General features: G+C 34.3%; 95 protein-coding genes, 5 pseudogenes and 2 CRISPR repeat arrays (3 of these 102 running past the window's edge). Of the genes and pseudogenes, 54 read left to right on the forward strand and 46 right to left on the reverse strand.

What is annotated here, in order from left to right; all coding sequences use genetic code 11:
* Window positions 1-2, forward strand: partial view of a radical SAM protein gene (locus EE116_RS11355; RefSeq protein WP_122874581.1) — a 2-nt sliver only. Its footprint begins 868 nt before the window's first position; just 2 of its 870 coding nucleotides fall inside the window; its start codon lies beyond the left edge, outside the window; its stop codon straddles the left edge of the window (only 2 of its three bases are visible, at window positions 1-2).
* Window positions 1-619: the 3' portion of a methyltransferase gene (locus EE116_RS11360; RefSeq protein WP_163028075.1), read on the forward strand. The gene continues 2 nt to the left of window position 1, outside the view; the window shows 619 of its 621 coding nt (coding positions 3-621); the start codon is cut by the window's left edge — 1 of its three bases falls inside, at window position 1; it ends in the stop codon at window positions 617-619. The genes EE116_RS11355 and EE116_RS11360 overlap by 4 nt, the downstream gene beginning before the upstream one ends.
* Window positions 620-817: 198 nt before the next feature.
* Here EE116_RS11360 and EE116_RS11365 read toward each other — a convergent pair.
* The 10 genes and pseudogenes from EE116_RS11365 to EE116_RS11410 form a co-directional block, all read right to left on the reverse strand.
* Window positions 818-1,481: pseudogene (locus tag EE116_RS11365) on the reverse strand (transposase); the annotation flags it as partial.
* A 182-nt stretch (window positions 1,482-1,663) separates the two neighbouring features.
* The gene (locus EE116_RS11370) at window positions 1,664-2,575 is read right to left on the reverse strand and encodes a hypothetical protein (RefSeq protein ID WP_122874583.1); all 912 of its coding nucleotides are present in this window, start codon (window positions 2,573-2,575) and stop codon (window positions 1,664-1,666) included.
* A 52-nt stretch (window positions 2,576-2,627) separates the two neighbouring features.
* Window positions 2,628-2,822, reverse strand: a complete 195-nt coding sequence (locus tag EE116_RS11375; protein ID WP_163028076.1) for a hypothetical protein — start codon at window positions 2,820-2,822, stop codon at window positions 2,628-2,630.
* A 662-nt stretch (window positions 2,823-3,484) separates the two neighbouring features.
* Window positions 3,485-4,702 carry a PDDEXK-like family protein gene (locus EE116_RS11380; RefSeq protein ID WP_122874585.1) on the reverse strand — a complete coding sequence of 406 codons (1,218 nt, stop codon included), beginning with the start codon at window positions 4,700-4,702 and terminating at the stop codon, window positions 3,485-3,487.
* 41 nt (window positions 4,703-4,743) lie between these two features.
* Window positions 4,744-5,070, reverse strand: coding sequence for a hypothetical protein (locus EE116_RS11385; protein ID WP_122874586.1), 327 nt, complete (start codon window positions 5,068-5,070; stop codon window positions 4,744-4,746).
* A 12-nt stretch (window positions 5,071-5,082) separates the two neighbouring features.
* Window positions 5,083-5,925, reverse strand: a complete 843-nt coding sequence (locus tag EE116_RS11390) for an SIR2 family NAD-dependent protein deacylase (RefSeq protein ID WP_241091705.1) — start codon at window positions 5,923-5,925, stop codon at window positions 5,083-5,085.
* Window positions 5,926-5,988: 63 nt separating this feature from the next.
* On the reverse strand, window positions 5,989-7,467 hold the full coding sequence (locus EE116_RS11395) for a DUF2779 domain-containing protein (RefSeq protein WP_122874587.1): 1,479 nt from the start codon (window positions 7,465-7,467) through the stop codon (window positions 5,989-5,991).
* The gene (locus tag EE116_RS11400; RefSeq protein ID WP_122874588.1) at window positions 7,464-9,536 is read right to left on the reverse strand and encodes a DUF262 domain-containing protein; all 2,073 of its coding nucleotides are present in this window, start codon (window positions 9,534-9,536) and stop codon (window positions 7,464-7,466) included. Before EE116_RS11400 ends, EE116_RS11395 begins: the two co-directional genes overlap by 4 nt.
* Window positions 9,526-11,244, reverse strand: coding sequence for a DUF262 domain-containing protein (locus EE116_RS11405; RefSeq protein WP_122874589.1), 1,719 nt, complete (start codon window positions 11,242-11,244; stop codon window positions 9,526-9,528). The genes EE116_RS11400 and EE116_RS11405 overlap by 11 nt, the downstream gene beginning before the upstream one ends.
* 67 nt (window positions 11,245-11,311) lie before the next feature.
* Window positions 11,312-13,339 (reverse strand): AAA family ATPase, encoded by a 2,028-nt coding sequence (locus EE116_RS11410; RefSeq protein ID WP_122874590.1) that lies wholly within the window; start codon window positions 13,337-13,339, stop codon window positions 11,312-11,314.
* 317 nt (window positions 13,340-13,656) lie between these two features.
* On the opposite strand from EE116_RS11410, the gene EE116_RS11415 reads away from it, so the two are divergent.
* The 4 genes and pseudogenes from EE116_RS11415 to EE116_RS11430 all read left to right on the forward strand — a co-directional run bounded on the left by EE116_RS11415 (window position 13,657) and on the right by EE116_RS11430 (window position 18,586).
* Window positions 13,657-13,881, forward strand: coding sequence for a hypothetical protein (locus EE116_RS11415; protein WP_122874591.1), 225 nt, complete (start codon window positions 13,657-13,659; stop codon window positions 13,879-13,881).
* Window positions 13,882-14,125: 244 nt separating this feature from the next.
* Window positions 14,126-15,412: pseudogene (locus tag EE116_RS13310) on the forward strand (McrB family protein); the annotation flags it as partial.
* Window positions 15,384-16,616 carry an McrC family protein gene (locus tag EE116_RS11425; RefSeq protein ID WP_122874593.1) on the forward strand — a complete coding sequence of 411 codons (1,233 nt, stop codon included), beginning with the start codon at window positions 15,384-15,386 and terminating at the stop codon, window positions 16,614-16,616. The pseudogene EE116_RS13310 and the gene EE116_RS11425, both read left to right, overlap by 29 nt.
* 221 nt (window positions 16,617-16,837) lie before the next feature.
* Window positions 16,838-18,586 carry a hypothetical protein gene (locus EE116_RS11430; protein ID WP_122874594.1) on the forward strand — a complete coding sequence of 583 codons (1,749 nt, stop codon included), beginning with the start codon at window positions 16,838-16,840 and terminating at the stop codon, window positions 18,584-18,586.
* 42 nt (window positions 18,587-18,628) lie between these two features.
* Here the strand turns inward: EE116_RS11430 and EE116_RS13155 are convergent, their stop codons facing one another.
* Window positions 18,629-18,997: a sigma factor-like helix-turn-helix DNA-binding protein gene (locus tag EE116_RS13155; protein WP_122874595.1), complete on the reverse strand. Its 369-nt coding sequence runs from the start codon at window positions 18,995-18,997 to the stop codon at window positions 18,629-18,631.
* 142 nt (window positions 18,998-19,139) lie between these two features.
* Here EE116_RS13155 and EE116_RS11440 point away from each other — a divergent pair, with 142 nt between their 5' ends.
* The 3 genes from EE116_RS11440 to EE116_RS11450 all read left to right on the forward strand — a co-directional run bounded on the left by EE116_RS11440 (window position 19,140) and on the right by EE116_RS11450 (window position 22,136).
* A complete protein-coding gene (locus EE116_RS11440) occupies window positions 19,140-19,685 on the forward strand; it encodes a Fic family protein (RefSeq protein ID WP_122874596.1) in 546 nt (181 codons plus the stop codon).
* A gap of 550 nt (window positions 19,686-20,235) precedes the next feature.
* Window positions 20,236-20,961: direct repeats of the CRISPR family, unit length 37 nt; unit sequence ATTTGATTCAAATTTCCCCGATCTAGGGGATTGAAAC.
* A gap of 225 nt (window positions 20,962-21,186) precedes the next feature.
* The gene (locus EE116_RS11445; protein ID WP_122874597.1) at window positions 21,187-21,627 is read left to right on the forward strand and encodes a hypothetical protein; all 441 of its coding nucleotides are present in this window, start codon (window positions 21,187-21,189) and stop codon (window positions 21,625-21,627) included.
* Window positions 21,624-22,136: a hypothetical protein gene (locus EE116_RS11450; protein ID WP_122874598.1), complete on the forward strand. Its 513-nt coding sequence runs from the start codon at window positions 21,624-21,626 to the stop codon at window positions 22,134-22,136. The genes EE116_RS11445 and EE116_RS11450 overlap by 4 nt, the downstream gene beginning before the upstream one ends.
* 727 nt (window positions 22,137-22,863) lie before the next feature.
* On the opposite strand, the gene EE116_RS11455 is transcribed toward EE116_RS11450, so the two are convergent.
* Window positions 22,864-23,085 carry a hypothetical protein gene (locus EE116_RS11455; RefSeq protein WP_122874599.1) on the reverse strand — a complete coding sequence of 74 codons (222 nt, stop codon included), beginning with the start codon at window positions 23,083-23,085 and terminating at the stop codon, window positions 22,864-22,866.
* Window position 23,086: 1 nt separating this feature from the next.
* Window positions 23,087-23,773 carry a ParA family protein gene (locus EE116_RS11460; RefSeq protein WP_122874600.1) on the reverse strand — a complete coding sequence of 229 codons (687 nt, stop codon included), beginning with the start codon at window positions 23,771-23,773 and terminating at the stop codon, window positions 23,087-23,089.
* A gap of 420 nt (window positions 23,774-24,193) precedes the next feature.
* Between EE116_RS11460 and EE116_RS11465 the strand changes: the two genes are divergently transcribed.
* On the forward strand, window positions 24,194-24,418 hold the full coding sequence (locus EE116_RS11465; RefSeq protein WP_122874504.1) for a type II toxin-antitoxin system HicA family toxin: 225 nt from the start codon (window positions 24,194-24,196) through the stop codon (window positions 24,416-24,418).
* Window positions 24,418-24,771 carry a type II toxin-antitoxin system HicB family antitoxin gene (locus tag EE116_RS11470; RefSeq protein WP_122874601.1) on the forward strand — a complete coding sequence of 118 codons (354 nt, stop codon included), beginning with the start codon at window positions 24,418-24,420 and terminating at the stop codon, window positions 24,769-24,771. The genes EE116_RS11465 and EE116_RS11470 overlap by 1 nt, the downstream gene beginning before the upstream one ends.
* Window positions 24,772-26,446: 1,675 nt before the next feature.
* Here the strand turns inward: EE116_RS11470 and EE116_RS11475 are convergent.
* Window positions 26,447-27,781: a DUF5710 domain-containing protein gene (locus EE116_RS11475; RefSeq protein WP_122874602.1), complete on the reverse strand. Its 1,335-nt coding sequence runs from the start codon at window positions 27,779-27,781 to the stop codon at window positions 26,447-26,449.
* Between the two features lie 232 nt (window positions 27,782-28,013).
* Between EE116_RS11475 and EE116_RS11480 the strand changes: the two genes are divergently transcribed.
* From EE116_RS11480 to EE116_RS12510, 5 genes are all read left to right on the forward strand, one after another.
* A complete protein-coding gene (locus EE116_RS11480) occupies window positions 28,014-29,411 on the forward strand; it encodes a hypothetical protein (protein WP_122874603.1) in 1,398 nt (465 codons plus the stop codon).
* Entirely contained in the window at window positions 29,383-30,210 is an 828-nt protein-coding gene (locus tag EE116_RS11485) for a hypothetical protein (protein ID WP_122874604.1), read from the forward strand. The genes EE116_RS11480 and EE116_RS11485 overlap by 29 nt, the downstream gene beginning before the upstream one ends.
* Before the next feature lie 368 nt (window positions 30,211-30,578).
* Complete coding sequence (locus EE116_RS12505; protein WP_163028077.1) at window positions 30,579-30,728, forward strand: hypothetical protein; 150 nt, start codon at window positions 30,579-30,581, stop codon at window positions 30,726-30,728.
* 98 nt (window positions 30,729-30,826) lie between these two features.
* Window positions 30,827-31,072 (forward strand): hypothetical protein, encoded by a 246-nt coding sequence (locus EE116_RS11490; RefSeq protein ID WP_122874605.1) that lies wholly within the window; start codon window positions 30,827-30,829, stop codon window positions 31,070-31,072.
* Window positions 31,073-31,283: 211 nt separating this feature from the next.
* Entirely contained in the window at window positions 31,284-35,600 is a 4,317-nt protein-coding gene (locus EE116_RS12510; protein WP_163028078.1) for an ADP-ribosyltransferase-containing protein, read from the forward strand.
* Between the two features lie 1,163 nt (window positions 35,601-36,763).
* On the opposite strand, the gene EE116_RS11500 is transcribed toward EE116_RS12510, so the two are convergent.
* Window positions 36,764-37,168, reverse strand: coding sequence for a type II toxin-antitoxin system VapC family toxin (locus tag EE116_RS11500; protein ID WP_122874606.1), 405 nt, complete (start codon window positions 37,166-37,168; stop codon window positions 36,764-36,766).
* On the reverse strand, window positions 37,165-37,917 hold the full coding sequence (locus tag EE116_RS11505; protein WP_241091706.1) for a hypothetical protein: 753 nt from the start codon (window positions 37,915-37,917) through the stop codon (window positions 37,165-37,167). Before EE116_RS11505 ends, EE116_RS11500 begins: the two co-directional genes overlap by 4 nt.
* A 503-nt stretch (window positions 37,918-38,420) precedes the next feature.
* Here EE116_RS11505 and EE116_RS11510 point away from each other — a divergent pair.
* The 5 genes from EE116_RS11510 to EE116_RS11530 all read left to right on the forward strand — a co-directional run bounded on the left by EE116_RS11510 (window position 38,421) and on the right by EE116_RS11530 (window position 42,404).
* Window positions 38,421-39,134 (forward strand): hypothetical protein, encoded by a 714-nt coding sequence (locus EE116_RS11510; protein WP_122874608.1) that lies wholly within the window; start codon window positions 38,421-38,423, stop codon window positions 39,132-39,134.
* A 224-nt stretch (window positions 39,135-39,358) separates the two neighbouring features.
* Window positions 39,359-40,498 (forward strand): YcjF family protein, encoded by a 1,140-nt coding sequence (locus EE116_RS11515; RefSeq protein ID WP_122874609.1) that lies wholly within the window; start codon window positions 39,359-39,361, stop codon window positions 40,496-40,498.
* Window positions 40,499-40,620: 122 nt separating this feature from the next.
* Window positions 40,621-40,863 carry a hypothetical protein gene (locus tag EE116_RS11520; RefSeq protein WP_122874610.1) on the forward strand — a complete coding sequence of 81 codons (243 nt, stop codon included), beginning with the start codon at window positions 40,621-40,623 and terminating at the stop codon, window positions 40,861-40,863.
* A gap of 37 nt (window positions 40,864-40,900) precedes the next feature.
* A complete protein-coding gene (locus EE116_RS11525; RefSeq protein ID WP_122874611.1) occupies window positions 40,901-41,299 on the forward strand; it encodes a hypothetical protein in 399 nt (132 codons plus the stop codon).
* Window positions 41,300-41,303: 4 nt separating this feature from the next.
* Window positions 41,304-42,404: an HP0729 family protein gene (locus EE116_RS11530; RefSeq protein ID WP_122874612.1), complete on the forward strand. Its 1,101-nt coding sequence runs from the start codon at window positions 41,304-41,306 to the stop codon at window positions 42,402-42,404.
* A gap of 39 nt (window positions 42,405-42,443) precedes the next feature.
* Here the strand turns inward: EE116_RS11530 and EE116_RS11535 are convergent, their stop codons facing one another.
* The 11 genes from EE116_RS11535 to EE116_RS13095 all read right to left on the reverse strand — a co-directional run bounded on the left by EE116_RS11535 (window position 42,444) and on the right by EE116_RS13095 (window position 52,635).
* Window positions 42,444-42,893: a hypothetical protein gene (locus EE116_RS11535; protein ID WP_122874613.1), complete on the reverse strand. Its 450-nt coding sequence runs from the start codon at window positions 42,891-42,893 to the stop codon at window positions 42,444-42,446.
* The gene (locus EE116_RS11540) at window positions 42,893-43,567 is read right to left on the reverse strand and encodes a hypothetical protein (RefSeq protein WP_163028079.1); all 675 of its coding nucleotides are present in this window, start codon (window positions 43,565-43,567) and stop codon (window positions 42,893-42,895) included. The genes EE116_RS11535 and EE116_RS11540 overlap by 1 nt, the downstream gene beginning before the upstream one ends.
* Window positions 43,568-43,581: 14 nt before the next feature.
* Complete coding sequence (locus tag EE116_RS11545; RefSeq protein WP_122874615.1) at window positions 43,582-46,602, reverse strand: ATP-binding protein; 3,021 nt, start codon at window positions 46,600-46,602, stop codon at window positions 43,582-43,584.
* Window positions 46,599-49,358: a molecular chaperone DnaK gene (locus tag EE116_RS12885; RefSeq protein WP_241091707.1), complete on the reverse strand. Its 2,760-nt coding sequence runs from the start codon at window positions 49,356-49,358 to the stop codon at window positions 46,599-46,601. Before EE116_RS12885 ends, EE116_RS11545 begins: the two co-directional genes overlap by 4 nt.
* Before the next feature lie 9 nt (window positions 49,359-49,367).
* Entirely contained in the window at window positions 49,368-50,126 is a 759-nt protein-coding gene (locus tag EE116_RS11555; protein ID WP_122874616.1) for a hypothetical protein, read from the reverse strand.
* Between the two features lie 163 nt (window positions 50,127-50,289).
* On the reverse strand, window positions 50,290-50,907 hold the full coding sequence (locus EE116_RS11560) for a hypothetical protein (RefSeq protein WP_122874617.1): 618 nt from the start codon (window positions 50,905-50,907) through the stop codon (window positions 50,290-50,292).
* Window positions 50,873-51,166: a hypothetical protein gene (locus tag EE116_RS11565; RefSeq protein WP_122874618.1), complete on the reverse strand. Its 294-nt coding sequence runs from the start codon at window positions 51,164-51,166 to the stop codon at window positions 50,873-50,875. Before EE116_RS11565 ends, EE116_RS11560 begins: the two co-directional genes overlap by 35 nt.
* Window positions 51,136-51,543, reverse strand: a complete 408-nt coding sequence (locus EE116_RS11570; protein ID WP_122874619.1) for a hypothetical protein — start codon at window positions 51,541-51,543, stop codon at window positions 51,136-51,138. Before EE116_RS11570 ends, EE116_RS11565 begins: the two co-directional genes overlap by 31 nt.
* Before the next feature lie 39 nt (window positions 51,544-51,582).
* Entirely contained in the window at window positions 51,583-51,783 is a 201-nt protein-coding gene (locus EE116_RS12515) for a hypothetical protein (protein ID WP_163028080.1), read from the reverse strand.
* A gap of 285 nt (window positions 51,784-52,068) precedes the next feature.
* Window positions 52,069-52,446 (reverse strand): hypothetical protein, encoded by a 378-nt coding sequence (locus EE116_RS11580; protein ID WP_122874621.1) that lies wholly within the window; start codon window positions 52,444-52,446, stop codon window positions 52,069-52,071.
* Between the two features lie 57 nt (window positions 52,447-52,503).
* On the reverse strand, window positions 52,504-52,635 hold the full coding sequence (locus tag EE116_RS13095; RefSeq protein ID WP_277418968.1) for a hypothetical protein: 132 nt from the start codon (window positions 52,633-52,635) through the stop codon (window positions 52,504-52,506).
* A gap of 107 nt (window positions 52,636-52,742) precedes the next feature.
* On the opposite strand from EE116_RS13095, the gene EE116_RS11585 reads away from it, so the two are divergent.
* The 12 genes and pseudogenes from EE116_RS11585 to EE116_RS11635 all read left to right on the forward strand — a co-directional run bounded on the left by EE116_RS11585 (window position 52,743) and on the right by EE116_RS11635 (window position 69,068).
* A complete protein-coding gene (locus tag EE116_RS11585; protein WP_122874622.1) occupies window positions 52,743-53,609 on the forward strand; it encodes a helix-turn-helix transcriptional regulator in 867 nt (288 codons plus the stop codon).
* Window positions 53,610-53,667: 58 nt separating this feature from the next.
* On the forward strand, window positions 53,668-55,212 hold the full coding sequence (locus EE116_RS11590) for an AAA family ATPase (protein WP_122874623.1): 1,545 nt from the start codon (window positions 53,668-53,670) through the stop codon (window positions 55,210-55,212).
* Window positions 55,205-56,530: a vWA domain-containing protein gene (locus EE116_RS11595; protein WP_122874624.1), complete on the forward strand. Its 1,326-nt coding sequence runs from the start codon at window positions 55,205-55,207 to the stop codon at window positions 56,528-56,530. The genes EE116_RS11590 and EE116_RS11595 overlap by 8 nt, the downstream gene beginning before the upstream one ends.
* A 5-nt stretch (window positions 56,531-56,535) precedes the next feature.
* The gene (locus EE116_RS11600) at window positions 56,536-56,934 is read left to right on the forward strand and encodes a hypothetical protein (protein ID WP_163028081.1); all 399 of its coding nucleotides are present in this window, start codon (window positions 56,536-56,538) and stop codon (window positions 56,932-56,934) included.
* 346 nt (window positions 56,935-57,280) lie between these two features.
* Window positions 57,281-58,176: pseudogene (locus EE116_RS13285) on the forward strand (IS1595 family transposase).
* 645 nt (window positions 58,177-58,821) lie between these two features.
* Window positions 58,822-59,949 (forward strand): GTPase, encoded by a 1,128-nt coding sequence (locus tag EE116_RS11610; protein ID WP_122874626.1) that lies wholly within the window; start codon window positions 58,822-58,824, stop codon window positions 59,947-59,949.
* 3 nt (window positions 59,950-59,952) lie between these two features.
* A complete protein-coding gene (locus EE116_RS11615; protein ID WP_122874627.1) occupies window positions 59,953-61,530 on the forward strand; it encodes a GTPase in 1,578 nt (525 codons plus the stop codon).
* 66 nt (window positions 61,531-61,596) lie between these two features.
* A complete protein-coding gene (locus tag EE116_RS11620; protein WP_122874628.1) occupies window positions 61,597-62,484 on the forward strand; it encodes a hypothetical protein in 888 nt (295 codons plus the stop codon).
* Window positions 62,485-62,675: 191 nt separating this feature from the next.
* Window positions 62,676-64,865, forward strand: a complete 2,190-nt coding sequence (locus EE116_RS11625) for a WG repeat-containing protein (protein WP_122874629.1) — start codon at window positions 62,676-62,678, stop codon at window positions 64,863-64,865.
* A 9-nt stretch (window positions 64,866-64,874) separates the two neighbouring features.
* Window positions 64,875-65,172 (forward strand): annotated as a pseudogene (locus EE116_RS12900) (IS1595 family transposase); the annotation flags it as partial.
* Between the two features lie 76 nt (window positions 65,173-65,248).
* Window positions 65,249-67,372: a GTPase gene (locus EE116_RS11630; RefSeq protein ID WP_122874630.1), complete on the forward strand. Its 2,124-nt coding sequence runs from the start codon at window positions 65,249-65,251 to the stop codon at window positions 67,370-67,372.
* On the forward strand, window positions 67,365-69,068 hold the full coding sequence (locus tag EE116_RS11635) for a LeoA/HP0731 family dynamin-like GTPase (protein ID WP_122874631.1): 1,704 nt from the start codon (window positions 67,365-67,367) through the stop codon (window positions 69,066-69,068). The genes EE116_RS11630 and EE116_RS11635 overlap by 8 nt, the downstream gene beginning before the upstream one ends.
* Before the next feature lie 461 nt (window positions 69,069-69,529).
* Here the strand turns inward: EE116_RS11635 and EE116_RS11640 are convergent, their stop codons facing one another.
* Window positions 69,530-70,021 carry a hypothetical protein gene (locus tag EE116_RS11640; RefSeq protein ID WP_122874632.1) on the reverse strand — a complete coding sequence of 164 codons (492 nt, stop codon included), beginning with the start codon at window positions 70,019-70,021 and terminating at the stop codon, window positions 69,530-69,532.
* Between the two features lie 421 nt (window positions 70,022-70,442).
* Window positions 70,443-70,846: pseudogene (locus tag EE116_RS13290) on the reverse strand (hypothetical protein); the annotation flags it as partial.
* Window positions 70,847-71,139: 293 nt separating this feature from the next.
* On the opposite strand from EE116_RS13290, the gene EE116_RS11650 reads away from it, so the two are divergent.
* The gene (locus tag EE116_RS11650; RefSeq protein ID WP_122874633.1) at window positions 71,140-71,436 is read left to right on the forward strand and encodes a hypothetical protein; all 297 of its coding nucleotides are present in this window, start codon (window positions 71,140-71,142) and stop codon (window positions 71,434-71,436) included.
* Here EE116_RS11650 and EE116_RS11655 read toward each other — a convergent pair.
* On the reverse strand, window positions 71,374-72,141 hold the full coding sequence (locus EE116_RS11655) for an IS1595 family transposase (protein ID WP_206159275.1): 768 nt from the start codon (window positions 72,139-72,141) through the stop codon (window positions 71,374-71,376). The two genes, EE116_RS11650 and EE116_RS11655, sit on opposite strands and share 63 nt — an antisense overlap.
* 106 nt (window positions 72,142-72,247) lie before the next feature.
* Between EE116_RS11655 and EE116_RS11660 the strand changes: the two genes are divergently transcribed.
* Window positions 72,248-72,595, forward strand: a complete 348-nt coding sequence (locus EE116_RS11660) for a helix-turn-helix domain-containing protein (RefSeq protein ID WP_122874634.1) — start codon at window positions 72,248-72,250, stop codon at window positions 72,593-72,595.
* 8 nt (window positions 72,596-72,603) lie between these two features.
* Window positions 72,604-73,638 (forward strand): DNA methyltransferase, encoded by a 1,035-nt coding sequence (locus EE116_RS11665; protein WP_122874635.1) that lies wholly within the window; start codon window positions 72,604-72,606, stop codon window positions 73,636-73,638.
* Here the strand turns inward: EE116_RS11665 and EE116_RS11670 are convergent.
* Both EE116_RS11670 and EE116_RS11675 read right to left on the reverse strand, forming a co-directional pair.
* Window positions 73,628-74,533: a hypothetical protein gene (locus EE116_RS11670; RefSeq protein WP_122874636.1), complete on the reverse strand. Its 906-nt coding sequence runs from the start codon at window positions 74,531-74,533 to the stop codon at window positions 73,628-73,630. The genes EE116_RS11665 and EE116_RS11670 overlap by 11 nt on opposite strands.
* Window positions 74,526-74,762: a helix-turn-helix domain-containing protein gene (locus EE116_RS11675; protein ID WP_122874637.1), complete on the reverse strand. Its 237-nt coding sequence runs from the start codon at window positions 74,760-74,762 to the stop codon at window positions 74,526-74,528. Before EE116_RS11675 ends, EE116_RS11670 begins: the two co-directional genes overlap by 8 nt.
* Before the next feature lie 362 nt (window positions 74,763-75,124).
* On the opposite strand from EE116_RS11675, the gene EE116_RS13295 reads away from it, so the two are divergent.
* Window positions 75,125-75,286 carry a transposase gene (locus EE116_RS13295; RefSeq protein WP_206159276.1) on the forward strand — a complete coding sequence of 54 codons (162 nt, stop codon included), beginning with the start codon at window positions 75,125-75,127 and terminating at the stop codon, window positions 75,284-75,286.
* Between the two features lie 117 nt (window positions 75,287-75,403).
* A complete protein-coding gene (locus EE116_RS11680; RefSeq protein ID WP_206159277.1) occupies window positions 75,404-76,198 on the forward strand; it encodes a transposase in 795 nt (264 codons plus the stop codon).
* A 262-nt stretch (window positions 76,199-76,460) separates the two neighbouring features.
* Window positions 76,461-80,449: a CRISPR direct-repeat array (repeat unit 30 nt; unit sequence GTTCTAAACTTCCAATACTTTATTTAAAAC).
* A gap of 311 nt (window positions 80,450-80,760) precedes the next feature.
* On the opposite strand, the gene EE116_RS11685 is transcribed toward EE116_RS11680, so the two are convergent.
* The 3 genes from EE116_RS11685 to EE116_RS11695 are packed head-to-tail and all read right to left on the reverse strand — an operon-like array spanning window position 80,761 to window position 83,897.
* Window positions 80,761-81,771 (reverse strand): RAMP superfamily CRISPR-associated protein, encoded by a 1,011-nt coding sequence (locus tag EE116_RS11685; protein ID WP_122874638.1) that lies wholly within the window; start codon window positions 81,769-81,771, stop codon window positions 80,761-80,763.
* Window positions 81,772-81,789: 18 nt separating this feature from the next.
* Window positions 81,790-82,449 carry a hypothetical protein gene (locus tag EE116_RS11690; protein ID WP_163028082.1) on the reverse strand — a complete coding sequence of 220 codons (660 nt, stop codon included), beginning with the start codon at window positions 82,447-82,449 and terminating at the stop codon, window positions 81,790-81,792.
* Between the two features lie 11 nt (window positions 82,450-82,460).
* The gene (locus tag EE116_RS11695) at window positions 82,461-83,897 is read right to left on the reverse strand and encodes a hypothetical protein (RefSeq protein WP_122874640.1); all 1,437 of its coding nucleotides are present in this window, start codon (window positions 83,895-83,897) and stop codon (window positions 82,461-82,463) included.
* Between the two features lie 103 nt (window positions 83,898-84,000).
* Here EE116_RS11695 and EE116_RS11700 point away from each other — a divergent pair, with 103 nt between their 5' ends.
* Entirely contained in the window at window positions 84,001-85,824 is a 1,824-nt protein-coding gene (locus EE116_RS11700; RefSeq protein ID WP_122874641.1) for a helicase C-terminal domain-containing protein, read from the forward strand.
* Between the two features lie 1,202 nt (window positions 85,825-87,026).
* Here EE116_RS11700 and EE116_RS11705 read toward each other — a convergent pair.
* Entirely contained in the window at window positions 87,027-88,238 is a 1,212-nt protein-coding gene (locus EE116_RS11705; RefSeq protein WP_122874642.1) for an ATP-binding protein, read from the reverse strand.
* Window positions 88,239-89,541: 1,303 nt separating this feature from the next.
* On the opposite strand from EE116_RS11705, the gene EE116_RS11710 reads away from it, so the two are divergent.
* Window positions 89,542-89,898 carry a type II toxin-antitoxin system HicB family antitoxin gene (locus tag EE116_RS11710; protein WP_122874643.1) on the forward strand — a complete coding sequence of 119 codons (357 nt, stop codon included), beginning with the start codon at window positions 89,542-89,544 and terminating at the stop codon, window positions 89,896-89,898.
* Between the two features lie 327 nt (window positions 89,899-90,225).
* Here EE116_RS11710 and EE116_RS11715 read toward each other — a convergent pair whose 3' ends face one another.
* Entirely contained in the window at window positions 90,226-90,741 is a 516-nt protein-coding gene (locus tag EE116_RS11715; protein ID WP_122874644.1) for a tetratricopeptide repeat protein, read from the reverse strand.
* 833 nt (window positions 90,742-91,574) lie between these two features.
* A complete protein-coding gene (locus EE116_RS11720; protein ID WP_122874645.1) occupies window positions 91,575-92,756 on the reverse strand; it encodes an ATP-binding protein in 1,182 nt (393 codons plus the stop codon).
* Window positions 92,757-93,571: 815 nt separating this feature from the next.
* On the opposite strand from EE116_RS11720, the gene EE116_RS11725 reads away from it, so the two are divergent.
* The 4 genes from EE116_RS11725 to EE116_RS11740 all read left to right on the forward strand — a co-directional run bounded on the left by EE116_RS11725 (window position 93,572) and on the right by EE116_RS11740 (window position 97,891).
* The gene (locus EE116_RS11725; RefSeq protein ID WP_122874646.1) at window positions 93,572-93,883 is read left to right on the forward strand and encodes a hypothetical protein; all 312 of its coding nucleotides are present in this window, start codon (window positions 93,572-93,574) and stop codon (window positions 93,881-93,883) included.
* A 455-nt stretch (window positions 93,884-94,338) separates the two neighbouring features.
* Window positions 94,339-95,922: a type II toxin-antitoxin system HipA family toxin gene (locus tag EE116_RS11730; protein WP_122874647.1), complete on the forward strand. Its 1,584-nt coding sequence runs from the start codon at window positions 94,339-94,341 to the stop codon at window positions 95,920-95,922.
* Between the two features lie 31 nt (window positions 95,923-95,953).
* Window positions 95,954-97,267, forward strand: a complete 1,314-nt coding sequence (locus EE116_RS11735) for an SMODS domain-containing nucleotidyltransferase (RefSeq protein WP_206159278.1) — start codon at window positions 95,954-95,956, stop codon at window positions 97,265-97,267.
* Window positions 97,268-97,270: 3 nt separating this feature from the next.
* On the forward strand, window positions 97,271-97,891 hold the full coding sequence (locus EE116_RS11740) for an SLATT domain-containing protein (RefSeq protein ID WP_122874649.1): 621 nt from the start codon (window positions 97,271-97,273) through the stop codon (window positions 97,889-97,891).
* A 668-nt stretch (window positions 97,892-98,559) separates the two neighbouring features.
* Here EE116_RS11740 and EE116_RS11745 read toward each other — a convergent pair.
* From EE116_RS11745 to EE116_RS11765, 5 genes are all read right to left on the reverse strand, one after another.
* Complete coding sequence (locus EE116_RS11745) at window positions 98,560-98,817, reverse strand: hypothetical protein (RefSeq protein ID WP_122874650.1); 258 nt, start codon at window positions 98,815-98,817, stop codon at window positions 98,560-98,562.
* A gap of 37 nt (window positions 98,818-98,854) precedes the next feature.
* On the reverse strand, window positions 98,855-99,472 hold the full coding sequence (locus EE116_RS11750) for an ATPase (protein ID WP_122874651.1): 618 nt from the start codon (window positions 99,470-99,472) through the stop codon (window positions 98,855-98,857).
* A gap of 78 nt (window positions 99,473-99,550) precedes the next feature.
* Window positions 99,551-100,345, reverse strand: coding sequence for a Fic family protein (locus tag EE116_RS11755; protein WP_122874652.1), 795 nt, complete (start codon window positions 100,343-100,345; stop codon window positions 99,551-99,553).
* Between the two features lie 53 nt (window positions 100,346-100,398).
* Entirely contained in the window at window positions 100,399-101,475 is a 1,077-nt protein-coding gene (locus EE116_RS11760; RefSeq protein ID WP_338120547.1) for a Fic family protein, read from the reverse strand.
* Window positions 101,465-101,674, reverse strand: coding sequence for a hypothetical protein (locus EE116_RS11765; RefSeq protein WP_122874654.1), 210 nt, complete (start codon window positions 101,672-101,674; stop codon window positions 101,465-101,467). Before EE116_RS11765 ends, EE116_RS11760 begins: the two co-directional genes overlap by 11 nt.
* A gap of 257 nt (window positions 101,675-101,931) precedes the next feature.
* On the opposite strand from EE116_RS11765, the gene EE116_RS11770 reads away from it, so the two are divergent.
* The 3 genes from EE116_RS11770 (at window position 101,932) to EE116_RS11780 (ending at window position 103,611) form a co-directional block, all read left to right on the forward strand.
* The gene (locus EE116_RS11770) at window positions 101,932-102,921 is read left to right on the forward strand and encodes a tyrosine-type recombinase/integrase (RefSeq protein ID WP_122874655.1); all 990 of its coding nucleotides are present in this window, start codon (window positions 101,932-101,934) and stop codon (window positions 102,919-102,921) included.
* 82 nt (window positions 102,922-103,003) lie between these two features.
* On the forward strand, window positions 103,004-103,243 hold the full coding sequence (locus EE116_RS11775) for a type II toxin-antitoxin system HicA family toxin (protein WP_122874656.1): 240 nt from the start codon (window positions 103,004-103,006) through the stop codon (window positions 103,241-103,243).
* Entirely contained in the window at window positions 103,240-103,611 is a 372-nt protein-coding gene (locus tag EE116_RS11780; RefSeq protein ID WP_122874657.1) for a type II toxin-antitoxin system HicB family antitoxin, read from the forward strand. The genes EE116_RS11775 and EE116_RS11780 overlap by 4 nt, the downstream gene beginning before the upstream one ends.
* A gap of 340 nt (window positions 103,612-103,951) precedes the next feature.
* Here EE116_RS11780 and icmH read toward each other — a convergent pair whose 3' ends face one another.
* From icmH to tssJ, 3 genes are read right to left on the reverse strand one after another with little or no spacing between them, the layout of a single operon-like run.
* Window positions 103,952-104,593, reverse strand: coding sequence for a type IVB secretion system protein IcmH/DotU (gene icmH, locus EE116_RS11785; protein WP_206159279.1), 642 nt, complete (start codon window positions 104,591-104,593; stop codon window positions 103,952-103,954).
* Between the two features lie 18 nt (window positions 104,594-104,611).
* A complete protein-coding gene (gene tssK, locus EE116_RS11790) occupies window positions 104,612-106,006 on the reverse strand; it encodes a type VI secretion system baseplate subunit TssK (RefSeq protein ID WP_122874658.1) in 1,395 nt (464 codons plus the stop codon).
* A gap of 18 nt (window positions 106,007-106,024) precedes the next feature.
* The gene (gene tssJ, locus EE116_RS11795) at window positions 106,025-106,480 is read right to left on the reverse strand and encodes a type VI secretion system lipoprotein TssJ (RefSeq protein ID WP_122874659.1); all 456 of its coding nucleotides are present in this window, start codon (window positions 106,478-106,480) and stop codon (window positions 106,025-106,027) included.
* Between the two features lie 127 nt (window positions 106,481-106,607).
* Between tssJ and EE116_RS11800 the strand changes: the two genes are divergently transcribed.
* The 7 genes from EE116_RS11800 to tssM form a co-directional block, all read left to right on the forward strand.
* Window positions 106,608-107,909, forward strand: coding sequence for a type VI secretion system domain-containing protein (locus EE116_RS11800; protein ID WP_122874660.1), 1,302 nt, complete (start codon window positions 106,608-106,610; stop codon window positions 107,907-107,909).
* 91 nt (window positions 107,910-108,000) lie between these two features.
* Complete coding sequence (gene tssB, locus EE116_RS11805) at window positions 108,001-108,486, forward strand: type VI secretion system contractile sheath small subunit (protein ID WP_122874661.1); 486 nt, start codon at window positions 108,001-108,003, stop codon at window positions 108,484-108,486.
* 9 nt (window positions 108,487-108,495) lie between these two features.
* Complete coding sequence (gene tssC, locus EE116_RS11810; RefSeq protein ID WP_122874662.1) at window positions 108,496-109,947, forward strand: type VI secretion system contractile sheath large subunit; 1,452 nt, start codon at window positions 108,496-108,498, stop codon at window positions 109,945-109,947.
* Window positions 109,948-109,960: 13 nt separating this feature from the next.
* Window positions 109,961-110,353: a GPW/gp25 family protein gene (locus EE116_RS11815; RefSeq protein ID WP_122874663.1), complete on the forward strand. Its 393-nt coding sequence runs from the start codon at window positions 109,961-109,963 to the stop codon at window positions 110,351-110,353.
* Entirely contained in the window at window positions 110,353-112,071 is a 1,719-nt protein-coding gene (gene tssF / locus EE116_RS11820; protein WP_122874664.1) for a type VI secretion system baseplate subunit TssF, read from the forward strand. Before EE116_RS11815 ends, tssF begins: the two co-directional genes overlap by 1 nt.
* Window positions 112,068-112,973, forward strand: a complete 906-nt coding sequence (locus EE116_RS11825; RefSeq protein ID WP_122874665.1) for a type VI secretion system baseplate subunit TssG — start codon at window positions 112,068-112,070, stop codon at window positions 112,971-112,973. Before tssF ends, EE116_RS11825 begins: the two co-directional genes overlap by 4 nt.
* Window positions 112,974-113,060: 87 nt before the next feature.
* A protein-coding gene (gene tssM, locus EE116_RS11830) for a type VI secretion system membrane subunit TssM (RefSeq protein ID WP_122874666.1) crosses the window boundary here: on the forward strand, window positions 113,061-115,343 show its 5' portion. It continues 1,233 nt past the right edge of the window; the window shows 2,283 of its 3,516 coding nt (coding positions 1-2,283); it begins with the start codon at window positions 113,061-113,063; its stop codon lies beyond the right edge, outside the window.

Genomic DNA, 115,343 nt, shown 5'->3' on the forward strand with positions numbered 1-115,343 from the left:
GAAAGAAGATTTTATAACACCTAATTTTAGCTATTCATTAGAGGTAGATAAATACGTGTGCAATAAATTTGGTATAGCTGAATTTTTTGCAAAAAGCTGCAAAATAAGAAATGGGTTATCTGTGCTAGATGTTGGATGTGGAGTTGGGCCGCTGAGTATATTTTTGGCGCATAATTATAAGGCAAAAGTTGTTGCAGTTGATTTGGATAATAATGCATGCGATTTTTGTCGTAAAAATTCTTTAAAATATAATTTAGATATATGTGTAGAAAATATAAATTTTACTGACTTTAAAAATTATAAATTTGATTTGATCATATCAAATCCACCGATAAATTTTAGTGGCTCAGATAATATTATAAATGAGTATAGAGATCAAAATGGTAAAGATTTGGTTGATCACATTTTTCTTTATGCAAAGAGAAATAAAATAAAAAATATTATATTAATCTCCTGTGATAAAAATTTTGATACAAAAAATTTTATACTCAATAAAATAAAACAATATGGCTTCTATGCTACAAAGTTTGTATCCAAGAAAATATTATCCAAGAAAATAGGAACAAAGGATGATGTTAATGGCTTTATTTTTAAAATATTAAACACAAATATCTCTTAAAAGATTACTGTTCTATTAAAAACATTAATTGCCCAATAGTTCACATATTTATAAACTAAACCAAAACAATTCTTATCAAAATGGCAAAATAGGATAGTTTAGGCTATGTTAAATAATAAATTTTGATATGATATTTCTAAAAAGCTCAAAATAACTTAAGCTGTTTTTTATCTGCGACTTCGTCTTGCTACTCATAAGATCTCTTATTAATTTTAATAGTTTCTGACATAAGTTTTCCTGTGTAGTTTTAGTATTATATCTAAACTCTACTTCGCTACGCTCGTAACTACGTCTTAAAAAGCTACAAACGCAGTGAAGTAGAGCAGAATACGCTCTTTAAGATGAAGCAAGAAATTCTCTTTTCTTTTAGCTTCCCTTCGGTCGCTACCGTCGATACGCTTGAAAAGATACCTTTAAATTTCGATAATCTATGTTTAGCATATCCCCGTCTGTTTACAGTAGCAACGCAAGTCGTAGTTAAAAAATTCTCAATGCCATTGATATGGTTTTTACTGTTAGCTTCTTGTAAAGTAGCAAGCGTAGCGCAGCTAAAATTCATTCTTTGAATGTTTTACTCTATAATGAGCTTTGGCTCCATAATCCACTAATCCATCATAGGCTTTCCCGCAATCAAAATAAATAGTAGAGCTACCAAGCTCGCTATATTGCGATAATATCGGTATTAGTTCATTTGCAGAGCAGTTTTTAACTATCTGGGTATAAACTTTGCCGTCACGCTTTAGTATGCCGTTCTGCTCGCAGTAACGAGCGTAGCGAAGTTAAGCACTGGGGTTTTATTTGCTGCATCTCTACCTCTTTTACCTCTTACTTGTTTAGATCCAAAGTATATTTCGTCTATTTCAAAGCGAAGCTTCTAGGCGGGCTTGGAAATCTCGCCTGAAAATTTAGATATTTTTAACTTCGCTATGCTCGTTACTTTCAAAGAACATAGCTATCATCGCAACTTAATACTCATTCTGTTTGCATTAAGTTCCGTTGAGCCTATATTTATCGCCCATTTTTTTCCTTTATTAATATCTTAACTTATAAGTTAGTCTCAAAGTATTCATTAATCCTTATGCCCAATGTTATCTCTGATATATCATGTAGTCTTTGTTTATATGAGCGTAGATTGGTAAGGCAAAGAAGTGAATAAAAAAGATAGCAGTGGCTCTCCTCGTTATCATTAGTGTCAATGTTGTAGTTTCTCATCCACTTGTTTTGAAAACCTGGGAGCGCCATTTCCTTACTCATGTTTAGTGGTTCGCTGGTAATAGCTACTATACTGTTTAACTTAGGGTCTTCTTCGTTTGAACAAAAAACAACCTCATAGCTCATATCGAACCCTTTTATTGTACCGTCTTTCAACTTCTGCTTTAATTCGTTTTCATACAAAATTGCTTCGTTTATTAATATTTTTTGAATGTCTTGCAGGGCTGAGTTTATCTTTAACATTTCAGCATGATCTATACATATATAGTCATCTATACTGTTAAGTGGTTTTATATGAAGTATCTTCGGGATATAATATATATCAGTTTCCAATAAGGCATATACCTTTCCAATATTTAGTATATTTTCAAAAGAAAGATCACATTCATCATAAAGATAGTTATAAAACCTGGAGCGCCACTCGTTTTTCATTGTATGATCTTGGTGTTGAAATTTGTTTCTATCCTGCGTACAAAGAATGTCTACAGCATCATCTCTCATAAGAATTTCTTTGGATATATAAAAATAGTCTCTATCAAATGCGGCTATCTTTTCACCGTCATCTTTATATTTATAAAAAACATCTAGTATAATATTATAATCATCTACCTTACTGCTATTTTGGGGCGATCTTAGATTTCTTTCTGTTTTTACAATAACATCAAAAATTCTTTTTTCTAACTCATGAAGCCGATTGTTTATGTCCATAAGCTTGACTCTTTCTTGTTTTGACAATTCACACATTTTTACTTCCTTATATCTTAATTTTTATCAGAATATCTGATAATAACAATCTCTAAAACCCTATCCTAGCACTTTTCTCTTCGCTCTTTAGAGTAACTTCATGCTCTAGTCTCTCACAAAAATCATCTGCGCTTTTGATAGGTCTAAAATTAGCTTGTCTTCTTACGCTAGCAAAGTCTCCCGGTGCTAGCAAGCCTAAATTTGAAACCTTTTTGGCTGCGCTTTCATCAAATTTTACTTTTAGCAAGGCGCACTCTTTTTTAAATAAATTTAGCGCTTGATTTGGCAATAGATACCCAAACTCTAGCTTTAGGTCAAATCTTCCAAAGGCAGCGCTACGTTTTTCTGTTTAACCGATCTGTGCATTTATTAGATCGCATGATTTTTTAGCACCAGTAGCTTGTTTGGTGCCTTTGCTGGTAGTTGCTCCGTATATGCAAACCCTAGCGATTTGGCCATCTTTTATGCTGCGAGTTAGCTTGTCAAGATAGGTGCTTGCGTTTATAAATTCTGTATTGTGGCTTTATGGCAGAGATATGCCTTCTTCTTGGTTCGCCTCTTTTACCATATCCTTGCGACTTTAGCGTGCCGTCTATCACCATCCCAAAGATCTTTTCTTAACTCTTTTAAGAAATTTTACATACCGCCTATCGCTTTTATCCCCTCCTCGTCATATCCAAGTTCGGTTATGACTATATCGGCTATGTATTCGCCTACTTTGTCAAACAGCCCACCATAAAGCACAGCACGTGGCAGATAAAGTGCAACAAGACTTTCAAGGCCTTTTATCTCATCTCCTTTTTCTTTTTGGAGATTTTACGTAGCTTTTTGGACTATTGTATGTCTTGTTTAGTAAAATTTTGCTCTTAAATTTGAAATTTAGTGGCATAGAGCCACTAAATTTTGGGGTTAGTTTTGTTTTAGATCAGAAATTTTTTTATCATACTCCGATATAAAATCTTTAATATTTTTTAATAAAATGTTTTCAAAACCTTCTGTTACGATACTTTTGCAAATGTCATCATTTGGAAGATTATTATATACAATCCAATAATTGTCTTTTATTTTTTTGCCATCCATTGTGATGCATTTTAGTTCTATGCTTTTACTTTTTTCATTCTTTACAAAACCAATAATAGGGCTTTTAAGATCTTTATCTAAAAATTCTATTGCAAAATCAAAAAGTTCCCACCTTTTTTGCGTTATTTTTATAGGTTGGCAATTTTTTCCATAATCTTTAATGATACTATTTGGGTAACAAATTTCAAACCCATCTTCCTTTTTATACGTTCCTTTTAAGTTATCTGAAATATTTTTAAAAAATTCATCTATTATTTTTCTTCTTGTTTGTTCATAATTGCTTACTATATCCGATACTGCACGATAATTATCTTTAAAAATTTTTACCAAGTCTTCATTATTCATTTTATCTATCCTTTTGTATCTATTGTAAATCATCTCTATCACATCTTTGTATTGTGATAAAAAAACGTTTAGGTCAGCTAAATTTGACACCTCATTTTTGCACTTATCTATCCAGTTTGAAATTTTATCTTCGTAGCTAATGACTTTAAAATTTATAGTAGAGCCTTTTTTTACTAGCTTTGTTTCGTCTTGATTTGTCTTATAATCACCCAGGCTATATTCTTTTGGTAGATTACCATCTGGATGCAGATATAAAACATATATATCTTCATCTTTGGCACCTTCTATTTTAATAGTATCTATATATCTTGCTATCTGCGCAGCTTGGTCTTTTGCATATACTTTGTTTTCTAAGATGATATGCTTTTTGCCATCGCTTATATAGATATCTATATGTTTAAACTCTTTAAGAACGGCAGTTCTGCTCGTATCAGTACCAAAGTCATCTATGCCGCACGTCTCTAAAAATATCTTTAAAAATAGATCACCCTTGTAGTGATCGCCGTTTGGATCAAGCAGTGAAGCTATGAAATTTGAGTGCAAATTTACTTCATCACTAAATTTATGAAACAAAGTAAAGATATTATAGTCGTGCTTGCCCATGGCTCTTTGCCTGTCTGCCTCGGCCTTTGCTGTCATGTAGCCTTTGCTCATAGCTGTAAAAAGCTCTTCAAAGTCCTCTTTTTCTGACTTTATCTCCATCCTCTCTCCTTTTAGAATTTGATATCTATATCGTCTATTTTTCAGTATTTTATAGTCGCTTTTATATCAATGATCCGCTCATCGACATAGTCTAGATCATCGGTGATGAGCGCATTAAATTTACACTTCTCGCAAAGCGTATCTCTTATCTGCTCCAAGCAAAGCTTGATCACGGCATCAAGAGGCATATCTTTAGAAATTTTTAAATTTACCTCAATGCCATTTGCGTTTTCAAGTAGTGTCAAAAGTTTGTCAGATATATTTTGACTAAGCGTGCATATATCCTGCCTTGCCTTAAATACAGCCATATACTTTGGCTCGCCGCTATCATTTTTATACCAAGTTTGAAATATGCTTACATGATCCATTTTATCTCCTTGTTATAAAATTTGATTTAGCGCTTCTAGACCACCAAGCTTTAGACTGATGCCAAGCTGTGAATTTAGGCTGCTATCTTTTGGATTGATACGGATAATCGTCGCGTTTTTAAAGCGTTTTACCAGCGCCTCGCCATGCTTTCTAATGGTTGGCACCGCTAGGCCTGCGCCTATTTCTATTATAGCTATTTTTGAGGTTTCATTTTCATTTAGCCACGCTTCATATCTTTTGCGCTGCGCCCAGGTCCTTTTTGGATTGAACTCATGATCGTAAAACATCATTATATTTGGGCGGCTCACGCATCCGCACTCTGGGCAAACGGGCATCTTTGTAGCGATAAATTTTTCCTCATCTACTTCCACGCTATTTTCGTCCATATTCCAGATATTTCCGTCATCATTGTGGATGCACTGCGAGTGGTGTATGGAACCGTGGATTTCATAAATTTTATCTCTATCAAAGCCAGCCTTTGCAAAGTGACCATCGACGTTTGATGTGCAGATGAAGTAGTTGTCGTTTTTCTGCGCGCAAAGCTCTCTAAGCATAGCAAAACCAGAATGCGGCTCGGTCTTGTTGTATAGTTTTAATCTGTGGCCGTAAAATGCCCAAGCAAGAGTTGGCTGCTCAAAAAACCACTGAGGATTTGCCATATCTGTAAAGCCTAGATCCTTATCTTTTAGTGGTGGATATGCTTTCCAAAAGCCTTGATCTCCGCGAAAATCAGGCAAGCCACTATCCACACCCATACCAGCGCCTGCTGTGATGACTATAGCATCTGCGTTTTTGATGATCTCTTTTGCGTGGAGTATTGCTTCTTGCAATGATTCAAATTTATCCGCACCCATATTACCTCCTATGGCTTTAAATACCTATAGGCATTATAGCCGGCAAAGCAGACACTTTTTTGTCTATTTTGCTACTTCGCGTAGTTTTTCTAAAACCTTAACCATAGCTAGAGTATCTAGTTTGCAGTATGCTAAAAGCGACTTTTTATAGGCCTCGCGCTCATCTGCTGACATATGCGCCATGGCTTCGTATGCCTGCATAGCTTCGCCGCCGTTGTGGATCAAATTTAGATCCTTATACGCCGATTCAAACTCAGACACGAGAGCCGGTAGAACGTATTTTATAGAGTAGCTACCCTGCATCTTTGGATGATAGTAGCTCTTGCTTGCAAATGGCGCCATTAGGTCCTTTATATTGGCATGGATCGCTATAAGCTCGTTTGAAATTTGAGGGTAGTTTAGAGCGAGCTGCCTTATCACTCTTTTTTCAAAGCTCATGTTATAGGCTAGCACACAGGCATCTTGTGGGATAAATTTGATCAAATTTAGCGCCAGCTCATATCTAGGATCGGCTCCGACCTCGGCCAAAAACTCAAAATGCTCCAAATTTCCCTTGCCGTCATCTTTGTGGATAGAAAACTGAAAAGGTATCTGCTCATATGGCCTAAGACCTACAAACTCAGGCACGGCCTGCTGAAATGTCTCAAAGTCAAGATGGTAGAGCGGATAGCTAAGTGTGTCTAGAAATTCTTTGATAGCCTCTTTGTCTATGATCTGCTCTTTGGAGAGCTCAGAGCGGATTTGGATCTGCTGAGAGGCGTTAAATTTATCTATATCTTTGATATCTTCAAATTTAACCACGCCGCTTTTATAAAGCTCAAATTTCTTATCGCTTCTAAGCCTAGATATGTTAAAGACGCTATACTCTGGTATGCCGCGCTGCTCGCACCAGCAGTACTCCCAAGCGTCGCAATTATAAGGGTCTGAGCAGTGAGGACCGATATCTACCTCTGGCTCAACGTTTTTGCTTAAAATTTCTTCAAATTTATTTAAAATTTGAGGAATTTCAGCTTGTTTTTGCATGATCTGCTCGGTCACATCTTCGGTATGAAAAAGCTTTTCAAGCTCGAGCTTCTCGCCTCTTACGTAGCTATTATCTATGTGGATGATATTTACGCCGCTTACTTTGTAGCCAAGCGAGCTAATGACGTAATACTGGATACTTGCATCATCGATATAGACCTCTTTTACCGAGGTTGAGCTTTTTACTTCATTGATGACGAGCCCATCATCGTAGATACGAAGGATATCGACCATCACAAGGATGCCGTCAAAACAAAAAGTGGCTTCGTAGATCACCTTTGTGCCACGCCCTATTAGCTCCTTAGTTTTTACTATTTGTGCGTTAAAGTCACCCGTGTACTCTATCCTCTCGCCACCGCTAAATAGCTCACAGGCTAGCTCGCCTACCGATGTACCAGTGTCAAATATCGCCTGCGCACCGTCATCCGGGGCTTGCAAAACCCCGGGCTTTTTCTTTTTAAGCCACAAGCTCTTTTCGCACTGAAGACCGCGAACATAGAGGGATTTAGAGAGGGTCATTTTTCTATGCTTTCTGCAAGTTTATTTGCCTCATGTTCTACAAAATTTAATACATCGTAAGAAAGGTTCTGTGGATCTAAAGCTTCGCCCACTAGCGAGTCATCTATCATCCATTGGTATTTATTTTCCTTATTTTTGATAAATTTGATTTTATTGCCACCTATTAAAACATAAGGAATTTCTCCGTCGGATTTTACCCATTCATAACGTAGTTTTTCGTCGGATAGGTCTGGATATTTCTCTTTTAGCATTATAAACAAAGCGTAAGTGTAATATTCTACATGATAGCTACTGGTAACCGTTTTTGTTAAAACCTTTATCGTATAATCATATGCCAATATGAAAAAGTGAGTACATTCTTTTAAAATTTCAGGATATTTTATAAAATAATATCCCCAATAGCTCTTATCGTCAAACTTCTCTATGATATCTTGCAGGCCTCTATCGTCATCCAGTAAATTTTTCAGAAATTTACTTTTTTCTTTATCATAAAATACATCTCGCCAGTTGTCGTCTTTATTACGAGAGTTATTGTTAAAATTACAAAATGTGAAGTAGCTGCTATTGCCGCGCTCGGGTAAGTAATCGCCCTTCGTCAACAATGCCCTTTGAAAAAAGAAGTTTTCCCTATCCTCTTTAAAAATCTCATCAAATTTCTTATAATACTCTTTAAATTTTTCTACATCATTTTCTGCAAAATCAATAAGAAACGTTAAATTTGAGCCAAGATACCAATGTTTTTCAGCTTCATTAATAGCGTCAATCCATCTCGTGTCGCTTTGCATTAGCTTTAGCTTCTTTTTTTCTTGCCATTTATAAAAACCAATTGTTTTAAAGCTTTCCGGCTGTTTGTCATCAAAACCTTCTAGTAGCTCAAAAATCTTTTCATTCTTACATTTTTCGCAAATTTCATTTATAAACTCAAAAGCCTGTTTTAGATTTAAAACGCTGTCTATATTAAAATCTTTTGCTACATTTGAAGTTACCCTTTCATACTCTTTATAAAACTCTTCGCTAATTTCTCCCTCTCCAAATTTTATCAAAAACATAGATAGTGCAAAAAACTTAACCCTTGTTTCATAGGTAACATCTTTGCTGGTATCGGTAAAATTTTTAAGAAGCTCATAATTTGAAACTTCACACAACTCATCTAAAATTTTTATTACATTGTTTACATTATTTTTGTTACTGCTAAAAAACTCTAATGTGTCTAGTGTATCAAACTCATCAAAATCAAAATCTTTTGCCTCTTTTGTATCTTTTATATTAAGAACGGTAAAATTTGAAGCTACTCCTTTAAAAAATGCCATGTATCGTTTATCGACGCTACTTAAATCTACGTCTTCTTTATCACCGTCCTTTAATCCCCAAAACAAATCAAGCCACTCATTATCTAGCTTTGCTTTTATATCTTGAGACAGTTCTTTCTCAAATTCTGCTTTAAAATTTTCAAATTCGCTTAGTGGCTTACCTCTGGCATTCATTTTTATATATAGGTCATCTGTTAGCCCAAACTCTTTAAGCTCAAGAAACCTAAATTTTATATTTTCGAGTCTGTCGTAAAAATTTGAATTTTTAAATTTATCGTGTATTACGTCTAGCATCACGAGCATAGATTTTACGGTCGGATCATTCTCCCAAAACGGCATAAACCAGCTATAATTTTTTATATCTGCAGAGATTTCGTCTTTGTTAAAATCGATATCCGCATTCACTAATCTTTCACAAAATTCTCTAGAGCTGCTTCTGGTTTCGTATGTAAAACCCTTTAAATACTCACAATCTTTTTTTTCTTTTTTTGCAAAATATAAGTGCAACAAAAAAAGAGTAGTGAGGCGTTGCTGCCCGTCGATTGGTATAAATTTATCACCTTCTATATTGCCATAAACAAAATCTAAAAATAAATTTTCATCATTATCTAATCTATTAAAAATCTCATGTAAAAATTTATCTCTTATAGTGGCCGCATCTTTTCTACCTTGCGCGTAATCCCTTTGGATGATGGGTATTGAAATTTTTAGTTTCTTGTTACTTAGGACATCTTTTAAATTACTTGTATTATTTTCCATTTTTCTCTCCTAAAAAATTTTCTAATGTTTCTATTATTGAGCCTTTATAATCTTCTTGGTCTTGCTTACTCCAAAAATATACATTAGATAAATTCTTGGTGTAATATTTTAAAAATACATTTTTAGTACATATTGGTATAAATTCGCCGTTTTTATCCATCTCGATTATCTTTTTGCGTTTTTCGATAAACGGCCCGTTACATAAAGAGCTGTTATTCTCTGCTGCTAGTAAGGCTAAATTTTCTATTCCATGCATATTTACCACATCGCCAAATTTATTTAAAATTTCCATTTGAAGCTCGTCAAAATGATTATTTTCATTACCTTTTATAAAAATATCGATCTTTTCTTGAAGATCACTTTCATAAATATATTTTTTTGAGTTTTCTAGCCACTCGTCCTGCACTTTTTTGTCTTTTAGCCCTTTGTCGTTTTGAGCATGTATGTGCTCTAAGCTCCATTTTTTACCATTGTATTCATTAAATGAAAATCTAGTATAAGAGCCTTTACTATTTATAATGGTAGCTATATTGAAAAGCAATAGTATATTTTCTAATTCTTTTCTATTATCAATATAATTTAGCTCGCCAATATTAGCTGTATCGATTTTTATTTTCTCCTTTAAAGAATCCTTAAAACCACTTTTTGTTTTTGTTTCTGATTTGGTTTTTAGCCAGGCTCCTGACTCAAATTCGTTGTATAGGGTCATGATGTTTGATATCCCAGATGCTACCAAAAAACCTACTAAATGATAATATTCGGAATCTTTAAACCAAAATTTAAACGTTAAAAATATCTTTTTTATATCAGTCCATATATGAGATAGCCCGTCTTTCTCCTTTGCCTTTTCTGCAAAATATCTATATATCGCATATCTATCCGACTCCGTGCTTTTTACTCCGGATAAAATTTCAAAAAGTAGCTCTATCCTAGTCGGATAGTCATTTTTTGTTAAAAATTTAAAAAACTCGTCATCTTGCAATGCGTATTCTATCTCGTCCCACTCCTTTGATATCTCTATTTGCCTAACGCTTATTTCATTTTTACTACATTCTTTGGGAAAATTTCTAGTATTTAAAAATAGTGCCTTAATAAGTTCTGCATTTGTGAGCGGAATTTTGCCGCTATTTAGTCTGGCGAATATCTTGACTTCGTCGTTTTCGCTATTTTCAACTTCATACCATATAAACTCGATATGCTTTTCGTCTTCTGAATTTGTAAAAATCTCAAGCATCTTTCTTTTGGTGGTTTTCTTTTCTTTTATTTTTTCTTCAAACCAATTTTCTACTGCCTTATAAGCTTGATACATATAAAAATAGTCTATATTTTTATTGCTATCTTCTTGCGGTTTTGCGATGTTTTTTAAAAACTCTTGACTGCCTTCCCTTGTTTCGTAGTTAATCGTATAAATTTCTTTTATATCGTTTTCATCTTCTAAAAGTTTTTCTAAATACTTTAAAATAATAAAAATAGTAGTAAGCCTTTGCTGACCGTCTATGACGTTATATTGATTGGCTCCAATCTTTTTAACAACTAGCGGCTGCAAACAATAAAATTTTCCGCTACTGCCGTCTTGCATAAACTCAAGCAGATCGTCTAACAAATCCGTGACGTTTATCTTATCCCAACGGTAGCCTCTTTGATATGCAGGCACATTGAAATTTATTTTTTTGTCTATTATGTCTCTAACTGATTTTTGTTCTATCATTTTTTCTCCTTTTCTAAAATAAAAGTTAAATTATAGCATAATGCATACGATCAAACAAGATTGCAACCTAAAACCCTATCCTAGCACTTTTCTCTTCGTTTTTTAGTGCAACTTCCTGCTCTAACCTTTCATAAAAATCATCTCCATTTTTGATAGGTCTAAATTTAGCTTGTCTTCTTACACTAGCAAAATCTCCTGGGGCTAACAAGCCTAAATTTGAAATCTTTTTAGCTGCATTTTCATCAAATTTTACTTTTAGCAAGGCGCACTCTTTTTTAAATAAATTTAGCGCTTGATTTGGCAATAGATACCCAAACTCTAGCTTTAGGTCAAATCTTCTTAAGCTTGCTTTATCGAGATTATCGATTAAATTCGTAGTTGCGATAAATATCCCGTCAAAGCTCTCCATCTGCACTAGCATCTCGTTTACTTGAGTTATCTCCCAGCTTCTTGAAGCCCCGCTTCTATCTTGCAAAAAGCTATCTACTTCGTCAAACACAAGCACGGCTTTTTTGTTTTTTGCTTCCTCAAAGGCATCTGCTATATTTCGCTCGGTTCCTCCGACCCACATAGATAAAAGATCGCTTCCTTTTTTGATAATTATAGGCTTTTTTAGGCTTTTGGCGATAAATTTAGCATATGCGCTCTTGCCGGTTCCCGGTACTCCATATAGGCAAACTCTAGCGCTTTTGCTCTCTTTTATACCTTTCATTAGCTCGTTTAGATCGCAGTTTGAGTTTACGAAATTTGGATCGTAGCTACTAGGTAGATCGTCGTTTGTCTTCTCTTTTTTTTCGTCTTTTTCTATAGCTCCGTATCCTTGGGCTTTTAGAGTGTTGCTTATCACTCGCTCAAAGGCTTTGTTTTTATCTCTAGCGTTTAAATTTGAAACAACTAAGCTTGCGTTGCTAACTACTGCGGGAGCTACATGTTGATTTTTGGCTAGCTTTTTTATTAGTTTATTATCTATCAAATTTGCGCTGTATTCTTTGATGATCTTAGCTCTCATGTTTTCATTAGGCACCCCTAGCTCTATAGCTAGGTTAAAGCGTCTAACTACGGCTTCGTCCATACAGTAGATATTATTGGTTATCCAGATGGTCGGCACTTCGTTTGTCTCTAGGGATCTATTTATAAAGGCTTTGCCGTACTGTCTTTTTTCCTCGTTTCTAGTGTTAAACACGTCTTCGGCTTCGTCATACATCAGCAAATTTGATCCAGCTTGCAAGACATTTTGCGCGAGGCAATAAGATTTTATTCTTTTTAGCTCGTTTGCGTATCCGTCTCCATCGTCGTAAGCTACTTCATATAGTTTTAAATTTAGCTCACTAGCTATCACTTTGCTTAGCTCTGTTTTACCGGTTCCAGCTGAACCGTAGAGGAGTATGTTTACTCCTTTTTGTTTTTTACGAATAGCATTTTTTAGAAAAGAGACTAAAATTTGCGTATCCTCTTTTACGTGAGTATAGTTTTTAAGCGTCAAATTTGTTTGGCTACAAGGCTTTATCGCGCTTGCAAATACTTCGTTGATGCTTTCGCATTTAGTAAACAACGCTTCTACAAATTCGCCATTTAGCACGTCGATTTTTGATCTTAGATTACGTCCGTAGCTGTCTAGTTTTATTATCGAGGTCTTGGCGAAAATCCCGTCTTTTCTAAAGGTGTTTTGAACGTCGCTAGAATTTAAATTTAATATCTGCGATAGGGCTTTTACGGCTTGTCTACTATTTAGGTCTCCTATCAGATCGCAAGCATCCGAGACGATCTCATAGTTAAACATAATAGCGACGAATCTCAAAATATCCTTTTCCGTATCGGTTAGACCTAAATTTTCTTGAAGCAAATTTATATTATGCTCGAGATCTTTTAGTTTGCATGAGATTTTGGCTTTTTCAAGGACGTCAAGCCTATTTTTAAGAGCTTCGATGTCCTGCTTTGTAGGCTCGCTTGAATGCACGCCTAGAAACTCGAGGACATTATCGTATCTGCATCTTAAAAACTCCCTTTCTCCTCCGGCACGAAAAATCGCACGAAGTATCCAAAGCATCGCAAGGTCATATATCTCGTTATCTACATAAAAGCTTTCGTTTCTCATGCCTGACTCCTTGTTTGTTTTTTGTTTGAGGGTATTTTACTGGATAAAAAGGACAAAAAACTGTCCAAATAGGTAAATTTCCAAGTTTAGTGTGCTAGCAATGGTATTTAACAAAATCATATAGGATAATATACAATCAAAGAAGCTCAAAATTTTAATCTTTTGGTAATCATAGGCTAGTAAAAAACAAAATTATTCATAAACAATATAGCGCCATAAAGGGGTTAAATAAAATATTTATTTAATAATATTTAAGAGATAACGATATATAATAAGCCGCAAACAGCGATATATTTTTAAAAAATATAGGAGAAAATATGCTTGAAGATATAGACTATGACGGTTTTAAAGATTATTGTAAACAAACTTTAAGTAAAAATACGGTTCAACAATATCAAACCTATTTAGGAAATTTTATTAATTTTTTGGAAGACAATAAAATTTACTCAATTTTTGACTATTATGACTTAAAAAGCAAAAACCCAAAATATTTAGAAGAAGAGTTTTTAAAATCTGGAAAAAACCAAAAAACTTTTTGCTGACTATAATTCAGCGGTAAATAAGTATATAGAATTTATAAATAGCAAAGGAATAGCAATGCCGATAACAGACAACAAACAAAGAAAAAGCAAAACAGATTTATCACTAAATCAAATTTTATACGGCCCTCCGGGTACAGGAAAAACATATACCACAATAGCAAAAGCTATCGAAATAATAAGAGGGGAAAAAGTTGGTGAAGAAGAAATCAACGACGAAAAAAAGAGGAAAGCTCTTAAAAAGCAATTTGATGAATATGTACAAAGCGGACAAATAAAATTTGTAACATTTCATCAAAGCTATGGGTATGAGGAATTTGTTGAAGGCCTAAAAGCATATACCGAGGATAAAAATATACATTATCGAGTTGAGGACGGCATCTTTAAGGAAATTTGCAAGAGAATAAAAGAGTGCAAAGAACATAAAAAATGGAAAGTGCCGCAAATTTCTGAAGATAGATTTGATAAGCTATATGATATATATGCGGCAAATTTGCCTAATTATGCAAAAAATGAAACTTCTAATAAAAAATTAAAAACATCTGATGGTTATGAATTTTATTTATATAAAAATACAGCTCAAGGCATAGAGGCTAGATCTGCAAGTAGCGTAGACGGTAACCCCATGCCCATGAGCAAAGATAGTCTTAAGAAAATATTATTTGACCAAGACAATTCTAAATCGTCATACAGGTATGGTACACATCCTGACGCCGTATTGGAAGACATGTTATCAACCATGCCATATGTTCTAATAATAGACGAAATCAACCGCGGAAATATATCTAAAATTTTTGGCGAGCTCATAACTCTAATAGAGCCATCAAAGAGGCTTGGAGCGGAGGATGAGATAAAAGTAGAACTACCATATTCACAACATAAAAAAGAGGGAGAAAGGGAGAAATTTGGAGTGCCGTCAAATTTATACATAATAGGCACGATGAATACAGCAGATCGCAGCATAGCCCTCATGGATACGGCACTTAGAAGAAGGTTTGAGTTTGTAGAGATGATGCCACAACCTGAACTTTTGGGAACCATTAAAATAAAATATAAGGATAAGGATATTGATCCTAAAGAAATCGAGATAGATTTTACTACTATGCTTAAAACGATAAACGATCGTATAGAGTACCTTTACGACAGAGATCACACGATAGGGCATGCTTATTTTATGCCGCTAAAAGATAGTGCGGATATATCAGAATTAGCTTCGATCTTTAAAAATAAAATTTTACCGTTACTGCAAGAGTATTTTTACGACGATTGGGAAAAGATAAGGCTGGTTTTGGGGGATAATCAGAAAGAAAAAACCAATGAAACAAATTCAGATGACAAACAAGAAAATAACAAAACTCAGTTTATAATAAAAAACAAGAAAAGGGCAAGCGAATTGTTTGGCGGAAAAATAGAGGATATAGACGATAAAGTCTTGTATGAGATAAATTTCAAAGCCTTTAGCGATCCGCAAAGTTACATAAAAATTTATAGCCAAGCAAATAAAGATGAAGCAAAGCCAGCTAACGATTACTGAGTTTGAGCGTATATATCAGCACAGTATAGGCAAAAAAGACTTTGACGATATAGAAAATTTTATCCTTAAAAATAGTAAAAATGCGCCGTTTTTAAGGATAGCAAGCGGAGACGGTGGGAAATTTATACAGGCCAGAAACTATGTCGGCGTCTTACAAACAAAAAGCGGCTTAACGATAGAAATTTTGCCAAAAATAGCAGATAAAAATGATGCCGATAAAGTAAAAAAATTAAAAGACGCTTTTCTAAAAATGCTAAAATCGCTTAAAAATTTTCTACCTAAAAGCTCAAATTTAGCTAGCCTAAAAACCCAAAATTTACCGCTCTTAGAAATTTTTATCTCTATGTTTTTGTGCGAGCTTGAGGCTCTTGTAAAAAAGGGGATAAAAAGCGACTATGTGGCGCTAGAAGATAATCTAAAATTTCTAAAAGGAAAGCTAAATATAAATGAGCAGATAAAAAGAAATAGTATCCATAAAGAGCGATTTTATGTAGAATACAGCGAGTTTTTAAGCGACATAAAGATAAATCAAATCATAAAAACAACGCTTAAATTTCTATACAAAAAATCAAATTCTAGTAAAAATCAACAAAAAATACGCGAGCTTTTGTTTATATTTGATGACGTTTCGACGTGTAGCGATTATAAAAATTTCTTTGCAAACTATACCATAAGCCGTCAGGTAAAACACTACGAGCAAACACTTTTATGGTGCAAGATCTTTCTTTTGGGCGACTCTTTTACCCCGCATAATGGCGACGATCTAGCCCTTGCCTTGCTATTTGATATGAATGCGCTCTTTGAAAGCTATGTCGGAAATTTCATAAAGAAAAAGCTTCCCGATGTTATATTACAGCATCGAGGAAAATATCTTATTGAAGAACCAATAAGAGACTTTGGGTTAGAACCGGATATATTCTTAGAAGGCAAATTTATAGCCGACACAAAGTGGAAAATCATCAGGCAAGACAATAATGAAGGCGAGAAAAAGAATAAGATATCGCAAGCCGATCTATATCAACTATATGCCTACGGAAAAAAGTACGAGTGCGATAAGCTTTATCTAATATATCCAAAGATAGACGGCGCAAAACAAGAGCCTATGAATTTTAAATACGACGATAAAATGCAGCTTGAAATTTTATACTTTGATTTAGAAAATGATAAGCTAATCCCATCAAACCGACTGAGTACGATTCTTTAAATTAGGGGAAAAACTTATTTTATTCCTTGTTTTTCGCATTATATTAATCTAGCCGGCTAGTTGTTAAAATATCCTCTCTTTAACCCAGGGATTAAGCAGAAGCTTTAAATTAATATGAGCCAAAAACTTACACACGCCCTTTATTTGTAAAATACGCCATTGTATATATTTTCTTAAAAATTTTTTGACACAAATTTGTATATCTCTTAAAAGGAGCAATAATGCTTTACGACTACGACAAACTACATAAGCTGGATGAGGGGAGGATAATGTATGCTAGCTATGTCCTTGATGACAATATTCCTATACGGGAGTTGATTAAAGAGATAGGAAAAACCATAGACAAAGACGAATTCGATACGATCGTAAAAACTTGTCCAAAATACATAACAAGACGAAATCATAATCTTTTTACATACGACGATATCGCCACAAAACTAGCAAAAGAAGAAAACCTAGCTTTAGCCAAAAAAGTTCTTTTGATGTTTGAAAAACGTTGTAAAATAGGCGGAGCAGACTATGCGTACCTGGCCCAAAGAGTTTATAAAATCACAAATGATATAAGATGGTGTAAAAGACTGTTTTTAAAGGCAAAAATGCATGCCAAATATGAGATTTGTTATATCAATATGCTAAATTTTATAAAGTTAAAAATCATAAGCCAAAATACGGCAATAAGATTTTTAAACGATATCTTAGCTACGACTAATTTTGACGCTAACTTTTATTGTTATTTCAGTTTGGAAATTTTAAATTTAAAAATAAAAGACGCTTATGCTATAGCAAAAAGGTTTTATACTAGAGCGCTAAGCGATGGTAAATGTTTATATACAAGACACATAAAAAGCGGACTAAAACACTATTTGTTGGATAGGCCGCTCGCATGCACTTTACTTGACCAAAATATAAAAAATGACTACATATCGGATCTTATGGCCATAGCTAAGATTTGTCATAAAAATGAAAATACAGGTAAAAAGGCCGTAAAAAAGGCCATTAAGTTGGTCAAAAATACAGATGATTTTGTCAGGATCGCTCCCATAGCAAAGAAATTTCTCGGAAAGAAAGAGGCAATAAAATTTTTAAAACAAGGTTATTTTTTAGATGAAACGCCTTTAACCGACAATGCAAATTATACCTGCGAGTCTGTTATAAAAAACAGTAAAGCCACTATATATTACAAAGCTTCTCACATAAACACCGAAAAAGTCAATATTTTAGAATGGATTATAAGGCTCGGAAAGAGATCTTGGGCCAAAAGACGACTAGATGAAATGGTGGCCAAAAAAGACATACTAAATGGTGCCGATATAGACTCTTTAGCAGAAGCTATGGCTAGAGTTTACGTAAGGTATTTTAATGATACCAAAAGTGCCGAAGATATTTTTAAAAACATAGCGCAAAATATAAACGATCCTATTGATTTAAATTTATTAACGTCTGAAATTTCTAGCACTATAGGAGTTAAACATTGGCTCAGAGAGCATTACAACAGACTTGAGAAAGCAGCCAAAAGCGCCGAAGAGTTTACTGAGTTGGCCGAATACATGGCAAACTATTTTTTGGATTTTAAGGCAGCGCAGAGACTTCATCTAAAAGCGATAAAGACCTTAGAGTATACGGCGGTTAGTTACAATCGTCATAATCTTTATACGCTTTTAAAACAATTTTATGAAAATGCATCTACTGGCATTCTTCATATGGCTTGTAAAAGTATCCAAAAATCAGGCTGCAAGCATTGGGGGCTTTTAGCTAACTACTATGCAAAAGCAAATGATAAAGTATCGGCAAAATCTTGTTTTTTAAAAGAACTAAATAGCGCCAAAAGTTATGAAGAAATCCTAAGCATAGCAGAGGATGTCTATAATTATTTAGAAGATAGCCAGTGGGTAGCAAAAATAGTGCTCGATGACCGGTTTTTAGCTTTGCCAGATAGAGTAGCTGAAACCGTCGAAACACAAAGCAGATAGGGGCTAATAATTACCCCCCCCCTACCCCACTCACTAGCAAATTCAAGACATATCTTTCACGTAGTCATAAAATTTCCTAACGATCCTTGGATGCTTGATCTTTTTTATAGCCTGGGCTTCTATTTGTCTCACGCGCTCTCTAGTCACTCCACCTAGCACTAGCCCGGTTTCTTCTAGAGTATACGGTCCGCCTGCTCCGGTATTTCCACCCTTTAAGCCCGCTAGCCTAGATGCCTCATGGATAGCTTTAGCTTGTAAAGAGTTTATGATACCCGTCAAATCGCTCTTGATATTTTTTAGCTTAAACGCATTTTCCGTGGAAACATCGGCGGCATTCATCATAAATTTGACCTTTTCTCGTAGCTCTTCGGCGATCTCGAGCATCTCTTTTATTTGGGCTAAATTTTGCATATTATCTCCTTTGTAGGTTATGGCTAGTAATAGTACATTTTGTTAATTTTTTTACATAGGTTGATTCATAAAGGTATTTTACCGAGCAAAAAGGACATATTTACGTCCAAACTGATATAATCCTACAAAAAAGGCAAAAACCGTGAATACGAATCTTCATAAATCTAGCAATGAGCTTGATCTCATCAGGCATTACGCCAAGGCCTGGACGCTTTTACAAAGATATGACGATAAAACTCTAGGTATATATACAGATCTTGCGGGAGAAAATTTTACTCTAGACTACGATGAAGCCATGCTAGTTATAGACGAATTTAAAAAAGAACTGATCCAAAAAGGCGAAGCATCGCAAATTTTCGCAACGCAAAAGGCGGGAGAATTTGAAGGGATATTAAAAAATATCTATCAGACCTTCGGCGGTTGTGAGCTAATACCAACAGCACAAGAAAAGGCGGCAAACTTGATCTACTATATCATCAAAGACCACCCATTTAACGACGGCAATAAACGAATCGGAGCTTTTATGTTTATTTTATTTCTATCAAAAAGCGGGCTTCTTTATAAAAATAACGGCAAACCAAAAATCAGCAATAACGCGCTTGCCGCCCTTGCGCTGCTTATAGCTCAAAGCGATCCGAATCAAAAAGATATGATAGTAAATTTAACGACGAATTTATTAAGCGATTAAGACGGCTAACACCCATGACCGCCCTACTCTCCTCCTCTACCGCCTCTGCAAAACCTGTATGGCTAAAAGCGAAAGCTTAGGAGAAGCCAAGATATTTCATATCTCAGATACATATATCTAAAACTCCCTTTTTAGGGATTTGATTCTCGAACTTTTATAAAATTCAAAAAGCCCTATTTTAGGGACTTTTATATTTTACTAAGTTTCAAAAAGTCCGAAAACCTCAAATTTAATACTCCTAAAAAATAGATTCTCGGACTTTTAAAATTTAGTCTGTTTGAAAGTGCCTATTATAGGGTATTTAAATTTAACGAATTTAGCAAAAGTTCGAAAATCTACTAAAATTTCATTTTTGAAAATAGATTTTCGGACTTTTACTATCTTGCAAACTACCTAAAATTCATTATCTTAAGCATAAATTTAGTAAAACGCTAGGATTTGAAATTAAAATTTAGCTAGATTCTCGGACTTTTTAGCTATATATGATATAATGGCGCTTTTCAATAGTTCTTTAAAAACTCATTGTTAATCTTAATGCGTTTTTTAGACTATTTGATTCAAATTTCCCCGATCTAGGGGATTGAAACCTATCTCTTCAAGAGTAGCAATAGTGAAAGCATTCACTTTATTTGATTCAAATTTCCCCGATCTAGGGGATTGAAACCCTACGATGTCCATTAGCTTCCAGCCTAGATAAATACGATTTGATTCAAATTTCCCCGATCTAGGGGATTGAAACTTTAAAATCGTAAATTCCGCTTTTCGTTACCTTTGTCGAATATTTGATTCAAATTTCCCCGATCTAGGGGATTGAAACGTCATTACGTCCTTTCCCACCGCGGATGTATTATAATTTGATTCAAATTTCCCAGATTTAGGGGATTGAAACTGGATCGCGCGCAATTATTGGAGCGTTCTTTTACAAAAAATTGATTTGATTCAAATTTCCCCGATCTAGGGGATTGAAACTAGCTTGGTGCAAAGCACCAATATTCACCACCGATCAAAATTTGATTCAAATTTCCCCGATCTAGGGGATTGAAACGATTGAAGAGATATGATACTCTCTTTAGTATAGATCCTACATTTGATTCAAATTTCCCCGATCTAGGGGATTGAAACCTTGCTGCTGATAACCACCGCCTTGTTGATAACCTCCTTGTTGATTTGATTCAAATTTCCCCGATTTAGGGGATTGAAACGCTGTTACAGCTACAGATAATGGTGTATGATGAAGTAATTTGATTCAAATTTCCCCGATCTAGGGGATTGAAACCGTAAAGAATATGAAATAATATTGCTAAGATTGTAGGGAGAAGAAAGGTAATAGCTTTAATATTTTTTGGTACGAAACTTCAGTTTAATAGGCATATAATACAGAGAAAGTTAGAGATCTTCCAACTGAAGAGATAATAAAATATCTCAAGTTCTTAAGGGAATATGAAGAACAAAAGGTGTCCTAAATAGGACTAACTAAAGTACAAAAACAAAGGAGTACAAAATGAAAAAGTTATTAGTTATGATGTTGACGGTTTTGGGAATATGTGTTGGTAGTTTTGCTAAAGAATCGTCGAATAATAGCGGAAAGGAGATATATCAGAATCTCTTTTTTGTAACAGATAATCAATGCCGTTTACTAGGCAAGCAAGCCTACTTAGAATGTTGGAGTTATATTACTAAATACGAAGAATATTTCTTAAAATTAAGAAACTTAGATACTGATTATGGTAGCATATTTAGCTTAAATAAAAATGACTTAGCGTTTGTTATAGATCGCTATGTAGCATTTGTACGTAATCAAGTCGTGACTTATAAAGCAGAGGCTGAAAACTTCACTCAGGATGAGTTAAACTTGATAGAGAAAGTTAAAGAACAGCTGGACATATGTAAGTTACCAGAAAATCAAGAACAAGGTGATAAGTCTCTCTTAGGATGCAAATGATGCTAAGAATACTTCTATTAACTTTACTAGGTTTAAGTTTAAGTTTCGGTAAGCTAACGCCAGCACAGGAAATAGAGCAGCAACAAACTGCTATACAGCAAGCTGCTAATAAGAAAGAAGTAGCCGATCTACAAGCTAGATCTTATGTTATTAGACTCTATGTCCATAAACTTAACGGCTTGATGCAAAATGCTTTTATCCTAAGCCAGCTATATAAAGACGACAACATCTATCTTAATGTTGTGTCTAAGTATATGGCTTTTAAGAAGAAAGCTAGTATGCTATATGATAAGGATCTAACAGAGCTTGAAGACGAAGAACTACCAGTAGAGGTAATACTATTCCTGGTAGAGTCTATAGAAGAAGATATAAATCTGATCATAGGTTCCCATGTGGAGAATATCTTGGATAAACATCCAAATCCATGGGATAAATACGATATTTGTAAGGATTTCGATCCTGATACAGATATTGGAGATGCTTGGAAGAAAAAATTAAAATGCGAATAAAATATACAGAAAGTCTATGCAGACTTAGACTACCGCTCATCCGTTCAAAGTAATTTAAACGGCATTGTACAGAATGAGAACTCGTGGCTTAATTTTTGATTCCTATGTTTGTTTTAATGATCCCATGTAAAATCCTTAAACGAAGTTAAGACAAATAAAGCTTGATTTAGTTAAAAACACATACTAGGTATTAAATGTAAAAACCTAAACCAAGAAAAACTTAGCTTAGGTTTAAATTACAGTAAATTTACCCAGCGTCTTAATAGAAATTTGAAATTTTATGAAAATTATTGCGCATTCTCAGAAATAAAACTCACCAAATTTGAGTTGCCTATTGAAATTTGAGGAATTTGGTAGTACATTTCGCAGCCATTTGCGTATGTGAAAAATATTTACCTATGAGGTATTCTGGCTTAGCTTGTCAAATTAAAAGCACATTAAACAAATGACGCAATTTGGTACAAAAATAGTTATGATTTTTGCTATAAAGGTTTAAAAAGAATATTTTGCCAGTAATGTTTTATCTTCAAAATCTAGCAACATTGCCCGCATCAATAAGCGGGCATAGTTTTTGTAAACCAATAATTTAATTTTTATTATCCCGTACGGATAGATAACGCCAAACCATAAAAAGCATCTGATCTAGCTTTTTTAATATTTACTTAAAATTATATTAACCCTATTAATTTAATATTATAATCATATGTATATAATATTACAAAAATATCTAACTAAAAACCTTAAACCGTATATATTGGTTTATGCCCATTCCTATTTTTTCAGCTTCTAGTTTAACGCGCTCAAACTCGTCTTGCGTGAAATAAAGCAAAAACGACTTATCTCGTTTTAAATTTTTAGGTTTTTTTATCTCTGAGGTTTCGCCTCTTGCTTGGTTGATAAAATTCTCTTCGCTCTTGGTTGTAGCGGCACTTACCTTTTTAAATCCCATTTTATTCCTTTATATTTTCTTTAACTACTTGCAAGAGTTCGGCGTAAAAGCTCTCGAAATCATCAAGCGCCCTATCCCCGTTTTTACAAAATTCGCTCAAGATATTACCGCTTGCAACTATTTTTCTATACACTTGCCTTTCGTAAATGACGGATTTTAACAAAAAAACGTCATTCAAATTTCGTTCTTTTTTTGCATCCTCTATATATTCGCGCATATTTTCAAGCTCTTTTGCCAAAAATGGATTTGGCGAAACGCGATTTACTAAAACAAGCGTCAATAATTTTTCATTTAGTACTTTTGCTTCGCTACTTAAATCAAGCATGCGATCAAGTACGCTTACGTCGTATTGCGACGGTATCGTAGGAATAATTAGCACGTTTGAAGAGAGCATCGCTTTACGCATCTCTTTACTATCTCGCCCGCCCGTATCAACCACTATCGAGTCGAAATTTTCGCTCATACGTTTTATTTCATCTCCCAGACTAACGCCAGTTTTTGAGACGCTTGAAAATAGCGGCTTAAGATCCGATTGGCTTCTGATATCCGAAAAAACTTCGGTAGAGCGCTGAGGGTCGGCATCTATTAAAAGTACATTGTCGCCGTCTTCTGCAAGCCTTGCGGCTAAATTTACGGCCAATGTCGTCTTTCCGCTACCGCCTTTTTCATTTACTATTGATATAACCATTTACTTATCCTTTTGCGTTGTGTAAAAATATTATATCATAAAAATAGCAGTATAATATCTAAATACACATGTTGCAATATAGTTATAATATCTAAATAATATCTATTTTTGTAAGTATAACGCAATTAGCGCTCCTTATCTTGATCGAAAAAAGTAGTCAATTAAGATTTATCGCATAAGTCAGTATACTAAATATTAAAAAGTGCGCAACAACCATATAGATATTTTTGCAACAAATTTAATATATGATTTAGCGTTATAAATACTATCTTCTCTTGAACTTATTACCCCTTTTCGTGAGCTTAAACTAAAAATAACCGAAATATTTTAGGATTGATAACAAGTTTACTATATGGCTATTAAGCATCCTATAAAAAATAGTATGTATAATAGTAAGTATAAAATATAAAAAGGGGCGGCGTGTCCAGTCTTGATAAATTAATCAAAAAACTTGAAAATAATCCGAAAAATGCAAGCTTTGATGATGTTAAGCGCCTGCTACTAAATCACGGATATGAATTAGATCACGTTAGAGGCTCGCACTATAAATTTAAAAAAGGCGGCGACACGGTAGTCATACCGTACCATAAGCCGATTAAAGAGATCTATGTTTTACAAATCTTAGCAAAGATAAGGGAGTCATGATGAAAAAAGACTTGAACTATTATTTAAACTTACCGTATACAATCACGATCAAAAGACTAGACGACGGAGATTATTTTGCTCAGTATGCAGATATAGGACTAACTAAAAATAATCTAATGGCCGGCTGGGGAGCTACTGAAGCTGAAGCAATAGCAGATCTAAAAGAAGCATTTGCTTGCTATGTCGAAGGGGCTCTTGAAAACGGCGAAAGTATCTATGAGCCTATCGACGAAAACGTCAAAGTCCGCATAAATTTAACTATACCCAAAGGTGTTTTAAATGCAATCGATGCAGTTACGAATAACCGCTCGGCATGGCTTAGCGAGCTAGCTAAAAAGGCGCTAGCATTATAATTTCACGATATTGTCAAGATATAGGCTAATCTCTATATTTTTCAAAAGTATTTTTAAAATGCCTAAAGTCGTCGAAAAGCATTACGGTTGAATATCCGTCATCGACATTTAAAAACTTTATCTAGTAGTGTTTAGATATAAGAACTTTATCATATTTCATTAAAGAATATAAGGGGGAATCTGCCCAGCCTGTATTGAGCCTAAAATTGGCCCACCCTACTCTACATAATATATTATATGCATAGCGAATTTTAAATTATATAAAAATAATTTAATTTTGATAAGTTTGGTGTGTAATTTTGCAGACCACTTAAATATCATAGTAAAAGCCTATTGTCCACATGTTTATGTAAAAACAACATATTTTAAATTATACTATTAATATAATATCTAAATACGTATATTATAGTATATTTATAATATTTTAATCATATTAATATAATATTATACTAAGAAGTAATTTTTAAAAAAAATACAAAAAACACAGTACTAAAACATGATACTATTGCATGGCACTTTATTGCAATATCTAGTAGAAATATTTTATATCATAAAGATATTATAATAATATTTTTACATTAGTACTTCAATATTATTATACTAACTAATCAATATCTAAATTATACTAAAATAAGATTATTGCAATAAATAAAACCAAAATAAAATCAAGCCTATTTTTGGCCCATATTGTTTAATCACCACCCTACCCTTTTACTAATCATAACAAAACGCACAAAAAGTTTTTAAGTATCTTTATTGCTATAGTTTAGCCGCATGACATCATACACACAATTCGTCCAAGCCAAAAAAGAGATAAGTACTTTGAATGTTTTGACAGTAAAATTTATCGGCAGGCCAGCAAATACTAGATTTTTCCGCCCTACTCTCTTATTCTTTTTTTATTTGTATATTTTTCTAAATTTTTAGAATAGTATTACTTGAGTGCTTCCTACTATATTGTATATTTTTGACCCTTGTTTTATCATCTTAAAGTACCATTCCAAATTTTAGGCTTGCCAAAAAATTTAGAACGACAATTTTCTTAATTCTTTATTGTTTTTATCATAATTAAGTAATCCTTTATTTGATAGAGTATTGATAAAAGTAAAAATTTATAGTATTAAAACATAATATAAATTTTAATATAGTACTACGATATTATATATTGGTACTATTATTTTTATATTTTAAGAATACTAATATCATATCTAAATAATATTATATAAATATTTTTATAGCATTTTAATAATATTGAAATACCACTAATACAAAAATCAAATAAATCTATAAAATAAGTGATATCAGCCTCTTATTTACATAAAAACATTATAAATTACTTACAATAGCATAAAGTCAAGAGGCCAAGCATGCTCATTTTAATACTAATCTATACATACTAAAATAGTATTGCAGATTTTTACAAAATGGCTTGTGGGTGTAATCTATATTTAGGAATATGTTTAAATCAATAGGACTCAACGAGAAAATATTTTATAACTTATATATTGAAGAGACAGTATAACAAAAAAAAGAGTACGCATATGATTTGGTTTTTAGTAATATCATACAGTACTAAAATACATTCGCAACCTTAGTCGTTATAAATTTTATTTAATATCATTAAAATGCTATAATAGTATTATAAGGATATTATAACAATACTTTTATAATATTATTATATTATCTCTTTTAACTGTTTTCGCACTTCAGCAAGCCCTCTACTTTTATGCAAATCATTAAAATCACTGCACATGCTGTCAACCTCGATTGTATTAAAAACTGGCATACAAATACTTATATTTTTATAATTATTTTTTATATAAAGAGCTTTTTCTTTACCGATATTTACCCTGCCCTCCTTCTCGCTTTTTAAATCATTATCGGCTGCGATGATAATGCGTAGATGAGGGAATTTTTCCTGTAAACCGCGTACTACATATTCTAAGTTACCAACATCAACACCCACAACAGTAGGCACGCCGCTTGCTTCATGTACGCTTACAGCCGTAGCAAAGCCTTCACATAAAAATACTTTTCCAACATTAGACAAAATTTGATTATTAAGCGTTACCGTTTTTGAGTCATATGCAATGCCATCAGTAACAATATAAAAATTACCGCGTTTTTTTGCATAAATTTTTTCATTATTTTGTTTTTGGGCTTGAGAGAGTAGGGCGCCAATCATCTTGTCGCCATTTTTAAATATCCTCTGGACAGACCAAAATTTACCGCTTGCATCAAAAAGCGGCATCAACAAATTCCCGTATATGTCTAGGCGTAAACCATAATTGCTATGTATCATTTTTTTAACAAGATATGGATGATTATTTTCAGCCGTATAAGAGCGTAAAAATTCGTCTTTCAAGATATCTGCAGCCTTTGTATGCTCTTTTATCAGCTCAAGATCCCTTTTTTGCTGCTTTTTAATAAAATTTGAATTTTGCTTTATATTTTTAGTAGAGTAGGGCGCTTGAACACCTTCAGAGAGCGCAGTCTGCTCATTACCACTTTGTAGCAAAGTATTATTGGATTGACTATTAACCAGCGAATTATCACTCTCATATTTCCAGTTTGTACTAAAACCGCTCTTGAAATTTTGAATAAAACCTGCCGGCGTTTCATTGTTGTGACCTATATATGCACCGCTTTTTTGCGCACCTCTATCACCTTGTACCCGAACGCGATGAATAGCTCCATCCATAATAGGCATATCCACCTCAAGTCCAGCATCATTGAGTGCTATTTTAAATTTACATAGCACATCATTACTATCAAATATTTTTTTTTCAATATTTTTTTTAGGGTAGGGTAGGGTAGGGTAGGTAGTCTGTGACGTAATACTAGTATTTGTTTTTGCACTTTCTAATAATCGCATCAATCCTTCAACATCAAAAGTATCGTATATAAACCACTTCTTCTCATCGTTATCCCACATGGCGCCTATAGTTTTAGCCGCATTTCTTAGTAAATATGGGACATCAACGTAAATTTTTTTTCTTTTTTTTGGCATATCAAAATCCTATTATTATCATATTGCTAAAATATTTTTTTAGATATTATTATGCTAATAATCTAATATATTAAAAATATTCTTTATTTATTTTATTTAACACAGTACAACGCCATGATAACAAGTTGCTTTTTATTTTTATTATACCCAATATGTGCCTTATAGCCTAACAACAAAAAAACAGCCGAACAAGGGGGCAAAGCAAGAAGTCGTAAAAGGCGAAGGCTAGACGATGAAAGACAGCAAGCCAAAGCCTCAAAATACAGAATTTAGGTTTTCTAAAGAAGTTAGGGAAAAAGCAAAAATCAACGATAATCCCATAGTTGCAGACTTGGATATGCTTCAGAAAAAGCATTCTAACGTTCTTAAAACAAAGGGGGCGGTTGCAAGGCTTATTTTGGCTATCAAAGACGACCCAACCCATTTTCTCGACGGTAGCAACCCGCAAAACGCATTATTACTAAAAAAATTAAAAGACGGCAAAACGGGTATGATAGGCGTCAGAAGGGAGGATACTCCTGAAAATTTGATAGTGCATGCTCTAAAAAGCTCGAATAAAAAAGAAATAGAAAGATTAGTAAGGCGGCAGATGGGTAGGGCGTCCTTACCTACCACTCTCAAAAATGAGACTGGGACTGGCGCAAAAGCGCATTCATCTGCCTCTGGCGGTATTATATCACAAAATGCAGCTAAAGACGAACTAAAATCGCTATCTAAAGAGTACGATGTAGAGCAGTTTCTAAAAGATAGAGAGGACATACTAGCCAAAGACGCAAGGTACGGCAAAACTAGATTTAGCGAGTCGAGGATAGAGGACAACGGCGGCGTAGGCGGTTGGGAATACAAAAGAACGCCTGCGGGCTACGATAAAAACTACAACGCTGATTTTTTGACCGCTAAAGCAGACGTAGCGAAGATAAGAGGCGGCAAGATAGACGAACAAGGAAGTAAAATCGAACAAGCTCGAGTAAAGCGAGAAGTCGTAAAAGGCGAAGCTCCCGGGCAACACCCCGGCGCGAACTCCGCCAATGAGAAAATTATAAATCAACCAGGCTTAAGGTTAAATAAATCAAGAGAAAAATTAATAAAAAATACGGACGTTTCAAGGTTAAACGACGAACAAAAAAGCGTATATGACGTGTTTGTAGGGAAAAGAGATAAGGTTATATTGCAGGGCAAAGACCTAGGCGACCTTTACTCCTTAGAGCAAGGCGGCAAAAATGCAGGCGCAAAAAAGATAATGATAAAACACGCAGGCATTGAAAAAACAGGCGGGCTTAGCAATGATGAGCTTTTAAATATAATGGATGTAGTAAGAAACGGCAAGATAGCCGACGATAGCTTCGAGCTTAGAGACGATATAATAAGGTATGCCTATGATTTAAAAAAAGAAGACATTAATTTTAGAGTCGTCATAGATGAATTTAATGACGGCAAAAAAATATTTGACTATTACAGCGATAGAAATTTTATCGATTATGGCACGACACAAAAACGGTTGACGGGCAATAAAACATTTCAGTCTGCGCCAATGGCTAAAGATAGCCAAGGGCTTGCATTTTCGCCTTATAAGGACGACGCGCAGCGGGTCGCGCAGACTAATGATTATTATATCACAAAATTCAGCTAAAGACGAACTAGAAATAAAAACCTATGCTAACCCACGCGCAGAAACAGGACTAGCGGGCGGAACTCTAAACGCTAAAGACGAGAACGGAAACTTTGACGCGGAGAAATTTGCTAAAGGTTTTATATACGGGCTTTTTGGCTCAAAGGTAACGGCGGCTACCCTAAAAAAGACAAACCCTAAACTATACGATCAGATAGTAAAAATAGCAGAAGGAAACGCTAATAAGGAGAAAATATCAAGTTTCGTAAATAAACTAAAGCAAGACGAACTAGGCAAGCTACTACAAAAGACCGTAACAAATAAAGACCTAAGCACGAAAACCAAAGTGGAGATAATAGAGGCGGCAAAGAAAAGATTTACAAAGGAGACGCCCAAAAGCCTAAGCGGACAAAGCGAGGCGCAGATGATAGTAAAGGATAAAGACCAAAAAGAAAAGAGAGGTATATACAACGTAGCTTATAACGATAAGAAATCCACTATCATATACAAAGACCTTGAAGCTATCGAAAATGCGATTAAATTTGAGAAAGGACTTGAGAACAAAGTAACTAAAAAAGGCTTTGGCGCATTGCACATCGAAAAACATTTGAACGAAAAAAACGCAGGCTGGGTAACGCAACAAGAGTATCTAAATATGGGCGAAGTCGTCCGCAAGGGAAAGCTCAACACAGATAAATACGGCAGGCGCAGTTACGAATACTATAAAAACGGTATAAGATTTAGAGTCGCGATAGGGTATATGGGAAAAGGCAAAGATAGAGTAATCAGCTTTTTCTCAGATAGAAAGCCGAAAAAATAGTAAAAAAACGCTTGGCATAGAAAATAATATTCTAACTTACAATTACTCCAAGCGTTTTTTAAAAATCTTGCGCTAGGGACGGACTAAGTCCGCTCTTACTCGCTCGGGTTACGAGCCCAAGATAAAATTAGACCCTATTAACGCAAGATTTAGATTATTATACCATAAAATTTAAAGGTTTAGAATAGCGAGATACGGGGAAAAAAGATAAACAATATAAAAAATAAACTAATGAATAAAGCAGAGGTAGTTTATCGATTCTCCAAACTTCGGACTACTCCGTTATAACAAGCTTTTACAGACGAACGGTCTATCGCCAACAGGATCGACAATCGTATTATACCATAAATAAAAGGTTTGGAGTGCAGTTGAGAAAATCAAAAAGAAATGAGCTTGCGTTTAAAACGATGTTTTTTGAAAAAGGGAGCCTAAAAAATAGTGAGGCTTTTAAAGACGCTCAAACGCTACTTCGCGGTTATGAGCCGGACGCTAATTCTTTTGCGCCTTTAAAAGATTAGATCATTATACCATAAAATTTAAAGGTTTAGAATAAGCTAGATACGGGCAAATAAGGTAAAAAGATAAAAATAAAAAATCAAAAAAGGAGAATAACGCAATGAAACAAAACGTAAAAAATATAAAAGGCATAGAATTTGTTTGTATGTATTGTCAAACATCCATATCGTTTGTGTTTGAAACGCACAAGGCTTTTCTCAACGAGTGCCCTAACTGCGGTGCGGAGTGGCTACCTCAAACGCTAAACGTAGAGGCGATGAGAAACATTAAACATACTCTAAAAACGCTAAGAGAAGCAAGCGGAGCGGATATTAGCTTAATATGCGACGATATTGAGATAAAATAATACAAAGCGACGAAATTTAACAATCAAATCCCCTGTTTTAAGGGGTCCCCCATATTTCCCAAAAATTGCCGTATTTTTTGGATATTTTTCCGATTTTTCCCAAATTGTGCATATTTTGACACTATTTTTCTCTAATTTTTCCCAAAACTAGGTAGATTTGAGACTGCGACTTACGCGATAATCGCTCTAAACCATATAAAAAGGAGCAATTATGGCAATCACAAGTACGGGCTATCAAGCCCCTGCAACATCTAGACAAGGCTTAAAACCTTCGGTCTACGACAAAATCATTTTAATAGGCGCGGACGTGGATCCTAGGCTTGCGGGGCAAGGGATATTTTACGCGATTGAAAAAGATATCGCGGCACAGGCCTATACTCCAGAAATTTACGCCGCAAGGCTAAAACAAAGAGGTTTTTCGGACGAGAGCGCGCAGGCTTTTACGCAAGCCTATATCCAAAAAGATATAAATATCGCCAAAGACTGGGCAAACGGCAAAGCGGCCGAAGTTTATGAAAACAATGTCCGCACGCAAGTCGCCGCCGAAATCAAGGCTAAAAACGAGATAGAGGGTGAAGGCTGGACGATGAGAGACGGCGGGGAGGCAAACCTCGAGATTTACGAAGGCAACGGCGTAATAGATTTTTCGTCAAAAATAGACGATGATTTTTTGCGCGCGAACGCTACCGAGCTTGAACCTAGCAGCAACCTGTTTGATTTTTTGGCCAAGACGAAAAATAATCCAAGTAGAGATAAAATTTTAAATCATTTTGCAAACAAAGCTGGCGAACGCGATAGCAAGGCGCTTGATCATAGGATGGCATATCTAAACTACATAATGCCTACCATAGAGGAGCCTTTGATAAAGATTTTTAGGCCTGACGGGAGGACAAGTAATATCAAACCTTTCGTATTTACGGATGTAAACAGTAAAACAAAAAACGTAAATTTTTTGAGTATCGTTACGGATAAAGACGGAAATATAGATTTTATTACGGCTTATGCGCTAAAGGACAAAAGCCAACTGCGAAGCGAAATAAAAAAGGGGATAAAAGTAGAGGTTCGTAGGGGGCTTGCTAGGACTTTCGACCCCCATTCGCGCGTTCAAGTTCCTAGCGCTACTGATGAAATTATATCCCAAAAAGGAAATTTAGTCAATGAAAAAGAAGCTAACGGACTACGAGATAGCGTTTCTAGTGTCGGCGATAATGCAAGCCGAGCAGGCGGACGACAAGCAGGCGATGAGCAAATACTACGCCAAGGCCGACGGGATACTACAAATGCTAGCCAGACAAAGCGGCCAGCCCAGAGCGATGAGCAAATGGAGCAACAATGGGCCGCTAAAGCAGATGGCCAGACTAATGCCGCAGTTGCAGGCAAGCAAGTGGTGGAAAAACAAGGAAGCAGCGCTAGCGTCGGCGGCGGAGTAGCGGCAAACTCAAGCGCTCATCTAGGCAGCGGCATGGTAGCCGGAACTCTAAACTCCGTAGACGAGGACGGAAATTTTAGCCCCGAGCGATTTGCCGCGGGATTTTTGGCCGGGCTCGTAGGCAGCAAGGCTACAGCCGTCGGCCTAAGAAAAATGACGCCGAAGCTTTATAATCAAATCCTAGGCGCGGCCGAAAAGATGCCGCAGATGGCAAACAGCAATCCAAGACTCTTAGGCAAGCTCTACTCAAACGGCAAGGACGTAAGTTTAAATTCCTTTGCCGGAGAAAAAGCGATCACCGCAAACGTCGGTAAACTAGATCAAGCTAAAGCAATGCTCGAAAAGGGCACGGACGAGGCGGAAATTTGGCAAAAGACGGGGTGGTTTAAGGATAAAGACGGGGCGTGGAAATTTGAAATAGGCGATAGCAACGCAAAGCTAAATCTGGGGTTTCAAAGCAGGGGAAGGCTAGGCGAGCTGCTAGATCACGAGGAGCTATTTAAAGCCTATCCCGAGCTAAAGGACGTTACGGTCGTAAAAATAGGGGGCGCAACACCACAAGATGCTGCATATAGCGTAAAAGACGTAGCTCAAAAAGAAAAGCGCGGGATCTACAACGTAACCTACAACGATAAGACGGCCACTTTAGTCAGACAAGACTTGCAAAAGATAGATGACGCCCTGGTTCTTGAAAAAGGCTCAAATAAAAAAGGCGGCGCCGTCCATATCAAAAAACATTTAGACCCGGGTGCCCAAGGCGCGATAACGCAAGGCGAGTTTTTAAGCGTCGGTAAAAACATAAGAGAGTATTTGCAAAAATACAAAAAACCTTTTATTGACGAAAGCGGCGGGAGAATTTATGAATGGGCCGACGGAAACGGGGTAAAATTTAGAGTAGTGGTATATGAAAAAGCGGACGGGATCTCCGCATCCCATCCAAACTCCATTATATCCTTCTACTCTAATAGAAACCTTAAAAAGCCTATGGAGTTTCGCAATCCGCAAGTCAAATACGACGTAAATTTGAAAGAGTGGCACAAGGATAGCTCTGCTATCACTAAAAACGCCGACGGAAGCCCAAAAGTGTTTTATCACGGAAGTTCGGCAAAAGACATCACGGGGTTTAAAAGCGAATTTGATAATAGCGGGGTCGGCTTTTGGTTTGCGGATAAAGATTACGCCGCAAATCACGGCGAAGGCAACCTATACGAAACGTTTTTAAGAATCAAAAATCCGCTAGATCTACGCGAAGAAAACGCAAAGTATCCTTTTGAGCTCATGCGCGAAATGCAAAGAAAAGGGTTAAGTTTAGAGCCTTACGGAAAAACTAGCAAAGAGGCTAAAGAATTTTTAAAACAAAACGGATACGACGGAATCGTTTTGGACGGGGACTATAAAGAAAGGCCTTTCGTTATCGCCTTTGATAGCGCTCAAATCAAACACGTCGACAACAATGGGAACTTTAACGATAGCCCAAATATTTACAAATCAGGGGCGGAAGGGTATTATGATCCGGCGCGTAACGAAATAGGGCTAAGTGATCTTGGCGACAAATCAACGCTAATACACGAAGTGCAACACACTATACAAGAGATAGAAGATTTCGCTAGGGGCGGAAATTTTAATACCGTATGGAACGTCGCGGCCAAAAATATCGAAAAAAAATACGAAAGCGAGCTAGCTAGGCTCGAAAAAATAAGCAATGACGCATGGCAAAAATACGCTCCGCTCCAAAAAGAATACATAAAGCTTTTTGACGACGGACTAAAAGACACCCCCGAAGCGCAAAGATTGCTAAAACAAATGCGCGCATTTGGCGATGAGGGCTCCAGGGCAGACCACGAAATAAGAGAGCTAAGGCAAGCTGCAAACGCAGAGCAAAACGCGATAAACGAAGAAGACTTGCAAGAAATTTATCGGAAAATGCATGGCGAGGCAGAAGCTAGAAACGTGCAAAATAGGTTAAATTTAGACGGGCAGACGCATCCGCACAAAACCTTTGACGTAAATCCAAACGAAACGATCGCAAGCAAAGAGGACGGTATAAGCTATAGTCGCAGAATAGAGGAGATAAAGCGCACACACCCAAACGTAGAACGCGAGCTGGACGAGAGTATAGCGGCGATGAGAAAAGAGAGCTTTAACGATTCAAATTTTAAAGATGGGTTGATAAGTAAATTTGATACGAAAGAGATAACTACCCAAGAGCTCGGCAAAAGCGTAAATCTAAGCGACAAACAGCTGGCCGTCCTAAAAAACGATATCAAAAACGCGGACTTTAAAGTAATCAGTGATAGTAAAATTTACTTTGACAAGATCGGCAAAGACGGGGATAAAAAGAGATTTTTCGTAGATATCGCGCAGGATGGAAGCCTAAGGGTAGACGCATACGCAAAATCGCAGATAGATAATATCCCCGTAAAGCAAAGCGCGCTAGAGGAGCTAGCAGGTACGGGCGACGCGGCAAGGCTAAAAAATATGAGCTTTGAGGTAAAAGCGGCGTATCGCAACGAGCTAGATCCTATCAAAAAAGAGGCGATACTAAAAACGGCGGAGTATAACGCCCTAAAGAAAGAGATGCGTGGAATATATAACACAATAAACAACGGGAAAGAGAGCACAAACATATATAAAGACCTGCAAAAGATAGAGAGCGCGATAAAGCTTGAGCAAGGAAGTAAGAAAAAGGGTGGAGCGGTGCACATACAAAAACATCTGGACCCTAGTGCAAAAGGTGCGGTTACGCAGCAAGAGGTAATGAGTATCGGCGAGTCTGTCAGAGAATATATAAAAAAATACAAAGAGCCGTTTGTCGATAAAGACGGCGGTAAAATTTATGAGTGGCAAGATAAGGACGGGGTAAGATTTAGGGTAGCGGTATACGATAAAATAAAAAAGAGCGTCGGGGCGGGGTCCACAACCCGCATTACTACAACCGACGCTTATGAAAGTATTATAACGTTTTACTCTGATAGAAATCTTAATGGACGAATGGATTTTTTAGACCCCAGGCTTAGAGCAGAAACTAAATTTGAAGAGTTTAAGGCAAAAAATTTAGACGAAAACGGGAATATCAAAGACGGGCTAAGTCTGTGCTAAACTAGTCTGCGGAGTAAAAGGGTCCCCTGCCGTAAGGCAGGGCTTCCACAAAACACAAGTTAGAACTAAAAACCTATTAACATCACAAATATAAGTAAAATCAACCAACAAAATACTGAACGAAGTAAAGGTAATTTATCACTCTTCCAAACTTCAAACAGCTCCATTAATACAAACTTTTACAGACGAATGATCTATCGCCAACAGGAGCGACAAAGGCATTACATTATAAACAAAAGAGTTTGTAATGTAATCATAATAGGATATGCAAGCAAAGATAAAAAGGCGGGGCCTAAACAAAATAAGCGGCTACTACGTAATAGTTTAGGAAAATAAGAAAAACAAGTAGGATAAAATACCTTTAAAACTATGTATTTAGAAAAAGAAGGTGTAAAAGATAATGAGACTTTTTAAGGCGCTCAAGCACTACTTCGTGGTTATGAGTCGGACGCTAATTCTTTTACGACCCTAAAAGATTATATCAGAAATTTAAAAACCGTCTATATTACATCAGAATCACACATTATTGCAACTGAAGTTTATTAAAACACTACAACATTTTACAAAGACGATAATAATATCTCTATAATATTGTTATCATATAATCATAAAAATTATCCCAAAGAATAAATCAATTTATCTTATAAAAAATAAAATACTATCCAAATTTTGAAATAAAAATATTTTTTCCCAGAGAAAAAAACAATTTTTTTCCATATTAATATAAATATTCCCAAAAAAAGAAATTTTTATCTATAGAATTTACAATCCCTTAAAAACTACAACGTCGTATAGAAATTTCATTTAAAATAAAAACTCGCTTTTTAATATTTTAATGCTATCAACATAAGATATAAAAAATTTAATAAATTATTAACAAAGCATCTGTGTTTTTATTTTTGGAGTTATTTTTTGTGCTGTTTTTTCAGAATGAAAAAACATATGCACAATAATAAAAGTTCAAAAGTTATTAACTTTTGATTTACCTATTTAAAGGCAAATTGAAAAAAAGAATAGATAAAGAAGGAAAGCTCGTATAAAAAATAGCCTCCGACCATTACAAAATCGAGCCTAGACTGCATTTTACGTTTTCCCACACGTGGGAAGATCAGTTTTCTCTCTGGGAAAAATTTGTCTTTGCCGGCAAAATTTTTCCCACAATTTTAATTTTCATCATAGTCTTTAATTGCTATGGCGATTTTAGGGAAGTTTTTATCGCTAGTATAGATTACTTCGCAGCCTTCCTTATCAGCGCAAAAATATTGTAGTGCATCTTCAAGATCAGAGTTTGAGTTTTTAGAATACTTAATTGCTTTTTTTATACCTTCGATTCCAAACGGAGATACGCACCATTTTTGAGTAACGACTTCTAAGAAATCTAAAAGTATAAGTTGCTTTTGTCGAGAATGGCGCAAATTATAATAAAGCGTACTAATACTATCTTCGCTAATGACGATAGTAGCTTGTTTTCGCATTAAATTTTGCATCAAAGCAACGGCCTTTTTGTTGTTTATCCTGTCTGTATCGATAATATCAATGATGATATTTAGGTCAAAAAATACTTTCACTGTTCTGCCTTTTGATTTAATTCATCCGCTTTTTCTGCTCTTAGTGATTTTGAATCGCCTTTAAAATCGCCCTTAAAGGCTCCGACAAACTTCATAATATCGGCAATATCGCTCTCTATGCCACTAGGAGTAGTATTTTCTTGCGTATTTTGTATTGGTTGTTGTGAATTTTCGCTTTGAGCAGCCACTTCAATAATCTCATCTTCTTCATGTTTTTTTGAAATAACAATCTCAGTTTCGCTTTTGTTGGCTGAGTGCTGAATCTGCTTGACGCTATCTACCTGAAAGCTATCTGGCGCTGCCAAAACTTTATCAAAGCCCTCATAAGCTGCATCGGTTAAAATTTCTTTTGTCATTTCTAGTGTTTCAAAGTTAAATGTTTTAACGGTTGTTTGCCTTAATTGCTTTAGATCCTTTATAGAGCCCTTACCGACGATTTGCGGATTTAACATAAAAGAGTTTTTGCCGATTATGTCAAATTTATCTTTGTCATTTTCGCTGATTTTAAAAATAGCTTGTTTATCCTCAAGCTCTTTTAGGGCGCGATACACGCTTGATTTGGCTAAAATTTTACGCTCTTCAAAATATTTAACGAAATCGCTATCGTATTTAAAAATATTTTTATAATTTACGTTTTTTATCATTACTAAAAATACGGTTCTGGCGTTGTTTGAAAGATTTTCAACTAAAAAATCTAAATTTTCTACAAAAACTTTAATAAAGGCATCTTTTGTTTGTTCTTTTTGCAAAAAACTCGTAACTATCGTCTTTACTTCACCAGTTTGGCTATCGACGATCTCTTGCGTCCTATTATAAAGCCTCGCGCTTGTGGAGCGAACTTTTTCTAGGTCAACGATTTCTTTTGCCATAATACTCCCCTGTAGTTTATTTTTTCAAAAATATACTTTTTTTACCCTTATTTGCCACTGAATTTTCCCAAAAAATGAAACTATTTTTATCAGAACCATAAAATCTTTCCCAAAAAATGAAACTACTTTTTATCAAAAAATCATTCTTTTTCCAAAAAAATAAAACTAGATTTTGAGTGATATTGAAATTTTAATACCGTTTGTAAAAAGGCGCTTGTACTAGAAAATAGATTTTATAATGGTATCAATATGCAAGTTTTTTATGATATATGTGTTTTTAAGAAAGCATTGATACGGGTATTATAAAAATATATTTTCTATGACTCAACCTGTCATTCTCTTATGTTAAATTTCCATCATTATTTAAATCTAAAGGAGCGAAAATGATAAAATACATTGTAGGTGGAGTAGCGTTAGTGACTGCTGGGTACACGCTAAGAAGATACCTCAGTAAATATGATTTTCATATATCTGCAAAGAACAAAAATCAAAACAATACAAAACAGTACGACTCGAATACAAAATGGGAATCAGCCTTAGTCTATCCCGTAGGCATGAATGATGATGATTTTTTAGAAGCTAGCGTAATGGAAAAAAGTCGTAAATTTAACGAAACGATTCACCGTCTTTTTGCGTCATTGAAAAGTTTGCAGAAAAAACTATCAAACGTAGAAAATTTGCCAGAACTAAAATCCGCTTACTCGTCTATCAGCGGCGAAAAGATCTTGAGATTTAAAGACTCCGATGCCAAAAATTTTAGTAATTTTTTTTATATATTTATAAACTCCAAAGAGGATCTGCAGATTTTGTGCGATCTAAATTTAATGATAGATTATGCATTGGAGCGCATGATAGAAAATAACATTTCTAAGATTAATACCGCAGAACAAAAGGTAAGAGATTATTGTAAATTTGATACAGAACAACAAGAGATAATCATCAAGCTAGTTGAGCTAAACAATGTTTTGGTTAAGGCATTGAGGGAGCTAAGGTCCGCTACGCAAATGATGGAAATAGCAACGATCTTTAAAGACGTAGCGGGAGTATATAAAAGATATTATGATAAGAAATTTTTTAAGGAGAAGCTAGAATGTTAAGATTATTTTTAGATTTATTTGCAGGTTATGTATTCTATCGAGTGATCAAATTTATGGCATTAAATCTTTATTTACCGGCTATAAAAGAGGTTGTCAGCATAATCTTTGGGAATAAAAAGGTAGCTCAATAGCTCCCGCTTTTGTCAAAATAAATTTATTGACAACGGGGGGGGGGGGGGTAATGCTAAAATATACAAATTTTATTTTAACAAAAGGAGAATAGTGTGGAAGCTAATGGAAATCAACAAGAAATTCAACTAGATCTAGGCGATCTCGCAGCTCAAGCAAAAGAAGTTTTTAAAGGGGCTATACAAGGTTTAAGTTCTAGATTAAACGTTTTAATAGTCGGTAAAACCGGCGTAGGTAAAAGTACGCTTATAAATGCGGTTTTTGGCGACGCAGTAGCAAAGACTGGCTCCGGAAAACCGATTACTCAAGAAATAAACGAAATAAAAGTAAATCCAAATTTTAGTATTTATGATACTAAGGGTCTTGAATTGAAAGACTTTGACGCCACTTGTGACGACATTGCGAATTTTTTGGAAGAAAATAGTAAAAAGAGAGCAGACGAGCAAATACATATAGTATGGTTTTGTGTGGCGGAGCCCGGCAGAAGGATAGAAGAGGGCGAAAAAAGACTGTTTGATATCATAAGAGAAAAAGACTATGCAGCTATAGCAGTGATAACAAAAGCCCAGCAAGATAAAGACGAGAACAAGGAAAAATTTTCAGATAAAGTAAAAGGCGAGTTTGGCGTTAATGACGAATATATGCAAAGAGTTATGGCGTTAGAGATCGAAGACGATGACGGAAACATAAAACCGCTTAGAGGCATAGACGACCTTATAAAGAAAACATACGACGCTTTACCTGAGGCATCAAAGCAAGCCTTTGCTAGAGAGCAAAAATATAACAAAGACGTAAAATACGAAGCAGCACTGGATATTATCAATACATATAGCGTAGCTGCGGGTGCTATAGCAGCTACTCCGATACCGTTTTCAGATATCGCTCTACTTTTACCTACCCAAATAGCCATGATATCTCATATTACGTATAATTACGGTTTTAAAGCCTCTGCTGAAAATATTACAAAATTAGCGACATCGTTTGCTGCCGTAGCAGCTGGAGGCTTTGCCGTTAGATTTGTGGCTGGAAATTTATTAAAATTTATACCGGCCGTAGGATCTCTTGCAGGAGGAGCGTTTAATGCAACCGTCGCCAGCTCCACGACAAAACTAATGGGTAATGCCTATCTAGCTTATTTAAACGATAATTTTGAGTTAATTTACAAAGGCGATTTTGATTTATTTTCAAATTTGACGGACACTATCATAAGAGCATACGTCGAAAAGCTAAAATAAAATCTTTACTTTTATCCAAATTCGACTCAACCTGTCGCACTTCTTTGCTATAATTTTATAAATTTGATAGTAAAGAAGTGCGATGAATTTTTACCACGAAAATTTCCAACAAAGGACATAATATGATGCGACCAAAACCATTTAAAATTTGCTGTTCCAAATGCAGCTTTGAAAAACTGATTTGGTTTAAAAGTGATGCTTTAACGGACTTAGACTTTAAGCAAGTTCCAGATGTTTGTCCAAAGTGTGGCAATGCAAAGTTTAATAGAAAAGCAATATCCATAGAAGAGGCTATCGCCAAAGAGCGCTTTGATAATATGATCCAATCTTTTAAGAATATATTTAAAAAGGTATTTAAGGGCTAAATTAGTATAATGCATAAAGATTTTTAGGAGATAATATATGAAAGAAGTTGTAGTAACAACAAAAGATGAATTAGAAAAAGCAGTAAAAGACGGCGTGGATACGATAATAGTTCAAGGCAAGTTGGTGGACAATATTAAAAGGATAAAATCCTTAAGGAATAAAAGCAAAATTATGCTTTGGACCCTTGGTGCAATTGCTACAAGTATCCCAGTGGCAACAATTGTTACTCCTGCTACTGGTGGCGTATCGATTCCTATTGCATACCTCGCTGCCACTTCAACTGCGGCCCTTACAGGAACTGAAATTGCTCTTATACTAGCTATAGCACTTCTTGGAATGTCTCTAATTTTGCAGATAATGGATAAATATGATGTTGATGGAGAGGTGGAGATTAAAGGAGTTGTAAAAATTAAATTAAAAAAGAAACAAAGTTGATAAAATGCACAACATCCTCATCCTATACAATCCCTACTACCAAAACGACGTCATCGAGCAACACCTTAAGATTTTGATATTCAAAGGCAAGGTGGCCTTTGGTAAGATAAAAAGCAAGCGGCGAGATATGATAAACTCTCACGAAGCCGAGCTTGAGCAAATTTACGAAAGCATAAATTCGAGCGACAGCGACGGCAAGTATTTGCAGCTATTTTTAACCGATTATTCAAATTTGTTCGTAGCAAAAGTTATTGCCGTAACCGATGAAGATATGAGCGAGATAGCGCCCGAGTATTATAAAGAAAAAAGGCTCGATGTAGAAAAGTGGTTTATCATAAGCGATATCAGAGAGCTAGTTAGAAATGATTTTGAGTGCGTTAGAGACGATTACCTGGCAAATTTTACCGTAAGCGGCCATACTTACGCAGTATACGGCAACGCTTACGTTTATCCCCTGATTATAAAAATAAAACAAGAGACGCGCTATTTTGAGGATGAGGGTAAATTTTATCCTGATGTCTATAAAAGCGCCGAGTTTTTAGAGATAAAGCGAAATTTAATCCGTTACTGTTTCGGACGAAGCCTAATAAATCTAATGCATCCAGATAGCATAGAAAATATCATCTCCGCCGAGATAGAATACCTTGATAATATAGCCAACCCGCTCTATGACTTTAGCTCCGTCGTGGTCAAATACTCAAAAACTATGGAGCAAGAGATCTACGCCTTCGTTAAAGTTCTCATGGAACAACTCGCAAAGATAAAGCCGTCTATATTAAATATCCCATACGAAGTTCAAGGCACTAGCTTTACCGTGAGCGATATATTCGAAAATAAGCCAAATTTGGGAACCTATAAGTTTCTTTTTAAAAATCGCCTGATCCAAGATGCGCTTGAGGGAAATTTGCTGCAAAACTACGTAACCAGAACTCTACCAAAGGTCATAACCGAGCTTCAAGATTTACGAAACGAAACTGTCCATGCCAAAGCTCCTAGCCATGCCGATGTAACAAAGCTAAGAGCAAAGATAATAGGCGTGGCTAGCGAGAGCGTACTGGCCAAAGTAGTCAAGGCTAGGGCAGAAGCGGGGAGGGCTAAGAAATAAGATATACTGGTGTAAATTTAGTTTTACACCAGATTATAATTATTTCTTTTTATGTTCCTCTGTCTTTTTGTTATAGTATATAGCCAGATACCCGTTTTCATCTTCGCTTGGCAATTTAATATCATCCATATCACACTCTTCTTTGGCAAACATATCCTCATCTTCTTTAAAGCCGACAGGATAAGATATTAGATTTAAATTTGACGGGATATCTTTTATATCCCTTTTTATATCGCTTGCCGTAAAGCTAATATTTTCTGCTATAGCGATATCGTCTTGTATCTTAAACTCTTCCTTATCGGTTAAGACAACAAAGCTAAATTTTGTATCAGATACAAATTCCACCCTATCTTTCCACCAATGCCAAAATTGTTTATAGTCAAACGTCCATTTGTCTTCGCCGTTATTTTTGTATTTTATAAAACGGCCCTCCTTAAATTCGCAAACGGATATTTGATCTTCTATGTAAAATACTAAAAAATCTCTCATTATTTTTTATTTCCCATATCCATAACCTCTTTTTGGATATCTTTTATATCCATGTCCGGGTTTAGGCTTTTAAATGTTTCCGTTAATCGATCAGAAACCATGATCTTGTCTTTTACGCTATTTAGATCGCCAGAGACATATTTCGCAAATTCGCCTAATTTTCCGTCTTTAAACGTATCTAAAATAGCATCTACGCCACGAGCGCCACCCAATTTATCTAAAGTTTCCGTGCCTATTTTTGCTAATGCAACAAATGTATCTGCTCCAATATTCATATCCTTTTTATCCTCTATGCCCTTGATTAGAACACCAGAGCCTATAGCAGTATACTTTGCCTTATCGATGTCGCTAGCATTTTTTAGCTTCTCTTCATCTATTTTTACTTCATTTTTTATATAGTTTATATAGTCTTTGTAACTATCAAAATCCTCTGGTTTTTTATCAGACGCCTCAGCTCTTAGACCTAGCTCTATAGGATCTTCCAGCTCTTCTGTCAAGCCTAAAAATTTAGCAACCATTGAGGCTATTTTTCCAACAGTTTCTAGCAATGGTCCTGCTAATTCAACTATTTTAGTTGCAAATGTAGATAAACTACTCCCTAGTGAGCTAACCGCGCTACTAATTGCACTACATACGCTACCAACAAAACTACCAATAGCACTCCAAAATCCCATGTTTGCTCCTTTATTTAAATTTGAATATACTCTTTTAAATGCCTATCCATGTAATTATCAAACAAAATCTCAATCTCTTCAGTATTCATAATTTTTTCAAAAATCAGGTTAATACACTCTTTTATGTCCTCATGTAAGCCCTCATCTTGATTTTTATAAAATTTATTAAAGATATATTTGCTTAAATATTTCACGTTGTTTGGTATTTTTTTGCGATCTATCATCTGTTTGATACCGCCTAGCACAATTTTTTCATTATCTTTAACTCGCTTTAACCACTCAACCTCAAGCGCATAAAAATCGTATTGCAAGGCTTCTTCTAAGTCTTTTACGTTTGGCACATTATTTTTACTTTCTACTGGCGGTATTATACCTTTTTTATAGTTTTGCCTGTAATAATCCAAGACATTATCTCTTAAAATTTTAGCGTCAATTACGGCTGATTTTGTGGTGCTGACATTTTCAAGTTGGGCTATTTGCACCTGAATCGGCTTGATAAAATTTGGATTAGACACTATTGCCCTACCAGTTTCCAAATTTGATAAAAACTCCTTTTGTTCATCATTTAAAGCCATTGTATTACCTATCGCCTCTTTGTCGTCTTGAGCGAAAATTTTATGCACTATTTTTGTGTTTGTGTTTTTTAACACTTCTGGCGTTAGTTTGTTTGGGATTTGATCTACTATTATTAGCGACTCTCCATATTTTCGCACTTCGGCAAGCATATCGGCAAATGTCTCTACGCCTAGTTTTTTGTTTGGGCTATCTCCTGGCATAAATTTAGAAAGAAGCCTGTGCGACTCCTCTATGAGTGTAATATGTCTAAATTCCTCGCCTTTATTTTTGTACTCTTTGTATTTTACCTTTAAGGCTTCATTTATATTTATTAATATAAAACCCATTATTAGAGATTTTTCAGCTCCGTTTTTTACCTCTTCTAGTTCTAAAACTACGTTTTTTTCAAGCAGATCGGCAAAATCTACGCTTCGTTGATTATTCAGCATAAAAGCTTTTGAGCCCACTAAAAGCCCTTGAAGTCTTGCATTTATAGAGCCTATGTAGTCTTTTTTTAGTCTTTCATCAAATCCTTGCTCTTCTACTACGATGTTTGCTTGTCGCACCAGATCCGATAGTGTCGGAAACGCAAAAACTCCATCTGCAAACGGATCGCTAAATTTATAATTTTTAGACGTCGATATATCCCAGCCATACTCTTCATAACATCTATAAAGAGCAGTCTCTATGATCTGAGGAATGGCTGCTTCCATATCAAAAGAGGCTTCGATATTTGCTTTTATCATATCTACTCTCGAAGATATACTCTCGTGAGGGAAAAATTCAAATGGGTTTATCCTAAAAGGCGCAACCCTCTCATCTCCAAGCGTAAATATAAGCAAATCATCCATATCATTTAGCATAGCCCTATACTCTGTTTTTGCCGGTTCTATAACCAAAAACGGCAAATTAGCGGACTTTAAAATTCTTTGGCAAGTAGTCGTTTTACCGCTACCTGTAACCCCAGCTATAAATATATGTTTATCAAGCCAAGCTTTATCTATAAAAATTTTTTGATTTAACTCTTTGCCGCTTTGAACCATATTGCCCAAAAATATCGCTTCGTCTTGCGATATTTGCTCTTTAATATTTAGACCAAATTCCACCTCTTCTTTTAGGGATAGTCCGACAACCTCTTTTTTTGGTAAAGTGGCTATCACGCTTAGTTCATTAGCTGACATCCAGCATGATTGGCTAGCTAAATTTTGAGATAGTAGGCTTCTTGATATCACCGCGTTTGTATTTTCTATTAAATTTATTTTAGGAATTTGAAAATTTTTTATACACTTTATCTCGTTTATATCTTTTGCAGCATTTAAATTACTAAAAATGAGCGGAGATTTATTGCTTTCATCGCCTGAGAATATAGCTCTGATAGCATTTCCAAGCTTTGTTAAATTTCCTTTTTCGTTTGACATAAGATATATGCAAGAGTCAAAAAGACCTTTATTTTTGCCGTAGTTTATGCGCTTTAATAAAACTTCGTCTATATACTTTGTAAGCTCGCTAGCCATTTTGTTGGTAAATTCAAAGCTTAAGTTGCTACCTTGATTTTTAGAGATGGATTCGCTTTTATTAAAGGACTCATTTTCGCTTTTGGTTTGTGATGTACCTGAAGTTTTACTAAAAGACGAATTTTCGCCTGCGCTTTCAGACGTTCCCCTGCTAGTGCTTGAGTTTGAAGAGCTATAACTTTCGCCTTTACTAGTATTGGTATTTATACTGCTTGAAGTATTTTTCCCTTTTTGATTAGATTCAGAATAATTAGTGCCATCAGATATTGAACTACCTTTAGTTGCCGAAGTAGATGTGCTAGTGGAGCTTCCGTCGCTATGCTGTACTGATGTTTTCGTCATCGGGGCTATATTATTATAAGCATCAAATAAAACCTTTTCTATACCAGCTATCGCCCCATTTGACATCGGTTTTGCTAGTACTACCAAGGCAAATTCGTCCCCACTCATAATGTCTATAAGTCTATCTATTCCCTGAAAATCCTCTTTATCCTTATATACGCTAGGTATGCCGCTAACTTTGGCAAATCTTTTCATTTTATCTATTTTAGAAACCAGCTCCGCTTTTTGCCCTTTTTCTACTTCGAGCACCTTACTGCCTCTAAAATTGCCTTCAATGCTAGGTTTTAAAACCCTTTTTCCTATATCATCGATATCAAGCTCGAGCTCACCCCTATACGACATATCCTTGGTTACGCCGGCATAAAAAGAAACGCCGCTACTACCGCCGACAATCAAATATACAAAAATGATCCCATCTATCCTAAGCGTGCTTATTACGTTTTCAAAGGCCTCTCTTCTAGGACTATCTTCTTCAAAGGTAAGTTCTTTTATGTGATAAAATTTAACATCGCTAATGTCTATATCGCCATCCAGTTCTAATACAGGCAAATTTTCTATTACGGCATTACCCGAGAGACTTTGCTTTAGAGCGCCGTATAGCTCTTTATTGTTTACCGTACTCATATATCTTTTCCTTGTATTTCGGTTTTATAGTCTCCGTTTTTTATACCTTCTTCGTCGGCTACTACGTATTCAAATTTACTTGGACTTGCGATCCTAATATAAATATAGCAGTTCTCGTCCGCAAACCCTGTATCTATCCTCATCTTTTTTATACCGCTATCGCTTATATCAACAGAATTTGTAGTTACCGATGCTTGCGTAGTGTAAAATACCTCAAAAATACTCTCACTAGCATCCATAAATTTGATCCAATCTCCATATTTGGCATCTCTGCTTACGACAGTATTAAATTTGCCCTTTTTCTTTTTGCCAAGATAGTATTTAAAATTTATATCGCTACCGACGTTATGATCTTTTACAAGTATGGTTCCGCCTTTTTTAGATCTTATTAATCCAAAAGCCACGCCCGTTTTCCCATTCGGTCTTTCAAAGTCACTATCGTTTTCGCCCAGCGGTCTGTAAATTTTATAAAGACCCTCAAGCGGCTTTTGAAATTCTTTTGATAAATTTTCCTCTTCTTGTGCTATTTTTTCATTGAATAGCTTTTCGACAAATGCCGATTTGCTAGAATTTCCAGCTAAAAATATATTTACTTCTTTTATAGCGCCTAAATCCACTTTTTTATTGCTAAACGCTAGCCTCAATGCTTCAAAGAAATTATCTACGCCTCTTTTTATTCTAGCTTCTAGTATCTCTAAAATTTTATTTTTATCTATATCTAGGCTAAACCCTGCTGTTTGCTTACCTTTTGTGTCTATCAAATTTACGGATAATATGCCGTCTTTATATAGTTCGCCGTCATCTTTACCTTCCCATAGCGGTCTTAGTTTTTCCATTAGCTCTTTTGTGTTTCTTCTGGCTTCTTGAGCGCTACTTATCAAGGTTTCATGACCGGCAAATTTTTCGCATTCAGGCGGCAACGTAAATTGTATTTTAGATTCAAGTAGTTTTTCTTTATTTGCTTTAAACAGCTCAAAAGCTACTAGCTCAAGCAAATTTTCGCCGCCTAGATATTTATCGCCACCGGCTCCAAAATGCTCTATCACGTAGTCGTATCTGCTATCTTTATCGGCCTCCCTATAAACGCCGAAGTCAAAATCAGTCGTTCCGCCGCCAAAGTCGAATACTCCGTAAAATACCTTCTCGTCGCCAACCGGCTCAAATTTATTTTCTTCAAGGGCGATGACGGCATATGCCGCTGGCTCGCTAGCTCCGCTTATGACTTTTAGCTTAGATAAAATTTCAGGCGTTTGAAGCGAAAGCGGTAACGACTTTTTGATACCTTTATAAAAGCTTTTTAGTATCTTTTCTCTTATATCCATCTCGTAAGTAACCGGAAAAGATAAAATGTAATCCAAAAATATCCCGTTTCGTTGATTATTTATATAAAGCCCCAGATAATAAGCATAAATTTCTATAGGATTTATATCGCCGTCTTCAAGCTCGCTAAATCCTTTTATCTCAAATTCCTTGCCTTTTCTATCAAAAATTTTTAGCTTCTTATCTCTTTGTCCAGCCCACTGTTTTAGTTCGTTTAGATAGGAGTTATATTCGCTAGATGCGCTTTGCAGCAGCGAGTTATATGCTGCATGAGATATATTTACGTCCTCCCATCTAGTATATGGCCTACCTTCTCTTGCCTCATAGTCTTGTATAAATTTACCCAGATCTCCAAAACTTATTATCGTAGGATTTTCATAGTGGCTTTTTTCTATCTTTTTGCCAAGATCGCCTATGCCTACTCTCATCGGATTTATTTTAACGGTATCCTCTTGATATACGACTACCGTGCTTTTAGTACCGAAGTCTATGCCAACTACTCCGTCTTTTATGCTACTTCTCGGATCTCTTGCCGTTAGGGAATGCTCTAGCTTTACCTCTACGCCGTCATTTTTGCTTTCATCCATCCCCCAGAGTTCCCACAGCCCAAGCCCGACATCTGTTAGCATCTTTGGCTCATACTCTTTTATATCGGCTCTTATTTTATCCTCATATAAAAATGGCTCTACAAATTTGTATCCATCTATTTTTAGGTTTTGTAGGTGCTCTAAATTTGATACTATAAATTTGCCTTCTTTAAATTCAAAAATTTGAAGTATTTTATATGCATTATTATCTTTTAGTTCGTCTATGATTAAATTTGACTTGATGAATTTATAGAAAAGCTCATTAAAAGGCACATCTTTTATACGTACTGCATCAAATATCCATATAGTACTTCCGTCTTCAACGCCAGAAGCACTCTTTTTTTCTAACTTGCTATTGTAAAGCTGTCCATAGACGTACCCAATATAGTTTTTGTTTTTTTCTTTTGGAAGCCTATGGTATATCGCTTTTATAATGCTAATGGTATCATTTTCTGATAAATTAGATTTGATATCTTGTGTGATATATAATCTTTTCAATTGACTTGCAAAAAAGTTAACGAACTTGTCTATATACGTGACCGAACCTCCAAATAAAATATCTAATTTTAACTGAATTTCTTTTGATGTATACGCTTGTGCACATATAATAGCATCTAACGCAAAATCATAAAATAGGTTTTGATCCTTGCCTATGTTTATTGTGTTTTGATCGCCCTTCTCAAGCTTCATAAACCCGCTAAAGGCCTCTTTTATATACTTCGTAAAAATATTTTTAGGACTTTCGAGGCTACTCTCGTTGCTTGTTAAAAACTCCGCCCAGCTATCGTTTATGTCCTGCTCAAGCTTTTCTTTTGGTATTTTTATTGTTTCTATCTGTTTAGTACTCATCTTTTTCCTTTAAATTTTTACTACGGATTTTCTTTTTATCTCTTTTGTTTTGCTATTTACCATGCCTTTTAACGCGATCTCGCTTATCTTGCCGCTTATGCTTTGACTGGAGTTATGCCTTAGGTGCAGCTGCGGATCAAACTCGTCTCCCAGGCTAACGCTTTGAAGCTCATATATATCGCCGTTTGCTTTGGTAAAATTTACAAATAAAAAATAAAATATCTCCGTGAGTTTTTTTATCTCGGGATTTTGTCCCTCTCTAAGCTCGTTATTGATATAGTCCCATAGGTTTTCGATATTTCTAGACTGAACGCCTGAAGCAATGAAGCTAGCTAAGCTGTCTTCTTTTAGGATATTTTCTAGAGATTTTTTCGTAGATGCGGATAAATTCTTAAAATCCTCGTAAGCTTTAACGTCTTTTTTTAAATTTTCGAGCTCTTTTTTACTTTGCTCGACCTGTTCGGCGTATAAATTTATATCATCGGTCAGCTTTTTATTCTCTTTTTCGAGCTGTTCTCGCTCAACTTTGGCGCGAGCTAGATCGTCTTTGAGATTTTTTATCTCATCTTTTAAAAACGATGAGTCCGAATCAACATTAAACCATTTGGCTAACATCGCTTTTAGCTTATCCATAATGCCGCTATTTATTTTTTCTTTCACTTCTTCATCCTCCAAAAGCTCTAGCAGTCTTTTTTTGTCTATCGAGTTAATCTCGCCTGAAATATTGATTTGCTTATCTAGTGTTTGATTTGATTTTTCTTCATTCATCAATAGCTACTCCAAAAATAAACTAAATTATATATTTTTTAAATATCTATAAAACAAAAACGATATATTTTACTATATTTTTCTTACTTAGACACTTAAACTATAGTATAAAAAAATGCAAAAAATTTAAAGAGCCTCGTCTGGCTCTTTAAATTTATGGTTTTTAAGCTTTAAATGCCACTTCACTCGCCTCCCAATCATACTCCCCGGCAATAGTCGTCAGGTTTTGCGCTGTTGCTTGTAGTTGCCTTAGGGCTTCTTTCATCTCGCTTACCTTACTGCTTCCGTTCATGCCGGCTTGTAGGTTTTGAACGCTTATGGCCATTTGGAGCTGAGTTAGCGTCCAGTAAAATTTGATCAAAGCCGTATCCAGACCTATCTGGGCTAGGGGGTTTATGGCTAAATTTATAGCATCATTTTCCTGCTCGCCGTAGTCTTTGCCGATTTCTAAAAGTAGCTCGGGCAAATAGTTTTCATGAAATTTACTCTCCATCTTAGATAGTCTTTTTATGATATTCTCGTCTATTTCATTATACTCATCTAGCCCCATAGCTGTTTTAGCGGCGTATCCGATAGTTTTTGCTACGCCTCCAAAGGGACCAAAGGTATCTTTATAGTACATATCGTCTATTTCTTGCTCGTCTTTGTCGATCGGTTTTTTAGTTAGCTTTATGCTTTGGGTTAAATTTAGCATTTGACCCGCTAGTTCGCTCATCTTAAAGCTCTTTGCTTTAGCTACCGCCTCGTTAGCCTTTTGGATAAAATCTACGTTTAAACTCATTTGATCTCCTTTGATTTAAATTACAACGTAAATTTAACATTGCATAGCGACAGGTTGAGTCATTTTTCGTATCTAACTTCAAAAATATTAGCTTTTTCTCGATTTTTTCTCTGCCAAGCCTTTTCTTGTAGTTTTTTATGACCTCGCTATCAAATTTTTCGCTATATTCTCGTCTAGCTTCATCTGCGCTTTTTAAAAGCTCTTCGGCTAAATTTACTAGCCTCTCATTTACGTCTTTTTGAGCGTCCGTTTTGGGCATGTTTGCGCCGCCGCCGCTCTCGTCGCTTTTTTATTTTGAATGTCTTGTAAAATTTGATTAAATTTATCGGTTTGCTCGGAGCTAAAAAACTTCCCGCAAAGCTGTAAGAAAGCAGAGATATCGGCTATATCTAGCTTATCTAGATAAATGCCGCGGCGTAATGTTGTTTGCATTTGCCTCATTGCTCGTTCATGAGCGTCTAGCGGATTTGCTTGTTCTATTAAATTTAAGCCAAGATCGCTTTTAAAATTTTTCTCCTCTTTTTTAATGGCTTCTTTTATAGCCTCTGCCGTGCCCTTGCCGCCAAAGTCGGCAAATTCTAAGAAACATTCGTTTATCAAAGTTTGAAATAAAAAATCCCCTCTATCTGATCTCATGGGCGCTTATATCCTTTTTTAGGCGGTTTAGCTTCGTTTTTAGCTTTTTTGCGCTTTTAGCTCATTTGATAGCGCGTTTTCTACGATATATTGCTGATGCCCCGATAAAAATATATTAGCGCTTTTACTAAAATCATCGCCGAGCTTTGCTTTGGTTTCTTTCATCATCGTTTCAAGCTCGCCTAAAATTTCCTCGTATTCGTTTAAATTACTATCCCTGAGCTTTGCATCGATTGCCATCATATCTCCTTTTTTGCGCAAGGCTATCGGCATGATAGGCTCTGAGCTAACGCCTTTGACGTATTGCCAAAAAAACGACCCGGATAGCCAACCACCCCTTAGAGAGCCCTTATCCACCGATATATAATATCCCATATTTACGGCGCTATTTCTTGAATAATAAATCCTGCGCTCGTAGTTGCCTCGTTAGTTTAGCGGGTTGCCCTCAAAAGGACTAAAAGGAACGTAAAACAAAACGTCGATTTGATCGCTTGAGCCTGCGTATTTGTTTAATCTAATGCTAAATTAGTAATGCGGAATGCCGTTAAAATTTTTAGTTTTGTATTCCTCCTCTTGCAAAAAACAAAGATGATAGTACTCGTCGGCAAGCCTTGCAACTCTTGGTTCTAGTTCAAAAATGAAATTTAAGCTTAGATTTCTACTCACGCTTTGTGCTACGATATTTTTGATCGTTTCCATATGCTCTTTTTCGCTCCAAAGACAATTAGCCAGCAATAAAACGTCCGCAGGTAAAACCTTGCTCCTATCGTTTAAAAATGCGGCGATTTTTAAGATATGGGCTAAATTTTTCCAGCGTCTATCCGAGATATAGATAGTGGTTTGATTTTCTTGTAAAGTTTGCTTGTCGTTTGCTTTTTGAAAGCTTTGCCCGTCATAGTCCATATTCTCGTCTTGATCGTTTTTTGGTATTAAACTTTTCTATATTTTCTCTGATTTCTTTTATTGCTTCAAGGCTTTGGGGGCTAAATTTGACCGAATAACCGCCAAAAGGACGTTTGATACGATATGTTCGCGCTCAAACAGCCCCCTAGAGATCGCCGTGATGAGATTTGAAATTTTATTTTTATACATCGGCTCCCTTTTTTAGATTTTATAAAATTTAACGTATTGCCGCGACAGGTTGCGTCGCAAGGAAAAAATTAGCTAAAATACGTCAAATTTAAATAGGAAGGATTAAAATGCGCTCTCACGATAAAATCGCCGTCAGGCTTGCTCAAATAATAGTAAAACTAAACAGCGGTGAAAGGCTAAGTATAGATGAGCTTGTAGAGGAGTTTAGCGTAAATAAAAGAACGATTTTAAGAGATTTTGAGCGGCTTAGTATCCTACCTATCCAAAAAGAAAACGGTAAATATTTTTTAGAGGACTATGCTCTTGGCAAACTAGGCTTTAAAGATATAAAAGCCTTTGCCGCGCTAATCGGCGCAAGATCGCTATTTCCCGAGCTAGACGATAGATTTATCAGCGACGTTTTAAACGAGAAGCTAAACAAAGCCTATCTAATCAAAAACCAAGGGTTTGAAAGTATACAAATTTCAAGAGACGACTTTGAAGCCGTAAGCGCCGCAGTGATAAAAAACCGTATCGTAGACTGCGAATATAACGACAAAGAACGCAAACTAAAGCCGTATAAACTAATAAATAATAGCGGCATATGGTATCTGCTAGCAGACGACGAAGGCAAACTAAAAAACTTCACTCTCTCTAAAATAAAACGCATAAAGATAAAGGGCGATACGTTTACTGCAAACGCCGAGTTTTTAAAACGTATCGAAAAAAACGATACAAACTGGTTTTCGGACGCTAAATTTAAGGTTACGCTTGAAATCAAAAACGAAGCTATGAAGTATTTTAAGAGAAAAGAGTTTTTGCCAAATTACGAAGTAGTGCAAGAGGACGATCACAAAATCATCATAAGCACGGAAGTAGCTTACGATGACGAGATACTGCGGGTCGTAAAATACTGGCTACCGTTTATAAAGATAGTCGAGCCTTTAAATTTGAAGGATAAATTTGAAAATTTGCTTAGGGATTATTTGAAATGACATAACCTGTCATCTCTTTTTGCTAAGCTTTATTAAAAATAAATAATAAAGAAAGCAAATGAGAGAAAAAATTTTTAATTTACTTGAAGCGATTTCAAAAGGCTTACACGAGCGTGACGATATAGTAGCAAAAACTCTTTTGGCTACTATTGCCGGACAAAGCGTATTTTTATATGGACCGCCAGGCACTGCAAAAAGCTTAATAGCAAGACGTATAAATTTAGCTTTTAAGGATGCGGCGTATTTTGAATATCTTATGCAAAAATTTTCAACGCCAGACGAAGTTTTTGGACCAATAGACATAAAATCTCTAAAAGAGGGCAAGTATGTAAGAAATACTCAAGGGTATCTACCGAGCGCAAATTTTGCATTTTTAGATGAAATTTTTAAAAGTTCGCCAGCTATACTGAATACACTTTTAACTATCATAAACGAAAAACTTTTTAAAAACGGCAACGAAAACGTAAGAGTGCCCTTGTATACTCTTATTACAGCAAGCAATGAAACACCAGATATCGGTAGTGGGCTAGAGGCTTTATACGATAGATTAAATATGAGACTTTTTGTCGAGCCTTTGCAAGACTGGAATAACTTTGTAAAGCTAATAAGCAATGAAAATGATGAGCCTCATATAGATGAAAATTTAAAAATTACCGTAGAGGAGCTTGATGTCTTGCGACAAAAAGCTAAAAACATTAAATTTTCCTATCAAAGTTTAGAAATTATAAAGTTAATAAAATCAAAACTAAACGATTTAAGCAATCCTATTTATATATCTGATAGAAGATATAAAAATTTAGCTCAAATATTAAAAATAGCAGCTATTTTATCAGATAGGGATGAAATTTTACCTATTGATACGTTTATACTGGCGGATTGTTTATGGAATAATAAAGATGAAATCAAAGAAGTTAAGCGTATAGTAAAAGAAAGCGTTTATACCGTTGTTTGTCCAGATATAGATTATACATTTTTAGATGAATTTAATGAAATTTATAAAACTTTTTATGAGTTGTTTTTCTATCAAGATGATATATATAAAACCAAAATAGTTAATGATAAAATTTGCTACGAATTTGAGCTTTTAATAAATAGATTTAATGATGATAATGATAAGGTAAATGTCAAATTTTATATTCCCATAGATGAACATAAGGGCATTAAAAATCCGCTGGATGCGGGCGGTCAGCCGCAAAGAAGACTAGTTTATGCCTATCATGACGGAAATTTTAAGGTAGGAATAGACAGAGGCGCTTATGAATGCGGATGGGATTCCGGAGCGGCTTACAACGATCATACAAGCATAGTTAGAACCTTTTGCCCAACTATCTTGCATAAAAAGGGCGATATGATAGCCATAAAGGACAGCAAAAGGAAGCAGTTAATGAATATATCAAAAACTGCCCTTAAAAAGATGGACCAGATGATATCTGGTACAAATAGCGAGCTCACCAGTATTAGAACTAACGGTTATATGTTTTTGGCTAAAGACGAGATAGATAGCTTTATTCAGGTAAATATTAGCCTTCTTAATAAGCAAAAGCATATAAGGCTAAAAATTTCACGCTTTATAAAAGATTTACAAGGACATAAAATTGCGTAATTATGAAGAATTTTATAGCTCTTTGCTTGAAGATTTTAGAAAAGACGTAGGCGAGCTAGATGATGTCATAATGGCAGATATAAATAATTATTTAGCTAGCGAACTTGATGCCATAAAGTCTGCATGCGAAAATAATCCTTATAAAACATTAGATCCAAGGATAATGGATATAAAAAGGAGCATAATGTATGGTCAACAAGATACCGTAGATATTCAAACCGATATTGAACTAGTCAGAATTCTTTTAGGAAATGAGGAGGCTAAAAATTTTAAAGAACAGTTAAATATGCTTCCTGAAATAGATTTTGGAAGAAGATATAAACGTTTAGAAATAAGAAAGAAGATACTTGATAGATGCGAGCAAGCATGGTGGCAAAGATGTATAAATAAAAATTTACAAAGTATACCCGATATATTAAATGAAAAAATTTATGAGCTAAAACTAATGTATGCAATTTGTCGGCCATGTAAATTTAGGCCACAGGGATTTTTACAAAATCATGATCCTGGAGATAGAATAGGAAAACTTACCACTTTTTTGAATATAATAGGTTCATCAAATAAATTAAGGCAAATATGTGAAATTATCGGTAGAGGCGAAGGTATAAAAAATGAAAACATAACTTTTTCAAATAGTAATTCAAAGCTAAATAACTTTAAAGAACAATTTGACGGCATTAAAATTTCAAATGAAATCGAAAATATTATACCGTCTGAACTTGCATTTTTAAGTGAAGATTTACATATTATTTTTGATATGAAATTTGTTGAGAAAAAACTATTGTGCTTTGAAAGTCAAAGCGAGGTCAAAAATATAAACAGCGGTTTTAAAATGCCGAATGTAAGACAAAAAGGGTCTGTGATGCTTGTGGTGGACGGTAGTTATTCTATGCAGGAAAAAGAAAATACGGCAAAAAGCATAGCCTTTTTAGTGGCTACTATCGCCAAACGCGAAAAAAGAGCTTGCTATCTTGTGTGTTTTAATACTCAGATAAAAGCTTATGATTTAAGCGGTCATAAATGGCATGACGAACTGATGAAATTTTGTCTTACTAAATTTGACGATGGGACAAACTTTAAAATAGCTATCAAAAGGGCTTTGGAACATATCAAAAATGATAAAAATGCCGATGTCTTAGTTGTTTCTGATGCATTGTTTGATATAGACGACGAGATAAGAAATATATCAAAAAATATAAAATTAAACGGTTCAAATTTATATGCAATTATACTAGGTGATGAGGGAACCGTAAAGTTAAATGAAATTTTTGATAAAATTTGGAAACTGGAATGTACGACTTTAATAATCAAAGCATAGGCGATATGAACATTAATATAGCCATGTCAAGATATGAAATGGCTAGAAGCGATCTTTTTAATTTAGTTTATTCCTTGGGGCGTAAATTAAATAAAGCCGATATTTCAGTGGTTTCTTTGGATGCTAACGCGAAAAAAGATATGCAAGATATCTATACTTTACTAGATAATCAAACGAAGAGTTGGAAAAAGATTTATTATGCCCAATGGATAGATGAATTTGCTAGTGTCATTAAAGATGTTCATAAAATTTTACGCATATACGATAGGTATTTTAACAAGCGCGACTTACAAGAAGCAGCCCAAGTACATTACATATCTAAAAGAATAATAATGATAAGTATGTTAAGCGATAATAAATTCGATAGAAATGCTAAATTAGATTTGATGATTTGTTTTAGGTGATTAAGTTATATTTTAAATTTGGATATCGTAGCGATTATATTTATCAGATTAATATATTCTGTGATGGGCTTTTAAAAGGGTTTTAGGGATTATCCCTAACGAGGTGTTTTTGTCTGATCTGTCAGACAAAAAGTATCCTCGCCCAGATAAGAAAATTTTGATTGTTACCATTTTATTAGCCATATCTCCGGAATAAAAATTTGAGATTTATTTAATAATTATCCATTTGTCTAATTTAGATTAAGCGGCTGCTGTTAAAAATATTAAGGATTTCTGGTTGTTCGATTTTTGTAAAAATATTTGGCTCTCTTTAACTTAAGCTCACACAAAGGAGCATTAAGTTACGATGAGTTCGATGAAAAATAAATATATAGTCCGTTCCCGAATTTCGGAAAAGAAATTTAGAGAAATTCTCAAATACTTTACACAAGATGTAGAGGCTACTAAAATAGCAGAATTTACTAATATCTCAGAAAAAACAATCAACCTTGCGCTTGCACTCTCTTTGAGAAAATAACTAAAAATATCAGAATTTTAATGTCTAAAGAGTGTGAGAAGATATCTAAGTTTTCAGGTGAAATTTTCAAGCCCCCTAGAAGCTTCGCTTTGAGATTGACGAAAGCTACTTTGGAGCTAAGAGAGAGTAAGAGGTATTGTGCTTGCACTCTCTTTGAGAAAAGAGGTAGAGGAGCGGCAAATAAAACACCCGTATTTCTATTTCGCTACGCTTATAGCTGTAAACAGACGGAATGTTAAAGCGTGACGGCAAGGTCTATACCCGGATAGTTAAAAACTGCTCCGCAAATGAACCGATACCGACATTATCGGAGTTTCTCAAAGAGAGCGCAAGCGCAAGAGCGAATTAGATGAGAGCGTTATTTATTCTGATTGCCGGAAAGCTTATGACGGATTGGTTGATTACGGAGCTAAAGCTCATTATAGAGTAAAGCATTCTAAAAATGAATTCGCTAACGGTAAAAATCATATAAACGGTATAGAAAACTTCCGGGGATATGCTAAACATAGACTAGCTAAATTTAAAGGCATTAAGAAAGAAAATTTCTTGCTTCGTCTTAAAGAGCGTGCTCTGCTCTACTTCGCTACACTTATAGCTTTTCAAGACGCGGCCACGAACGTAGTGAAGTAGAGTTTAGATATAATAACAGTAAAGATACAAGAACTTTCTATCATATTTTACTAAAGATGATAAGAGGTCTTATAAGTAGCAAGACGAAGTTGTAGCTAAAAATCCACTTAAGTTCCGTTTAGCCTAAAGTATTGTAAGTTTAGAACAACCGTTTTTGCTTAAAAATCAGGGCAAGGGCTCCGGTTTTAAATAAAGTATTGTAAGTTTAGAACCGCAAAACTTGAACGACTATGTGCTACAAAAGCTTGAGTCTTAAATAAAGTATTGCAAGATTATAACAAAATATATTCGTTTATTTTTATCTTTTTGTATTTTGTTTTAAACAAACTATTGAAAGTTTAGAACGCTCCTATTCGTATTCGCTTTTTGCGTAGCCGCCGTGTTTTAAACAAAAGACTCTCCTTGACTTAAACTCACACAAAGAAGTGATAAGTTGCGATAGGCCTTTTGCTTTTATAAAAAAGATAATTTATCAAAATATTATGGTTTAGCATAACATTCACTAAACCGTATAATTCGCAAAGTTTTTTGATATCCTATTCAACAGATTATATTTATGCCCAAACGGATTTAATTAAAAAAATAATAGATCTATTTTGCCCTCAAGCATCACTTAGCATCTTAAGGACTTCTTCTTGGTATGTTATAGCGTATTGGATATAGGTACATTAATTATTCGTAAAAATATTATTTATGTTATAATACGTACTTGATTTTAAAATTAACCAAAAGGAGAAAAGATGTCAAATTTTACTAAGACTTTTGAGGAGGCGTTCCAAAAAGAGTTTGAAGAGCAAAAAGCGGCGATAAAAAAACCAAATTTAGCTGTTGTCGGCGGAACAGGAGTTGGTAAAAGTTCTCTTATAAATCGCATATTTGGTAAAAACGTGGCAAAGGCTGGCGCTGGAATTCCTGTTACCAAAGGCATGAATAAGATAGAGGATCCAAGCGGAAGTGTGCCGATAGTATTTTATGATACAGAAGGATATGAGACAACGAGTGCAAATGAACAAAATAATACAAATTTTGAGCAAAACATAATCCCCGAGTTTGAAAAACTTCAAAAAAAGAATCTAGATGAGCAGATACATATAGTTTGGTATTGCATATCTATAGCAAATCATAGAGTAACTCCTTATGACATAAAAAATATTAAATATTTTAAAGACAATGGATATAAAGTCGCAATAGTTTTTACAAAATGTGATACTGATGAAGAACTGGGAGATGGTAGCGGTAAAGATGCAAACGCGTTTAAAGGCATCATCAAAGAAAAAATCGGCTCAATGGATTTTTTTGAAACCACAAATGATGAAAGTATGAAACTTGATGTGGACGCTTTACTTGAGTGGTCTGCTGGTCAGCTTGGTGATGAAATGTTAAGGCAGTCTTTTATAATGGCTCAAATTTCTTCGATAGAGCTTAAAAAGCAAGAAGCCCATAGGGTAGTACATATAGCCGCTACAACTACCGCCGCAACAGCAGGACTAAATCCAGTGCCCATCTCAGATGCCCTTCTTATAGCACCACAGCAAATAGCCATGTGCGTAAAGATAGCAAATATCTTTTGGTTAAATACCGGTAGTGCTTTAAATCTAGAAGAGCTTTTAAAAGCACAGCTGCTACAAATAGTAGGCAAGGCAGCAGCAGTTAGTCTTACAAAATTGATACCTGTTTTAGGGCAGCTCATAAACGCAGCTGTTGCAGGAGGGCTTACTTATGGATTTGGTTTTGCTATAACCGAGGCAAATGCTATGGCGCTAAATGAGTTTTTAAAGACCGGAAAAATGCCTGTTTGGGCTGAAGTTTTTAACTCAAAATTTATATTTGACATCATGAACAAAGCAAAAGATCAATTCAAAGGATAGACTATGAGTATTGCTTGCAATATTTTAATCATAGGAAAAACTGGCACCGGCAAAAGCTCTTTTGCAAATTATCTTTTTGATGTGGATAAATTTACTACCGGTTCAGGTGAGCCGGTAACTAGCTGGGCTGAAAATTTTCAAGCATATCATTTTGAAAAAGAGGGCATAAAGATAAATGTATATGATTCTGTAGGATTAGAACCCGATAATCAATCAAAGTGGATGGGAGAGCTTTATAATTTTTTAGCTCATAAGCAGAGTCAAAAAGATCCAAATAAAATCATACATGCTTTGTTTTACGTTATAAATGCTTCAAGTGCCAGAATAGAGCCTGGCGAGACAACCAAAATAAAAGAGATCAAGCAAAAATATGATATAGACGGAACCATTGTCTTTACTCACTGCGATGTCGCTGATAGGGACACACTATCCTGTCTTGAAAAAACTTGTGAGCAAAATAATCTTAAAAGTATTAAAATTTGCTCCATATCAAGGAAGACAAGAGCTGGAGTACAAAGTCAAAAGTGTGGTAAAGACGAGGCTGTCAAAATTTTACTTAGCTCATCGTATGATAAGGTTGGTAGAGAGCTTAGCATAGCTACCTATGATAGTGTTATAGGATATATGGAGCAGACAAGAAAAAAACTAAAAGATAAAATTTCTTTGCTTGATTTTGGTCTATTTAAAAGCGATAAAGATAAATTTCAACATGAATTTGCGGCTGCTATCAAGCCTATACTTGAGGATATACAGAACGAGAAAATCATTCCGCAAAATTATATCTCATATAAACAATTTTTAGATGAGTTTAGCAATGAGTATAAAGGCGAGGATGTCTTTAGTGAAAATTTTAAAAAGCTAAAAACAAAGGTAGAGAGTTTTAGGAGTTATTTTTCAGCAAATAATGATCTTTCCATATCATTATTGTCTATAGTCTCATACAGCAACTTATTTTCAAATGGATTTAATTTTTTTATTCCGCTTGGCATAAAAGCTATTCGTAATTCTATGCAATTAAATTTAATAGATTCGAAGATAGATATTTTTATAGATGAGTTACTTAAAGAAAAGTATTCGATTATGCAAGAGGATAAAAGGTTAAGTAGCGACGATATCCGCAGACTTGAAGTGCTAAAGGATTACACTCAAATTTTACTGAAATTTGAGGATATGCCATTTTTAAAATACAATAATATATCCATATTATCTAAATTACCTGTCATATTATTAATGCCGCCGATACCATTTTATCAAATTACAGAAAAGTTAATTGTCTTATTTTCATTGCTCGGCGATACACCTTTTGAAAAGCTGTGTAAAAGTATAGATGATGCCATTAGCAAAGATGATTTTAAGGAGATCTTTAGAGCCACCAAAGATGCTTATGGATATATAAATTACAATAACTACCAAGATTTTGAAAATCATAAAAAGGCAAAAGAAATTTTATTTAAGGGAGTTGAAGTTATACAAGAAAAATTTGATAAGGCAACAACAATAGCCGACAAAGCCAAAAACGACAAAAAGATAAGCACCGAGGAGATGGAGTATATGAAAAATATGCTAAATGATATAATCTAAGCGACACAACCTATCACTTTTTGTTGTTAAAATAACGCATAAATATTATACATACAAGGAGACACAATGATAAAAGATAACGTGTTGGCAGCAATTTTAGCTGTGGATTTTTTAACAACATCTAGTAAAGACCTTGGTCTTGCATATGCTTGGGCCGAAAGGATACTTACGACAATTCAGGTATCGCCAGAATATTTAACACACATATATAATTCCCTTTCTAATCAAGAAATTGAAATCAGCGCAATCATGGACTATGTTACTGCAATAACAGGCGATAGCGTCGACAATGTTATAAGAGATATACAAAATTGCAAAAAGCCGAATTTGACAAGTTTGCAAGAGGATAGCCTAATGAAAGCATATGATGCTATGCAAGTTGTGTATCAAAGAAATTATGAGCAAGACAATCCATATGTTTATACGCCAGAAAAAATAAGAGATGTGCTAAGCAAAATAAATGTATTGGCAGATAAAATTGAATTAAAAATTTTATTTGATGAAGAAGAAAGAGAGAAAACTCTAAAACTTTTTAAATTGAAAGAACAGAAAGGATTGCTGGCATACACATCTGATCAATCTAAAGAGATTGAACATATGGTTCCAAAAAGTACTATTAGAACAAGCCAAGAAGATATATTTGGTGTAGCACTTATATTAGTAACTGAAAACAAGTTAAGAAATATAATTACCAGCAACCCTGTTGCAGTTATGGCCTATTTAAAAACTACTAATCAAAGAGATTTTATAAAAACATATAATGACATTATGGGTAACTATAGGATAGCAAACGAATATATGTCAAAATATATGGATTATTTGCAACAATACGATATTAAGAATACAAACATAAAGAATTTTTCTGCAAAACAGGCGGAATATAATGATGAATTGCATATATTGCTATTAAAAGACTATTACGAATCAATAATAAATAGGCCCAACAAAGCTTAGGCGGATTTTTAATAGTATAGTGCTTGGTTTTAACAATACATATGAGCACAAAAAAACAAACTATTACGAGCGAATTTGGGCTAAATCAATACAATGAGTTAAACGATATAACGTCTCCGTTTGATAAAAATAATCCCTCGTTTGACTTAATCTACGAAATCACGATGTAAAATACTAAAAAAGGATAATATATGTTTGATTTTTTAAAATCGCCATTTGGCGCAAAGGATAAAGAAGCATCTACGCAGGTAGCTTCTATGAAAGCTACTGGGGGTGCAAGTATAAATAAAATAAATGCTCCCTCTAAAGAGATAGATACCAATAAGGCAGATACTGCTAATGAACTAGACGGACCACTGTTTAAAAATGAAAAAGACGGTAAATACGGATATATAAATACAAAAGGTAAACAGGTTATAGAGTGTAAATTTGATCATGCCGAGAATTTTAGCGAAGGCTTGGCTGCAGTTGAAAAAGACAACAAATGGGGATATATAAATACTAAAGGCGAGCAGGTTATAGAGTGTAAATTTGATCATGCCAGGGACTTTAGAAAAGGTTTAGCTAGAGTTAAAAAAGACGGTCAATACGGATACATAAACGTCAAAGACGAATATGTTATAGAGTGTAGATTTGACGAGGCCTTAGGCATCGATGATAAAGGTTTAGTTAGAGTTAAAAAAGACGGTAAATGTGGATACATAAACACCAAAGGAGAGCAGGTTATAGAGTGCAAATTCGATGATGCGTGGTTTTGTGGAGAAGGCTTGGCTGCAGTTAAAAAAGATGGCAAGTACGGATTTATAAACGCCAAAGGTGAGCAAATTATAGAGTGCAAATTTGATGATGCCAGACACTTTACAGAAGGCTTAGCTAGAGTTAAAAAACACAACAAGTATGGATTTATAAACGCCAAAGGTGAGCAAATTATAGAGTGCAAATTTGATGATGCCAGACACTTTACAGAAGGCTTAGCTAGAGTTAAAAAACACAACAAGTATGGATATATAAACGCTAAAGGCGAACAGGTTATAGAGTATAAATTTGATAATGCAGATGCATTTAGCGAAGGCTTAGCTCCAGTTGAAAAAGACGGCAAATGGGGATACATAAATGCTAAAGGCGAGCAGGTTATAGAGTGCGAATTTGATAATGCTATGGACTTTAGCGAAGGCTTAGCCAGAGTCGAAAAGGACGGTAAACTAGGATACATAAACGCCAAAGGCGAACAGGTTATAGAGTGCGAATTTGATTATGTTGATACCTTTAGCGAAGGCTTAGCCAGAGTCGAAAAGGACGGTAAACTAGGATACATAAATGCCAAAGGCGAACAGGTTATAGAGTGCAAATTTGATGATGCCGAAGACTTTAGAGAAGGTTTAGCTATAGTTGAAAAAGACGGCAAATGGGGATATATAAATGCTAAAGGCGAGCAGGTTATAGAGTGCAAATTTGATTCGACTTGGAACTTTAGTGAAGGCTTGGTTGGAGTTATGAAAGACGGCAAATGGGGATATATAAATGCTAAAGGCGAGCAGGTTATAGAGTGCGAATTTGATAATGCTATGGACTTTAGCGAAGGCTTAGCTCCAGTTGAAAAAGATGGCAAATGGGGATACATAAATGCTAAAGGCGAGCAAATTATAGAGTATAAATTTGATAATGCAGCTGCATTTAGCGAAGGCTTAGCTGCGGTTGAAAAAGACGGCAAATGGGGATACATAAATGCTAAAGGCGAGCAGGTTATAGAGTGCAAATTTGATTATGCCTATGCCTTTATAGAAGGCTTAGCTAGAGTTAAAAAGGATAGTAAACTAGGATACATAAATACCAAAGGCGAGCAAGTTATAGAGTGCCAATTTTATTATCTTTATAGCTTTAGCGAAGGCTTAGCTGCGGTTGAAAAAGACGGCAAATGGGGATACATAAATGCTAAAGGCGAGCAGGTTATAGAGTGTGAATTTGATTATGCCGAGGACTTTAGCGAAGGCTTAGCTGCAGTTAGAAAAGACCACAGATACGGGTACATAAATACCAAAGGCGAACAGGTTACAGGGTGCGAATTTGGTTATGCAGGTGCCTTTAGCGATGGCTTAGCTAGAGTTGCAAAAGACCGCAGATGGGGATACATAAACACCAAAGGCGAACAGGTTATAGAGTGTGAATTTGAGTGGGCTAGTGATTTTAGCGAAGACTTGGTTAGAGTTATGAAAGACGGCAAGTGGGGATACATAAACGCCAAAGGCGAGCAGGTTATAGAGTGCGAATTTAGTTATGCCCATGACTTCAAAAAGGGACTAGCTGAAGTTATGAAAGATTGCAAATGGTTTACTATTGATATCAAAGGAAATTTTATAATATCTGACGAAGATAATAATTAAGACTCAAGAAGCATTATTTATTCTGATTACTGGAAGGCTTATGACGGGTTGGTGGATTATGGAACAAAAGCTAATTATAAAATAAAGCATTCAAAAAATAAATTTTATCTACGCTTGGTGTTCTACAAGAAGTTAATGATAAAACCACATCAAAGATATTGAGAATTTTTGGTTTATCCAAAAACATATTATCTAAATTTAAAGGTATTCAGAGAAAGAATTTTTGTGCGATCTTAGATATAATACTAAAATAGACAGAAAAATTTATATCATATTGAAATTTCTAAGAAAAAATCTGCTTAACTTTATCTTGAGCCTAAATTTAATATCACTTGTTTGTAAATTTTGTATAATAATAAAAATTAAGCACAAAGGAAAACTTTTTGAAAGCTCAAAAACCGGGGAAAAAGATAGCTTCTTTAATGCATTTCATATTTTATGTAAAAACACTACTTATAGCCTTATTTTTAATATTTTATCGTATACTTTTGTATTTTAAAGTTAAAAGCTTTGCTCTTCGAAAAGGTACAAATCAACATCTTGACAAAAATCCGTATCAAATTTACGATTTTTTAAATAAAATCATATTTGATATACTGCTTAACCTTTCCCAAAGTAGCAAAAACACAACCCTTCAAACTTCTAGAAGAAAAGTTTTAAAAGTAATTTTGAAATTTAAAAATCAAATCTTAGATAGTGCCATATTGGAGCTGAAAAAAAATATCGAATGGAAAAAATTAGTAATTGCTTTTTATGGCGAAACAAATTCAGGAAAATCGACATTAGTGGAAGCGCTAAGAATATATTTTAATGAAAATACAAAAGCAATGGAGTCATCTAAATTTGATAAAATAAAACAAAAATTTAGCAATCTAGATTTCGATCAAATAAAACAGACCCAAGAAAATAAAGAAAAACTTGACACTCTAGAGGCAGAAATTTTGCGAAAAAGAAAAACATTTATTGCTTTTATAAAATTATTCCTAATAAAAATTAAGAAAAAATTTTTGAACAAAGAAGTTTGTAAAATGATAAAACTAGCCGATGGTGCTATAATCGGTGATGGAAGGCCTGACTTTACTAGAAAAGCTATAAGTTATGAATTTGAAGATTTTATACTAATAGATCTACCTGGTATCGAAGGAAGCGAAGAGAAGGTAATAGGGGAGATATTAAAGTCGGTCAAAAAGGCTCATGCAGTATTTTACGTCACTAGTTCGGTTACTCCTCCACAAAAAGGCGAAAATAACAAAAAAGGAACGATTGAAAAAATAAAAGAGCATCTAAGTGATCAAAGCGAAGTTTATGTCTTGTTTAATAAACGCATTAATTCCCATCAGCAGCTAAAAGAAAATTTACTAAATGAGGGCGAGCAAAAATCGCTTTTAGTGGTAGATGAAAAGATGCGAGAAATAATTGGCGATAGTTATGCTTCACATAAAGTCGTATCGGCAAAAATAGCGTTTCTTGGCGTAGCCGAGTGCTTACTTGAAGGCTCCAAAGCTGCTCAAGATAGAGCTAAATTTTTAGACAAATTTGATAAAAATGAGCTGATTAAGCGCTCTAATCTTGATGATTTTGGTTTGTTTTTAAAAAATGAGCTGGCGAACAATGCTAAAAAAAAGATAAAAAAATCAAATTTCTATAAAGCAAATAACGTACTAAAAAAGTTGATAGACGTCTTAAAAGATATTTTATGCGATAATATTCTACCACTCAAAGAGATGCTTATGCGTGAATATCAAGATGCTAAAAACAATATAAATACGGCTTTTTTATCACTTAAAAATGGTGCCAATATTGCCATAGACAATGAAATAGAAAAATTTAAAAGAGAAACCAGAAACTCTATTTATGGTTATATAGATAAAGGCGTTAGTAATGACGATTTTAAGAGAAGATTAGAAGACCTCCTAAACCAAAATGTTCAAAATTTACAAAACAAACTACCTAACGTTATTAAAAGTAGTTTTAATGAATTTGAATCAATGGTGCAACAAGATTTAAGTAACTTTGCTAGAAAAGCAAATGAAACCATAAACGAGCTACAAAGCGTAAATATTGGTTCGTTTAGTGTAAATATCGATATCAAAAGCGGTGTGGATAAAATGGGATTACTAGAGAGCGCTGTAGGGGCATGGGGCCTTATAATGACTTTTACTCTTACAAATGCCTGGAATCCTGCGGGTTGGGTGGCCTTTGGTACTGTTATATTAAACTTTTTAAAATCGATTAGGGCATTGCTTGATAGTAATTACAAAAAATCACAACAAAGGCAAAAAGCTGATTACTATATACACAATGTAGCAAATCGTATAAAAAACAATATCACTCCAAGCCTTGATAAAAATTTAGAGGAGATTAGGGTGGTGCTTGATGAGATAACAGCTAATCTATATTTTTTCGTACAAAGTGTTCAAACTACAGAAGAGCTTTTTATTGAAAATATTGAAAAACTAGAAAATGTATTTAAAAACATCAAAAATTTAGGAGGAAAAGATGAATAATACCTTGGCAGAATTTAAAACTCAACAAGACAAAGCGATGCAAATTTTAACGAGATTGCAAGAGTTTGTGATAGAAGGCGAGAAATACGGCATAAGCATAGACGAAAGCATAAAAACAAAACTCGCAAATGCACTGAAAAACGTGCAGGATGGTAAGCTAAAAATAGCACTCGCAGGCGGCTTTAGCGAGGGTAAAACATCAATAGCTGCTGCTTGGCTTGAAAAATTAGATAAGACATCTATGAAAATAAGCCACGAGGAGTCATCTGATGAAGTCAAAATATATAACGTAGATGATGAAATCGAGCTTGTAGATACTCCAGGATTATTTGGGTTTAAAGAAAAATTTAATGACGAAGCACATACGATACAAAAATATAAAGATATAACCAAAAAATACGTAAGCGAAGCACATCTAGTGCTATACGTACTAAATCCGGTAAATCCCATAAAACAAAGCCACGAAAGCGACCTAAACTGGCTTTTTAGAGAGTTAAATTTGCTACCTAGGACGATATTCGTTTTAAGTAAATTTGACGAAGTGGCCGACATAGAGGATGAAGTTGCCTACAAAAGCGAATTTAATATCAAAAAACAAAATGCAATCGAGCGATTATGTGAGCTAATAAAACTAACGCAAAACGAAATAAATGAGCTATCTATCGTAGCTGTATCGGCAAATCCATTTGATAATGGCATAGAGTACTGGATAGAAAATTTAGCTGAATTTAAAAAATTGTCGCATATATCAAATTTACAAGAAGCTACAAGCGCAAAGATAAAAACCAACGGCGGCATAGCAAATATAGTAAATGAAAGCAAAAAAAGCATTATAGCAGATGTTATAAATAAACAACTTCCAGCAGCAAGGGAAATACAGCAGGAAATAGCCAAAAATATAAACTCTCTAAACGATACAAGGGAACGAATAAGTAAAGAGCTGATGCCACTCTCAAATAAAATTTCAAAAATAAGGGTTGAACTAAGGGAATTTATAACTGGATATTTTAGTGACGTTATTTTACAGGCCCAGGGAACTAGCATTGATAGTTTTAATGATTTTTTTCAGCGCGAGATAGGTAGTGAAGGTATAAATATGAATACTCGCATACAAAATGAATTTGATAAGCTTACAAACTCGGTTAATCACGCCATAAGTAGGCTTGAAGTGAATTTTCAGGCTGAAGTGGACAATTTTAACTCTACCTTGCTTAGTTACGGTAGTCAGGGTGTAAAGTATTTAAAAAGCTCAGGCATTATAAACGCAACCAACGTAAAGATAGCGCGAGATGGTATAGTGAGTACTGCAAAGCTTGTTGGCGTTGATTTGTCTAAAATTTTAAAATTTAAACCATGGGGAGCAACTAAATTCGCGGCTGGGGCAAATGTATTGCTTTCCGTTGTTGGTCTTGGAATGGAAATTTGGGACAGTATTCAAAAACAAGAGCGAGAAAGTAAATTTAAGGCTACCATTGGCGATATGGTAGATAGCTTCGAAAAACAAAGAAAAGAAATATTGGATCTAATTAACGGTGACAATTTTGTTGATACTTTTTTCCCCGACTATATAAAGCTTGCTTCAAATTTAGAAGAGATAGAAAAAGATATAGAGACTATGAAGGAGACACAGGCTAATTTTAAAAAATGGCTTGATGTGGGCGAGACTATCGATGCAGAGTTTGAAGTTATAAGATAGATTTTAACTTTTAATAAAATTTGGTATTATCTAAAAACGTGGTAAAAATCTCATATAATAAATCGGGGCTCCCCATAACTTTACTGCTACTTTATGTAAGCTTAAGTTAAAGAGAGCCTAAAATTATTTAAGGCTCAACGGAACTTAAGCGTATTCTCTCTTATCAATTTTAATAGTTTCTAATATAAGTTTTTCTGTGTAGTTTTAGTATTATATCTAAACTATATTTCACTACGCTCATTACTTTTCAAGACCTCACATTCAGTAGCCATAAGAATTCTTATTCTATTAGAGATATTACAATAGTTAAAAATTCCTTTGAAAGTTTTTAACTTGTCTTGAGCCTAAAACTATTAGGTGGATTTATACAGTTTTGTTTGACAGAGCCTTAGAAATTTGGCTTTAGCAGTAAATCAATTTGTTATAATATTTGGCAAAAGAATCCCAAAAATCCACCTAAGTTAATTATTGTCTTGTAAATATTGTTTTAACATATCAATAGCACTCTGCTGCATAGAAACATATTTATTTAGAAGATACATAAAAAGTAAACTTAAAACAACCACTATAATAATCATTGTATATCCAGATCCAGTACGAGTCTCTCCAATAAAAAGCAAAGCTATAAAAAAAGGAATAAACGCCACAATATTACCAACAGTTCTTATAATAGACCATAACAATTTTGATAAAGTTCCCGTTTCATTTGTAGTTAAATTTTTATAGTTGATTACTTTATAACCATTTGCGCATACCACCATATCATCACCTTGCGACAAAGTATTGTTTTGAGTTTTAAGAATAAACTGCCTACCATCTATCCTAAAAGTCGAACTATATGTATTAGATGTAGATATATCACCCTTGCCCTTTCTTACGCTACCGCTAACATTTGTTTCCAAATTTGTTCTTAGATTATCTATTGTTCCTCTATAAATTTTTAAATTAGACACTATTTGATCCTTGAGTTTTAAATAATATTTACCAAATTGAACCTGAGTGGATTTTTAGCCGCGACATCATCTTGCTACTCATAAAGATTCTTATCAATTTTATTAAAATTTAATAGAGATCTTTTTATATTTTTACTGTTATTATATCTAAACCCCTTTAAATTCAGATAAACTATGTTTGGCATATTACCAAAAGTTTCTATGGTTTTTGCTTACAGCTTCTTGTAAAATAGTAAGCGTAGCGTCGTAGCTGAACTCATTCTTAGAATGCTTTACTCTGTAATGAGCCTTCACTCCATAATCCACTAAACCGTCATAAGCCTTCCAATAATCAGAATAAATAATGCTCTCATCCAGATCGCTCTTGTGCTTGCACTCTCTTTGATAAACTTCGATAATATCAGTATCAGTTCATTTGCAGAACAGTTTTTAACTATTTGGGTATAGACCTTGCCGTCACGCTTTAGTATTCCGAACACTGGAGTTTTATTTGCCGCTCCTCTACCTCTTTTCTCAAAGAGAGTGCAAGCACAAGACCTCTTACTCTTTTAGCTCCAAAGTAGCTTTCGTCTATTTCAAAGCGAAGCTTCTAGGCGAGCTTGCGAGCTGGAAATCTCGCCTGAAAACTTAGATATTTTCTCGCATTCGGTAGCCATAAGAATTCTTATTCGTTTAAAGATCTTACACAAGCTAACTTCTGAAATTTTAGTAAATTTGGCTATTTTTTGCAGCTTCGATATCGGTACAAAAATACTTTAAAATTTCACGAAATTTGGCTTCAGAAATTCTTGAACGAACTATATACTTATTTTTCATTGACAACATAGTAGTTTAAAGCTCCTTTTTAAGAGCTTAAATTAAAGAGAGCCAAAACATTTATCGCATTATCTATTTACTTTTACTTTTTCCTGTTCTAAACTTCCAATACTTTATTTAAAACGCGGCCGAGAGTGCAAAAGGCTATCTGATGGCGAGCTAGTTCTAAACTTCCAATACTTTATTTAAAACCAACACTATAAGCTAAGAAAAACGGTATTATGTAGCAGTTGCACAAAGATTTAACCGATTAAAAAACCTTAAAATCCCTATTGAAATTTTAACTCAATAGGGATTTTATTATGGCACAAAAGTTGCTGAAACACGAGTTAGTGGAACGCCTATTAAAGCTAAAAGAAAAGCAAGATGAGCTGACGGTGCAAATGCAGTGTTTGTCACAAGAGATTAACGCATTAGCTCAACCTTATATACCGAAAGAACCAAAACCGCAGCCCTTGATTACGATGCGATTAGTCGCTCAAGTCTTACGTGAAAATCCAGATTGGATGTTTTGTGGGGAGATTGCTGAAAAGACCTTAGCATTGTTGGGAAAACCACAATTTGTTGATGTAGTAAATCATCAATTCGTCATAAGCTGAATTTTCGTCCGCATGAATACGACTGCCTGTCTTAATATGGGTTGTTGCCAGTTTATTCACGACTTGACTATTTTCCGATAAAATCGGAAAGGTTAAGGTTTTCTTAGCACCCACTAAATACGGGTTTTCTGCGGTTTCTTCTTCGCTATAACGATTACGCATCACCAAAATTGACCGCTTGTGAGGATTAGCATTTTCTTTCGGCCGTCTGTCCACGCGTTCGCTTTTCTTATTTTTAGGGCGTGGGGCAGAATGAACATAAGTGCCGTCGATATGAATTTCACCCGAAAGCGGAAATAACTGTTTCTGAATTTGTAAACTTTCACGGATTTTGTGAGCAAGCGTAAAAGCTGTTTTGTACTGTACGTTCAAATCACGAGATAGCTGGCAAGCAGACAAGCCTTTAGCAGCATTAACGAATAAGGCAATGGCATAAAGGTAAGTCTGAATCGGTAGCTTACGATTAGCAAAAATTGTGCCTGATGTGACACTAAAGGTATGATGACAATGTTTACACCGCCGTTGATGGCGAGCAGGAATACGGTAAGCAATATGCTGCACGCCGCACTTCGGACAAACGACATTTTCTTCACTTTTCCACCGAATTTGGCATAGCAATGAACGCGATTCGCTATCAGATAGACGAGCTATCTTGAGTGGCGAAAGCGTGCGGGCTTTGCTGCTGAGAAGAAAATTCTGGGTCATAGTATTGAGGTCACACCTTTATTAAACTAATATATGAAATATTATTCATATTGATTGTGCATAATATATCACAATCATTCACTTTTTTCAATAGGAATGTGAAATAATGTGCATATCAGAGCGCTTAAAGCTGGTCTTGGATGCTAAAAATATGACCGTCACTGAATTTTCTAATGTAACGGGAATCTCATATCGTTCGGCAATGAATTACTTGAATGAGGGGCGCGATCCAAGTGTGGATGCTCTAATCAAGATCTATAATGGATTAGGAGTTAGCATTACTTGGTTACTTACTGGGAGTGGAGCAATGTTCCAAATTGAGAATAAAGAGAGTGATATTTCAGAGCAGGAAAAGAAACTAATTTCTCATTACCGAACTATGCCAATGAGTTTAAAAGAAGCTTTTGATGTTTCTTTTAAAGAAATTTCAGATAAAATAAATTATTTAATATAGAGGTCTTTATGTATTATGCTAATCCTAGTACCGTTGGTAGAGGTAAGAAGTTTGAGATTACTAATAAGCAAAAAAATGGTGATCATTTTTTTAAAAATGGTATAAATTTGCATTTTGGAGATAGCTTAGATTTTTATCAAGATTGGTCCACTCCAACCGTTATAATTTCTGATGGAGCTTACGGTATTTTAGGGTTTAATGGTGATACAAGTAACCATCTATCTATTGCTGAATGGTATGAACCACATATATTAGAATGGACAAAAAAAGCCACTAGAAGAACAACTCTATGGTTTTGGAATACTGAAATTGGATGGGCTTGTGTGCATCCTATTTTAGAAAAGTTAGGCTGGAAATATGTTAATGCTAATATTTGGAATAAAGGCAAAGCTCATATTGCAGGCAATGTAAATACTTCAAAAATAAAAAGATTTCCAGTTGTTACTGAAGTTTGTGTTCAATATGTATTTGAGCCTCTAATAGATGGAAAGAATTTACAGGAATGGTTACATCAAGAGTGGAAAAGAACAGGATTATCTCTTAAATCCGCTAATATCGCTTGTGGTGTTGCTAATGTTGCCTCAAGAAAATACTTGGATAAAGGACATTTATGGTATTGTCCTCCTGATGAAATGTTTGAGAAATTATCTAATTATGCTAATTTACATGGCAATATTGAAGGGAAACCATATTTTTCTTTTAATGGAGTATCACCATTAAGTAGGCAAGAATGGGAAATGATGAAGCCTATTTTTAATTGTCCAATTGGATTCACCAATGTATGGAATAGAAATCCATTAAAAGGTAAAGAACGAATAAAGGTTCCAAATTCTCAAACTGCATCCGCTCATTTGAATCAAAAACCTTTAGATTTAATGATGTTAATTATTGAGGCTTCTAGTTATGAAAACGATGTCATCTGGGAACCTTTTGGGGGGCTGTTTTCAGGTTCATTAGCCGCAATGAACCTGAAAAGAAGAAGTTTCGCAGCCGAAATAGATAAGGATTACTTTTTGATCGGAGTAGAACGATTTAATACCTAATATTAAATGTTGATGAGAATGCTCTTGCAATATCATCAACATTACCTTTTGATAAAAGTTTTGACCAATAAGATACTGTTTGATTACAAATTTTTGAATTTAAAACCCTCTCTTTAAATGCTTCTATTTCAGGATGACTAATCCTATCTATTTTAGCGAAATTTGTATCCAACCTATATGGAAATCTAGACATTAAATCTTGTATCATTTCCTGATATATTGGTAATGTTGGATTATGTTTATTGAATAACCCTTTCATCTCCCAATAATTGCATATATTCAAAGCCTCGTTAAATTGTGATGAAGAACCTTGAAATTTATATCCATTAGTATTGCTTTGTTGCAAATTTACAGTGCGATTAGATGTATCTCTAGGTTCGACAATAAGATAATCAGGTGGGTTACTATAATGAAGATCTCTCATATAAGCTACTGATTTCGCAGTTATAACAACAATATCAATTATCTTGGGATAGCCAAAAATTATGTATTCAGGTAGCCACGCGACTAATACAACATTAGTCTGCCCTTTTGTGAAATAAGATTGGCTATCTTTAAATCTAGCTGTAATTTCTGTTGATAATGGAAACCAAGCTTTAATTTCTATTCCTGGTTTGGGATATATATGACTACAGAAAATAGTATCTGGAAATCCAGGATCCTGCCTATACCATCTACCTATAGTGTTAAATGTTGGGATAGAGTTTAAATATTCACATATACTAAATTCTATTAAGTTACCCATCATAGGAGATAGTTTAGAAACAATTTTTGTTAAATTAATTGCGGAGTCAATATTGTTAGGCTTAGCCAAATGTATTGCGTCAAAAGATTTATCTTTTAACAACTTTAGATTTTCAGTTGCAATATTGAGAAGTTTGATAGTATCAGACATTTTTAATTATTTTAATTAATTCTACAGGGTCAATATCTAAAGCTTCACATATTTCAATAAACTCAGTGACTTTCAATGACCTTTCATTATTTTCATATTTTGTCACATAAGACTGGCTTCTAGCTATCCTAGAAGAAAGTTCAATTTGAGTCATACCTTTATCCTCTCTAGCTTTTTTAAGTAGAGATACTAAGGCTGAATTCTTGGATGTGTATAATGCTTTACTCATAAATTAATTTTATAACGCCAAGTAAAATATTCCATTTTGGACTATTAATGGTAAGAAATTTAATACACTTGGAAAGGCTCTTGTTGGCAAGTTGCTTATTTTTGATAGACTGAACCATTGCTTGATATTGAAGTCTAGCGAGTTTTTCTTGAGTTTAAGGCAAGAGAATAGGTTAGCTTTAACCTTTAAAAGCTGCCCTCATTGGCTCACCCTTCTGGTTTTATTATTACATCATTACATCTACCATATACTCTTATTGAATATGTGGTGGGAAGCTATGTAATAAAATTCGGGGTTTCCAATGCAACACTTCCTACTTTCCTCTAATTAGCGCACATTCAGCCTAAAAAAACATCGCGCGCTTGTCCGAAGATGAAGCCTTTAAGCTAATGAAAGGTGCTCGCTGGGGCAATCCTGACAATCTCCACGATGTCTGCTGTCCGCATTGCAACACGCGGCACAATGCCTATTTTCTAGCTTATCGCAAGCGTTGGATGTGCAAGCATTGCAAGCGCAATTTCTGAATCACTACCAACACCGCTTTCGCCTTTCACAAATTGCTGCTGTCGGATTTGCTTATTGCGATTGCTCTGTTTGTGAATGAAATCAAAGGCATTTCCGCCATTACCCTAGGCTGACACTTGAATATTCAATACAAAAGTGCTTTTGTGTTGTGCCACAAGCTACGCGAAGCCCTATTCAAAACCCGTGATTTAAGCCCATTACAAGGTGAAATTCACGAAGATGGAGCTTGGATTAACTTCACGCTACGCAAGCCAAACTACCGTAAAAACAACCATAAACAACGCCAACAAGCAGATGAAAAAGAACGGAAATTTCCCAAATTTAGACCGACTAAACGCTGCATTATCAGCCTTAACCAACGTTCCGCCAATGATGAACAAATGTGGGGCTCAAACCGCACCATCGTGGCAATGGATTATACCGAAAGTGCCAACACCATATTCGCCTTAAACCAACGTTTCGTCACCGCTGGCAGCGATATTATGTGTGATGAAAACCCTGCCCATAACAACCTTGATTTTCATTACACACGTTGGTCGGTAAACCATCAAGAAGCCTTTAGTGCCAAAGGCATAAACAACAATCTCGCAGAATCCTTTAACGCACGTTTCCGCGATTTACATCGTGGCGTACATCATAAAACCGATAATAAATACGCCTTACATTACGCCAATCAAGCGGCATTCTTTTCAGATAACCGCCGTAAATCCAACAGGGAACTCTTTGAAGATGTACTCAAGCGTTGCCTGTGGGTATTGCCACTTAAAGAGTGGGTGGGCTACTGGCAAGGGAATCACCGTCAAGGTGAGTTAATCGGAATGAAAGCCTTTGCCCCCGAAGAGATTTCACAAAACTACTTCAAGCGATTAGAAGAACAAATGAAGTATGATGAAATGCTGTTAGCTGCGTAGATTGCAATAGCCTTAGCGATATTTCATCAAATTTAAATAGAAAGGGATAATTAGCTTACCGAAATCACGGTCGAGCGGATTTCTCACGCCTAAATCAGCGGAAAATGAAGAATTTGCGTGAAAAATCGCGTAGAATTTCAGGAAAAATAAATGCCTTTTACAAGATCATCTCGGAAAGGCATTTAATTTATAATGCGACGTTAGTCAATTTTCGGACTTTGTGCAACTGCTACATAATACCGAAGAAAAAGGCACGTTTATTGTTCTAAACTTCCAATACTTTATTTAAAACGGTTTCGACAAAAAATAGGGCACAGTTTGAGGCACACGTTCTAAACTTCCAATACTTTATTTAAAACCAGGGCACTCAAGCCAAATCAGCGACAAGCACTACTAGTTCTAAACTTCCAATACTTTATTTAAAACGCGGTAGCGGTAGTCGTGATAAACTCCGCTACCCATTGTTCTAAACTTCCAATACTTTATTTAAAACACGAAACAATACCGTTTTAAAATACAAATAAGGGGGCTGTTCTAAACTTCCAATACTTTATTTAAAACTATTTTTTGGAGATAAATATGAAACAAATGGATTATCTGTTCTAAACTTCCAATACTTTATTTAAAACAAATCTACCTCACGAGCGAGGATATACAAGAATTCCGTTCTAAACTTCCAATACTTTATTTAAAACTTTATCGTAGATCAGTATTTTTGCCCCATCCATATGTTCTAAACTTCCAATACTTTATTTGAAACGTTAGCGCGACGCCGTATTTTTCTAGCAGGGGCTATTCTAAACTTCCAATACTTTATTTAAAACAATATCGGCTCTAGTGTTTGCGAACGCAAAATGCTAGTTCTAAACTTCCAATACTTTATTTAAAACCAAACTACGTCCTAAAATCGCAGCTAAGCTCTTATACGTTCTAAACTTCCAATACTTTATTTAAAACATACTCAAAAGACCGCTACACAATCTAGGCGCAGGCGTTCTAAACTTCCAATACTTTATTTAAAACTTTAAGCGTCCAAAAGAGGTGAAATTTTATTCTAAGTTCTAAACTTCCAATACTTTATTTAAAACTTGTTATAGCTTATGGTTGGGCTGCTTTTAGACTTAGTTCTAAACTTCCAATACTTTATTTAAAACTTCCAGGATTGCCGACTAGGTAGGTTATCATAATGTTCTAAACTTCCAATACTTTATTTAAAACTCTCGGGATCGGTTATGGGATTTTGCAAATTTTTAAGTTCTAAACTTCCAATACTTTATTTAAAACTTCAAAATTTACAACAGCTCTCTTGTTTTCATCAGCGTTCTAAACTTCCAATACTTTATTTAAAACTATAGGCTCAAGTCCTTTGTTGCAAAGCGTTGAATGTTCTAAACTTCCAATACTTTATTTAAAACTATAGGCTCAAGTCCTTTGTTGCAAAGCGTTGAATGTTCTAAACTTCCAATACTTTATTTAAAACAATAGCGGCATGTATAATAATTGCATTCGGCATAAGTTCTAAACTTCCAATACTTTATTTAAAACACGCTACGCGCCGCACGACACACATTTTTAGATTAGAGTTCTAAACTTCCAATACTTTATTTAAAACCGAGTCTGTTCAAAAAGTGTATATGGATATGGCATAGTTCTAAACTTCCAATACTTTATTTAAAACTATGCATAGTTATTGTGAAGATTCAAGCGGTAACACGTTCTAAACTTCCAATACTTTATTTAAAACAAGATGATGTCTTTTTATAGTTTTAGATGTCATGTAGTTCTAAACTTCCAATACTTTATTTAAAACCGTCTTTCGGACGCGTCGCAATATGAACCTTTATTTGTTCTAAACTTCCAATACTTTATTTAAAACCGGGCGTCCCGGCTTTTCTTTTATTGGCCTTGCGAGTTCTAAACTTCCAATACTTTATTTAAAACGCTTCTCGGTATTTTGATTTTGCACTGGCGCGACGAGTTCTAAACTTCCAATACTTTATTTAAAACTGGTTTGTAGTATCGTTTTGATAGGTTGGTCGGCTCGTTCTAAACTTCCAATACTTTATTTAAAACCTCGTATTTATCGGGGTTTGATTTCATATCGGCTTGTTCTAAATTTCCAATACTTTATTTAAAACAGCAGCTAGGTTATTCAGCGTTTCATCTAGCTGCGCAGTTCTAAACTTCCAATACTTTATTCAAAACATCATTTTAAATTCCTTTCTATCTTGTTTGTTATATGTTCTAAACTTCCAATACTTTATTTAAAACCTATATGCTTTGCTATGATAACCTAGAGTGCCATTAGTTCTAAACTTCCAATACTTTATTTAAAACGATATACAAAGGCAAAAAATGGCTTTTAAAGACTCGAGGTTCTAAACTTCCAATACTTTATTTAAAACACGTAAACGAGCTAGGACGAAGCGTAACCGGAGCGTTCTAAACTTCCAATACTTTATTTAAAACGAGGTAGCAAGAGATATAAGAGCCTCTTTGCGTAGGAGCGTTCTAAACTTCCAATACTTTATTTAAAACCCTGGATAGAGGACGTAAAAGAAATCAAAGAGATGAGTTCTAAACTTCCAATACTTTATTTAAAACCAAGCATTCGCGCTATCTTGCTTTGCTCATCCGTGTTCTAAACTTCCAATACTTTATTTAAAACTTGTATGTTTTTTAGGACGGCGATAAATAAAATAAGTTCTAAACTTCCAATACTTTATTTAAAACATAGTATTTTAGTGCCCACTCGTCGGGGCTGATAAAGGTTCTAAACTTCCAATACTTTATTTAAAACTGTTTCGACAAGCTCGTAGAAAAATATCTCCTAAAAGTTCTAAACTTCCAATACTTTATTTAAAACGCTCACGGGCCTAATCGCCGCAAACTCCTCAAACGGTTCTAAACTTCCAATACTTTATTTAAAACCAATTATTGCTCCGCAGAGCCCATTTTTAGGGGGGTTCTAAACTTCCAATACTTTATTTAAAACACTTATCTAAAATTTGCTCCAAAATATTCATCTTTTTGTTCTAAACTTCCAATACTTTATTTAAAACTGAAAAATTATCGTTGATGTGCTTTGCAATGCCGTTAGTTCTAAACTTCCAATACTTTATTTAAAACGGAGCTTTGCCCTCTTTTAGAGAGCCTAGCGCTTCTTTGTTCTAAACTTCCAATACTTTATTTAAAACTTTTATGCGCCGCAGAATTTGCGCGTGGATGCCAGTTCTAAACTTCCAATACTTTATTTAAAACAGCAAATTCTCGGGGTATTGCTCTTTTAGCGTGTCGAGTTCTAAACTTCCAATACTTTATTTAAAACCGACGCTATAACCCCGCATCAGGCGCGAAACGGCGAAAGTTCTAAACTTCCAATACTTTATTTAAAACGAAGCCGAAATCGCGCTAAAAATAAGGGAACAAGAGAGTTCTAAACTTCCAATACTTTATTTAAAACTTGTTAGCGGGATAAAAAATTCTAACGTCAAAACAAGTTCTAAACTTCCAATACTTTATTTAAAACTCAATCTTATTTGCAATTAATTTATTATTCTTTATATAGTTCTAAACTTCCAATACTTTATTTAAAACCGTCGGGTTGGCAAGAACCAACAGGAGAAACAGAAGTTCTAAACTTCCAATACTTTATTTAAAACACGACATCAGCGATTATCTTTACGACTTCGCCTTGTTCTAAACTTCCAATACTTTATTTAAAACTCGCCTCGCAGACCAAATTCCCTAATTTCTCGATATGAGTTCTAAACTTCCAATACTTTATTTAAAACTAAATATCGGTTCCGAGATCGACAAAAACGGTACAGAGTTCTAAACTTCCAATACTTTATTTAAAACTGAAAGCTTTGGTATCAAAAGCTTTGTTTTGCACGTTCTAAACTTCCAATACTTTATTTAAAACGCCCGACAATAGTAGGTTTTATACGCAAACTTATGTTCTAAACTTCCAATACTTTATTTAAAACAACGAGGGATTAAAAATGATATTACGGTATATTGAGTTCTAAACTTCCAATACTTTATTTAAAACAATGAACTGACTATATAAAGCCGATTATTGCAAAAAGTTCTAAACTTCCAATACTTTATTTAAAACAATACGCCAGCAGACATAGCACAAGACTTATGCGAGTTCTAAACTTCCAATACTTTATTTAAAACGCAAGCGTTTTTAACGGCGGCGTCTACTGCAAAGAAGTTCTAAACTTCCAATACTTTATTTAAAACAGCACTCAATCTACGCAATATAGGTAAAAATTAATTTTTTTGACAAGATTATATACATTAAAAATAGCTTAATGCACACATGATCTTTTTGCATTTTCCCCTATGAGTAGATGTTTAATAAAGCTTTAAAAAAGCTTTATTGAGTTCTTTCAAATATTTTTTATTTTTTCTAAAAAATAAAAAAACTCAATTAAATTTTAAAATTTCATAAAACTATTTAAAACATTTTAATTAACAATAATAAGTTAAATAACTTGACTACTATAGAAATATACTCGGTATATTTTGAGCCGAGTATATCAATTTAAAGTTTAAAATTTAGAAATAAGCTCTATATTTTCTTTGGTGGCTTTTTTTAGAAATTCAGAATAAGCCATGTATGCCTCTTCAAATTCGTTTTTAAGTTTTACGCTCAATTCAGCATTAAAGATATAGCTGTTGTCGCTTGATCTTTGCATTGTTAAGCTCGTACTTTTGTTTGCATCTTCTATACGTATATCGATAACTCCAAATCCTATGTTTTGACTAGATCCGAGTCGGCCGTTTTCTATAAAACCTTCAAGGGCGTGCAAGAACATCCCTAACTCGAGTTTTGACACTTTTTCTAAGAAAAAGCCACCGTTAAAAGTTGCTCCAGATACTATATATTCCCTTTGGGCGAAGTGCTGAATTGACGATTTTTTGGTTTTCGTATCTTCATTAAAAGATTCAGTTGTCTCTTTTGCAAGTTTTTTAGCGTCGCGGTCTTTTTTGCGTGCTTCAGAGTTTTCCTCAACGCTTTTTTCCCAATCTTCGATCTGTTTTTTTGTATAAAGTTGACTAAATTTAGTTCCCATCAAAATATCGTCTACCTTGACAAAAGTTTGCCTTCTGACTAAATTTTTAGCATTTTCTTTATCTTCAGGAATAGCGTCTGCTACTTTTAATTTTCCAGCTATTAGTATGCCTGTGCCAAATAGCGATAAAATCGGATTTTTTTCTCTGATTTCTTCAATTTCTTTAAATTTAAGCCCTGACTTACTTGCGCCGCTACCGCTTAACATTGCGTGAAGATCAGTGTCTTTTAGCTCCTCGATCTTGTCATTTTCTTTTACGGCATCGACTAGCTTTTTTGTTGCCAAGCGGCGCAATAATCCCCTAATGCCGTTTGCAGGCAAATAAGGGGTATAGTCTATTTTTACGTCACTGCCGTCTTGATTAACTGCGGCCGTTTTTTTAATGCGCGTTACAATGTTTCCGCCTGGCTCGGTATCATTGTTTTCAATGATTGCGATTGGGCTAACTGTCTTGATGGTCAATTTGATTTTGTAGTCTTTTAGCATAACTTCTCCTTTTGGGTTTTATTTTTTAATATCTATTTTGGTGTTTTGCAATAATTGTCCATAGCCTAGGCCGTTTTTGTATCCTATCATCTCCGGGAGCTGATAGTTGGATGTAAAATTTGCCCAAAGCCCTATATAGTTGATATTTTCTTTATACTTTTCTGTAATAATTCTAAAGTCCTTAAAATTTAGAATAAGATTTTCAAAATTTTGCTTAAATTTAGTATAGCATTCTAGTTGATAAGATAAATTTCTTTTTATTCTATATGAAATATAGTCTTGAATTTTCTCATTTTTTTCAAAATAGTATTTCATATTGTGTTCAATTTTATTTGCAGTTATTATGATTGGCGTTCTAGTAGAGTACTCTATCGTTTGAGACCCGAGATAAAACGGCGGCATATATCCGTCTTCTTTCGGAATTATCTTTTTTATTTTTCTACCAAAAAAGTCATTTTTGTGTTGCTCAAGCTTTTCCATAAGATGTTGAAACGCGAAGAAATTATTTTCATAAAAAAGAATTTCAATAGCATATTTGAACGGTTTTTTATATATAATTGGCGGTGCGTCGCTACCATGATACATGATTATATCGTTAAATTTTTGCTCTGTAATAGAGCCGCAAAAGTTACGTACGTCTCTAGGCTTTATCTCGCTTACGTCTTCGCTAAATGTCAAAACTATACGCATTATTGTTTTTCTCCTATTGTAAGAATATAAGCTCCGACTCTAACGTCTTTGCTATATTTTTTGTAAAAGTCGCTAATCGCTTGGATAGACTCTTTGTTTTTTGCTTCTTTTTTTAAATTTATAAAAGGGGAGTCAATTTGCGGATTAGGTATAAGGTGGCTTTTTGTTATCGGATGATTTTTAATCATCTCTTCAACTCGCTTTAGGCACTCTTTGGCTTCTTCGTAGCCAAAATAATAAGTTTCGTTTCCGTATTGGCAAGCTATAAAATCTTTCGAGAGAGTTAAATTTGATTTAAAAACTACGTGTTGATTATTTGGCGTAGTTTTAAGTGCCAAATTAAAAGGCAACGAGGCATCCTGGATAGCCTGCTCTATGCTTTTGGTTTTATTCTTCCCCATAACATAGGTTATGCCGTTTTTATCAACTATGTGAAAGCCTAAAGCTTTTTTACCTACTCTACTATTAACGCCGCACTGGAGCGTCCAAAAAGTCTGCTTTGATATAAATTTGGATTTATTCAAAAAAGCGTAGTCGGTAAAGGTCGAGCCAATCGTTTTTTCTATACTTTTGCATAAAATTCCCTCTTTGGAGTGCTCTCCCGAAAATGCGCAAAGATGCGGTTGTCCGTCGATAATTAGATCTTCTTTGTTTGCCTTTTCTTTTAAATTTATCTCTTGCCAATTAGCCTTATCTGCATGCAAAACGTCATATACGAAATTTATAGCCGAGTGATATTCGTTTAAACACTTTTCGTCGATGGCCGGTTTTTCTTTACCCAGATAAATAGTTTCTGTTAGAGATGAATTTGGCATATAGCACGCCTCTTTTGTCCAATTCGCCCAATAAGGAACTCTGCTATTGTAGTAAGTGATCCTAGCGTTTTTTAAAGACGGGTAGTTTTTTACGCTGATCGGGCGCGCCGGAGTATTTTCGGCTAAAAGTACGGACTTGTCGTCAGCGATCGTTTCTACTATAAAAGAAGAAACTCGCCCATATCCAATAGCTGTTTTTTTGCCTAAAAATTTTAGATCCTGCAAGAGATCTTCGATGATCTCTTTTTCCCCTCTAACGTAAAAATATATTTTAGGAGTCTTTAAAAGCTCGTTCCAAATATTATAGGCTTTAAATTCGCCGCTACCCATGCTATATTCTATTTTATTTGCTCTATGCTCGTTAAGATACTCATATTCGGGTTTTTTAACGATACATCGGTTTTCAAGCGACACCTGATCGTTTTTTTCTACGAACCAAATAGATCCGCAATAGCCGTCTTCATATTTTTCTATAAAATCAAAATCGTAGAGTTTTTCGATTTCGATATTTTTACCAAAGTGTCTCTTGACATAAAGATTGACTAAAATAGAGTCAATCGTGCTAAATCTGCCTATTAGTAAAGGACTGTCAAGAAAAAAGGATATTTTTAAATTTTCCATTTTATCCCTTTCTTTTTTTTAAAAATTACGATATTATATAATTATAAATTAAGTTTTGTCAATATTAAAAGAAAAATAACTCGATTAATAAAAGGAATAAACAATGGAACTTAGGCCTGAACAAAAAGATTTCGTCGATTATGCGGCAGATATGATAAAAGAAAACAAATATTGTGTTTTCGAGATGCCTACGGCGTTTGGTAAAAGTTTTTCGGCTTTAATGCTTGCAAAGAAGCTGATTGATGAAAAGACGGCTCAAAGAGTAATAATAGCTACTAGCAATAATTCTTTAGCTAAAAGTATATTTCTTGAAGCTAAGGCGGTCAAAGATATGCCAGACTATGTGTTAGGAATCGGCAAAAGTAACTATTTAGATTTAGATAAGCTTGCTATTTTTATGGACTCGGAAATTGGCTCCGAAATTTTACCTTTAAACAAGGAGATAGTTGAAGCAACTGTTAAAAAACTAACAATAGATTTTCCTGATATCCTAATAGAAGATTTTTTAAACGAGTTAGACATAGTCGATATCAATAAACGAGAATATATCGCCAGCAACCTTGCGCTTGAAAAAAGCAATAGCGAAAGCTTTAAAGAATATTCTATTCAAGTTACCAATTATTCGTTTTTATTTTATAAATTTATGTTTAATGAAAAGTATGCAGAGTCTGAAGATACCGCTTATATTTTTGACGAAATCCAGGAACTGCCTAATATGGCTGAACTAACCCTAAACTCGTCATTTTCTTTATATGGTTATTATTTGCAGTTAAAAACGATCGCAAAAATAATTCGCGACAATCCTAGCGCACCTAAAACTTTAGTTAAGTTGTTGGACGAAGAGGTTGAACTCGTAAAAAGCATAAACGAGATCATGCTGGACGAAAAAATGGCTGGTAAAACACTAATTTCCAACGAGTCGGTTATACAAAGAAAAGCAGCAGGTGTTTTGAATAAGCTTTTTGGTCAGGAAAAAAACAAAGCACTAAGAGCCAAGCTAAATAAATTTTATAAAAAAGACCCTTTTTTTCAACTAGGCATTTTTCTAAATAAATTTGACGACGTCAAAAGCACCTTGTGCTCTAAGGATCTTTATGCAAGCTTCTCACAAGAAAGAGGATTTATATCGTTTCATACATATGATATGGATATAAAGCTTAAGCTGGCCGATAAATTTTGGAGCAAAATAGATCGATTTGTAGGCATAACGGCTACAGCTTTACTTACCCAAGACGACTTTGAACTTGAAATTTATAAACGCGTGGGTATAAACTTTAGCGAAATAAAACTCGGAGATAGAGTGATTAAAGAACGAAAATCTAAAGTATGGCCTATAATATCTTTTAAGGGAATTTTACGCCCAGAGCAAGCGACCTATTCGATTACCGACAAAGCCTTCATCGAAGAAGACGAAAAAAGGTTTGAGTATTTTGCTGATGAAATTTTGCGATGCTACGATGGCAAAAATACTATGGTATTAGTGGGCGGCTTTGACGAGGTGAAGCTCCTAGCCCAAAAACTTGAAAGCGTGAAAGACAAACTAGTCTTAGCCGAGCAAGGAAAAAGCGTCCAAAACGTTATCGAGAGTTTTAAGAAAAGCGGCGGCATTTTAATAGCCACCAGAAATTACGCTACTGGTATAAATTTAAAAGGGGATGCGCTTGAAAGGCTTTTTATAACAAAATTGCCTTATCCAGTTCATACAACAAAAAAATGGGCTATTTTAAAAGAAAAAAATGATAGATTTTTTTGGTTCGAATATACAAATGAGATGGTTATGACCTTTAGGCAAGCCATTGGGCGCCTTATTCGATCTCCCGAGGATACTGGCAAAATATTCTTGCTTGACGGCAAATTTAATTCCCTAAGCGAAGGATTAAAGAAGAGGTTGATTTTTTTCTTAGAAAAAGTGGCAGTAAAAGAGTAGCATTAGGCTACTCTCTTATTCTTTTAAAAATCGTCTGAAATTTGTTCAGGATTTTTTTGTAACAATTTGCCCAATTTGAAAATATATTCTTACCCCATATCTCTTTAAGATGAAAGGCTAAAATCATCATTGCCATCAAAATATGACATGTTTTAGTGCTATTGCGCGCGTAGAATATTATTTAAGCCCTAAGACAAGTTAAAGATTTTTAGCTGCGACTTCGTCTTGCTACTTATAAGACCTCGTGTCAATTTCAATAGTTTCTAATACAAATTATCCTGTGTAGTTTTATATTATATCTAAACTATACTTCACTATACCCACAGCTGCATTTTTAAAAGTTACAAATACAGTGAAGTAGGGCAGAATACATTTCTTTAGACGTGGCAGAAACTATCTTTCTCTTAGTTTTCTTGCAGTGGCTACACTGAAAAACCATTATTAAGACATTTTATGAAGCATTAAGGCTCATTAAAATCCAGAATATGTCAGGACAATGGCAATAAAATAGATGTGGCAGAGGCAGGGAGGATGGTTTTTAATAGCAACAAAAATATAAATCGTCCAATAAAAAAGTAGGTGCAGGCATCATAAATCATCAAAAAAGTCAAAAATATAGATTGAATTTACCAATCAAGCGTTGCCTTATTTTTACTGAACTACAAAGACTAGAAGGCAAAAGGGCTTTGGGGGCAGAAAGATGTTATTGGTGTTATTGTAAAGAAACACAAGCGCCTTGAAAAAACAATAGCAGTCAACTTCAATATATTAAATCTGCCATTATGATTGTTCATGGCTACATATTGAAGAATAGTAAATACAGTGGAGCAGAGTTTAGGCATAATAGTATCAAAAAAAAATACTAATTAATTTTATTGTAGGTTAGTAAAAAATATAAAATAGTTTGAAAAGTGAGATTTTCAATATAATAACTAATAAATGCCCTAAAGTAGGGGCTTTTTAGCTTGATATTCGGTATTTTTAGTTAGGTTCAAGATAAGTTAAAAACTTTCAAGGGATAGTGCGTCTTATATGGCAGCAAACGAAGTGTAGCTAAGTACAAGCGCGCATTAAAGAGAGTGTGCAAATTTATATTGCTAGAAAGCTTACAATATGTTAGTTGACTACAAAACCAAAGCTCATTATAGAATAAAACACTCAATAACTAGGCTACGTCCATTGCTTTACAAGAGGCAAAACGCCTAATATAAAAACCCAAATAGCCACAGCGGGATTTTATTGCCACTTCCGACTTCTATATCGTCGGCTACTACGTACGAGTTTTGTACGTCCTTGATCTGCTCAAAGCTCTTTTTGGTTCCGCCCGCCTCAAAGGTAAATTTATCATCTACGATGAAGTCGCCTTGCTTGTTCAACATAAGCAAATCTGTTTGAAATTTTCCGGCCTTATAGGCGCTTATTTGATTTACAAAAAAGCTCTCTCTCAAGCTTCCGATATTAGGCGAGATACTTAAGGTATAAGCTAGGTTCGTATTGCTTAAGTAAATTTTATCCGGCTTTAGTATGGCGTTATATCCCCTGCTTTTGCTAGTTAAATTTATTATAAGACCTGCGCTTTGCATATATCTTAGGTATTCGATAAGAGTAGGCCTAGATATTTCGCACGCCCTTGCCAGCTCGCTTATATTTGGGCTAAAAGGAACGCTTTGACTTAGTAAAAACAGTAGCTTTTTTAGCTTATCTATATTTGCGTAGTTTAGCGAGCAAACATACGGGATGTCGCTTTGCAATACTTGATTTATCACGCCCGTTAGTTTAGAGTGAAAGCCTATTTTATCGTTTGCAAACGGATATGCTCCGTGAGTTAGATAGTCTTTAAAATATATGAACGGCTTAAATTTGCCAGTTAAATTTACGGCTATTTCATAGTGATTTTCCAAAATTTCATCTAGGCTATATTTTTTGTATTCGCTTTTTAAATTTAGATTTAAAAACTCTCTAAAAGACATGTTGTTTAGATGATACTTTACCGCTCTCCTGCTTAGATCGGCCCCGTTTATATCAAGCTCTAGCATAGACGAACCAGTGATTACGAGTTTTAGATTGCTTTGGTCTATGATGGTTTTTATATGAGACAACCAATCTTTTAGCTTGTGTATCTCGTCTATCAAAAGTAATTCGCCGCCCACTTTTTCGAAGTCGAGCGCGAATTCATAAAGAGACGTCGCTGCGAATAAGGGATTGTCCATGCTTATATAAAGGGCTTTTTGCGAAGCTTGGAAATTTTGTTTTAGGTATTGTAATATTAACGTCGTTTTACCAACGCCGCACTGCCCTAATATCATTACGGCTTGTTCACTAAAATCTATATCGTCGTAAAGATATCTTTTAAAATCAAGCTTCACTTTTCTTAGATAGTTTTGCTGCTCATTAAAGAATCTCGTAAAGTCCATATGCGTTCTTTTATTCAAAATTGTTAAGTATATTTTACAATTATATATAATATTTGTCAAACACAATATCGTATTAATATAACAATCCAAATAGCCACAGTGGGATTTTATTTCTCACCCAATTAAGTTTAGCTACACATTGTTTTAATAATTTATGCTATATCATAGCAGAAGATAAAAGTTTTTTAGCGAGAATCATCTCAATTTTATATTCTTTTTGATACAGTATTAAGTTTTATAATTATATAAGGCTCAAGATAAAAAATTTTTAACTTATCTTGAGCCTTATATATTAAATGATAGCTTACAAATTTGACGGCTATGTAATATGATTTTTACAATAAATAAATATAATTTTAAAAATCATAAGTGACTTTTACCTCTGATGCTAGAAAAAAATAAATACCAGTCGTTTAATAATTTAGGCAATGAGGCTGAAATTAGCTTATATTTTGATCTGATTTTTAGAACTTACGCGTTGCCGAAATTAAAAGCAGCCTATTCTAATATCACTTCTTTAAGGTTTTTCGTTCAGAAAAACAAAACTCTTACCTATGCGTAAAAGATTTTGGAGATCCAATGGTCTCCAAAATCAAAAAAACCTCTCTATTAAAAATCATTTTTCGCTTTTTTCATTTTAGGTCGTGGAATTTGCCAAAAAATGCAAAAATTCTTAAAAACTAATAGCTCATCAAAATACTTCTATTAAAAATCATTTTTTGATTTTTTTCATTTTAGGTCGTGGAAATTTATAATAATGGCTAAATTTCAAGGCGTAGTATTGCATACTACTCCTACAAAAGTTAAGTTTTAGACGTAGAAAATAATTAAAATTTAGGCGGAGTATTGAATACTCCTGCTATAAAAATATATTTCTACAAAGCAGAAAAAGCATCATCATCCGCTTCATCTTCAAGCTCATAGCCAGTTCCATTTCGGATCTCTTCTTCGCTGATTATGTCTTCGTCCAAAGGAATATCGCTATTAATGTAATCTGTATTATCAATTTGTACATATAATAAAAGCGAATCTCATCAAAAAGAAAAACAATGAAAAATAGTTATAGCTATGATCATTGCAGAGCTATGTCCTCGCTGGAGAATTTTAAAATAAAGAATCCAAAGTTTATATACACACTATTAAATTTAACATCTTATTAGGTATGTATATGTTATAATACCATCATAAAAAAGACCAAAGGTAGCTTATGGGTAATAAGATTCTAAAATAATAGATAAAATGAGAAATTCTCCATCTAGCATTAGTTTTAATAAGGACAACCTTTGAGGAACAGGAGTATAAAATGACACAAAACGGCAAAAACAAAGAATACTACTTAAATTTGAACTATAGTATGATTATAAACAAAGAAGACGATGAATTCGTAGCTTACTATAAAGAATACCCTAAAGTTACGGGATGCGGAGATAATGAGATAGAAGCTATTGAGGATTTAAAAGAAGCTTTTTCCTGCTTGCTTGATGTATTAATAGCGGAAGGAGAAGAGATCAGAGAGCCGGCGCCGGTCGAAAAGAAAATAAGGGTTAACGTAATTCTCCCGGAAAAGCTATTAAAATCTATCAGCAAGTTGACGACCAACAGATCGGACTTTTTGAGCAAAGCTGCAAAATACGCGATAGATAACAAGATAGCTTTATAAGAACGCCTAAAATAGGTATTTTTTGCTGCAATATACGAAAATATTCGTATGTTTTTCGTATTGTGATGAATTTTTTACTCATGAAAATGTTTGTTTTCAATAGTAAAAGAGAGAAAAGCCCTGTTTTAGGGCTTTTTGGAATAGTATTTTTTAGTTTAAGGTTTATGAGCTGTAGGCTCTAGTGAAACTTAAAGAACGAAATGCCGTATTTTAGGGGGTTTGGGGTTTAAGGTTTTATACCTTCATTTTTTCTGCGATGATCGGCATTTTTTTATTTTTTGCAGACTTGTGCAATTTTTGCAAAGAACATCTCATGTCAATTAATTTTTAATAGCCTTTTTCATTTAGCCTTCTGTAATCACCACATCCCAACCGAAGTCCTAAATCACAAGCCTTGCCATAATATTGTTTTGCAGTGGAAAAATTTTGTTTTACACCTTGACCGTTTTCGTATAAAACCCCTAAGTTAGAGCAACCCAAAGCTACTTTCCCATCACAAGCTTTTTTAAGCAGTTCAGCAGCTTTTTGGTAATCTTGTTTTACCCCTTGACCGTCTGCATATAAAACCCCTAAGTCAGAGCAACCAAAAGCTACTTTCCCATCACAAGCTTTTTGATAAAGCTCAGCAGCTTTTTGGTAGTTTTGCCTTACACCTTGACCGTTTTCGTATAAAAACCCTAAGCTAGTGCAACCAAAAGCCTCTCCACTATCACACGCTTTTTGATAAAGCTCAGCAGCTTTTTGGTAGTCACCTTTATCGTAAGCTTCGTTTCCCAATTCGGTAAGATCTTTGGAAAATCCAATAGAAAATAAAACTACAAGTAAAACTAAAATTCTTTTCATTTTTTTACTTCTTTAATGTAAACTATATAGACGATATTCTGTCTTTTTTAAACTTAAATTATTATTAATTATCTAATTATTTTTATGATAAAATATCATATATAAACTTACCTATCATTTCCTATACTTTTTCTAAAAATAAACTCTGGTTTTTGTTCATATTTATGTATAGATGTATGTAAATTGCCGTAACTAGCGTTAAGTGCGCTATTTGGTTGAAATAGTTATGAGAGCTGTGCCTTTCAAACTACTTTAGAGAAGTGCATCAAAAATTTATCAAATACTAAAATTTGGGTAGATTATGCTTGTAGATCGATAAAATTTTAGGCTCAAAATAACTTAATCAGATTCTCTCTTATCATATTTAGTAAAATATGATAAAGCTCTTTCATATCTTTACTGTTATTATGTCTAAACCTTACTTCGCTATACTTGTTACTTTTCAAGAACATCGACAAAATCATAGTCCTTATGCTTAGCTTCACTTCGTTTGCTACTGATTAGGACGCGGTATTTTTGAGAAAAACTCCTTTTGAAAGTCTTTAACTTATCTTGAATTAATTTTTATAGTATAGTTTTTCGATTATAAAAGTAACAGCCAATCCCTTTGCCTACTTATTTATATTTTCTAACCACTTTACAAGCTCTTTTTTTTGGCTTCATTTTTGTATTCTCTCTTGCTCCATCCGCTACGAGTATCTAGTGTAAGCACTTTTGTGAAGTATTTGCTGCCGATAACCTTTCTTAACAAAAAACGTTTGGTTTTATTTTGTGTACAAATAGGCAAGTTTCGACCTTTTCATAATCAAGTTTATTAATAGCCATTTTAACACCTAATACAACAACCCAAACATACACAGCGGTATTTTATTGCCGCTTCCGACCTCTATCTCATCGGCAGCTATATATGAGTCTGAGATATCTTTTATCTGCTCAAAGCCCTTATTTTTTCCGCCCACTTCAAATATAAATTTATCATCCACGATAAAATCGCCTTGCTTTGGGATATTTAACCTATGTTTTACCTTTAGTTGATTAGCAAAAAAAGTCTCTCTTATTGTGCCCGCCTTACAATCATCGCCGTAAGCGTAAATTAAATTTGTATTATTCATATATATTTTTGCCGGTTTTACTAGCTTACTAAACCCCCTGCTTTGCTCATCTACCATGTTTACTAGTCTTGCATCGTTTAAATAGGCAATATAATCATATAGTTTGGCTCTGCTTATCTCGGCAAGAGCTGCGATTTTAGTATAATTCACCTCAAACGGCTCGCTTTGGCAAACTACTTCAAGCAGTTTTTTAAGCTTATATGTGTATTTTTGCTCAACTAGCCCCAGGGACGTTAGATCTACGTCTATGCTTAGATTAATCGTATTTAGCAAGCTTTCGTAGTATGAGCTTTGCTTATTAAAGTAAAATGGATAGTAGCCAAATTTGAGATATTTTTTAAATTGATTTTGCTTTATTTTTAAGTCATCTGCTATTGCTTGATGGTCTTTTAGTATCACTTCTAGTCTAAATTTATCTATTACTATACCGTTTTCAAGCTCCAAAAACTCCCTAAAACTAAGTCCTTCTAGGCTAAATATGCTAACTCTACGCGATAAATCACTCTTTGCATTTAGTATACTTACCGCTGATGAGCCTATAAAAATGACGTTTAAAGGGCTCATGTCGTATATAGTTTTTAGATGTGCGGCAAAATCTTCGTATTTATGCACTTCATCTAGCAACAGGTATTCGCCGCCGCTATCTACAAACTCAAAGGCAAGTTCACTAAGACTAGTAGAGCCCAAAAACGGATAATCAAGACTTATGTATAGAGCCTTTTTGTTTTGAGCTTTTAATTCAATCAGCTTTTGAAAAAGCATTGTGGTCTTACCGGTACCACGGGCCCCTACTATACCGATAAGCTTTTCGTTAAAATCGATTTCATTATATAGATAACGCTTGTATGTCGTATTAAAATTTTTAAGAAATCTTTCTTGATACCGCTCTATTAAATTTAACATTTTTATCCCTTTATGTAATTGTCTATAAACGTAGACAATATTGAAACATGTTAGCATGAAATTTTTAAATTGTCAACGTCTATGAACGATTACAGTTTTTATTATTTTCCAATCGACGGAACTTAGTTCAGGTGGTTTTTATTGTAAATGGCTATATACATTTACATCCAGTTTAAAAAAATCAGAGTTATTTCTATTGCTATATTAAGAAATATATTAGTTGTTTAAGGAGGGCGGCAAATTATATTCCAATACAGTCGGGTTTAATGTAAAAAATTAATACGTAATTAAATCTCTCGTATACCCTCGCTCTATTAAAGCCGCCTTGAGAGATAAACTTTAGTATTCTTTCCGGCTCTTCATCAAATTTATCAGAATAGACGAATGCAAACTGCTCTTTTTTATGGCGCTAAACTCTTTTTTAAAATTATTATTTGAAACTAGCTTTATTTTATGAGAAATACTTATAAAATGGCTGTTTTCGTGTTTTGTTATCTAATCCAACATTAGTAACCCCTTTTTTATCCCAATTTCTAAGCAAATAGCAGAAAATTTTTTGGAGCAAATAATCGACACAAGAACGAAAGATTGCTAAAAATTTTAAGATTTAAACATAACGCTATCTATTTTGCACTATGGCCAAAAACTGTTTTAAATACTACGGTTTTTTAGGTAAGGACGACATATGGCTATCGTTTTTGCTTGGCGAGATAGATAAAAAGACTTTTAATTACTACAAAAAATAATATGGAAGTGAAAATAGTATTGCATTATGTCGATAAAAAGTATAAAATAAAATCATGAAAGGAAAAACTATGGCATACCCATTACTAGGCACGAAAATAGTAATAGATGAAGAAAAGGTTTTACGAGAGAAAAAGTATAAGCTAGACGTAATATACGAGTATTTAGATAAACTTGCCGAGCAATGTAATTTGATTAGGATTGATAAAAACACTTTTCACGCAAAGGGTAATGAAAATGACTTGGCAAATTTGGGTCTGTTTGTTTATAAACACGCCATTAAAAACGAGTGGATAACTAAAAATGTCAAAGAGTGGGTTTGGATTAGTCAAAAAGAGGGCAACAGCGATATAATTGGTGATGATATGGGAGTTTGGAAGTGAGCGATAAAAATAGAGGTTCACGAAAAGCCATTAATTTTGACTTATCATGTTGTTGGTAAAAATCCCATAACATTGATTTTCATGAAGCCAAAAGAAGCAAATATGCTTAATAAAATTTAGACGGCTGCTCAATTAATGACTATATTGCGTTGCCGTAATACGCCGAAGAAGCGCTTTTAATAAATTTCCATATAAGAAGTACCGGCAGTAAAGACGAAAATCTAAAGATGGCAGTATTCGCTTCTAGGTTTGCTTTTTTAGGAGTGTAAACATTTGTCTGATTTGTCGAATAAACAGCATCTTATCCCAACCATTAAAATTTGATTTTAAAGGCACAGTTTGTTGTTTACTTTATCGCATAGCTCGCGCATATATTTAAGATTATATTAATACCATCTGCAATATACTTCTCGTGCAACTCGCGCATATAGATAAGATTTAATTAAGGTTGTAAGATGAACCAAGTAGCGTTAGAAATAGTTAAAATTTTAAAAAATAGCAAGGCGTTGCTTGCGAGAACACAGATAGAAAAGGGCGTAGAACGAGCATCAAGAAGAACCGTCCAAAATGAGCTAAAAAAACTAAGCGAGCTAAGGCGAATAAGAGTAGCGGGGCAGGCATCCAGTACGGCTTATGAAATTTCTAACGAATATTCTTATTTCAAAAATCGCCTTTTCATCTATCAAAACCAAATTCTAATAGGCTATTTTGGCTATGACTATGAGAACTACTATTTTGTATATGATACAGATTTTTTGCTAAGCGGCAGATACGGCGTTAAATTTGAGATGCCGATCGATTTTAAAATTTATACAAGCAAAAGCTGTTTTGTGGATTTTGAGGAGTCCTTGCCGGAGGGAATAGATAAAAAAATCTTAATAGATAAAGCCGGCAACGCTACGGAGTTTTTCTTGCTGCTGCATAATGATTATAGCAAGAACGATCTCGTGTTTTCGGCTAGCGCTTTAGAATTTAATCGCGAGATAAAACCTCAAAGCTATCTTTCCCAAAAGGACAAAATTTTAGGAGTTAATACTTTTCCCAATATTTTAAAATACGATGTTGATATAGACGATGTTTCGCTTTTTCCTGGCAAATTTATGAGCGATAGCGAGGAGATAAAACACATAAGGACTATGAGTTTGTCTGGATATCAACATAAGCTTCAAGTGATCGTTGAAAATAATGCTATAAAGGTAGCTAGCGATAAAGACAACGCGACGTTTTTTATTAAGCCCTACGATACGTTCAAAGCCGATGAAAACAGCGACTACTATTTTCCGCATATTGCCATAAACGAGCATTTGCATATGAGCTTTGCTAAGAACGAGTTAGGGTTTGACGTACCGATGAGCGGAGTGTTTAAAAGAGATCAGGATAAAGAGTATCACTACTTTATAAAGTATTTTGATAGGATTGGAGCTTATAAATTTCAACGAAAAGAATTTTCTACGTTTATGGGGTTGAGCAGCGAAAGTAAATATAAAGCCTCATCCGAAAAACTCTTTGACGCGGCGGCTAGGATACTGCCAAGCAGCGACGATAGACTTAGGATGATTGAGTACTATTTTTACTCGTTTCTTATTAGACATGAGGATATGCATACGAAAAATATATCGGTTATCTATGATAATGGTAAAATTTTACTAGCTCCTCTTTATGATATCGCTTGCACAGGCTTTTACAAAGGTATCAAAAACTACGAATCACATCTAAGTATAAACGGCAAGCAGACCAATATCAGATATAGCGACTTTATAGAAATAGTAAAAAGAGCTAATGTTGATAGGGCCAAGTTTAATGAGTCTGCTAAAAATATCGTAGAAATTTATATAAAAAAGATGCCAAAGTATATAAAAAAGCTTGAAAAGCTGGACAGGCTGGACTTTTACAAAAAGGACAGAGTTAATGCCGAAGACAAAAGAGTCAAAATAAAATCCAAAACTACGCTTGCGGAAGTAATGATGGAACATTTTGAGCAAAGGTGTGAGACCCTAAAAAGAAATGGATGGTTTGAGAAGTGGGGGATAAAGATATAAAGCCTGATACAAAGATTATTAAACAGAAAGGTTGCAGCAAAACATGGGCATTGCTAGTAAATTTGAAAATTTTATTTATGCTTTACGTATACCGGATGATAAGATAGCAAAAATAGCAGATAGATATAAGCAAATTACAAAAAGATTGAACAATGATTTTTGGGATGAGAACTCGGAGAAAGAGCATAGCTTGTATGTTGGTTCATATGGGAGAGATACTGAAACAAAAACCAGCGATATTGATATGTTGTTTTGGCTTCCTTATGAGAAATACTTGCAGTATAATAGCTATAGCGGAAATGGGCAATCAGCTCTACTCCAGGATGTTAAAGAGTCCATTAGAAAGACATATTCACAAACTGACATAAGGGCGGATGGGCAGGTTATTATTATTGATTTTAATGACGGGATTTGTTTTGAAGTTGTGCCTTGTTTTGAAAATAATGATGGTAGTTTTGAATATCCTGATACTAATGATGGTGGTAGCTGGAGGACTACAAACCCAAGACCTGAAATACAAACAATAAAAGATAAAAACAAGGAGTGGAATAAAAATTTAAAAAGGTTATGCAGAATGGCTAGAGCTTGGAAAGATGAATTTGGAGTGTCTATTGGCGGATTGTTAATAGACACCTTGGCGCATAATTTTTTAGAGAACTGGGAATATAAAAACAAATCGTATTCGTGCTATCATTGGATGATTAGAGATTTTTTTGAATATTTAAAAAATCAAAATAAAGAGCAAAAATACTGGCATGCGGTAGGCAGTAATCAAAAAATTTATAGAATAGGTAAATTTGAAAATAAAGCTAAAAAAGCATATGAATTATCTCTAAAGGCAATAGAATTTGAGGAAGAGAAAAACGAAGAAAAAGCCAATGAAAAATGGAGTGAGATATTTGGAAATATTTTTATTAAAGAAGATAAATCAGTAAAATTTTCCAATAAAAACTATAGAAATACTGAAGAGTTTATTGAAGATCAATTTAATATAGATATAAGATATATTTTAGAAATTGATTGTAATGTTACACAGAATGGATTTAGACCATTTAAATTATTAAATATGTTAGCAGAAAGAAAAATTTTATTACCAAAAAAGAAATTAGAATTTGAAATAATTAAGAATACAGCGGTTGGCGACTATGATATATATTGGAAGGTTTTAAACCGCGGTGATGAAGCCAAGAGAAGAGATGAAATAAGAGGACAAATAATCAAAGGAGACAAAATCAAAATAGAGCATACTAAATTTAAAGGCAACCATTTAGTAGAGTGTTATATAGTCCAAAAGAATGTTGTTGTTGCGCGAGATAGAATAGATGTGCCTATTATAGAGGAGTAGGAAATGACTAAAGAAGTATTACTAAAACGAATAGCAGAGAGTGCTTACAATGTGGGATTTGGCGCAAAGAAACATTTTGCAACCTATGATATTACTTCAAAAGTCCCTGGAATTATTGAGTTCTTATCGTTGGCCATAGGCGTTTTAGCTTTATGTTTTGATGTAGTTAGCACAAAAATAGTTTCAACGTGTTTGATAATTTTTGGAATCGTAAGTATTTATATTTCAAAATATAATGAAAGTCAAGTTGAATACAGTAAGGCTGCTAGCGAATTAACTCAAATTTTTAATGACATGAAAGACTTGTACTGTGACGTAAAGTCTAAAGAACATACGGAAAATTTAGATACTGACATATCTAAACTAAAAGAACTTGAAGAGAGGTTTTATCTAATTTCAAGGCCTAAACAAATAATTTTAAGCGACTGGTTTGCTCACTATAAATTCTTTTGGCAGTGGAGAACACACATAAAATGGCTGGTTGACGAACTAGGCCTAACGAAAAAAGACAAGATTCCATTATCTTTTGTTGCAATTTGTACTTTCATGTTTGTTGGGCTATTGATATTAGTGTTTTTTGATTGCATTGCAGTATTTTGGAGTCTGTTAATAAATTTTTGCTAACAATGTGGCGGGGACATGGCTTCTATAAAGCCGATACCCGATGAATATCATCGGCTCAACAAAAATTTAATGCACATACAAACTAGACTTCTTTGAGTTTTTTAATAATAAAGTCAATGTCGTGAAACTATCTGTTTTTAGTAGCCAAGAACAATTTAATGGGCTAGCCAGATAAGTGCATGATTCGCGCCCCTCCTCAGGATGTTGGCTATATCAGTATAGTCTTTCCATTCGGCTCTATCGTTTATAGTCTTTAGCTTCACAGATAGTAGAGCAAAAAACTTACAAACTTCAGAATATTGCCATCGGCGTTTTATAGGATTAGTCGTTTTTACGAAGTCCAAATTCTCAAAAAAGATATTTTTGCGCTATTACTCGTTTGAAATATTTTTATCTAGCTTTATCACTCCATAATCCTCTCCTGGGTAAATTTTTTGGGAAAAATCAAGCACCAAACTCCAAAAACTCGTCAAACCAGCCGCGCTGCGCATTATTTAAGGTGCGCAGCATATCCTCTTTATTTTCCAAAGCAGGGACAATTCGTCTGAGTTAGCATAGCGCATAGCTTGAGCTACGATTCTTTCAGGCGTCTCCATAACATCGTAAGGTAGCTTCCACCAGATGTATTTATTTGCAAAATATCTTAAAATTTCATCTCTACTCACTAATTATAGCTCACTCATAAGTTTTAAATTTATCTCTTTTAACGCCTCTTTTACAAGAGTATTGGCTTCTTGTTCTTTGCCCAGTCTTGTCGCCAAATCCAAAATAACATTGTATAGCATTACATTATCTTTTGGAAATCTAGTGCACTCCATTCCAGCATTTACATAACTTTCCATAGTTTCTCCAAGCTCTTTTGGGCTTTTGGTCGCGCCTAGCTCTCTTAAAAGCTCGTCTGAAATCTCCACTTTTTTTAATGCCATTGTCTTTTCCCTTTCTAATTTTATTTTATAATGTTGTTTAATTTACTGTTTTTATAACGTTTTCAAACCATTCTATTTTATTGGGCGAATAAAGGGTGATTGTGCCATCTTGCTTTTTAGCGATAAAATTTAAATTTGAAAACTTTTGTTTTTCTCTATCCTCGATCAATTCACTATTATCAAAAAAATAAATCACATCGCATATTGGGATAATGTGGGCTAAATTTTCAAAGCTTTGTGAAAAACGCCTTTCAAGCGTTGCTTCATCAATGGAGTGTCCGTTTCTTGCTGCTCTTATGGCCACTCGTTGTTTTGAGAGTTCGATGCTATTTAAGCCAACATAATAAAGGGTAATATAGTAGCCAGCCTCTTTGGCTTCATTTATAAATTTAACTATACTATGCCCGCTAAGAGTAGTTTCTATATTAAAATCTATCCCTCGCTTAATGTAAGACTTTCTTAGCTTTAATGCAAGCCTACCAGCTCTATTTTGATCTTTGGGATTTTGCCAGTCGCCAAATTCTCTAACGATTTCATCAGAATTTATCCTTGCACCATAGATGACAGAATCTACTTCAAGCTGGTTAATATAAAATGTAGATTTACCTGCGCCATTTACACCTGCAAATATATATAGTTTCTTTTGATCGTCCATTTCTTATCTCTTTACTCTTTTAAATTTTAAAGCTAAAAAGCCTAAATTTACACTTTTGAACTTTTTTCTGGGAAATTTTTAAGCCTCTCCATCTATTTTTGTCCCAAATCCTGACATAACTTTTTCAAGTGTAGAATATGCTTCATTCAAATCAATGCTTGCACCATCAATATAGTCTTTTAAAATAGCCTCATATTCATCTTGGCAAGACAAACAAGTATCTATTAAAAATCCCTTTTGGTTCTCATAATTTTTAAGCCCACGATAGTAAAATGCCTGATGCTCTACATCTATTATAAAAGGGGTAATGCCATTTTTAAGGCACTCTTTAAACATTATTAACCTACCAATTCTACCATTACCATCTTCAAATGGATGTATTCTTTCAAATTTATAATGAAAATCTATAATATCTTTTATGTCTATATTAGTTTTTATAGTATATTCACTAAGTAGCCTTTCTATCTCTTGCACAACTTGTTTTGGTTTAGTAGTTGAAAAATCCCCTATATAATTTGCTGTTTTCTTATAGTCGCCTATTACATCATCGCTAGTCCCATTCTTTAAAATTCTATGAAGCTCTTTTAAAAAATCTTGCGTGATAGGCTCGTGAATTTTTTCTAATATAAAGTCAAATGCCTTAAAATGATTTCTGGTTTCTAATATATCGTTTATTTTTATCTCTTCGCCGTCTTTTTCCGAAAAAAAGGAGCTTGTCTCATAAATATGCCTAGTCTGCTCCTTGCTTAATCTACTGCCCTCAATATGATTAGAATTGTATGCAAAAACTATCTGGTTTAAATGATAAAAACCGTTTTTTATATGATTTCTCTTTTCATATAGTAAAATTTCAAGCGAAGAAAATTTTTCCATAGCTAAACCGCCTTTAAGATTTAAAACCTATATTTGATCTCATTTTTACTCCTTTACTTGTATTGTATTTTTAACTTGCTATCTTCGTTTTCATTGTCGATATAGCTATGTTTTAAGTCGGTATTACTATCATTACTTAAAAGATAACTATTCCTGTTTTCTTTTATTTTTAAATAACCGAATTTTACAAGCTCGTCAATTTCTTTTTTAGCCATATCTTTGCTGATTTTAGCAATAGATGCAAATTTGGCGATATCTATACCGCCGTCAAAGTTGCTAACGCCGACGTCCAATACTTTGTTTAGGACTTTTTGTTGGGTCTTGTTTAAATTACAAGTTCTAAATTTATCCCAAAAATCGGTCTTAAAGGCAATATTCTTTATAAGATTGATACTATCTTTGATGGCACGGTTCGTCATTTCTAAATGCCATTTAATCCACGCCGTAAAATCACAATTTGGATTACTCACAAGTTTGGTCGTCTGTTCTAGCTTCTCGTAATAAGCTTTTTTGTTGCTTTGAATAATGCTAGAAATAGAATACAATTTAATATTATTATTCGGCAAGCAATAGTCCGCCAACGCCCTTGTTATTCTACCGTTGCCGTCATCGTATGGATGTATAACTACAAACCATAGATGAGCTATCGCACTTTTTACATAAGCGTTTTCTTGACTATTATTAATAAAATCCAAAAATAACTTCATATATTTTTCAATATGTTTTGGCGGAACAGCTTCATAATGAATCTTTTCGCGCGTCATTGCCCCAGAAACAACTTGTATTTGGCTATCTCTAAATTGAGCTACTTTGATTTTAAATAAACCGCTATATCCACTCTCAAATATAGCATTATGCCAACCGTGCAATCTTTCGATACTCATAGGCGCTTTATTTAAATTTGCGTCTATTAATATCGATATTAAATTATCGGTTTGTCTAGTCGAGCTAGTATCGGCCAAGCCGTCAAACTTTTCGTCTAGTTTCTTTTTTATCGATGAGCGAACGCTTGCTCTATCGAGTATTTCGCCTTCAATAAGCGATGAGTTTATAATCTCGTTTTCCAATGAGCTGATTTGAGCTTGTAAAAAATCATTTTTATTTATTTTATTTACTATATTACTTAATATAGTATGATTTTTTTTCTATCTCCTTAATTATCCCAACAGTATCTACCTTATTATAAATAAAATTTGGATAGTTATGGTGTTGCCATATCCATTTTTTATTCTTATACGACTCATCGCAAAATATATTTTCATTGGTTATATTATACGCATTTAAGGCATTATTAATATTTTTTTGTTTATCGTTGTTATTAATATCCATATTTAATCCTTAATATAGTGTATTATAGCTAATATATTGAAATAGGTCAATATAATATACGCTTTATAGCTTATTGCTATCAATAATACCTAGTTATATAATTATTACTTGACAAATTTAGCTATTGTGATATAATATTCTAAACTATTTACATAATAGTATTTAAAAATAAGAGCTTTTAGAAAATTTATCCTTGTGATAAATCTTAAAAAATATTTTACATAATAACCAATTATGTAAAATAAAGAGAGGAATTTATGAAAAATGACGAAAAACTAGACTTTGCGGACGAGATGGCAAACTACCGCGATAACTTCATTTCGTATAATAAAATAGCAGACAAGAGCATTAATACGATTAACACGTATAAAAATTGTCTTGACGGCTTTGTGGAGTTTTGTTATGAGAATAATGACATAATTACATTTAATAATCTAAGTCAAAAGCATATAACAGACTACTTTATATGGTTAGATGAACTATATAAGAAAAAACAAAAGAAAAAGGCTATTAATAAAAGTAAAAGTATATCAAGCTCAACAAAGCTTAGTTATTTAACTATCTTAAAGATTTTCTTTAAGTATATTACTAATAATAACGATATGCTTATAGATTTAGAAAAAATACTAGATAACTACAAGATTGCAAAGAAAAAGACGAGCAAGCTTGAAAATTTTATGAAAGAGAGTGAGAGGGATAAAATTTTAGATTACATAGAAAATAGGCTCGTTAAAAAACCCGAGTATAGATATAACAAAAATTATAGAGATTCACTCTTAATAAAGCTAATGTTAAAAAGCGGACTTAGAATAAGCGAGGCATTAAATTTAAAATTTAGCGATTTTCAAGAGAGCGACGACGGAGAATTTTATGATATAAATATACTAGCAAAAGGCGGAGAGTATCAAACGGCTTATATCGCGAAAAGCTATATAGAATCTGAATTTACTTATTTACTAGAACGTAGCGATATCGACAGCTACATCTTTACTGGCGGTCTTGAAAATAAACCTATTTCTAGGCAAAATGCGTATTCTTTACTAGCTCGCATATACAGAAAGTGTGGCATAGTAAATAAAAGAGGTTGCCATATATTAAGGCACTCATTTGCTATGAATATGGTTGAGAAAAATACGAATTTGGGCGTTATCCAAAAGGCTCTTAGGCACAAAAAGATACAGACTACTATGATATACGCCGACGCTACGGGTGATATGGTCAAGAAAGAGATGAAAAGGGTGATGTAGAGTGTTTGACAGTTATATGTTATTATGATATAATAACTATATATTGAATATGTATTTTTATTTATAGTAAATTGGAGCAAGGATGTCGATTTCGAGTAAGCTAATCAAAAAATTAAAAGAAAGTCCAAAAGACGTTAGTTTTGATGATTTGCATAAAATTTTAATCGGCCTAGGCTATGAATGTAAAAATAGCGGCGGTTCTCATTTCGTGTTTCGTAAGAAAAACGCGCCGACGCTAACCTTGCCTAAGCAAAAGCCTATGAAAATTTGCTACGTCAAAGACGTGCTTGAAATTTACGCAGACTCAAAGGAAGACAAATGAAAAAAGATTTAAACTACTACCTAAATTTACCCTATGTCGCAATCGTCGTAAAGGATAAAAACTTTGACGATACGTTTTACTATTATGCCTACTACAAAGAGTATGAATATATAAAAGGCGCTGGAAATAACGAAGCCGAAGCTATAAGCGATTTAAAAAGCGCATTTAAAGACGCGTTGGTCGAAATGCTATCAGATAATGAAGAAATAATAGAGCCTAGGTCGCTTAGTATTAAAACAAAAAGCTATGCTATTACTATGAAAGAAAACATAATGCAAGAGATAGATACCACAGCAAAAGAGCTCGGCATTTCTCGTTCGGCATTCTTGGCTATTTCGGCTAAAAACTATATACGCACGTTGCAATAATATACAAAAAGAAACGGATGTAGTGAGGCGAATACGTAGAATTTATAATATAGCTTCAAAAATAAAATATAAATTTGTATTTACATTTTAAATTTAGCTATGTTTCATAAAATTTAAGTTTAATAGAACTAAATTAATTTTTGGCCATGGCTCTTGATGTATATAAAAACGTCATACAAATTTGTATAATACAATAAAGCTAACTATATTTTGGTATTAGAATCTCTCATAAAAGCGTCGATTTTATTATTAATGCTTGTATTATTTTTTATGTTTTCCTTATCCAGGCTATATATTGAGTACATAAATGAAAGCGCGACCGCCACTATAGCCATCAGTATCACAAGAGTTCTAGTTCCACCAAAAGTAAATTTTTAAGTATATTGTCAGGTTTAGAAGGACTATAGGCTTTTTTAAATAACGTATCTTCATCGCTGCCTATCAAAGGGGCAATAGCTGATGCTATACTTTCACAAAGATATCCGATCTTTTCGTTACAATCATTCTCAAGGTCGTATTTGCCCCTATACCCAAGAGTTAAACAAGCATAAACAACCTCCAAAAGATCTTTGTTTTTCATGGGGTTTTCAAACCATTTTTCCATTATACCAAAAAATTTATTTCCACCTAAATTTTCGTTAAATAGTCTAATAGTAAGAGTATTATTTGCCCAAAAACTATTCATAAAAAGTTCATTTTTCATAAGACTTTCATCTATAAAGACGCAGACGCAGTATCTGAGCCTAGTAATATCGTCTTCATCATAAATTCTAAGACTAGCCAGTTTTGAGCTTATGCTAAGTATATCATTGGTTAATTTCTCTTTTAAACCAACCATTTGCTCTTGTGAAATATTTTGTATCTTTGACATTCTATTAGCAAGAAGCAAAAGCGGCAAGACATGATCTAGGGCCTGATTTGTCCCCAGCCCTTGAAGTCGACTTTCAAACAATATAGAAAATGAATTATCTTTACTTTGCACCTATAGGCCTTTAAAATTTTATAGTATAGCCCACATTTTTATATCCGGGTTAGTTATATTATTTGTGACATATACACTGATAATATTCTCGCCTATAAAAGACTTGAATAGCTTGTCATTCTTGTCTAGTCTATAATAAACATACCCGTTTAATCTTGGAAGAGTGGTTGGAATGATTGAAACCTGCTCGATATTAAGACCGTTAAGCTGGGATGCCACTATATTTTTAATGCTAGATTGAGTATGAATCTTGCACTGTTCTTTAAAATTCTTAAGTAAATAATCGCTATTAACATTAGAGCTAACAGCCAAAAATAGCTCGCCTTTTTCAATAATACCAGCGTTATCAAACATACAATCAAAAAAGCCGTGAGCATTTGACGCGATGCGCGCCATGACATATTTTGGGGAGATGACTTTGGAAAATAACAGCCTTATGTTGTTAATAAGTAGAGAAAAAGTAGTGCTTAGATCGTCATGTTTATAAGCTATAAAATCGCTAAAACTATCGTCGTTGCTCAAGGCGGTCAAATCAGCCTGAAAATCAACTAGCTTCTCATATAAAAATTCAGGATGAATTTTTTGCCTATTTGCTATAGATGCAAAGTTAAGACTCCATTTTTTTAGCATATTTAAGGTCAAATAAGTAGTAAAATCAAGAGTGTTTTTTGATTGATCTATGCCCTTAAATATGCCTAAAAAAGTCTGCTTATGTTGTCTTGTCGAATATATCATCTCATCGATAAATTGCCTTATAAACGGATGCTTGCTTATATCAAGGCAGGTCGGAATAAATTTATCGTCTAACTTTATTTGTCTACTTGAGCTGATATTTTGTATTTTACAAACCGGAATCTCTAGCTCATACGGGGTCTTGCTGCCCAAAACGCCCAAACTGGTTTTAAGACTAGCAAGAACGATGCTTTCTTTATCCTGATCAAAGGCCGATCCCAGTAGATACTCTTCTTCATCGCTCAAATCATTTAGCACATCGACACTAGCATCATCATGAACTTTGGAGCTAATAATGGCTCTGGTTGCTTTAAATTTAGAGCTTGTTATGCTATTTTGGAGACTAACGTCGACTACTAAATTACTCATAGGTATTTTCAAAACTATTATGGACGAGGACAATGAATCAAACTCTACCTCTAGAGGCTCGGGGAGCTCATCTTCATCTGGGGCGTTAAATACAGATCCGTCTTGAACGATAGCAGAAATTCTTCTTAGTCCTATTTTCCCTTGCTCTAGTAGCTCGCTTGAAATTTGAATATCCAAAACACCGTAAAGGTTGGAAAAAGAAGATATAGTTTTTAAATTTATATTTCTCTCAAGATACCTTTCTTGCTGCTCAAAGTGAATCTTATCGACACTCATTCCATTATACCAAACGACTTTTAAATTTTCAGCCATATCTGCACAAGCTTTCGTTTATTCTTTTACTACTAAGGATTTTGCTCCTAGAGCTTTTATATCCTTGTCCGATATGCTAAATATTAAATAATCCTCTTTTATGTCTGAAGTCTTTTTGAACTCCTTTATTTTAGTTTTTCCTTGATCGGCATAAAGTACCAATACACCTACATAAGGAACGTTTTCTTTGTCTATTTTCACGATAGACGCATTGGCATTTGGTTGAATTTGAAGTTTAATGGAGTCAATCTTATCTCTTCCTAGTACTTCGTTTTCTTTTGCAATAAGATCCATCTCGGTAGCCTCTTCAAACTTCTTAATATCGCTTAACTGATAAACTATAACAGTTATTGGAACATTATCGCCGCGATTATTTAAGTTTGAGTTAGGCATATTGTTTATGCCAACTTGTATCTGACCACAACCTACCATAAATATCATAAAAATAGTTGCTAAAAGCGCTTTTTTAAACATAACTAATAACCTTGAATAGTATATCTGTACAAGTATATCAAAGTAAATTTAAAATACTATTAAGGTAAATAATTTTATGATTTTAACTAATAATAGCTATCAGATTTTAAATATATAGGGGTTTTAAATGCAGTTATATTATGAGTTGAATAACAATTTTTCCAATGATATTTTTTTGGATGAGCTGCAAGACGAGATGTCTAAATACAAAACACTAGCTCACGAAACCATAAAATGGGATAGGGTTTTTGATTGTTCTTATCAAATTTTACAATCATTCTCTCTCGATACGAAATTTTTTAGCTTTTTGTGCATAGCGGCTACGAATATAAATTTCCCCAAAAACTATGAAATTCTGAAAGACGTTTTAGAATTTTTTTTAGAAGTATTCAAAGATGATCCGCAAAGGCTTGGCCAAACGGAAAAACTACTAGCTATAAAAAGAAAAATTTTTATTAATTCATTGGACGGTTTTATAGAAGAATTGAATAAACAAAATTTGAATTGTCCTCAAAATTTTGTAGACTCCATGGTCTTTTTACTAAACGAACTAGAAAAAATTATAGATCATAAATTTGTAAATATCGATATCTCGGCTTACTCGTCAAAGCAATCCGAATCTGAAAATGTACAACCGTCGCATACACAAATCGCCAACCAGCCTCAAAGTAATACGCATGCTACGCTTTCTTTGAATTTTGCAACTCATACGGATATTAAAGCCATCAATGATAGGGAATATAGAGACTTTTTTGTAAATTTATCTCTTGAGCTTCTTAAGGATGACTTACAAAACATAAACGCATATGCTATTTTTATGCAAGCGCTATGGGGCAGAATTAAGGCTTTGCCTACAAACAGCGATTTTATCTCGCCAGTTAGATATCCTGATCAAAATTTGATTATAAACATTAAAAATATTGAATCGCTGAATTTAGAAAATTTAATACTTTTTATACGAAATTTGGTCTTAAATCCTTTTTGGATAGACGGTTTAATGATATTTTGTAAATTTTTAAGAAAAAACAATCTATTTTTCATAGAAAATTATATATCAGAACAAACTGCCGTATTTTTAAACAACCATATAGATATACGAAAATTAAAATTTCAAAATTCGGAAGACATGTGTCCTAAAGAAACTTTTGATTTTTTTATGAGCCAAAAGAATACTAAACCAAAAAATACTTCCGACAAAAATATCAATGATTTAGATATAAATGAAATTTTAATAGACATAAATGCCAAAAATACAACCAACAACTCGAGAGAAAATTTAAACTCTATGCTTTTAATGGCGAGTGCCTTTTCCGACAAAGGCATGAAAAGCAACGCAAAAACCATATACGCTCAAATAGTAAATTTTATAGAAAATACCGAACTAAAAGAGTATCTTTCCGATATATATGAAGAAGCGAAATCATTTTAAAACTGTAAACCGATAAAATACTTAAATAGTATTTAATATTTTTTTAAATATAATCTAGGAATTAATTTTAAATTCAAACTAAGGACACAATATGGCCGAAAACTCCGTTGCACCTAAAGAACGTATAAATATAACGTATAAAACCAAAACGAATAACCAAGAGGCCGATGTAGAGCTACCGCTTAAACTTATGGTTATGGCAAACCTGACCGGCTATAACGACACTCCGCTTGAAGAGCGAGAGGTAGTGTCCATAAATAAAATCAATTTCGACCAAGTAATGCAAAAAATGGATATAAAAACAAATTTTACCGTAGAGAATAAGTTGGGCTTGGGCTCAGATGAGATCAACGTAGAGCTTAAAATATCAAATATGAAAGACTTCTCTCCGGATAACATAGCAAAACAAATTCCTGAAATAAATCAACTTTTGGAACTAAGAAAAGCGCTGGTGTCGCTAAAAGGTCCGATGGGAAATATTCCTGATTTCAGAAAAGCAGTTTTGGATGCATTAAAAGACAAGAAAACAAAACAAGAGCTTCTTTTAGAAATAAAAGACTCTCAAGACGTAAAATGAGGAAGTAAAATGCAAGAAGTAAAAGTTAAAACGCCTATTATCGAAAGTATTATGGAAAAAAGCAAGTACTCCAAAGACGACGAAAGCTATAGTATAGTAAAAAAGGGCGTAGCGGAATTTATCTCAAATATAGTAACGTCCCAAAACCCGGAAGAGAAGATAAATAAACTTGCTCTCGATGAAATGATAGCCCACATAGACGACCTTTTGTCAAAGCAAATGGATGAAGTGCTTCACAATAAAGATTTCCAAAAACTCGAGTCGACATGGAGAGGTATCCGCTTTTTAGTAGAGAGAACAAATTTTAACGAAAATATCAAAATTGTCCTCTCCGACATAACCAAAGAAGAAGCTCTTGAGGATTTTGATTCGAATTTGGATATCACGCAAAGCGTAATGTATAAGCAGGTTTACTCCCATGAATACGGCCAGTTCGGCGGAGAGCCGATAGGGGCGATTATAGGCGATTACGAGCTTGACAAAACCAATACCGATATGACGTTTTTAAACAAGATGTCCTCTATCGCCGCAATGAGCCACTCTCCGTTTCTAACATCTTTATCCTCAAAATTCTTTGGGCTAGAAAACTATGCCGAGCTAGAAAATATAAAAGACATGAAAAGTATGCTTGAAGGCCCTCAATACACCAGATGGAGAACCTTTAGGGAAAACGAGGATGCAAAATACGTGGGCTTACTAGCAACCAGGTTTTTAACTCGTTCGCCTTATTTACCGGAGGATAATCCTATAAAAAGTTTTAACTATAGAGAAAACGTAGAAGGCTCTCACGAGCACTTACTTTGGGGCAATTCGGCATATACGTTTGCCACAAGACTTACGGAGAGTTTCGCCGATTTTAGATGGTGCGGAAATATAATAGGTCCAAAAGGCGGCGGAGCGGTCAAGGATCTGCCTACCTATCTTTATGAAAACTACGGTAGCGTGCAAGCAAAAATACCAACTGAAGTCTTGATAACAGATAGAAGGGAGTACGAGCTTTCCGAAAACGGATTTATTACTCTTACTTTACGTAGAGACAGCAATAATGCCGCATTTTTTTCTGCAAATTCGGCCCTCAAACCTAAAATTTTCCCAAATACTCCGGAAGGAAAACAAGCTGAAACAAATTTTAGGTTAGGCACGCAGCTACCTTATATATTTTTAATATCTCGCCTAGCCCATTATCTCAAAGTTTTACAGCGCGAGGAAATAGGTACGTGGAAGGAAAGAGCAGATGTGGAGCGCGGTTTAAACGAGTGGCTAAGGCAGTACATTTCCGATCAAGAAAATCCGCCTGCAGACGTAAGGAGCAGAAGACCGTTTAGAAGCGCTAAAATAAATGTAAACGATATTCCGGGCGAGCCTGGCTGGTACAAAATAGAGCTACTAGCTAGACCGCACTTTAAATTTATGGGCGCTAATTTTGAGCTATCGCTGGTCGGAAAACTAGACAAAGAATAAATTTAGGCGGACTATGTCATTAAGCGATAGGGTTTTACATACATTAAATGAAGAAAACGCAGACAATCCCTATCGCCAAGATATTTTAAACGATATAAAAGAAAATATAAGCATACTATTAAATTCCAAATTTGACGACTGTATAACCATACAAGGCTCAAGCCTACCGGATATGTCTTTTTTAAATATTGATTCGCAAGAACTCTGCCAGTTAATGGGAAAAGAAATATATAGTCTCATTCAAAAATATGAAAATAGAATTAATATAGTTGCCATAGATTACGACGATTCATTAAAGCCGTGGCAATTAACCTTTGATATAAGATATACTAGGCAAAAGGATGCCTTTAAGGAATTTGCCATAAAAGTAACTTTTCGTAACAATAGGTATTGCGAGGTTTTGTGATGAAAAAAAACGAAAACAACATATTGTATTTTCATAAAGAAATGGCCTATCTTCGTGAAATGAGAGAGCTTTTTATAGAAAAATTTCCAAAAGTAGCACCATTTTTAAATACGGACAGCAAAGATCCCGATGTCGAAAGAATCATAGAAAACGTAGCCATACTTACATCTAAAATTCATCAGGAGCTCGATGAGAATATACCGCTAATAGCCGAATCCCTAATAAATATCGTATCGCCAAACTATACCAATCCTGTACCTTCGGTATGTATTCAAGAATTTTCTTTAAAAAGCGATAGCAAAAAAAATAGCGCAGTCATACCCAAAGGCTCGGTCGTCGTTTCCAGGACAATTAATGATGTAAAATGCAAATTTAAAACAGCATATGACGTATTTTTGTATCCTTTAAAGATAAATAAAACGTATCTAGACAATAACAAAAGCGATTATGTTTTAAAATTAGAATTAAGTATCACAAAGGATGAAATAAGCCTGTCAGATATTGGTTTGAACCGCATTAATTTATATCTAGGCAACGACGTATATATGTCTTCTACGCTAGTTATGTGGATGAAAACATATCTAAAAAAAATTATCGTATTTTGTACCGATAGCGGAGAAACTTTTAGCATACCTACTTCATCGCTCGAAGTATTAGGGCTTGACGACAAACTTCTTGATTATGAAGATTTCGGTTTTGAGGCATTTGCTCTTTTGCAGGAACTATTTTTTATGCCGTATAAATTTAATTTTATATCGATAAAAAATTTGGACGTGCTAAAATCTTCCGGCTCTAGAAATTTTACGATCGAATTCGTGTTTGATAGAAGCCTTCCAAACGGCTATTTTCCAAGAGTTGAGCACTTTTCCTTATCTTCTACCCCAGCCATAAATTTATTCGATATGAGCGCGGAGCCTATATTAAATAACAACAATAAAAACGGTTATAGGATTTTTTTAGATAGAGCAAAGATCGACGCTTACAATATAGTTCAAGTCACTAAAGTAGTTGCTCATAATAGTGATACTGGTAGAAGAGTGTTAAAAAACTACAAAAGTTTTGAACGATTTAATTTTTTTAACGGCGAAAATATAGATGATTTTTACTCTTTAAGCGACAGGAGAGACGGCAGCTCAAATTTATTCAAAGAGATCTCGTTTTTTTCCGACTCTCAGAAGGAGCAAACCATAACCGTAGAAACTATATGTTGCAACGGGAATTTACCATCCAAGCTTAAGATATCAGAAATAAACGACTTTCCCGCCCAGCCGGAAATTAATACAAAAAATATTACAGTCCCCACATCTATGCAAAAAGTGAATATAGACGGAAATTTACTTTGGCGACTCGTATCCATATTGTCTTTTAGTTATCGAACCATACTAGAAAAAAAATCATTCCTAGCCGTATTAGATGCCTTTTCATTTGGCGATAGCCCGATATCTAAAATTTTGGCAAGCTCGCTACAAGACATAAAGACTAAATCCATTTATAGAATAGACGGACACATGACGAAAAAAGGCACATTATGTATATTTTATATGGACGAAAGCAAATTTTATAGCATAGGCGAAGTTTATATCGCAGGGCTGGTTTTATCTAAATTTCTAGCCAGCTTTGCTTCCATAAATTCATTTTGCGAGCTGAAAGTAAAATGCACCCAAAGTAAAATAACGATAGACTACCCGCTTCATAGCGGCAATAAAGCGCTACTGTGAAATTAACCGGGCAAACTTCTTTTTATAGACTTATCAAAAAAGCCTTAAACGACTACGACAAAAACGATATCGTTTTAAGAAATAGCTCAAAACTAGGCCATCCCAATAAAGAAATAGAATATGTTAGGCCAAACAATGAAGAAAAGAAAAATTTTCTAGAAATAATGGTAAATTTTATGGGGCTATATGGCAGCTCTTCACAGCTACCAAGCTATATGCTAGATAAATTTTCAAGAAGCGATAACGAAAATTGGAAATTATTTTTTGACTTTTTTAATAATTATTTGCTATGGATATTTTTTGAGAGCGTATCCATGCAAAATTATCCCAAATCTTTTAAGAAAGATTTTAGCGATAGAATTTCAACTATATTATTTAATATTTTAGGCATAGACGACAAAGAGGTGGCCAGGTCTTATCTACCGTTTGCGCCGCTACTACTAAGCTTAAGGAGACCGAAACTACAAATACAAAGGGTATTAGAATATAACTTTAATCTTAAAAATAAACTTTTCATATTGGAAAATATCCCTCATCAGGTAGTTATAGAGCCAAAGCAACGAAGCCATCTAGGTAAACTAAACAACCGCTTAAGTAAAAATTTTATACTGGGCAAGAAAGCGCTGGACTATCAAAGTAAAATGGCTATTTATATAAAGGGCATAAATTACGACGAAGCAATTAAATATTTTCCAAAGGGGCAAAAATACGACAAACTCAAAGAAGGCGTGATTTTTCTTACAAATAACGAATTTGCCGTGGATTTATATATAAACATAAAATATTCCCCTAAAATGAATCTTAAGCTAGGGGACGACTCTCATAGCAAACTAGGCTACGGCTCCATAATAGGAAAAAACAAAAAATACTCTTATCTGATGTTTTTTAGGTTATACTCCTGATATTTCATAAATCCAAATTAAGCATTCGTTTTAAATTTTAAGAAGTTGTGATATAATAAAATAATTATTTAATCAAATCTTGGATCGGTGGTAAAGTTGTCTCTCTCGTTAATATCTAGAATTCTTAGTATTTTTAAAATAAAAGGCGTTTCTATTTTTATATCGCTTATTGCGATTAGTATTCTGTTTTGGCGGTATAGCCCAGATATTGCTTTTAGCGATGTATATATTTTTGCAAACACATCATCTAGGATAATAGCTCTTTGCATTTTTTGGCTAATTGCATTCGTTATTTTCGCCTTGCGTGCAACGATCAAATTTTTCTCTTCTATAAAAGACGATAAAAGACAGCAAATAAAAGAGATAAAAAAGATATCAAACGAATCCGTAAATAAAGCTAAAAGAAATTTTTTTATATCCGTAAAAGATGCAAAAAATACTTGGAAAAACGATATAAAATTTAAAAAAATACCGCTTGTTATGATAATAGGAAATGAAAGAGCTGGCAAAAGTGCTTTCATTAATTATTCTAATATAGAATACCCGCTTGGAGATAGCCTTGATACATACAAAAAAATACATCAAAGTACGACCAATTTTAATCTTTACATATCAAAGAGCGGAGCTCTTATAGATACCGAAGGCATTCATTTTGCTCAAGAAGTTTTATTTAATCCATCTTCAACAGACGAGCTTCCAGAGGATGACGTAGAAAAAAACAAAGACTTTCTCCTAAAAAAGAACATATGGAAAGAGTTTTTAAATTTCTTAAATAAAAATATTTTTCACTCTAAGTTAGGCGGCGCTATTTTAATAGTGGATACTCAACAGTTTTTAGAAAATCCGAAAGAGTACTCAAATGATCTAATAAGATACATGGTAAAAAGAGTAAACGACTGCGAAAATAGCTTGAAAATAAAATTTCCCATTTATGTGGTATTTAGCAAACTCGACCTAGTCGAAGGTATGGGTGATTACTTTAAGCTTTTTAAAGACGATGTCGCAAATAAAGCTTTTGGACTCAGCTTGCCAAATAGCTTTAATAAAGACGAGCTAGATAATGATTTTAAAGAGCTAAGCCGTTCGCTACTTTACAACATAATGAGTAAAAACTCGCTTTCTCACTCCCTTGAAGATAAAAAACGCTCTTATTTATTCTTAAAACAACTAGACAATCTGTTTGCGCTCGTAAGCGACTTTGCCTTAAAATTAAAAGATGAAAATTCATTGAAAAACAGTTCGCCGATCAAAGGCGTTTACTTTGTTAGCGCATTTCAAGAAAACGTACCTATAAACTATCTAGTAAATACGGTGTGCGATAGATACGGTGTGAAAAAGCCGTTAGTTAGAGCCTTTAATAACTATAGCAAGCAAAGCTATTTTGTTAAATCGCTACTAAAAGATATTGTTTTTAAAGGTCACCTGGTAAACCCTAATTTAAATACAAGCCTAAGCGCGAAAATTTTAAATTACGCATTAATAGTTTTTATTTGTACCGCCACTTACTTTGCATGCAGCCATTTTCTAGGACTAAAATCGGCAAAAGAGCTAGAGGCGCAGAATGCTATGCTTTCGGTATCCACACTACTTGACGGCCAAAGATACAAAGACTATACCCCTACTCAAAAGATAGAATTATTACGCAATCTAAAAGACGCCCTAAAAATATACCCTAGACTATTTTCGGGGGATACTAAATTTGAATATCCTCTTTTGGATATATCCTACAAAGGTTTTAAGTCCGCCAAAGACTTGTATACGGAGCTAACGATAGATTTTCTTAAAAATACCATTCTTGTCGAGATGGAAAATATGTTAGAGACCGAGACAAACCCGGACAATCTCATAAAAGCCTTTTATATGTACCAATCGTTGTTTGATAAAGATTTTATAAATGCTAATTTGTTTAAAATTTGGATCAAGACAAATTGGGCTAAATTTGAAAAATACAACGTAAATCAAAACGATTTTTTATCACACGTCGATAGCGTATTAAATGCCGATTTAAAAGATATACCTCAAAATTTAAATTCTATCAAAGTAGCCAATGACAAACTTGTAAAAGTAGAAAGATTGGAAAGGCTATATTCTCTTTTGGAATTTATATCTTATAAAAATGAAAAAGAATTTTACGATATAAAAAAAGAAATTTCCGGAATTAACGGCGTTATCGAAAACAGCAACGCCTTTGAGCCGTTTAATAAAATTTATACCAAAGAGGGCATGAGGCAGTTCTTATCAAATCTAAGCTCCTACATAGACGACTCGGCGAATATCGAAAAATGGCTATTTCAAAACAAACAAGCAAGCGTACTTGATGCAAACGAAGATAAATCGGCTCTGCGCTTAGGCATAGCTAGGCTGTATTTA

Origin of the sequence: Campylobacter showae (assembly GCF_900573985.1) — a bacterium.
Lineage (GTDB): Bacteria > Campylobacterota > Campylobacteria > Campylobacterales > Campylobacteraceae > Campylobacter_A > Campylobacter_A showae_E.

Excerpts from the sequence above, each read along its gene's own strand:
- EE116_RS11715 (WP_122874644.1), bottom strand. The coding sequence starts at position 90,741 with ATGAAAAGAATTTTAGTTTTACTTGTAGTTTTATTTTCTATTGGATTT.
- tssC (WP_122874662.1), top strand. The coding sequence starts at position 108,496 with ATGCAAGAAGTAAAAGTTAAAACGCCTATTATCGAAAGTATTATGGAA.
- EE116_RS11430 (WP_122874594.1), top strand. The coding sequence starts at position 16,838 with ATGCTTTACGACTACGACAAACTACATAAGCTGGATGAGGGGAGGATA.
- EE116_RS11555 (WP_122874616.1), bottom strand. The coding sequence starts at position 50,126 with ATGAATGAAGAAAAATCAAATCAAACACTAGATAAGCAAATCAATATT.
- EE116_RS11770 (WP_122874655.1), top strand. The coding sequence starts at position 101,932 with ATGAAAAATGACGAAAAACTAGACTTTGCGGACGAGATGGCAAACTAC.
- EE116_RS11710 (WP_122874643.1), top strand. The coding sequence starts at position 89,542 with ATGACACAAAACGGCAAAAACAAAGAATACTACTTAAATTTGAACTAT.
- EE116_RS11755 (WP_122874652.1), bottom strand. The coding sequence starts at position 100,345 with ATGGAAAAATTTTCTTCGCTTGAAATTTTACTATATGAAAAGAGAAAT.
- EE116_RS11485 (WP_122874604.1), top strand. The coding sequence starts at position 29,383 with ATGATTATTATATCACAAAATTCAGCTAAAGACGAACTAGAAATAAAA.
- EE116_RS11545 (WP_122874615.1), bottom strand. The coding sequence starts at position 46,602 with ATGAGTACGGTAAACAATAAAGAGCTATACGGCGCTCTAAAGCAAAGT.
- tssB (WP_122874661.1), top strand. The coding sequence starts at position 108,001 with ATGGCCGAAAACTCCGTTGCACCTAAAGAACGTATAAATATAACGTAT.
- EE116_RS11635 (WP_122874631.1), top strand. The coding sequence starts at position 67,365 with ATGAATAATACCTTGGCAGAATTTAAAACTCAACAAGACAAAGCGATG.
- EE116_RS11750 (WP_122874651.1), bottom strand. The coding sequence starts at position 99,472 with ATGGACGATCAAAAGAAACTATATATATTTGCAGGTGTAAATGGCGCA.
- EE116_RS11665 (WP_122874635.1), top strand. The coding sequence starts at position 72,604 with ATGTATTATGCTAATCCTAGTACCGTTGGTAGAGGTAAGAAGTTTGAG.
- EE116_RS11470 (WP_122874601.1), top strand. The coding sequence starts at position 24,418 with ATGAAAAAAGACTTGAACTATTATTTAAACTTACCGTATACAATCACG.
- EE116_RS11765 (WP_122874654.1), bottom strand. The coding sequence starts at position 101,674 with ATGGATATTAATAACAACGATAAACAAAAAAATATTAATAATGCCTTA.
- EE116_RS11580 (WP_122874621.1), bottom strand. The coding sequence starts at position 52,446 with ATGGACTATGACGGGCAAAGCTTTCAAAAAGCAAACGACAAGCAAACT.
- EE116_RS11780 (WP_122874657.1), top strand. The coding sequence starts at position 103,240 with ATGAAAAAAGATTTAAACTACTACCTAAATTTACCCTATGTCGCAATC.
- EE116_RS11395 (WP_122874587.1), bottom strand. The coding sequence starts at position 7,467 with ATGACCCTCTCTAAATCCCTCTATGTTCGCGGTCTTCAGTGCGAAAAG.
- EE116_RS11405 (WP_122874589.1), bottom strand. The coding sequence starts at position 11,244 with ATGATAGAACAAAAATCAGTTAGAGACATAATAGACAAAAAAATAAAT.
- EE116_RS11370 (WP_122874583.1), bottom strand. The coding sequence starts at position 2,575 with ATGTGTGAATTGTCAAAACAAGAAAGAGTCAAGCTTATGGACATAAAC.
- EE116_RS11570 (WP_122874619.1), bottom strand. The coding sequence starts at position 51,543 with ATGAGATCAGATAGAGGGGATTTTTTATTTCAAACTTTGATAAACGAA.
- EE116_RS12510 (WP_163028078.1), top strand. The coding sequence starts at position 31,284 with ATGGCAATCACAAGTACGGGCTATCAAGCCCCTGCAACATCTAGACAA.
- EE116_RS11695 (WP_122874640.1), bottom strand. The coding sequence starts at position 83,897 with ATGGAAAATTTAAAAATATCCTTTTTTCTTGACAGTCCTTTACTAATA.
- EE116_RS11685 (WP_122874638.1), bottom strand. The coding sequence starts at position 81,771 with ATGCTAAAAGACTACAAAATCAAATTGACCATCAAGACAGTTAGCCCA.
- tssK (WP_122874658.1), bottom strand. The coding sequence starts at position 106,006 with ATGGCTGAAAATTTAAAAGTCGTTTGGTATAATGGAATGAGTGTCGAT.
- EE116_RS11775 (WP_122874656.1), top strand. The coding sequence starts at position 103,004 with ATGTCGATTTCGAGTAAGCTAATCAAAAAATTAAAAGAAAGTCCAAAA.
- EE116_RS11590 (WP_122874623.1), top strand. The coding sequence starts at position 53,668 with ATGAGAGAAAAAATTTTTAATTTACTTGAAGCGATTTCAAAAGGCTTA.
- EE116_RS11425 (WP_122874593.1), top strand. The coding sequence starts at position 15,384 with ATGAAGCAAAGCCAGCTAACGATTACTGAGTTTGAGCGTATATATCAG.
- EE116_RS12515 (WP_163028080.1), bottom strand. The coding sequence starts at position 51,783 with ATGGCAATCGATGCAAAGCTCAGGGATAGTAATTTAAACGAATACGAG.
- EE116_RS11720 (WP_122874645.1), bottom strand. The coding sequence starts at position 92,756 with ATGTTAAATTTAATAGAGCGGTATCAAGAAAGATTTCTTAAAAATTTT.
- EE116_RS12885 (WP_241091707.1), bottom strand. The coding sequence starts at position 49,358 with ATGAGTACTAAACAGATAGAAACAATAAAAATACCAAAAGAAAAGCTT.
- EE116_RS11565 (WP_122874618.1), bottom strand. The coding sequence starts at position 51,166 with ATGCCCAAAACGGACGCTCAAAAAGACGTAAATGAGAGGCTAGTAAAT.
- EE116_RS11745 (WP_122874650.1), bottom strand. The coding sequence starts at position 98,817 with ATGGCATTAAAAAAAGTGGAGATTTCAGACGAGCTTTTAAGAGAGCTA.
- EE116_RS11520 (WP_122874610.1), top strand. The coding sequence starts at position 40,621 with ATGATGCGACCAAAACCATTTAAAATTTGCTGTTCCAAATGCAGCTTT.
- EE116_RS11655 (WP_206159275.1), bottom strand. The coding sequence starts at position 72,141 with ATGACCCAGAATTTTCTTCTCAGCAGCAAAGCCCGCACGCTTTCGCCA.
- EE116_RS11380 (WP_122874585.1), bottom strand. The coding sequence starts at position 4,702 with ATGGAGATAAAGTCAGAAAAAGAGGACTTTGAAGAGCTTTTTACAGCT.
- EE116_RS11540 (WP_163028079.1), bottom strand. The coding sequence starts at position 43,567 with ATGGGATTTTGGAGTGCTATTGGTAGTTTTGTTGGTAGCGTATGTAGT.
- EE116_RS11445 (WP_122874597.1), top strand. The coding sequence starts at position 21,187 with ATGAAAAAGTTATTAGTTATGATGTTGACGGTTTTGGGAATATGTGTT.
- EE116_RS11705 (WP_122874642.1), bottom strand. The coding sequence starts at position 88,238 with ATGGACTTTACGAGATTCTTTAATGAGCAGCAAAACTATCTAAGAAAA.
- EE116_RS11675 (WP_122874637.1), bottom strand. The coding sequence starts at position 74,762 with ATGAGTAAAGCATTATACACATCCAAGAATTCAGCCTTAGTATCTCTA.
- EE116_RS11450 (WP_122874598.1), top strand. The coding sequence starts at position 21,624 with ATGATGCTAAGAATACTTCTATTAACTTTACTAGGTTTAAGTTTAAGT.
- EE116_RS11455 (WP_122874599.1), bottom strand. The coding sequence starts at position 23,085 with ATGGGATTTAAAAAGGTAAGTGCCGCTACAACCAAGAGCGAAGAGAAT.
- EE116_RS11800 (WP_122874660.1), top strand. The coding sequence starts at position 106,608 with ATGCAGTTATATTATGAGTTGAATAACAATTTTTCCAATGATATTTTT.
- EE116_RS11615 (WP_122874627.1), top strand. The coding sequence starts at position 59,953 with ATGAGTATTGCTTGCAATATTTTAATCATAGGAAAAACTGGCACCGGC.
- EE116_RS11625 (WP_122874629.1), top strand. The coding sequence starts at position 62,676 with ATGTTTGATTTTTTAAAATCGCCATTTGGCGCAAAGGATAAAGAAGCA.
- EE116_RS11415 (WP_122874591.1), top strand. The coding sequence starts at position 13,657 with ATGCTTGAAGATATAGACTATGACGGTTTTAAAGATTATTGTAAACAA.
- EE116_RS11480 (WP_122874603.1), top strand. The coding sequence starts at position 28,014 with ATGAAAGACAGCAAGCCAAAGCCTCAAAATACAGAATTTAGGTTTTCT.
- EE116_RS11725 (WP_122874646.1), top strand. The coding sequence starts at position 93,572 with ATGGCATACCCATTACTAGGCACGAAAATAGTAATAGATGAAGAAAAG.
- EE116_RS11815 (WP_122874663.1), top strand. The coding sequence starts at position 109,961 with ATGTCATTAAGCGATAGGGTTTTACATACATTAAATGAAGAAAACGCA.
- EE116_RS11400 (WP_122874588.1), bottom strand. The coding sequence starts at position 9,536 with ATGGAAAATAATACAAGTAATTTAAAAGATGTCCTAAGTAACAAGAAA.
- EE116_RS11510 (WP_122874608.1), top strand. The coding sequence starts at position 38,421 with ATGATAAAATACATTGTAGGTGGAGTAGCGTTAGTGACTGCTGGGTAC.
- EE116_RS11610 (WP_122874626.1), top strand. The coding sequence starts at position 58,822 with ATGTCAAATTTTACTAAGACTTTTGAGGAGGCGTTCCAAAAAGAGTTT.
- EE116_RS11490 (WP_122874605.1), top strand. The coding sequence starts at position 30,827 with ATGAAACAAAACGTAAAAAATATAAAAGGCATAGAATTTGTTTGTATG.
- EE116_RS11390 (WP_241091705.1), bottom strand. The coding sequence starts at position 5,925 with ATGGGTGCGGATAAATTTGAATCATTGCAAGAAGCAATACTCCACGCA.
- EE116_RS13095 (WP_277418968.1), bottom strand. The coding sequence starts at position 52,635 with ATGTATAAAAATAAAATTTCAAATCTCATCACGGCGATCTCTAGGGGG.
- EE116_RS11560 (WP_122874617.1), bottom strand. The coding sequence starts at position 50,907 with ATGAGTTTAAACGTAGATTTTATCCAAAAGGCTAACGAGGCGGTAGCT.
- EE116_RS11530 (WP_122874612.1), top strand. The coding sequence starts at position 41,304 with ATGCACAACATCCTCATCCTATACAATCCCTACTACCAAAACGACGTC.
- EE116_RS11535 (WP_122874613.1), bottom strand. The coding sequence starts at position 42,893 with ATGAGAGATTTTTTAGTATTTTACATAGAAGATCAAATATCCGTTTGC.
- EE116_RS11740 (WP_122874649.1), top strand. The coding sequence starts at position 97,271 with ATGACTAAAGAAGTATTACTAAAACGAATAGCAGAGAGTGCTTACAAT.
- EE116_RS13155 (WP_122874595.1), bottom strand. The coding sequence starts at position 18,997 with ATGCAAAATTTAGCCCAAATAAAAGAGATGCTCGAGATCGCCGAAGAG.
- tssF (WP_122874664.1), top strand. The coding sequence starts at position 110,353 with ATGAAAAAAAACGAAAACAACATATTGTATTTTCATAAAGAAATGGCC.
- EE116_RS11475 (WP_122874602.1), bottom strand. The coding sequence starts at position 27,781 with ATGCCAAAAAAAAGAAAAAAAATTTACGTTGATGTCCCATATTTACTA.
- EE116_RS11600 (WP_163028081.1), top strand. The coding sequence starts at position 56,536 with ATGAACATTAATATAGCCATGTCAAGATATGAAATGGCTAGAAGCGAT.
- EE116_RS11650 (WP_122874633.1), top strand. The coding sequence starts at position 71,140 with ATGGCACAAAAGTTGCTGAAACACGAGTTAGTGGAACGCCTATTAAAG.
- EE116_RS11585 (WP_122874622.1), top strand. The coding sequence starts at position 52,743 with ATGCGCTCTCACGATAAAATCGCCGTCAGGCTTGCTCAAATAATAGTA.
- EE116_RS11525 (WP_122874611.1), top strand. The coding sequence starts at position 40,901 with ATGAAAGAAGTTGTAGTAACAACAAAAGATGAATTAGAAAAAGCAGTA.
- EE116_RS11670 (WP_122874636.1), bottom strand. The coding sequence starts at position 74,533 with ATGTCTGATACTATCAAACTTCTCAATATTGCAACTGAAAATCTAAAG.
- EE116_RS11410 (WP_122874590.1), bottom strand. The coding sequence starts at position 13,339 with ATGAGAAACGAAAGCTTTTATGTAGATAACGAGATATATGACCTTGCG.
- tssJ (WP_122874659.1), bottom strand. The coding sequence starts at position 106,480 with ATGTTTAAAAAAGCGCTTTTAGCAACTATTTTTATGATATTTATGGTA.
- EE116_RS11660 (WP_122874634.1), top strand. The coding sequence starts at position 72,248 with ATGTGCATATCAGAGCGCTTAAAGCTGGTCTTGGATGCTAAAAATATG.
- EE116_RS11385 (WP_122874586.1), bottom strand. The coding sequence starts at position 5,070 with ATGGATCATGTAAGCATATTTCAAACTTGGTATAAAAATGATAGCGGC.
- EE116_RS11730 (WP_122874647.1), top strand. The coding sequence starts at position 94,339 with ATGAACCAAGTAGCGTTAGAAATAGTTAAAATTTTAAAAAATAGCAAG.
- EE116_RS11700 (WP_122874641.1), top strand. The coding sequence starts at position 84,001 with ATGGAACTTAGGCCTGAACAAAAAGATTTCGTCGATTATGCGGCAGAT.
- EE116_RS11460 (WP_122874600.1), bottom strand. The coding sequence starts at position 23,773 with ATGGTTATATCAATAGTAAATGAAAAAGGCGGTAGCGGAAAGACGACA.
- EE116_RS11620 (WP_122874628.1), top strand. The coding sequence starts at position 61,597 with ATGATAAAAGATAACGTGTTGGCAGCAATTTTAGCTGTGGATTTTTTA.